The organism is Lysobacter sp. GQ73 (assembly GCF_059758755.1).
On the sequence record NZ_JCAXEE010000003.1, the window covers coordinates 1 to 115,343 of the forward strand.

Genomic DNA, 115,343 nt, shown 5'->3' on the forward strand with positions numbered 1-115,343 from the left:
GTCTGACCCAGCTCAGATCGGGAGCTTTCTTGAACCGTGCGCCGCGAGACCGCAACGACGCGGTCGCGGCTCGCGCCGCTCCTGCCCGGGCGATACCGCGCCGCTTCGGCCTATGGCGAAGGCCGCGCCACCTCGGCGCGCCCCTTGGTCGCGACTTACGTCGCTCCTACAGGGACAAGTTCTCGGCGGCGGGGACTGGGGCGCGGACGCACGCTGACCCGGTGGCTCCGGGGGAGGAGCGACGCAAGTCGCGACCGCTTCGTCTCCCGTGGCGGTGTCTCTAACCGCAGGCCAGTAATTCCAGCAAAGATCCATCCCGCCGACATGGCTGCGGTATTCGACCGGCCCAAAAGTCCGCCGGACTTCGGTCAATCCAAACCTGAGGGAACGCTCCCTCGACGAAGCTCCCTGCGCGATCGGTACGTCCACGGGATTTTCCGATATCGGCAACGAACTCGGTGCAGGTGCTTGCGGCTTCTGGCGGCTACACGGCCAAGCGCGGGCGTGCGTAGCGATCCGCGTACGGTTTGATGATACTGAGGCTCCGGTAAGGATGACCGAGCAAGGAGCGTTCATGAATACGGAATCGATGCAGGAGCGGCAATACGAGGCTTGCGCGACGGAGGCGCGGCAGGCGATGGATCGGGCGGTACGGCGCCTGCGCGAGTTCGTCGCCGACAGCGAGAACATGTCGCTGGTGTTCGCCGAGCCGCTGGCGGCGGAAACGGTCGCGCAACTGGAGCGCAAGTACGGCCTGGCGCTGCCGCCCAGCTATGCGCACTTTCTGCGCACGCATGGCGCGTTCGTCGTCCACTACGGCGGCAACGAATTGATCGGAATGACCGATCCCGAGCATCTGCATGCGGCGGCGCCGGACCCGGCCGACGCGGTCGACGGCGACGACGACGAGGTCGCCGAAGCGATCGGCGAAGCCCTGTTTTTCCAGCATATCGACGACTTCGCGGTCGAGAATTTCTGGTGCTTCAACCCGCGCGACCGGCGCGACGACGGCGAGTTGTGCGTGGTCGCCTACTACCACGACGAGACCTTCGCGTTGGCCGAAAGCTCGGGCGCGCGGTTTCGCGATTTTGCCGCGCATATCGTCGATGTGGTGGACGATTTCGTCGCGACGTACGCCTGAAACCCCCGAGTCTGGCGATGCGGCGGCAACAAGTTGGCCGCACGGTCCGTCAGCGGGACATCGCGTTTCCGCCCGTGTCGGCGTTCCGACTTTGGGCGGATGTCGCCGGCAACATAAGCGCGCTAGACTGCGCCCGGGCCACCCATCAGCGATCCGCGCGTCGAGCCACACGTGCCCGGCGACGCCCCGGGATCGCAAGGAGAAGCACGATGAAGTTCACCATCACCGGCAAAGTCCGCCGTTAAATCGGCGCTTGCGGTCGCGGGCCCTGCCCGCGCCGCCTCCGGCTGAACGACCGCCGTTCCGGGCCGCTGTGGCCCTGGATCGCACGCGCTCGTCCGCCGCCCAACTCCCTCGACCGATCCGGCGCACCGCGTCGTTCGTCCTCGCGTCTCTGTTTTCCGCGGCCGGTCAGGCTGCGGCAATGCGGCGCGCACGGGAGTCTTCCAAGTTCAAAAGGCTAGATGCCATGATGATTTTTCGTTGGTTCGAATCGTTGATCGACCCGTTCCGGCCGGCGCCGGACACCATGCCGCCGAGCACCGTGGTCGGGTTCTACCGCCACTTCATCCGACAGGCCTGGCCGGTATTCGCGGTGCTGACGGTGGTCGGTTTCCTGGTCGCGATCGTCGAAGTCGCGATGTTCGACTACCTCGGCCGGGTCATCGACCTGGTCAACACCACGCCGAGCGAGGACCTGTTCGCGCGGCATGGCGGCGAGCTGCTGTGGATGGCCGTGGTGATGCTGCTGGCGCGGCCGCTGTTCCTCGGCCTGCACGATTTGCTGCTCAATCAGACCGTGCACCCGAGCATGACCAACCTGGTGCGTTGGCAGACCCACCGCTACATGCTCAAGCAGAGCCTGAGCTTCTTCCAGAACGATTTCGCCGGCCGCGTTGCCAACCGGATCATGCAGACCGGTCCGTCGCTGCGCGAATCCACCACCCAGGCCTTCGATGCGATCTGGTACGTGATCGTGTATTCGGGCTCGGCGATCTATCTGTTTGCGCAGGCGGACGTTTGGCTGGTGCTGCCGTTGGCGGTGTGGATCGTGGCCTACATCGGTCTGCTGCGCTACTTCGTGCCGCGGGTGAAGTTGCGCTCGTGGCGGGCGTCGGATGCGCGGTCCAAGCTGATGGGGCGCATCGTCGACGGCTACTCGAACATCGCCACGCTCAAGCTGTTCGCGCACTCGCGGCGCGAAGAGCAATACGTGGCCGAAGCGATGATCGAGCAGACCCAGCGCTCGCGCGACATGACCCGCATGACCACCTCGATGGGCGTGAGCATCACCACGCTCAACGGCCTGCTGATCGTCGGCACCACCGGGCTGGCCCTGTGGCTGTGGCATCGAGGTGCTATCACGGTCGGCGCGATCGCGTTGGCGACCGGCCTGGTGATCCGCATCCACAACATGTCGGGCTGGATCATGTGGACGATCAACGGCATCTTCGAGGACATCGGCACGGTGCAGGACGGCATCGAGACGATCTCGCGGCCGCTGACCGTGGTCGATCGCCCCGACGCCAAGGCGCTGCAGGTCGACGAGGGCGGGGTGCGTTTCGAGAACGTGCACTTCCATTACGGCCAGAACAGCGGCCTGATCGCCGATCTGGACCTGACGGTGAAGCCCGGCGAAAAGATCGGCCTGGTCGGGCCGTCGGGCGCGGGCAAGTCGACGCTGATGAACATTTTGCTGCGTCTGTACGACCTCGAAGGCGGCCGCATCCTGATCGACGGCCAGGACATCGCCGGCGTGACCCAGGAAAGCCTGCGTTCGCAGATCGGCGTGGTCACCCAGGACACCTCGCTGCTGCATCGCTCGATCCGCGACAACCTGCTGTACGGCCGCCCCGATGCGAGCGAAGCCGAGATGGCCGAGGCGGTGCGGCAGGCGCGTGCCGACGAGTTCATCCCGCGGCTGGTCGACGGCGAAGGGCGGGTCGGCTACGACGCCCTGGTCGGCGAACGCGGGGTGAAGCTGTCGGGCGGTCAACGGCAACGGATCGCGATCGCGCGCGTGCTGCTCAAGAACGCGCCGATCCTGATCCTCGACGAGGCGACCTCAGCGCTGGATTCCGAGGCCGAAGCGGCGATCCAGGACAGCCTGGACACCCTGATGACCGGCAAGACGGTGATCGCGATCGCTCATCGCCTGTCGACGATCGCGCGCATGGACCGGCTGGTGGTGATGGACCGGGGCCACATCATCGAGACCGGTACCCACGAGGAGTTGATCGCTCGCGATGGTCTGTATGCGCGTCTGTGGAAGCGGCAGACCGGCGGGTTCGTCGCGGTCGATTGATGGTACTGAGGTGAGCCCTCGCCCCAACCCCTCTCCCGCTTGCGGGAGAGGGGCTATCTCCGGCTGCATCTGCGCGTTCGCGGCTTACGCATGCCTCCATGCGTTGCAGCCGCTAGAACAGCGAGCCGGTGCTGCCGCGGCCGTCGTCGTCGCTCTTGTCGCGTTGCTTGCGGCCCCAGCCGCCGACGCCTGAGGGACGATGCATCGGCGATGGGCCCGCCGGGGGCAGCGGCTTGCCGGGGTTGTCGCGCGCTTCGCGGTGGGCGTGCTCGGCCATCACGTTGAACTCGCGCAGCCGCCGCAACCACAGCTCGTTCATGCTCGGATCCGGGACCAGCGCCGCGGCGCCGAGGTCGGCTTCGGCGGCCTCTTCGGGGATATGGCCGAACGGAATGCGCATCGGCGCGGCGCCTTGCGCCAGTGCGTCCTGCATCGCGCCGAAGTAGAGGCGGTTGTTGCCGTAGCGTTGATTGACCTGATCGAGCACGCGGGTCAGCGCCTGCCGGCGCCCGCGCTCGACGAACAGCGAGCCGCTGTCGGCGGCGACGGGCTGCAGGTCGATCAGCGACACCGCGACCGACAGCGGCGGAAAGCGTTTGACGTTCCAACGGCCGCTGGCGGCACCGCGCATCAGCGGTTCCAGCGCATCGGCCATGAGCTGCAGCAGGGTCGGCGTGTCGTCGATCGCGGCGAACGACAGATTGCGGCTGAAGCGTTCTTCCTTGCCGACGAAACGCACGTGCAGGCTCATCCCGCGCGCCTGGCAACGCTCGCCGCGCAGCCGCATCGCCGCCTTGGCGAGCAACTTGAACAGCACCGAGCGCATGCTTTCGGCGCTGCGCATCTGCGGGTCGAGCACGTGCGAATGCCCGACCGAGCCGACCGCCTTGCGTTGCCGCGAGGTCGGTTCGATGCCGCGCAGTTGCGCCCAGAAGCGTTCGCCTTCGACCCCGCCCCAGACCGCGCGCAAGTGTTCGCGCGGCGCCGCGGTGAGCTGTTCGACCGTGCCGATGCCGGCATTGCGCAAGCGTTGCAGCATCGACGGCCCGATCCCGCACAGGTCCTGCAGTTCCAGCCGATGCAGCGCGTGGGGCAGATCGGCGAGCTCGACCACGGTCAGCCCGTCGACCTTGTGCATGTCGGAGGCGGTCTTGGCCAGGAAGGTGTTCGGCGCGATGCCGATCGAGCAGCGGATCGCCGGGGCGAGCCCGCGATCGATCAGGGTCTGCTTGATCCGCTGGGCGATCGCGACGGCGTTGTCGCGCTGGCGTTCGCGGCCGATCAGGCGACAGGCGACTTCGTCGATCGACAGCGGTTCGCCGTCGATCGGAATGCAGTCCTGGATCGCCGCGATCAGGCGATGGTGCAGCTCGACATAGCGCGCCGGCCGCGCTTCGACGATGGCGATGTCGGGGCAGCGCGCCAGCGCCTCGTGTACCGGCGTGCCGGTCTTGACGCCGTGGAGCTTGGCCTCGCGGCTGGCGGCGATGCAGCAGGTCGTGGCCGCGAGCACCGGCACCACGCCGACCGGGCGGCCGCGCAATTCCTCGCGGTCGAATTGCTCGACCGAGGCGAAGTAGGAATTGAAGTCGACGAACAGGCAACGCAGGGTCATGGCGGCGGGCCGGCATGGGGTCGGTATCGCGCCGCGCAGGCGGCCGCCCGGGACGGGCCGGACCGGCTGCGGACGACCCGCCGATTCTGGCGGCAGGCCGTCTCGTCTACTGAGAGACGTTCTAAATCAGCGATTTACAGCACGACCGGTGGCTCACCGCCGACGATGACGATGTCGGCCGGACGGCGCGCGAACAGGCCGACGCTGACCACGCCGGGGATCTGGTTGATCGCCGATTCCAGCGCCACCGGGTCGGTGATCGCCAGGCCGTGGATGTCGAGGATCGCATTGCCGTTGTCGGTGACCACGCCGGCGCCGTTGGCGTCCTGGCGCCACACCGGCTGGCCGCGGGTCATCGCCAGGATCTCGCGCGCGACCAGGCTGCGCGCCATCGGCACGACCTCGACCGGCAACGGGAAGCGGCCGAGCACGTCGACGCGCTTGGCCGGATCGACGATGCAGACGAACTTCGCGCTGGCCTCGGCGATGATCTTCTCGCGGGTCAGCGCGGCGCCGCCACCCTTGATCAGGCGCTTGTGCGGATCGCATTCGTCGGCGCCGTCGACGTACAGCGACAGCGGTCCGGTGGCGTTGAGGTCGAGCACCTCGATGCCGAGCGCGCGCAGGCGCGCGGTGCTCTGCTCGGAGCTCGATACCGCGCCCTTGATGCGCTCCTTGTGCCGACCCAGCGCCTCGATGAAGAACGCGACGGTGGAACCGGTGCCTACGCCGACGATCATGCCGTCTTCGATGTAGTCGATGGCTTTTTCGCCGGCCAGGCGTTTTGCTTCGGACATGGGATGAGGGCTTGTGGTTTGGTGTTCGGGGACTCGGAACTCGAGGTCTGGTTTTGAAGTAGCGACAGTGTGGATGATTGAATCTCCATGACTCGAACCACCGCGGCGTTACGAATGAGTTGCGGATGTCGCCAGGCCGGCACAGGCTTTGCGAGTCCCGAGTCCCGAGTCCCGAGTCCCGAGTCCCGAGTCCCGAGTCCCGGCTCCACTCACTCCATCGACAGCAACAGCTTCCACTGCGCCGCGGTGACCGGCAGCACCGACAAGCGGTTGCCGCGGCGGGTCAGGGCGAAGTCTTCGCCGAGATCGTCGGCGCGGGCCTTGATCTCGTCGAGCGGGATCACTCGCTCGAACTTGCGTTCGAAGGCGACGTCCACGAGCAGCCAGCGCGGGTCTTCGCGCGAGCTCTTGCCGTCGTAGTAATCGGACTTGGCGTCGAACTGGGTCGGGTCCGGATAGGCTTCGCTGGCGATGGTGGCAAGGCCGGCGATGCCCGGCACGGCGGTGTTGGAGTGATAGAACAACACGCCATCGCCGACCTTCATCCCGTCGCGCATGTAATTGCGCGCCTGGTAATTGCGCACGCCGTTCCAGGGTTCGGTCCCCACGCGTTGCAGGTCGTCGATCGAAAACGTGTCCGGTTCGGACTTCATCAGCCAGTAGCGGCGGCGTGCGGTCATGCGGTGCTCAACGGTCAGACGAACAGGGGGGAACGGCAATCCAGAGTCTGGACCTCCGTACAGACCGCATCGAGAGCGACGTCCCAGTCGGCGTTGTCGAGCGCATCGATGCGTTGCAGTTCGAACGCGGCGCCGGCCAGCCACGGCGGGGCCGGGCGGGTCTGGCGGAACGCGAAGCTGCGATCGTACCAGCCGCCTCCCATGCCGAGCCGGTGGCCGCGCGGATCGAAGCCGACCAGCGGCAGCACCACCAGGCTCATCTGTTCAGGCTCGAGCAGCGAGCCGGGGCTGACGCCGGGTTCGGGGATGCCGAAGCGGTTGGCGACCAGGGCGTCGCCCGGACGCCAGGGCGCAAAGCGCAGGCGCTGGTCTTCGTGCAGCACCGGCAGGCAGTACACGCAACCCGGCGGCAGGCGCAGCTGCCAGGCGTGCAGGGCGATCTCGCCGTCCATGGCCCAGTAGCCGGCCACATACCCGGTGTCGGGCGCGAACGGCAGCGTCAGCAGGCGGGCGGCCAGGGATTCGGCGGCGGCGATGCGCGCGGGGGCGGCGAGATTGCGGCGTTGCGCGCGCAGTTCGCGGCGCAGCGTCGTACGGTCAACCGTCATTCGGCGCGGGGTCCTGGAGGAATGAAGCGCGGACGCTCCGGACAAGGCAACGGGCGCGAATCACTTTCGTGACGTCGCGCCCGCTCCGGGATGAGTAGTCCTCCGCCAATGCCGATGCGTGCGAAACGACCTTGAACCCGGGGTTCAAGTGGGGACGCTTGGAGATCTTCGGGCTTCCCGCTGCGAGGCGGACTTGCACTCCGGATTCCCGTTGCGCCCCCGCGGTCGTAATTAAGGGACAAGGCGAATGTTTGCGCACGCCGTCGGGCACAGCAGAGGACGTGCGCGAAGTATAGCGCGCGCGCCGCCCGCGGCGGGCCCGCTCGTCGGCGACGCTGCGTTGCGGTTCATGCGCTTGAACGCTCCGCGAAGGCGGATGAACGGGGTCGGATGCGACAACGGCGGTGACGGGCAAAGACCGGTTGCGACGGCGGCCACACTAATCGCAGTGGCTGCGACGCCGCAGATGCAAGCCGAGCCGGTGGCGGGGCTGCCAGCGACGGCAGCCGTGGACGACGAACGCCCCGAGATTCAGCGGAATCAGCGGATCGCCGCGTCGAACAGGCTGTCGAGCTTGCGATGCAGTTCGTCGAGGGTGCGCGAGAGTTCGCGATCGCGGTTATCGCCGTCGCCGCGCAGCTGTTGCAGTTCGTGGGCGAAGTTGAGCGCGGCCAGCACGGCGACGCGGTCGAGCGCGGCCATGCGGTTGCTGCCGCGGATCTCGCGCATCTTGCTGTCGAGCATGCGCGCGGCGGCGAGCAGGTCGTCGCGCTCGGACGGCTCGCAGCCGACGGTGTATTCGCGGTCGAGCAGGCGGATGCTGACGGCTTCGCTGGTCGTGCTCATCGGTTCGGATTCACGTGTGCTGCTCCAGCGACTTCAGTCGCGCGATCATGGCCTCGACGCGGGTGCGGGCCTGCTCGTTCTTGGCCAGCAGCGCCGAGCGCTCGCCGACCAGTTGTTCCTGCTGTTGGCGCAGGCTGCGGTTCTCTTCGCTGAGACGGCGCACGCGATCGCCGAGTTCGTCGACGCGGGTCAGCAGCGACTGCAGTTCGGTGATGAGTTCGGTGCGATCCATCCCGGCACGATGGCAGGCCGGGGCGGGGGCGGTCAAGGCGGTGCCGGGGATCGGGAGTCGGCAGCCGGGACTCGGGACTTGGGACTCGGGACTCGGTCGGGCGTTGTCGGGTCGATGGCGGCTTTAGGGCGGCGCCAGGGCGGGCCGGATACGGAATGGGGGGGGCGATGCGACGCGGTCGCGGCCGGGGCTGCCGCTACCCCGAAGGCCAGGAATCCCGCTCCCGACACCCAATTCCCAATTCCCAATTCCCAATTCCCAATTCCCAATTCCCAATTCCCAATTCCCGATCCCCGATCCCCGATCCCCGATCCCCGATCCCCGAGTCCCGAGTCCCGAGTCCCGAGTCCCGACCCACGCGGTCAACGCGCCGCGCGCACGCTCAGCGGCGGCTGCCATTGCTGGATGAACGCCAGGCAGTCGTCGGCTTCGAGCGGCCGGGCCAGCCAGTAGCCCTGGATCTCGTCGCAACCGTGGGCGAGCAGGAACTCCATCTGCTCTTCCAGCTCCACGCCCTCGGCGACCACGTTCAGGCCCAGCGAGTGGGCCATGGTGATGACGGTGCTGGTGATCGCCTCGTCGTCGGGGTCGCGGGTCAGGTCGCCGATGAATTCCTTGTCGATCTTCAGGGTATTGATCGGCAGGCGTTTGAGGTAGGCGAGCGAGGAGTAACCGGTGCCGAAGTCGTCGACCGCCAGGGCCACGCCGAGTTCGCGCAGGGCCTGCATGGTGTTGGAGGTGTGCGCGGCGTTGGCCATGATCACGCTCTCGGTCAGTTCCAGCTCCAGCCGCCACGGCGGGATGCCGCTTTCGCTGAGGGCGCGCGCGACCATCTTCGGCAGGTCGCCGCGCAGCAACTGGATCGCCGAGACGTTGACCGAGATCGACAACTGGTCGAGCCCCTGCTGGCGCCACTGGCGCAGGCGGCTGCACGCCTCGCGCATCGCCCACTCGCCGATCTCCAGGATCAGCCCGCTTTCCTCGGCCAGCGGGATGAACTGCGAGGGCGGGATGTTGCCGTACTCGGCGCTGTTCCAGCGCAGCAGTGCCTCGACCCCGGTGATGCGCGCTTCCGGCAGCGACAGCCGCGGCTGGAACACCAGGCGCAGCTCGTTGCGGTCCAGCACCTTGCGCAGCGCCGCCGAGATCGTCGCGCGCTGGCGGATCTCGATGTCCATCGCCTCGGTGTAGCGCATGAAGGTGCGCCGGCCGGCCGCCTTGGCCTGGTACATCGCGGTGTCGGCGTGCTTGAGCAGGTCGGTGGGGACCTGGGCGTGGTCGGGGTAGAGGCTGATGCCGATCGACGGCGAGATCGCCACGTCGTGGCGTTCGTCGAAATCCAGCGGCGCCTCGAAGGCCTTGATCAGGCGCCGGGCGACGTCCTCGGCCTGTTCAGGCGTCTCCAGGTTTTCCAGCACCACGGTGAACTCGTCGCCGCCCAGGCGCGCCACGGTGTGCTCGGCGCCGACGGTTTCCTGCAGGCGCACCGCGGCGGCGCGCAGGATGCGGTCGCCGGCGGCGTGGCCGAGCGAATCGTTGATGTCCTTGAAGCGGTCCAGGTCGAGGAACAGCAGCGCGATGCGATGGCCGTGGCGGCGCGCCCGCACGATCGCCCGCGACAGCCGCTCCGACAGCAGGGTGCGGTTGGGCAGGCTGGTCAGGGTGTCGTAGTTGGCCAGATAGCGCAGTTCCTGCTCGGCGCGCTTCTGGTCGGTGATGTCGGTCAGCACCGCGACGTAATGGCCGCGCTGGCCGCTGCTGTCGAGCACGATGCTGGCCTGCAGCCAGCACAGGAATTCGTTGCCGTCCTTGCGCTGTTGCCAGATCTCGCCGGACCAGCGGCCGCTGCGCTGCAGCTCGTCGCGCATGTCGCTGTAGAACTCGGGATCGTGCTGGCGGCTGTCGAGCAGGCCGGTGGTCTGGCCGATCACTTCGTTCTCGGGGTAGCCGGTCATGCGCGAGAACGCCGGGTTGATCGAGACGAACACGAAGTCGCGGTCGAACACCGCGACCGCCTCGGCCATCGAGCGCAGCACTTCGCTGGAAATGCGCCGTTCGCGTTCGGCGCTGCGCACCGCGGTGACGTCGCGGCCGGTGCCCGCGACGCGCACCGGCAGGCCTTCGGCGTCGCGTTCGACCACCCGGCCGCGGGCCCGCACCCAGCCCCATTCGCCCTTCGGCGTGCGCATGCGGTGTTCGGACAGGAACAGCGCGGCATCGCCCTTGAGGTGCTTGCGCAGCAGCTCGGTGACCCGGCCCAGGTCGTCGGGGTGGATCTCGTGGTCGTCGGCGATGTCGGCCTGCACGCCGATCTCCGGCGACTGCGGGTTGTGGTCGTCGACCCGCATGCGGTGCAGCTCGCGCCGCTTCAGGTCGTAGTCCCAGAACTGCTCGCCGGAGGCCCACAGGGCGAGCTTGAGGCGTTCTTCGCGTTCGCGGATCTGGGCGAAATAGCCGCGTTCGCGCTGGCGGGCGACGTGCCAGCGCCAGCCGAAACTCAGGGCCAGGCCGAGCGCGGCCAGGGCCGCCAGGGCGATCGCCAGCGGATGCCGCCACAGCGGCGGATCGACGCCGACCGGGATGCGCAGTTCCTGGGTGTTCCAGACCCCGTCGCGGTTGGTCGACTGGGCGCGGAACACGTAACGGCCGGGCGGCAAGCGGGTGTAGGTGATGTCCTGGCGCGGGCCGTTGTCGATCCAGTCGCGATCGAAACCGTCCATGCGGTAGCGATAGCGGATGCCGCTGTTGGGGCCGTAGTCGAGCGCGCCGATGCGCAGGCGCAGGATGCCGGCGTCGTTGGGGATCTCCAGCCGCGTGGACTGCCACAGGGTGCTCGAACCGGCGCTGGTGTCGGACCCGATCCAGGCCCCGAGCAGGCGCACCGGCGGGGTGTAGCGCGAGTCGGCGATGCGCGCCGGGTCGAACAGATTGAGGCCGCGCACGCCGCCGAAGGCGATCCGGCCGTCGGCCAGGATGTCGACCGCGCCGGCGTTGAATTCCAGGTCCTGCAGGCCGTCGGCCAGGCCGTAGCGGCGGACCAGCGAGGCGCCGCTGTCGAAGCGCAGGATGCCGGCGTCGGTGCCGAGCCAGAGGCGGCCGGCGGGGCGTTCGGCGATCGAGAACACCACCGGCACCGGATGGTCGCCGAGCACCTCGGCCAGCGGGTGTTCGAAGCGGATCCGTCCGTCGCTGTGTTCGACCACCCGGCTGAGGCCGGCCTGGGTGCCGACCCAGATCGAGCCGTCGGCGGACTGGTGCACGGCGCGGACGAAGTTGCCCGGCAGGCTGTCGGCCTCGTCGGTGGCGTGGCGGTAGTGGCGCAGGTAGCCGGTGGCCGGGTCGAGCAGGTCGAGGCCGTCGCCGGTGCCGAACCAGACCCGGCCCTTGGTGTCTTCGAGCACGGCGTTGACGCGCGGATGGCTCAGGCCCTTGGAATCGCCTTCGCGATAGGCGTAGCGGACCAGGGCGCCGGTCTCGGGCAGGTAGTGCAGGGCGCCGAGGTCGTCGCTGCCGAGCCACAGACTGCCGTCGCGGGCGAAGGCCAGCGAACGCAGGGCGACGTCGCGGTAGCCGCGCAGGTCGATGCTCTCGACCCGGCGGGTGGCCGGATCCAGCCGCAGCAGGCCCTGGCCGGTCGCGAGCCACAGCCGGGTCGGCGGCAGCGGGTCGGGCGGATTCGGGTTGTCGGCCTCGGGACAGGGTTCGCGGGCGATCGCGGCGATGCGTCGGGCGCCGGCGTTGGCCGGCAACAGCGAGGTCATGTCCTGGAAGCGGTCGGCAGCCAGGTCGTAGCGGCGCAGGTGACCGTTGTCGGTGCCGATCCAGATCGCGCCGAGGTCGTCCTGGGCCAGGCTGCGGATGCTGGCGTCGGAAGCGCCCGCGCCGGTGCGGTCCTCGTCCAGGTCGAGGATGTAGCTGAAGCGGGTGCCGCGCGGGTCGGCGACGGCGACGCCGCGGTACTGGCCGCCGGCCCAGAGCAGGCCGCCGTGGTCGATCATCAGCGCTTCGATCGTGTCCTCGGGCAGGGTGGCCTCGACCCCGGGCTCGGCGCGCACGCGCTGCGAGTGCCCGGTTTCGGGGTCGTGGCGGTACAGGCCATTGCCGAAGCCGGAGATCCAGATCCGGTGGTCCGGCGCCTCGATCAGGGCGCGCGCATCGCGCAGCGTCGCCAGGGCTTCGTCTTCGACCTTGACCAGGATGCCGGTGTGGCCGTCGAGCCGGTACAGGCCGTCGACGCCGCCGGCCCAGAGCCGGCCGCGCCGGTCGATCAATACGCTGCGCAGCACCTGGGCGGCGCCGATCCGTTCGATCTTGCCGCTCGGCAGGATCCGGTACAGGCCGGCCGCGCTGGCGAACCAGGCGGTGCCGTCGCGGGCGAGGGCGAGCTCCTGCCACGGCGATTGCCGGCTCAGCTCGCTGGGCAGGGCCAGCAGCAGTTCGCGCGCGCCGCTGCGCGGGTCCATGCGCTCGAGGCCGGCCAGGGTGCCGATCAGCAGCGAGTCGCGCCACGGCAGCAGCGAGACGACCTGGCGACCGGCCTGCGAATCGGGCGGCTGGTAGCGGTGGATCGCGCCGCTGGCCAGGTCGAGCCGGGCCAGGTATTCGGAATGGGTGCCGATCCAGATCGCGCGCTGGCCGTCGAGGGCGAGCGCGGTGACGTAGCTGTCGGGCAGACTGGCCGGGTCGCGCGGGTCGTGGCGATACGGCACGTAACGCTGGCCGTCATAGCGGTGCAGGCCGCCCTGGGTGCCGACCCAGATGAAGCCGTGCGCGTCCTGGGTGAAGGCGGTGACCGAGTTCTGGCTGAGACCGAGCTCGCTGCCCAGGCGCGAGAAATAGAAGTCCCGCGTGGCCGCCTCGGCACGCCGGGGCTGCGCCGCCATGCACAGGAGCAAGGCGATCAGACCGGCGGTCAACAGGGAGACAGGGGAAAAGGAACGCACGGACACCGTGGCGTGAAGCGCGAGAGCCCGCAGTTTAGGCAGGCGTCCGTTGCGGCAACAAGCACTACGGACTCGAATCGCCTGACAGGACAGGATCCCGCGGTTTCTTCACGCCGCCCGCATTCGCCCGGCATTGCTAAACTGCGGCAACCCTCACGACTTGATGCCTGTGGCCGCGATCGAACTGCCCCTGTTGTCCGATGTCGACGCCGAGAGCCGCATGCTCTCGCTCGGCGCTTCCGCTTCCGAACTGCACGGCGCCTTGTGCGGCTGGCTCGCCGGCGGCGGCGCCTCGGTGCGCGACTGGCCGGCGCGCGTGCTGGCCGATCCGGCCGTCGCCACCCCGGCCGAGAACGGCGCGCTCGATCGCTTGCGCGGCGCCAGCGCCTCGCAGCTCGGCGACCGCAGCTTCGGCTTCGACCTGCTGCTGCCCGACAGCGAAGCGCCGCTGTCCGAGCGCAGCGGCGCCCTGTTCGACTGGTGCCGCGGTTTCCTCGCCGGCTTCGGTCTCGCCGCCGGCGAGGCCTCCTCGTTGTCGGAGGAAAGCCGCGAAGCGCTCGGCGACCTGGCCCGCCTGGCGGCGGCCTCGCCGCAGGACGACGGCGACGAGGACGACGAAGAAGCCTTGACCGAGATCGAGGAGTTCGTGCGCATCGTCGCGCTGTTGTTGCACGGCGACGTGGCCATGGCGGCGCAGCATCGGCACCGGTTGAACTGAGATGAACGCGGCGCTGACGATGCCGGCGAAGGCCTATGTCCGCCGGCGCAAGCAGTTGATGGCGATGGCCGGCGACGAGGCGATCGTGATCGTGCCCTCGGCCAACGAGCACATCCGCAGTCGCGACACCCATTACCCGTTCCGCCAGGATTCCGACCTCAGCTATCTGACCGGTTTCCCCGAGCCCGAATCGGTGCTGGTGCTGGTGCCGGGCCGGCGCCATGGCGAGACCTTGCTGTTCTGCCGCGAGCGCGACCGCGAACGCGAGGCCTGGGACGGCCCGCGCTATGGCCCGGAAGGCGCGGTCGAGGCGTTCGGGCTCGACGACGCCTATCCGATCGCCGATCTCGACGACATCCTGCCGGGGTTGCTCGAAGGCCGCTCGCGGGTCTACTACCACTTCGGCCGCGACGCCGAATTCGACCTCAAGCTGATCGGCTGGCTCAACCGGGTGCGCGCGATGATGCGCCAGGGCGCGCAGCCGCCGCACGAGTTCCTCGAACTGGGGCATCTGCTCGACGAGCTGCGCCTATTTAAGGACCGCGACGAGTTGCGCTTCATGCAGCGCGCCGCCGACATCAGCGTGCTGGCCCACGAAGCGGCCATGCGCGCGGCCCGGCCCGGCATGCGCGAGTACGAGTTGCAGGCCGAGATCGAATGCGTGTTCCGCCGCCACGACGCCGAACCGGCTTACGGCAGCATCGTCGGTGCCGGCAGCAATGCCTGTGTGCTGCATTACCGCGCCAACAGCGCGGCGTCGCAGGACGGCGACCTGGTGCTGATCGACGCCGGCGCCGAGTACCGGGGCTACGCCGCCGACATCACCCGCACGTTTCCGGTCAACGGCCGTTTCAGCGCGCCGCAGCGCGCGCTGCACGACCTGGTCGGCGCCGCCCAGGCCGCGGCCCTGGCCCAGGCCCGCCCCGGCGTGTCCTACGAGGCCGGCCACCTGGCCGCGGTCGAGACCCTGACCGAGGGCCTGCTGCGGCTCGGCCTGCTCAAGGGCAAGCTGGAAAAGAACCTCGCCGACGGCCATTACAAGCGCTTCTATCGGCACAAGACCGGGCATTGGCTCGGCATGGACGTGCACGACGTCGGTGAGTATCGCCTCGACGGCGAGTCGCGCCTGCTCGAACCGGGCATGGTGTTCACCATCGAGCCCGGCCTATACGTGTCGCCCGACGACAGCAGCGTCGACCCGAAATGGCGTGGCATCGGCATCCGCACCGAAGACGACGTGCTGATCACCAAGGGCGGCCACCAGGTGCTGACCGACCGGCTCGCGCGCAGCGCCGACGAGATCGAGGCCTTGATGGCGCGCTGAGCGCCGTCGCCACGAATCCATCCCGGTAGGCGCGACGTGAGTCGGGACAAGGGGCGCGCAGAGATGACGAGGCCACCGTCATTCGTCGAAGCGGCGCGCGCCGCGACCGCGACGCGCAGAGATGACGGGGCCGTCGCCGTCCGCCGAGGCGGCGTGCTCGCGCCAGGGTAGGAGCGGCGCAAGCCGCGACCGCCATGTCCCAATGTCGCGTCGTCTTCGGGTGTGCCCCTGTAGGAGCGAGGTGAGTCGCGACCGCGAACGCGCAGAGATGACGGGGCCGTCGCCGTTCGCCGAGGCGGCGTGCTCGCGCCAGGGTAGGAGCGGCGCAAGCCGCGACCGCCATGTCCCAATGTCGCGTCGTCTTCAGGTGTGCTCCTGTAGGAGCGACGTGAGTCGCGACCGCGACGCGCAGAGATGACGGGGCCGTCGCCGTTCGCCGAGGCGGCATGCTCGCGCCAGGGTAGGAGCGGGCGCAAGCCGCGACATCGCCGCCACAGTCTTGCGGCGCATCTTTCAAGAAAGATCTGGATCTGGATCTGGATCTGGATCTGGATCAGATCAGATCAGATCAAGATAAAGATCAAACCCAAAGCTTCCGCTACTAAAGCGGCGGGTTACTTTCTTTTGTCTAAAGCAACAAAAGAAAGGTAACCAAAGAAAAATGCTTGTTCTTGAATCACAGGCCCGCACGCTCGATGCATCCGCGGCGATTTTTCATACGGGACATCCCTGTCCCGATGAAAAACGGCCCGCATCCCTGCGGGCCGCCCTCCGGGTCTTCTTTAGTCTTTGCGAGTGCTCGGCTACGCAAAGCAACTGCAAAATCGCACGGCAACGGCAACGGCAACGGCAACGGCAACGGCAACGGCAATAGCTTGCGGTCGCGTGTTATCAGTGCATCAGCCGCCGTGCGCGATGAATCGCAGTCGAAAGCTCGGGCCGGGTGGAAGGCGAGCTGAGCGCTACGTCGCCGGGCCCATGCGTTCGAGCACCAGGTCGACGAAACGGCTGAGCTTCGGCAAAGGCTGGCGGTCGCGCGGGTACAGCAGATGTACCGGCCGCGGCGGCGGCAGTTGCTCGGCGAACAGCGGCAGCAGCCGGCCCGCGGCGAGGTCGTCGGCCAGCAGCACTTCGGGTTGCAGGACGATGCCGCAACCGGCCACCGCCGCGCGCCGCAGGGCCTCGCCGTTATTGGAGGCGAAGCGCCCGCGCAGCCGCAGTGGTTCGGCGGCGATGCGCTCGAAGCGCCAGCCGGCGTCGTGGTTCCACAGCAGATGATTGAGGCAACTGTGGCCGGACAGTTCGCGCGGGTCGCCCGGCGTGCCGTGCTTGCGCAGATATTCGGGCGAGGCGCAGACGATCATCCGGTACGGACGCAGCGGCCGCGCGACCAGATGGTCCGAGTCCGGCAGCGGCCCGATCCGGATCGCCACGTCGAAGGCCTCGGCGATCAGGTCGGACATGCGGTCGCTCAGCACCAGGTCGACCGAGACCTCGGGGTGGAGCTGCAAAAACTCCGTCACCACCGTCGCGACCGCGTTGCCGCCAAGGGTGACCGGCGCGGTGACCCGCAGGCGCCCGCTCGGTTGTCCGTCGTGGCGCAGGCGTTCGGCGACCGACTCGGCGTGGCGGACCTGGTCGAGGATGCGCCGGCAATCCTCGAGAAAACTCGCGCCGACCTCGGTCAGGCGTTGTTTGCGGGTATCGCGCTGCAGCAGGCGGGCGCCGAGGTGCGCCTCCAACTGGCGGATGTGCTTGCCGACCATCACCGCCGACAGGTCCTGCGCCTGGGCCGCGGCGGCGAAACTGCCGGTGTCGGCGACCGCGACGAACACGGCCATGCTACGCAGCTTGTCCAAGGGCTAACCCGCGGTTAGGGGAGCCCGAAATCCTAGCGCATTCACCGTCGAGGCCACGGCGAGCAGACTGGCCGCCTGTCTCCCGTTATGGAATCCACATGAAGATCCTGATCGTCGGCGCCAGCGGCACCCTGGGCCGCGCCGTGGCCGAACGCCTCGCCTCGCAGCACGAGATCCTGGCCGCCGGCCGCAGCAGCGCCGACTACCCGGTCGACATCACCGACGACGCCAGCGTCGAAGCCATGTTCCGCCGCGCCGGCAAACTCGATGCCATCGTCTCCACCGCCGGCGTGCTGCATTTCGGCCCGCTCGAATCGATGCGCCCGGCCGATTTCGCAGTGGGCCTCAACGACAAACTGCTTGGCCAGGTGCGTCTGGCCCTGCTGGGCCAGCACCATCTCAGCGACGGCGGTTCGATCACCCTGACCACCGGCATCGTCGCCGAAGAGCCGATCCGCGCCGGCGCCAACGCCGGTGCCGTCAACACCGCGATCGAAGGCTTCGTCCGCGGCGCCGCCTTCGAACTGCAGCGCGGCCTGCGCATCAACGCGGTCAGTCCGAACGTACTGAGCGAATCATGGGAGGCTTATGGATCGTTCTTCCCGGGATTCGAACCGGTGACGGCCGCGCGCGCGGCGCTGGCGTACCAGCGCAGCGTGGAGGGCATACAGAGCGGGAGGGTGTTCAAGGTGTGGTGAGGATGGGCGGTCGCGTGAGCTGCGAGGTTGGTGAGGCGTCTTTCATGCCATTGCCGTTCGCCACGGACGCTCCATTGCACGAAGATTCTGTAGCTATCTCTGTTGCTTTGCGCGGCGTGGCACTAGCGAAGGCCATAGAAGACCCAAAGGGCGGCCCGCAGGGACGCGGGCCGTTTTTCATCGGGACAGGGATGTCCCGTATGTAGATCCCTGCGAAAGCACCGCTCGTGCGGGCTTGTGATTCAAGAAGAAGCAACTTCTTTGGTTACCTTTCTTTTGTTGCTTATGACAAAAGAAAGTAGCCCGCCGCTTTAATGGCGGAGGCTTTGGATTTGGTCTTTGATCTTGATCTTGATCTTGATCTTGATCCTGCTTCAGAGAGACGCCGCGAAAACGCAGCGACGATGTCGCGGCTTGCGCCGCTCCTGCCCTGGCAGAAGCGCACGCCGCTTCGATGAATGGCGGTGGCCTTGTTGTCTTTGCGCATCCCGTGGTCGCGACTTACGTCGCTCCTACAAAGGCCAAGCGCAGCAATGCAATACCGCGAAACCATCCCTGTAGGAGCGACGTGAGTCGCGACCGCGACGCCTCAATCTTGCGCCGATGCCGGCGGCAGCCCGTCAGGGTAGGAGCGACGCAAGTCGCGACCGCGCCGTTTCCGGTCGCTGCGTCACCGGCCGTGAGGCGGTGAAGCAGCATCAATAGCAAAGCTTCCGCCCCCTAAAGGGTGCGGGTAACTTTCTCGTCCAAAGCAACAAAAGAAAGTCACCAAAGAAAAGTGCTTCTCCCTGCAAGTGCACAAGCCCGCACGATCGATGCCGACGCCGGGATGCTCCAGACAGGCCATCCATGGCCTGCTTGCGCACGGCCCGCATCCCTGCGGGCCTCCCTCCGGATCTTCAATCGACCGGCAAAGCAGCAGAACAAAGCAGCAAGGCACAGCAGCAAAGCAGAGCAAATCAAAATCTCGGCAACGGCAACGGCAACGGCAACGGCAACGGCAACGGCAACGGCAACGGCAACGGCCAGGTTATGCGTCCCTCACAGGTGCCGCGGCGCCCGCGCCAGCAACAACGCCACCAGCTCCGGCGCCATGTATTCGTACTCGTCCGGAATATCCAGGCAGACCACGCGCTTGCCGCGCAACTGCGCGCGGAACTTGCGCTGCAGTTTGCTGCGCTGGGCTTTTTCCATGACGAAGATCAGCTGCGCCCATCGCACCTGTTCGGCGCCGAGCGGATGCTCGGCGTCGTGGTTGAGGCCGACCGAGGCGACGTCGAGGTCGGCGCGCGCGGCGAAGACCTGTTCGGCGGTCGGGCTGCGCAGTTTGTTCTGGCTGCAGACGAACAGGATGCGCCGCACGCCGCTCAGGCCGCTTCCGCGAAGCCGTCGCGGGTCAGGTTGACCGGCGCGGCGTCGGTGCAGACCACGTCGTCTTCGATGCGGATGCCGCCGTAGGGACGGAACTGTTCGATGCGGGCCCAGTCGACGCTGCCGGCGTGCTCACCCTGCCTGAGGCCGTCGAGCAGCAGGTCGACGAAGTACAGACCCGGTTCGATCGTCACCGCCATGCCGGGTTCGAGCACCCGGGTCATGCGCAGGTAGGGATGGCCGGCGGGCTTGTCGATGCGCCCGCCGCGGTCGGAGGCGGCGAAGCCGGCGACGTCGTGCACCTGCAGGCCGATGCCATGGCCGATGCCGTGCGGGAAGAACACGCTGCTGACGCCGGTCTCGACCGCGGCCTCCGGCGAAATCCTGAGCACGCCGGCGTCCTTGAGGATGCCGGCCAGGGCCAGGTGGGCGTCGAGGTGGATGCGCTTGTAGTCGGTGCCGGCGCGGACCTGATCGCACATCTTCAACTGCGCGGCGTCGACGGCGTCGATCAGGGCCTGGAAGTCGCCTCCATCGGCCGCATAGGTGCGGGTGATGTCGCAGGCGTAGCCGTGGTGGCTGGCACCGGCATCGATCAGGAAGCTGCGCGACTGCGCCGGCGCTTCGCGGTCGAGCTCCATGTAGTGCAGCACCGCGCCGTGCTGGTTGAGGGCGACGATGTTGCCGTACGGCAGTTCGTTCGCGTCCTGGCGCGCGGCGCCGCAGTAAGCCAGGTGAATGTCGAATTCGCTCTTGCCGGCGCGGAACGCGGCCTCGGCGGCGCGGTGCGCGCGCACGCCCTTGCGGGTCGCCTCGCGCATCATCGCCACTTCGTAGGCGGTCTTGTAGGCTCGATGGTATTCGAGGTAATCGACCACCGCCGGCGGGTTGTTCGGCACGAAGGCGCGTTCGCTGCCGACGCCGAGCGCGCTCTGCGCCTCGCCGAGAATGGCGCAGCGCGCCGGGTCTCGGGGCAGGTGCGCAAGCGCTTCCTCGGGCTGGCGGATCACGATCACGTCGAAGTGCTCGACCCACCAGCCGCTCGGCGCCTGCGGCACGACGTGCCAGTAGTCGAACGGCTGCAGGTAGATCAGCTTCGGCTTGTGGCCCGGCGTCGCCACCAGCCAGCTGCCGGGGTTGCGGGTCAGCGGTACCCAGGCCTTGAACTGCGGGTTCACCGCATACGGGTAATCTCGGTCGTCGAAGACCTGGTAATGCAGGTTGCCGCTCGGCACCACCAGGTGATCGAACCCGCCGCGTTCCAGCGCCTGCTCGCAGCGGCGCTGCAACTCGGCGAAGTGCTGCCGGTACAGGGCGTGGGTATCGGGCGCGGAGGGATCGGCGGTGAGGACGGAAGCGTTCATTGCGTGCCTGGCCTGGAGGAAACCGCCCCATTTTGCCGCAATTTCGCGAGGGCGGATTTGCGCGAGCGGGGCTCGCGGCGGGTCCGGGCTTCTGCTCGGGTCGCCGCGGCGACGGGCGCCTCCGGCCGTCCCTGAACCGGCGACGCGTCCGCGTCCTCGGGTTTACTCGTAACTGCCGCCGGGCAGGTCCAGCCACTGGCGCAGGTGCTGCATGCCGTCTTCGGGCATGGCGATGAAGCGAAAGCCGGTCCAGGTCTGGCCGGGCACGCTGGCGCGGTCCTGCCACAGCAGGTGCGCGCCGACTTCGATCGGCGAGGTTTGCTGGGGCGCGTCGCGCAGGTTGAAACGCAGTTGATACAGCGCGTCGTCGACCAGCGGCGTGTTGGCGATCAGCATCATGCCGGTCTCGGACAGGTTGCCGAGGTGGCCGATCACGGTCTCGGTCATGGTGTCGACGACCTGCACGGTCTCGGCGAGGCGGCGGCGACGGGTGCGGCGGAATTCTTCGTTCATGCCTGCATTCTCATGCGCTGGCCGGGTCGGTCGGGTCGACTGCGTGTCTGCCGCCGAAACCGCGCAGCACGTCGAGTGCGGCGTGCCAGGCGCGATCGACCAGGCGGCTGCGCTCTTCGACGACCACCCGCGCCTGGCCGCGCGCCATCATCCGGGCGAGGCTGTCCAGCGATTGTTCGCCGACGCGCTGGCCGCGCTGGTTGACGAACAAGGCGTTGTCGGTGACCGGGCTGAACCAGGACAGGCGCCGGCGCACCGCGTCGCCCTGTTGGTTCTGCACGAATTCGAACCAGGTGCCGAACGGCAGGTGGCGGATCTGTTCCCAGCAGCGCTGTTCGTGGTCGTTGCGCGCCGGCAGGGTCGAACGGGCCGGGCCGGCGTCTTCGCCGAGACGGCTGCGCGAGCGCAGCTTCATCGCCAGTTCGGTGCGCGAGGCGGCATCGTCCTCGAGTGCGGCGCCGACCGTGAGCTGGCGCGAAATCGCCCGGGCATCGTCGCCGTGATAGCCGACCTGGGTCAGCGCGTGTTCGATGTCGGCATCGAGCCCGCACGGCACCGGCGCATCGGCGCCGGCGCGGTTGGCCGCGACGATCTGGCGGGTCGTCTCCAATTGCCGCTGCCAGACTTCGGATTCCGGGCCGTGGCGCAGCAGGGTCAGGGTCAGCACGTCGGCCCAGGCCTGGTTGAGCAGGGCCTGGACGAAGCGCGGCAGACGCTGCTCTTGGGTGTGTTGCTCGATCGCCTCGCCGGCCAGGCGCTTGGCGGTCTCGAGTTTTTCCTTGCCGCGCGCGGCCTCGACGTGGCGGCGCTCGGCCACTTCGGCCTTGCGCGCGAGGTTCTGCAATTGCTCCTGCAGGCGCAGGTTGGCGGTGTCGAACACCTCGGCGCCGGCGTCGTAATGCTCGACCACGTGATCGACCGCCTGGCGCAACGGCTCGTGCAGCTGCGGATCGACGTCTTCGCTCGGGGTCCAGCGCGCGCCTGCTTCGGCGACCGTATTGAGCAACTGCAGCGCCGGATGCTCGGTCTGTTCGAGCAGGCTGCGGTCCTGCAGCGCGGCGTGCAGCAAGGGCGCCTGCAGGCGGTTGAGCAGGGTGGAGATCGCCACGTCGCCGCGCAGGCGTTGCTCGATCTCGTCGTAGAGCATGTCGAGCAGGTCGAACACGTCGCCGTCGTCGCGCGACAGCGTGGCGACGGTGCCCGGCGGCGGCTCGCTGTGTTCGAGCAGCGACTGGCGCAGCTCGGCGATCTTGCGCAATGGCTGCTGGCCGCGCGGCGCTTCGTCCTTGAGCCGGCTCAGCGCCGACAACACCTCGGCGGTGCCCATGGCCGAGGTCGGCACGGCGACGCCGCCGCGCGGACGCAGCTTGTCGACCAGTTCGCGGCGTTCGCCGAGCCATTGCTGCAGGGTCGCGAAATCGGTCGCGTCCGGCGCCCGCGCCACCGCCTGCTGGCCCGGCCAAGCGGTGTGGGGACGCTCGCCGCCGGGCCGCGGCGGTGGCGATGGCGATGGCGATGCGGGCGAATCGGCGCCCGGGCCGCGGCGCGGTTCCGGCGCAGGTTCGCGACGGGCGGCGTCGGCAGCTGCGACCTCGCTTGGAGGCACGGCGGCGGGACGCGCGCGCAACGGCACGAACGACAGGTTCGGCAGCACGTTCTCGCGCGCGAGCAGGGCGTTCATCGCTTCGACCATCTGCGCATAACCCAGCATCACTTGCTGGTCGAACACGCGGAACAAGTCCAGGCGCGAGTCCTGGCCGATCTGCAGCGGCAGGCAGACATCGGCGAAGATCCGGATCAAGCGGTGCGGGCCGACCGGAAGGCGTTCGGCATCGAAGGCCGGCGCGCCGGCGAGCACGCCGAAGCGCTGGCCGAGCAGCAACAGGCCGAGCCCGGCACGCGACTCGTGGCGGCTGGCGATGCCGCGCAGCACCGTGTTCTCGTCCATCTCGCTGTCGTCGACCAGGCGCAGCTCGCTGAAGTTCGGCAGCACCGTCGCCTGGGTGCGCGGCGCGACCGGTTCGCGCAGGCGGGTCAGCGCGGTTTCCAGCGCGACCAGGTAGCGCGGGATCAGGTCGGCGCGGCGCAACCGGACCAGGCGCAGGGTTTCCAGGTAGCCCGATTGCAGGCTCGGATTGCGCGCCTGGTCGGCCTGGCGGAACAACTGCTGCTCGAACTCGGCGAGCATCCGTTCCAGTTGCGGCGCGGTTTCGTCGGAAATCAGCGCGTACAACTGCTCCAGCAGGCGGCGCACGCGACGCGGCAACGCGGCCGTGGCCAGGGTGGCCCGCGACCGCGAGGCGTCCAGAGGATCAAACGTGGCGGACATGTGGATTCGGTACTGACGACCTCAAGATATAACCACGCCTCCCCGGCGCTCGCCAACTCGAAACGGTCCGGCGACGGCCGCGCGAGAGCGTGCAGCCGACGGGAGGCGGCCTATGGCAGTAACGCAGAGGGCCCGTACGGGCGGCCAAACGCGAGTTTCCGCCCGAACCGGTCGCGGGCTCGTGAGGCCCGCGCCGTTCAGCCGAACCGCTGCGCTTGCCTGATCCGCGAGCGACGCAGGCGCTCTCAGGTCCTGCAAACGTCTGCCGAGCGGCGTTCAATCGGGCAGGAACAGCGCGACCACGTCGTTGGTGAAGCGTCGCCCGAGCTCGGTCGGACGCACCCGGTCGCCGCTTTGTTCCAGCCAGCCGGCGTCGAAGCCGGCCTGCAGTTGCGCGGCGATGCCGGCGCGGGCCAGGCCGGTGCGCGCCTCGTAGTCGGCCAGCGAAAAGCCCTCGACCAGGCGCAGCACGTTGAGCATGTACTCGAACGGCCGCCGCTGCGGCGCGATCCGGTCCTCGCCGCCGATCCCGGCTTCGCTGCCGGCCTTGGCCAGGTATTCGGCCGGGTGCTTGTGCTTCCAGCGGCGCAGGATGGTCTGCTCGGCGCCGAGGGTGATCTTGCCGTGGGCGCCGGCGCCGATGCCCAGGTAGTCGCCGTAGCGCCAATAATTGAGGTTGTGCGCGCAGCGCCGCTGCGGCCGCGCATAGGCGCTGACTTCGTAGTGCTCGTAGCCGCGCGCGGCGATCAGGGCCTGGCAGTGCTCCTGGATGTCCCAGGCGCTGTCCTCGTCGGGGATGCCCTGCGGCGGCCGCGCGGCGAACACGGTATTGGGTTCCAGGGTCAGCTGGTAATGCGAGAGGTGGGCCGGGTCGAGGGCGAAGGCCCGCTCCAGGTCGCGCTCGGCCATCGCCAGGGTCTGGCCGGGCAGGGCGTACATCAGGTCGAGGTTGAGGTTGTCGAAGCCGGCGTCCTGCGCCAGCTTGACCGCGGCCTCCGCCTCGCGGCTGTCGTGAATGCGGCCCAGGCGCCGCAGGCAGCCGTCGTCGAAGCTCTGGATGCCGAAGCTGAGCCGGTTCACTCCTGCGCCACGGTAGAGCTCGAACCGGCCGTGCTCGGCGGTGCCGGGGTTGGTTTCCAGGGTGATCTCGCAACCCGGCGCGAAGCGCAGGCGGGCGCTGGCGCCCTGCAGGAAGCGGTCGATGAACTCCGGCGGGAACAGGCTGGGGGTGCCGCCGCCGAAGAACACGCTGTGCACCGGCCGCCCCCAGACGAGCGGCAGGTCATGCTCCAGGTCGGCCAGCAGGGCGTCGACGTAGGCGTCGTAAGGCAGCGCGCCGCCCTTGTATTCGTGCGAGTTGAAATCGCAGTACGGGCATTTGCGTACGCACCAGGGCAGGTGGACGTACAGCGACAACGGCGGGGTGGTCAGGGAATCGCTCAAACAGCGCTCGACCGGGCCCGAGGGCCCGGAAACAGTCGGAAGGGGCCGACAGCTTACCGGTCGCGCGTCGCGCCGTAGCGGGTGACGGCGAGCAGGGCGCGCAGATTGGCGTCGATGGCGACGTCGGGGCGGGCCTGGACGACCAGCCGCATGATCGTGGCGAGCGGCTCGGCGCGGCCGTCGCCGGAGGTTTCGCCGTCGAAGATGGTCGCGGTGTTCCAGCGCCGGTGCGGAGCCGGGGCCAGGCGCAGTTCCAGGGTCGAGGTCAGGCGCAGGCGCCCGTCCTTGGCCCGGTGCAGGGACATGCCGACCACCTCGCCCGGGGCGAAGCGGCGGGTACGGTGGGCGGTGGTGATGTTGGCGTAGCCGATGGTGTGGCCCGGCCCGGACTGCAGGCTGACCCGCTGGATCGCGGCCACCGCGACCAGCCCGACCAGGCTCGCCAGCAGCCACAGCGCCAGCTCGATCTCCGAGCTGAAGCTGTTGCTGTGGTGGCTGCCGGCGCCGAGCCCGTCCTGGCGGATCCAGATCGCGATCGGCATCGCCAGCAGGTACAGCACCGCTACCGACAGCACGGTATGGCCGCCGGTGCGGAAGGCGCGGCGGGGCGGCGCGGCGGCGCGCAGCATCCGGTTCACCTGGCGACCTCCGGCAGGCGCTCGCGCAGCGCCGCCAGCGCGCGGGCGCGGTGGCTGACGCGGTTCTTGAGAGCGTCGTCGATTTCGCCGGCGGACACGTTGTATTCGGTGTCGTAGAACACCGGCTGGTAGCCGAAACCGCGCTCGCCCTGGCGCTGGTGCAGGATCCGGCCGTGCCAGATGCCCTCGGCGATGACCGGGCGCGGGTCCCCGGCGTGGCGCAGCAGCACGATCACCGCATAGAAGTGCGCGCCGCGTTGGGCGTCGGGCACGTCCTTGAGGGCGGCGAGCAGTTTGTCGATATTGGCCTGGGCGTCGCCGTGCTGGCCGGCGTAGCGGGCCGAGTACAGGCCGGGGGCGCCGCCGAGGGCGTCGACGCAGATGCCGGAATCGTCGGCCAGGGCGGGCAGCCCGGTGACCGCGGCCGCATGACGGGCCTTGAGCAGCGCATTCTCGACGAACGTGCTGCCGGTTTCCTCGATGTCCTCGACCCCCAGATCCGTTTGCGCCACCAGTTCGATGCCGGTGTCGCCGAGCAGGTCGCGCAGTTCCGCCAGCTTCCCGGCGTTGCTGCTGGCCAGCACTAATCTCATGCTTTCAGTTCCAGCAAATCCCAGCGATTACCGTACAGGTCTTCGAACACGGCGACCGTGCCGTAGGTCTCGACGCGCGGAGTTTCCATGAAGCGCACGCCGCGCCGGAGCATCGCCGCGTGGTCGCGCCGGAAGTCGTCGGTGTGCAGGAAAAAGCCGACCCGGCCGCCGGTCTGGTTGCCGATCCGCGAGGTCTGTTCCTCGCCGACCGCCCGGGCCAGCAACAGGGCGGTCTGGGCGCCGTCGGCGGGCGCGACCCGGACCCAGCGCTTGCCGCCGCCCTGGTCGATGTCCTCGAGCAGGACGAAACCCAGGGACTGGGTGTAGTAGGCGATGGCCTCGTCGTAGTCGGCGACGACGAGGGCGATGCTGCCGATGCTGCGATTCATGACGGACCCTGCTGAGGGCCGTCGCCATCGCCTTCGACACGAGGACGGGCAGCCGGCCGGTGGATGGAGGGGGGGCGACGGCCCGGCAGAAAGCACACTCTCGGTGGTCGTGAGGCGCGCGTGTGGTGGGGCTGTCGTTCCCGATGCGAGCGCAGGTTCGCATGGGTTCGTCGATATCCGAAGGGCGGCTTTGTTCGGGACTCGGGACTCGCGGCTCGGGACTCGCGGCTCGGGACTGGTGATTCGCGCGCGAGCGCGGTGCGCGGCAAGCGGCGCCTCGTGCGCGTGCGCTGCGCAGGTGCTCGGCGCTCGATGTGCGAGGCGTGGGCTCGGCGCGCCGGCGGCGGCGCGAAAATCCAGGGAAAGGCGCAGGATCTCGGCTTGGCGGAGCGTGTACGGCAAGGACCCCGCCGATGCCGCGAATGGCGCAAGCATAACGGGCAGACGGCAGACGGTGCTGGCGCGAGTGCGCGTGTAGCGATTCGGTCGATCAAGCCGGCCGGCAAGCGGAATCCGCAGTGGCTCCGAGTCCGACTACGGACTCGAAGCCGTTCGCGGTGGTCAGACCGCCAGCGCCTCTCGCTGCTTGAGGATCAGCTCGGCGATGCCGGCCTCGGCCAGGGCCAGCAGGCCGTCGAGTTCCTCGCGACGGAAGGCATGGCCTTCGGCGGTGCCCTGCAGTTCGATGAAACCGCCGCCGTCGTTCATGACCACGTTCATGTCGGTGTCGCAATCGCTGTCTTCGGCGTAGTCCAGGTCGAGCACCGGCACGCCGCGGTAGACGCCGACCGAGACCGCGGCGACCGCGCCGAAGATCGGGTCGCGGGCGATTTCGCGGCGCGACTGCAGCCAGCGCACCGCGTCGACCAGGGCCACGTAGGCGCCGGTGATCGCGGCGGTGCGGGTGCCGCCGTCGGCCTGCAGGACGTCGCAGTCCAGGGTGATGGTGCGCTCGCCGAGCGCCTTGCGGTCGATGCAGGCGCGCAGGGCGCGGCCGATCAGGCGCTGGATTTCCAGGGTGCGGCCGCCTTGCTTGCCGCGCGCGGCCTCTCGGTCGCTGCGGGTGTGGGTCGCGCGCGGCAGCATGCCGTACTCGGCGGTAACCCAGCCTTCGCCCTTGCCGCGCAGGAACGAGGGCGCCTTGTTTTCGACGCTGGCGGTGCACAGCACCCGGGTCTCGCCGAAGCTGACCAGCACCGAACCCTCGGCGTGGCGGGTGAAGCGGCGTTCGATGCGGACTTCGCGCATCTGGCCCGCGGTACGGCCGCTGGGACGGACGAGGGGGCCGGTCGGGGCCGGGGCGGGAGCGGCGTTGGGACCGGTCATGGGCGCGAAGTTACCGTTTTGATGGCCGGCGAGTTTACCATTCGCTCCCTGTAGGCTTGGGATTCGCGAATGATTCGCAGCATGACTGCCTTCGCCAGCGGCGAACGCGTGACACCCTGGGGCACGCTCGGCTGCGAGTTGCGCTCGGTCAACCATCGCTTTCTCGAACTCGGGGTGCGCCTGGCCGACGAGCTGCGCGTGCTCGAACCGGCTCTGCGCGAGCGCATCTCCGCGCGCATCAGCCGCGGCAAGCTCGATTTGACCCTGCGCCTGCGCGCGCCCGAAGGCGGCGACGCGCTGCAGCTCAACCCGACCCGGCTGCGCGAACTCAGCGATCTGGCGATCGACCTGTCGGCGCGATTCCCGGCGCTGCGCACCGACTTCACCGACCTGCTGCAGTTTCCCGGCGTGCTGCAGGCGCCGAGCACCGATCCGGCCGAATTGCAGGCCGCGGCGCTGGCCCTGCTGGACAGCGTGCTCGACGAATTCGTCGCCGCGCGCGAGCGCGAAGGCGGCAAGCTCGCGACCGTGATCGGCGAGCGCATCGACGGCATCGCCGCGATCGCCGCGGAAGTGCGCGGCTTCATGCCGGCGATCCGCGCCGGCCAGCGCGCCAAGCTCGAAGCACGGCTCGCCGACCTGGCCCAGCCGGCCGACAACGGCCGGGTCGAGCAGGAACTGGTGCTGTGGCTGCAGAAGCTCGACGTCGACGAAGAACTCGATCGTCTCGACTCGCACGTGGTCGAAGCGCGGCGCGTGCTCAAGCTGCGCGAAGCGGTCGGCCGCCGCCTGGACTTCCTGCTGCAGGAATTCAATCGCGAAGCCAATACCCTGGGCTCCAAGTCGGTCGACGCGCGCAGCTCGGCCGCCGCGGTCGAACTCAAGGTGCTGATCGACCAGGTCCGCGAGCAGATCCAGAACATCGAGTAACGAGTGGGGGAGGAACGAGTAACGAGTGGTTCTCGTTACGGTTTCCTCTTGCTCGTTGCGGTTTCCCCGTTTTTATCGTTTCAAGCCGGACCTTACCGACACATGCGCGGAACTCTCTACATCGTTGCCGCCCCGTCCGGGGCCGGAAAATCCAGCATCGTCAACGCCGTGCTGGCGCGCGACCCGAACATCCGCCTGTCGATCTCGTTCACTTCGCGCCAGCCGCGTCCGGGCGAGCGCCATGCCGAGCACTATCACTTCGTCAGCGCCGAGGAATTCGAGGCGATGGTCGAGGCCGGCGATTTCTTCGAATACGCCCGTGTCCACGGCGACTGGAAGGGTTCGGCGCGGCAGTCGGTCGAACCCTTCCTGGCCGCCGGCAAGGACGTGTTGCTGGAGATCGACTGGCAGGGCGCGCGTCAGGTCCGGTCGAAGGTGCCGGATGCGGTCAGCGTGTTCATCCTGCCGCCGTCGCGGCAGGCGCTGGAGTCGCGCATGCGCACCCGCGGCCAGGACAGCGAGGCGACGATCCGCCAGCGCCTGGACGCCGCCCGTGAGGAAATGTCGCATTACGGCGAATTCGATTACGTCATCGTCAACGAAGTGTTCGACACCGCGGTCGAGGAAATGTGCGCGATCTTCCTCGCCAGCCGCCTGCGCCGCGAGCCGCAGGTCGCCCGCCACTCGCGTTTGATCACCGCACTGCTGGCCGACGAGGGGTAGGCTCTTCGGGGCTCGGGGCTCGGGGCTCGGGGCTCGGGATTCGGGATTCGGGATTCGGGAATAGCGGGCGCGTCGGCCGGCTTTGCCGTTCTCCCTTGAAAAGGGGGGCGGCGCTGGCGGCGCGCTCCGGCCAAGCCATTGATTCGGAAGGTGTTTAGTCCAAAAACTTGCTCCGGCGGGGGAGTCGGTCTAAACTCCCCAGTCCCCAACCGCTTGTAAAGACGGCCTTCCGGCCGCCAGGAGCCCCATGGCCCGCATTACCGTCGAAGATTGCCTGGAAGTGGTCGACAACCGCTTCGAACTCGTCATGTTGGCCGCCAAGCGTGCGCGCCAGCTGGCCAACGGCGTCGAGCCGCAGCTGGACAACAGCGAAGCCAACGACAAGCCGACCGTGCTGGCATTGCGCGAAATCGCCGCGCGGCAGATCAACCCCGAATACATCGATGCAGTCGAGAAGGCCGAGCGCGAGCGCAAAGAGCGCGAAGCCCTGGAATGGGCCGCCGCCGAAGTGGTCGCCGACGACGACCTGTCGAAGAGCGACGACTGAGGGCTTCCGGCCCCGCGCCCCGGCGCGGGAGTCGAACACGGCTCCGCCTTGGCGGAGCCGTTTTTGTTTGTGGCCTCCGCTTGGCGGAGCCGTTTGTTTGTGGCTCCGCTTGGCGGAGCCGTTTTTGTTTGTGGCTTCCGCCTGACCGGAGCCGTTTTGTTTGTGACCCCCGGCCTTGGCGGAGACGCTGCGTTTGCGCGACCGCCCGGCGAGCGCTGCGAGTCGCCTGGCTGGGCACCGGCGCACCACTCGCAGGGTGCGAAGCCGCGGCCCTCACGCCCGGCTTGCGGCGCATTCCTGAACGGATGTCTCGTCCTTGCGCCGCGATCCGGACATGCCGCTTGCCTGCGCCGCCTGCGTGCCGCACCCAATATCAATGGATGCGTTGCACCTTGAGCCATCGCCCGCGTAAATTTCCGTTATGACCCCCGCCGAGCCCGCGCTGAGCACCTATCCCGCCGTTCTGGACGACACGGAGCTGCCGGACTATGTGCGCGAGCTCGAACTGGCCGCGCACTACCTGCCCGAAGCGCAGCGCCTGCAACTGCGCCGCGCCTGGTCGGTCGGCGCCGCCGCGCACGTGGGCCAGACCCGCAAGTCGGGCGAGCCCTACATCACCCATCCGGTCGCGGTCGCCAAAGTGCTGGCCGAGCAGGGCCTGGACGTCGAGACCCTTGTCGCGGCGATCCTGCACGACACCATCGAAGACACGCCGCTGACCCGCGAATGCCTGGCGACCGAATTCGGCCCGACCGTGGCCGAGCTGGTCGACGGCGTCACCAAGCTCGACAAGCTGCAGTTCCGCGACCGCCAGGAAGCGGCGGCCGAGAGCTTCCGCAAGATGCTGCTGGCGATGGCGCGCGACCTGCGCGTGATCCTGATCAAACTCGCCGACCGCCTGCACAACATGCGCACCCTCGGCGCGCAGAGCGCCGAGGCGCGCGAGCGCATCGCCCGCGAGACCCTGGAGATCTACGCGCCGATCGCCCAGCGCCTGGGCATGAACCTGATCAAGGCCGAGCTGCAGGACCTGGGCTTCCGCGCCCTGCATCCCTGGCGCCATGCGGTCATCGAAAAACGCATCCGCACCCAGCCGGTGGTGCGGCGCGAGTCGCTGGTGCAGATCGAAGCGCACCTGGCCCAGCGCCTGGCGAAGGACAAGCTTCAACACCGCCTGATCAGCCGGGTGAAATCGCCGTGGAGCATCTACATGAAGATGCATCACGAGCATAAGAGCTTCAATCAGGTCATGGACGTGTTCGGTTTCCGCGTGGTCGTGCGCAGCGTGCCGGACTGTTACCACGCCCTCGGCGTGGTCCACTCGGCCTACAAACCGCTGGACGCGCGCTTCCGCGATTTCATCGCCATCCCCAAGGCCAACGGTTACCAGTCGCTGCACACGGTGTTGTTCGGCCCCTACGGTTCGCCGGTGGAAGTGCAGATCCGCACCGAGGACATGGACCTGATCGCCGAACGCGGCATCGCCGCGCACTGGTCCTACAAACACGGCGGCGACGGACCGAACAGCGCGCAGTCGCGCGCGCACAGTTGGATCGCCAGCCTGGTCGAGTCGCAGCGTTCGACCGGCTCATCGCTGGAGTTTCTCGAAAACGTCAAGGTCGACCTGTTCCCGGACGAGGTCTACCTGTTCACGCCGAAGGGCGACATCATGTCGCTGCCGCGCAATTCGACCGCACTGGACTTCGCTTACGCGGTGCACACCGATGTCGGCAACCGCGCGGTCGCCGCGCGCGTCGACGGCAAGCTGGTGCCGTTGCGCACCAAGCTCGCCAGCGGCCAGCGGGTGGAGATCATCACCGCCAAGTCGTCGACGCCGAAGCCGCAGTGGCTGGAGTTCGTCGTCTCCGGCAAGGCGCGCACCTCGATCCGACAGCAGCTCAAGCAGCTCGAGCACGAGGACGCGGTGCAACTCGGCCACCGCATGCTCGACCGCGCGCTGGAGGTGCTGGAAACCTCGTTGGACCGCACCCCGGCGCTGCGCCTGGAAAGTTATCTCGCCGAGTATCGTTATCCGCGCCTGGAAGCCTTGCTGGCCGATATCGCGCTCGGCAACCGCATGCCGAACCAGGTCGCGCTGGCGCTGGCGCGCGAGGTGCCGGGCAAGACCCGCGGCCGCGCCATCGACCGTCCGCGCCTGCCGGAGGACAAGATCCTCATCACCGGCGCCGAGCGCGGCGTGATCAGCTTCGCCAACTGTTGCCTGCCGTTGCCGGGCGACGAAATCATGGGTTACCACACCGCCGGCAAGGGCATCGTGGTGCATCGCCTGGACTGCCCGAACGTCGCCGACTACCGCAAGTCCCCCGACCGCTGGGTCGCGATCGGCTGGGACCGCCAGGTCTCCGGCGACTTCGCCGCCGCCTTGCGCATCGAGGTCGACAACCGTCCCGGCTCGCTGGCCCAGGTCGCCGCCGCGATCGCCGAGGCCGAGTCCAACATCGACCGCGTCGAATATCTCGAGCGCGACGCCAACATCGCGATCATGCGCTTCGCCATCGAAGTCAGCGACCGCCGCCACCTTGCCGACGTCATGCGCCGGGTGCGCAGACTGGCGGTGGTGCTGGGCGTGCAGAGGATGTGAGCGTGGCGGCGTTGCCGCCGCCGGGACTCCGGACTCCGGACTCGGGACTAGGGACTAGGGATTAGAGATTAGGGATTAGGGATTAGGGATTCGAGAACGGCAAGGGCCGGTTAGCGACATCTGTTCGACCGAACCTGCTTCCGCCGCAATTCGCGTTTCTGCACCGCCCGTTGCAAGCGAGCGGGTTCCCGGCGCTGCGATCTGCCTTTACGATCCCGTCTCCCTATTCCGATTCCCGGCACCCAACATGTCTCGCGAAATCATCCATACCGATCAAGCTCCGGCCGCCATCGGCCCGTACTCGCAGGCCGTGCGCGTCGGCGATACGGTCTATCTGTCGGGCCAGATCCCGCTCGACCCGGCCAGCGGCCTGGTCATCGAGGGCGACATCGAAGCCCAGGCGCATCGCGCGTTCCGCAATCTGCAGGCGGTCTGCGAAGCCGCCGGCGGCTCGCTCGCCGACATCGCCCGGCTCGGCCTGTTCCTCACCGACCTCGGCGCGTTCGGCAAGGTCAACGCGGTGATGGGCGAATACTTCAACCCGCCTTACCCGGCGCGCTCGACCGTCGAAGTGTCGGCGCTGCCGCGCGGTGTGGCGTTCGAAGTCGACGCGATAATGGTGCTGCGCTAAACCGCGATACCCGCGTCGCCAGGACGGCCGCTCGGCAATGAGCGGCCGTTTGCGTCGCGTCGGCATCGCCAGAGTAGGAGCAGCGCAAGCTGCGACCGCGAATCAGCAATAACGACGAGCCTTGAGCGGCGAGGCAAGCTCGCAAATCATCACCCGAGTCCCGAGTCCCGAGTCCCGAGTCCCGGGTCCCGAACGTCTCACCTGCGCTCGCGCGCAATCTCCGCCATCAGGCGTTCGCGCAAGGCGCGCGGGGTGTCGCCGGTCAGGCGCTTGAAGGCGCGGCGGAAATCTCGCGGGTCCTTGTAGCCGATGGCCGCGCCGACACTGGCGATGGTCAGGTGGCGTTCGCGCAGCAGGGCATAGGCATGGTCGATGCGCAGGCGGTCGTGGATCTCGTGGAAGCTGGTGCCTTCGCCGGTCAGTTGCCGGCGCAGGGTGCGCTCGCTGACGTGCAATTGCGCGGCGATGCCGGCCAGCTTGGGGTCCTGCGGCAGCTGTGCGCGCAACAGGCGTTCGACCGCGGCGGTGACCTCGCCGGGCACCGCGCCTTCCGGCATCTGCGCTTCGCACAACGCCAGCACTTGGCGCGAGGCGATCGGGTTGTGAGTCGGCAGCGGCACCGCCAGCCAGTGCGCGTCGAGCACCAGCCGGTTCTGCGGTTGCCCGAACGCGACCGGGCAGTCGAACACCTCGCGATAGTGGGCGGCGTAGTCCGGCGGCGGATAGCTGAACTCGATGCGCAGCGGGCGCAGGCCGTCGCCGACCAGGCCGCGGGCGAGGGCGAGGCAACTGCTGAAGAATTCCTCGCAGACGAAGCGGTGGATCGAGGGGTAGGTCAGGGTCATCTGCCCGGCCAGGGCGACCGTGCCGGGCTCGGAGGCGCTCTCGACGAAACGCATCAGGCTGCCGACCACCGGGGTATAGCGCAAGCCGATCTGCAGCGCCTCGCCGAAGGTCGGCGCGGTGGTCATCGCCAGGCCGAGCAGGCCGAAATTGCCGATGTGCTGGCTGCGGCCGATGTCCAGGCCGATGGTGTCGGGCAGCACCCGCAGCGCGCGGTCGATGACGATCGCGGTGGGCCGGTTGGGCAGGCGCACGCCCGGGTCGCTGACCTGGGCGCGGCTCAGGCCGGTGCCGGCGAACCAGTCGTCGCTCGGCGCACCGATCCGGTCCGCGGTCTCGAGCAAGCCCCACAGCAGGTTCGGCGACATCAAGGCGATGTCGGATTTGGCGCTGTCCTGGTCGGATGGCTGACGCATCGCCCCTCACGATCGTGGCCGCACGGTTGACCGCTAATGCCCCCTTAGTGTGCCGCATTCGCCCTCACGCGCGCTCACATCGGCGGCGGAGACTCGTCGGATAGCCACGAGGGACGCCCAGCGAGCAGTCGCGCCGCGCCCCGGCCGCCAATCACGGGGAGATCCATGAGCAAGCAGATTCCGGCGTTCGTCCTTGTTGCCGTTGCGGCGGCCCTGACCGCGGGCTGCGGCCCCGAGCAGCCGCAGCACACCCCGAGCGCGCAGGTCGCCGCCGGCGACGCCGCTTTCGCCGAGCGCTTCCGCACCCGCCTGCTCGACGCCAAGCCGGGCGAGGTGATCGAAGTGCCGGCCGGCCGCTATACGTTCGACCGCAGCCTGACCCTGCGCGTGGACGGCGTGACCATCCGCGGCGCCGGGCCGGACAAGTCGGTGCTGAGCTTCAAGGGCCAGAAGGCCGGCGCCGAAGGCCTGCTGGTCAACGCCAGCCAGTTCACCATCGAGAACCTCGCGATCGAGGACAGCAAGGGCGACGGCCTCAAGGTCAACGAGGCGCAAGACGTCACCATCCGCAACGTGCGGGTCGAGTGGACCGGCGGGCCGAGCACCAAGAACGGCGCCTACGGCCTGTACCCGGTCAAGACCCGCAACGTTCTGATCGAGAACGCGGTGGCGATCGGCGCCTCCGATGCCGGCATCTACGTCGGCCAGTCGCGCGACGTGATCGTGCGCAACAGCCGCGCCGAGTTCAACGTCGCCGGCATCGAGATCGAAAACACGGTCAACGCCGATGTCTACGACAACGTCGCCACCAACAACACCGGCGGCATCCTGGTGTTCAACATGCCGGCGCTGTCGCAGCAGGGCGGGGCGATCCGGGTGTTCAAGAACAAGGTGTTCAAGAACAACACCGCCAACTTCGGCGCCAAGGGCACGCCTGTGGCCAGCGTGCCGGCCGGCAGCGGCATGGTGGTGAACTCCAACGACGACGTCGAAATCTTCGACAACGACATCAGCGACAACGCCACCACCAACATCATCGTCTCCAGCGTGTATTCGACCGGCTACAAAGACGACAAGGCGGCGAAGGATTTCGATCCTTACCCGGAACGCATCTCGATCTACGGCAATCGGCTGTCCGGCGGCGGCGACTCGCCCGACGGTTTCGATCTCAAGGCCTTGAAGACCGCGATCTACGGCCTCAACGGCCGCTTCCCCGACGTGCTCTGGGACGGCTATGCCAACAAGGCGCTCAAGGGCGGCCCACAGCTCTGCATCCGCGACGTGTCGGGCGTGATCAATGCCGACGGCCCCGGCGGCTACAAGAATCCGAGCCAGGACCTCAAGCCCTACGCCTGCACCTTGCCGAAGCTGCCGGCGATCGACCTCAAGCGCGGTTGATCGATGCGCAGGACGATGATGCGCTCGGTCGTTGCGGTATTGCTGTCGCTGCTGTCGGCCGGATGCGCGCGCGAAGCCGCGGTGCCGCCGGTGCGGTTCTTCGCGCAGGGGCAGCCGGCGACCCTCGCCGAATGGAATCTGCTGCACGTCGCCGACGGCCGCCTGAGGCTCAACGCCGGGGTCGTGCCCTACGATCTCAACACCCCGCTGTTTTCCGACTACGCGCACAAGCTGCGCACGGTGTGGATGCCGAAGGGCCAGACGGCGCGGTACCGGGCCGACGAGGCCTTCGATTTCCCGGTCGGCACCGTCTTCAGCAAGACCTTCTACTACCCGCGCAGCGCGGCCGGCGGCGATGCGGTCTTGCGCAGCGCCGACGCGGGCCCGGATCTGCGCGGCGGCGGCCTGGAACTGGCCAAGGTCCGGCTGGTCGAAACGCGCCTGCTGCTGCGGCGCAAGGAGGGCTGGGTCGCATTGCCCTATATGTGGAACGCCGAGCAGACCGAGGCGCGGCTGATGCGCGGCGGCGCGTTGATTCCGCTGAGCCTGGTCGCGGCCGACGGCCGAAGCGAGCCGGCCGAGTACCAGGTACCGGACCAGAACCAGTGCGCCGGTTGCCACGGCATCGACATGAAGAGCAAGGCGCTGCAGCCGATCGGGCCGAAGGCGCGGCATCTCAACCGGGACTTCGCCTACGACGACGGCTTGGCCAACCAGATCGCGCGCTGGACCCGACTGGGCTATCTGCACGGCGCGCCCGCCGCGGCCGCCGCGCCGCGCGATGCGAACTGGCGCGACCCGAAAGCGAGCCTGGATGCGCGTGCGCGCGCCTACCTCGACATCAACTGCGGCCATTGCCACAGCCCGAAAGGCCCGGGCAACACCTCGGGGCTGTGGCTGGACGCGGCGACCCGCGAACCGATGCGGTTGGGTCGCTGCAAGCTGCCGATCGCCGCCGGCAAGGGCACCGGCGATTTCCGCCACGACATCGTACCGGGCCAGCCGGACCGATCGATCCTGCTGTATCGCATGCGCAGCGAGGATCCCTCGGTGATGATGCCGGAACTGGGTCGCAGCGTCGTGCACACCGAAGGGGTAAGACTGATCCGCGACTGGATCGCCGCGCAACAGGGGCAGTGCGGCTGAGCCACGCGGGTTGGGGAAGGCAGGAGGGGAACGCGCCGCCGTGCGCGTTCGTGTCTACGACGAACCGATGGGGAGCTGTCCGATGCCGTTGCGCAAACACCGTTTGGTCACCGCGACCACCACCGCACTCGCCGCGCTCTGCGGCGGCGTCTTCGCCCTGGCCGCGCCGATCGCCAGCGCCCAGGACGCCGCGCCGAAGGAACTGGAGAAGATCACCGTCACCGCGCAAAGCCGCGAGCAGGAGCTGCAGGACGTGCCGATCGCGCTGCAGGTGGTGACCGACGAGCTCATCGACGACATCGCTGCGCAGGACATGGGTGACCTCGACAGCTTCGTGCCGGGCCTGGTGGTCGACAGCCAGCAGCCGACCCAGCCGGGCTTCCAGTTGCGCGGCATCAGCACCGACGACTTCGGCATCGGCACCGACCCGGCGGTCGGCGTCTACGTCGACGGCGTGTATGCCGGTCGTGGCGGCGGCGTGCTGTTGCCGTTCACCGACGTCGAGCGCATCGAGGTGTTGAAAGGTCCGCAGGGCACCCTGTTCGGCCGCAACACCGCCGCCGGCGCGGTCTCGATCATCACCCGCAAGCCCGATTTCAGCGCCACCGAAGTCAAGGCGCGGCTGCGCCTGGGCAACGACGGCAAGCAATACGTCGACGGCATGTTGAACCTGCCGACCGGCGAGCACTCGGCGTTCCGCTTCAACGCCCTGGTCAACCACGCCGACGGCTGGATCCGCGACGCGGCGACCGGCGAAGACCTCGGCCCGGAGAACAACTGGGCCACGCGCGCGGCGTTCAAGACCCGCTTGGGCGAGCGCACCAGCGCGCTGTTGAGCTGGGACCACGAAAGCCTGGACCAGAACGGCCAGGTCACCACCGGCATCGTCGCCTTGCCGCCGGCGCCGGGCCTGCCGAGCTTGCCGGTCGACGAGTCGGCTTATCTCGACCCGCGCAAGATCCCGACCGCGGTCGATATCGAAGGCAATGAAGAGTCGCGGCGCTTCGACGGCGTGACCCTGATCGTCGACCACGGCTTCGACTGGGGCGGCTTCACCTCGACCACTTCGTGGCGCGACTACGACTCGGTCAACCGGGTCGAAGAAGACGGCACCAACCGCAAGTATCTGTACGTCGATTCGACCAATACCGAGAGCAACCGCAGTTTCTACCAGGAGTTCAAATTCAGCGGCAGCACCGACAAGCTGGACTGGATCGCCGGCGCCAGCTATTTCGACGAGCAAGCGCGCCAGACCAGCGAGGTCAACGCATTGACCGATTCGGTCGACACCATCGTGCGCAATCTCGGCCTGGCGCCGACCCCGGACGGGCGTTTGTTCGGCTTCTTCGACGACCTGCTGCAGGCCAACGGCATTCCGCTGACCCTGCTCGGCCACCGCTGGAACGAGACCTTCCACAACACCCTCGACACCAAGGCCTATGCGGTGTTCGGCGATGTGATCTGGCACGCCACAGACAAGCTCAACCTGACCGTCGGCCTGCGCTATACCCGCGACGAGAAGAAGTTCACCTGGTTGAACACGCCGCGTACCGCGCCGACCCTCGATGCGACCTTGAACCAGTTGCAGGCGTTCGGCTTCTTCGACCTGGTCGGCCTGCCGCGCGAGGCCTTCGTGTTCGACGTGGCCTTCATCGACCCGCCGGCGATGCTCAACAAGGGCGTGCTCAACCGCACCTCCAGCAGTTGGAGCGATTTCAGTCCGCGCTTCGTCGCCGACTACCATTTCAGCGACGACACCATGGTGTTCGCCTCGCTGGCCAAGGGTTACAAGGCCGGCGGCTTCAACTCGCTGCAGATAGGCAGCAGCTTCGAGAACGAGGACGTGTGGAATTTCGAGGCCGGCATCAAGCAGGTCTTTCCCGAGCAGCGCGTGCAGCTCAACGCCTCGGCCTATTACTACGTGTACGACAATCGCCAGGCGGTGCGGCTCGACAGCAGCACCGACATTCCGCGCTTCGTCGTCGACACCTCGGACCTGGAAGCCTACGGCCTCGACCTCGATCTGCGTTGGCAGGCCACCGACAACTTCGGCCTGGACTTCAATGCCGGCTTCATCGATTCGACCTACAAGAACTACGTGACCTCCGACGGCATCGACGCCAGCGGCGATCCCACCGGCCTGCCGTACTGGTCGATGGCCGGCGGCGCGCATTACGTGTGGAATCTCGGCGAGCACGGCGACCTGCGTTTCTCGCTGCGCCACGCCTATCGCGGCAAGGTCCGTTGCAGCGAGGAATCGCAGGCGCAGAACCGTTGCGGCGTCAGCCCGGCGCTGAATCTCGGCGAGGCGCAGAACCGCACCGACCTGCGGGTGGGCTGGACCTCGCCGCAGGGGCGCTGGGGCCTGGCCGCGTACGGCAATAATCTGTTCGATAACCAATACATCAATGCGCTCGGCACCTACGGCAAGAATGTGCTCGGCACGGTCGGCGCGCGAGTCAGTGAACCGCGCAGCTACGGAGTGGAGTTCAGCGCGAGGTTCTGAGGGCGGCGACCGGCCGGGCCGGCGGCGATCGGCCGGCCGCTGCGCCCCGCCGGATCGTGCGGTGCGGAGGTACACGCTTAGACCCGGCACAAGGACGCGCCGGGGTTTAGCTTTGCCGCCGATCCCGGCATCCTTATGCGATGCCGAGCCGCCAGGACGGGCCCTCCGTCGATCTCCACACACAGCCGTTGCCCCGGATGCCCGGGGTGGGGCCGCGCGTGGCCGAGAAGCTCGCCGCACGCGGGCTGACCACCTTGCAGGATTTCTGGCTGCAACTGCCGCGGCAGTACGAAGACCGCACCCAGATCACCCCGATCCGCCTGCTCCAGCCCGGCGTCGCCGCGCAGGTCGAAGGTCGGGTCGAAGCGGTCGAACGAGGATTCCGTTACAAGCCGATGCTGCGCGTGGCGATCGGCGACGATTCGCGCTCGGTGCTCGTGCTGCGCTTCTTCCACTTTCGCGCCGCCCAGGTCGCGCAGTTCCGTATCGGCGCGCGCGTGCGCCTGTACGGCATGCCGAAGCCCGGCCAGCACGGGCTCGAAATCGTCCACCCGAGTTACCGCGTGCTCGACGACGAGGGCGAGGTCGCGCTCGGCGAGCAGCTCGACCCGGTGTATCCGGCGATCGAGGGCATCGGCCCGGCGACCCTGCGCCGGCTGATCGGCTACGCCCTGGACCGTCTGCCCGACGAGGCCTCGCTGGAGCTGCTGCCGCGCGAGTTGCGCGAGCGCCTGCAACTGCCGACCTTGCGCGAAGCGCTGCTGACCGTGCACCGGCCGGCCGTCGACGCCGACGTGGCCGCCCTGATCGCGGGCCGCCATCCCGCGCAACGCCGGCTCGCGCTCGAGGAATTGCTCGCCCATCACCTCAGCCTGCGCCGCCAGCGCATCAGCCAGCAGGCGCACAGATCGCGCCCGCTCAAGCAGATGCCGCTGGCCGAAAAACTGCGCAAGGCGCTGCCGTTCAAGCTCACCGGCGCGCAGCGGCGGGTGTTCGACGAGATCCGCGCCGACCTGGCCAAGCCTTCGCCGATGCTGCGCCTGGTCCAGGGCGATGTCGGCAGCGGCAAGACCGTGGTCGCCGCGCTCGCGGCGATGCTGGCGGTACAGCACGGCCGCCAGGCCGCACTGATGGCGCCGACCGAACTGTTGGCCGAACAGCACCTCAACAATCTGCGCCGCTGGCTCGAACCGCTGGGCGTGCGGGTGGCTTGGTTGGCCGGCAAGGTCACCGGCCGGGCGCGCAAGACCGTGCTGGAGCAGGTCGCCAACGGCGAGGCGCAGGTCGTCGTCGGCACCCACGCGCTGATGCAGGAGGGCGTCGCGTTTCGCGACCTCGCCCTGGCGATCGTCGACGAGCAGCACCGCTTCGGCGTTCACCAGCGCCTGGCTCTGAGAGACAAGGGCGCCGGCGGCGCGGTCGGCGAGGATGCGATCGTGCCGCACCAGTTGGTGATGACCGCGACCCCGATCCCGCGCACCCTGGCGATGACCGCGTACGCCGATCTCGACGTCTCGGCGATCGACGAACTGCCGCCCGGGCGCACGCCGGTGCAGACCGTCGCGCTCGCCGAGGAGCGACGGCCGGAACTCGTCCAGCGCATCCGCAGCGCCTGCGCCGAAGGTCGCCAGGCGTACTGGGTCTGCACCTTGATCGACGATTCCGACGAGGTCGTGGCGCAGGCTGCGCAGACCACCTTCGAAGACTTGTCGCAGCAGCTCGCGCCGCTGCGCGTGGGTCTGGTGCATGGGCGCATGAAGGCGAGGGAAAAGCAGGAAACGATGCGCGCGTTCAAGGACGGCGAGCTCGACCTGCTGGTCGCGACGACGGTAATCGAGGTCGGCGTCGACGTGCCGAACGCCTCGCTGATGATCATCGAGAACGCCGAGCGCCTCGGCCTGGCCCAGTTGCATCAGCTGCGCGGCCGCGTCGGCCGCGGCAGCGCGGCGTCGAGCTGCGTGCTGCTGTATCGCTCGCCGCTGTCGGGCCTGGCCCGGCAGCGCCTGGACACCATGCGCAAGACCCACGACGGTTTCGTGATCGCCGAGAAGGACCTGGAACTGCGCGGCCCCGGCGAATTGCTCGGCACCCGCCAGACCGGCCTGGCCGGCTTCCGCGTCGCCGATCTGGCCCGCGACGCCGATCTGCTGCCCCTGGTCCAGGAACTCGGCGAGCGCCTGCTGAAGACCTCGCCGGACCTGGCCGAACGCATCGTCTCGCGCTGGGTCGGCGGCGCGGCGAGGTACGCCTCGGCCTGATCGTCGCGCCCTGATCGCCGCGGCCCGATCGCCGCGAGTGGGCCTGCGGGCCTGTTGTGCATCACGGATGGGCAGGGGATCGGCGCCGGGCGGCGATCTCGAGGCCACCGGGCCGGCACGCAGCCGGGCCCCCTTGCGGCGCGCAACAATGGCATAGTGTCCCGCCAGCTGGAGCGCCCCACCCGGATGCCGGGAGCCCTTCAAAACGCGGCCACGCAATGGTTCGGCCCGGCTTTCGGCCGGCTGCATCCCTTGCTGCAGGCGCTGCACCGCAGCGGCGGGACCCTGGGCGGACAGATCGCCGTCTCCACCGGCACCGGCCTGGCCGGCCATATCGGACGCCGGCTCGCCCGGCGCCTCGGCATCCCGGTCGATCGCGCGCATCGCGGCTTCCGGGTCGACATCGTCCACGACGCCCAGGCCATGCAGTGGCGCCGTCGTTTCGACGACGGCAGCGAACTGGTCTCGGTGTTCCGTCCGGTCGGCCGCTATCCGGACGGCCATTGGCTGGAAAGCACCGGCCCGGCGCGGATGAAACTCGGCGTCGATCTCGACGGCGGCGGTTGGCGCTGGCGCTTGCGCGGCGTCGCCATCGGCGGCGTGCCGTTGCCGCTGTTCCTGTTTCCGCGCACCGATGCCTGCAAGCGCATCGAAGACGGCGGGCGCTATCGCTTCGCCGTGGCTTTTTCCCTGTTTCCCTTCGGCGAGCTGTTGCGCTACGAAGGCGCGCTGCACGCTGTCCCGGCCGACACGGCCGTCAACGACGAACGAGTGGCTTCATGACCGACCGCATTCCCCTGCTTATCGATACCGACCCCGGCGTGGACGACGCGCTGGCGCTGCTGATGGCGTTCAACGATCCGCGCCACGAGCTGGTCGGCCTGACCATCGCCGCCGGCAACGTCGGCCTCAAGCACACCGTCGCCAACGCGCTGAAATTGTGCGAGGTCTCCGGCGTCGACGTGCCGGTGTTCGCCGGCGCCGATGCGCCCCTGCTGCATCCCTCGCCGGATGCGGGCTATGTGCACGGCCAGGACGGTTTCGGCGACGTCGGCTACGAAGCCGCCGCGCGTCAGGTCGAAGCCGAGCATGCCGCGCTCGCGATCCTCCGCCTGTCGCACGAACACGCCGGCAAGTTGTTGCTGGTGGCCCTGGGGCCGCTGACCAACGTCGCGCTCGCGCTCAAGCTCGATCCGACCCTGCCGCAACGCATCGCGCGCCTGGTGGTGATGGGCGGCGCGGTGACCTGCCAGGGCAACATCACCCCGGCCGCCGAGTTCAACATCTACTTCGATCCGGAAGCCGCGCACATCGTGTTCGAAGCCTTCGAACGCATCGACCTGGCCGACTGGGAAGCGGTGATCGCCCATGGCCTGCATCATGATCGCGTGCTGACCTGGTTCCGGACCGACTCGCCGCGCGGCCAGTTCTACGAGCGTATTTCCGAGAAGACCCGGATGTGGTCGATCGACCGCCGCGGCGATCACTGGCACGCCGCCGATGCCCTGGCGATGGCGTTCGCGCTGGAGCCCGACGGCGCGCTGGACGTGCAGGAGCGTCCGGTCTCGATCGAACTCGAAGGCACCCACAGCCGCGGCGCGACCGTGGTCGACTGGCGTCGCCAGGAAGGCCGCCCCGACAAGGTAGCGATTCTCATGAAATACGATCAACAGCGCTTCGAAACCCTGATTCAGAAGGCACTGGCCGCACACCCAGGCAGAGGAGAGTAGGCGTCCGGCGAGAGGAGCAGAAGCAACAGCGCTGCGAGCTCCCGATTCAGAAGGCACTGGCCGCACACCCAGGCAGAGGAGAGTAGGCGTGCGGCGAGAGGAGCAGAAGCAACAGCGCCGCGAGCTCCCGATTCAGAAGGCACTGGCCGCACACCCAGGCAGAGGAGAGTAGGCGTCCGGCGAGAGGAGCAGAAACAACAGCGCCGCGAGCTCCCGACTCAGAAGGCACTGGCCGCACACCCAGGCAGAGAAGAGTAGGCATCCGGCGAGAGGAGCAGAAGCAACAGCGCTGCGAGCTCCCGACTCAGAAGGCACTGGCCGCACACCCAGGCAGAGGAGAGTAGGCGTGCGGCGAGAGGAGCAGAAGCAACAGCGCCGCGAGCTCCCGATTCAGAAGGCACTGGCCGCATAGTCCAGAGTCCGTCCCCGGTCGAATGCGGGCGGGGCAGGAGGCGGAGCGTCCAGCTCCGCGCCGTGTTCAGCCTCCCCGGCCGCCGCCCCCAATTTCCACCTCATACGGACTTGCAAGCCCCCCAATCCGCCCGCTATACTGCCCGACTTTCCCGCATACCTAAGGTTGAGTGCCATGAAGGCAGGCATCCATCCCGAATACCGTAACGTCGTGTTCCAGGACGTCACCACCGACTTCCAGATCCTGACCCGTTCGACCCTGTCGAGCAAGGAAACGATCAAGCTCGACGGCACCGAGTATCCGCTGATCAAGGTCGACATCTCGTCGGCGTCGCACCCGTTCTATACGGGCAAGCACAAGATCATGGATACCAGCGGCCGCGTCGACAAGTTCCGCAAGCGTTACGCGCAGAAGTAATCGCGTCGCAACCGCTGTGCGCACAACGGCTGCCCGAAAGGGCGGCCGTTTGCGTTTGCGCCGATGTCGCGCTTTCTGCGCGTCGCGCGCTGCTGCCGATCCGCAGCGGGCGCGTTTGCCGTCGCTGCTTGCGGGGAGCCCCCGGCCAAGTCGCCGCAGCGAGTCGGGCCGGGCCGCTGCCCCCGTGTCCCGGGCGAGGACGGTCCATGGCCTCGGGGTGTTCGGGCGGGATTTCACGCCTGGCCCCGCATCGGCGCGCCGACGTTTCCGGTCCGGCGACCGCCTCGCGACAGGGTTTCCGCCAAGCCGCGACAAGCCAGTCCGCGCCGGCCGGCGCTGAGCCTCTCGGGGCCTGTCTCGGGATCGAAAACCGATCCCGGCGATGAAACGCAGCGTGGCCCCCATGCGCCCCTCCCGACCAAAGTCCGAGCTTGGGCTCAAGTAGCGTTGTGCGATAATTCAGCATCGCAGTTCAAATGCGACCCCCGTCCCCCTCCTGCCGCGGCCTTCCCTGCGGCAGGCAGATTGAGGAGTGTTTCGTGTCCGATGATTCCAAAAAAGCCGGCCTCGATCAGGTCACCCTGACCGCCGGCGACAAGAGCGTGATCTTGCCGGTACAGCATCCGGTGTTGGGCGCATCCTGCGTCGACATCGCCAAGCTGCCGAAAGAAACCGGGATGTTCACCTACGACCCCGGCTTCACCGCCACCGCCAGTTGCAAGTCGGCGATCACCTACATCGACGGCGATGAGGGCGTGCTGCTGTACCGCGGTTACCCGATCGAACAGCTCGCCGAGAAGTCGAACTTCCTCGAAGTCGCCTATCTGCTGATGAACGGCGAACTGCCGACGGCGAACGAATTCAGCAAGTTCGAGCACGAAGTCACGCATCACACGATGATGCACGAAGCGTTTCGTACCTTCCTGTACGGCTTCCGCCACGACGCCCACCCGATGGCGATGCTGGTCGGCATGCTCGGCTCGATGGCGAGCTTCTACCACAACGAACTCGACCTCGAAGACCCGGAACAGCGCCGGCTGGCCGCGATCCGCCTGATCGCCAAGGTGCCGACGATCGCCGCCGCCTGCCATCGTTATTCGATCGGCTGGCCGATCCGCTATCCGAAGAACAGCCTCGACTACACCACGCGCTTCCTGCACATGCTGTTCGAAGTGCCGAGCGAGCCGCTGGAACTCAATCCGGTCGCCGCCAAGGCGATGGACCTGCTGTTCATCCTGCACGCCGATCACGAGCAGAACGCCTCGACCTCGACCGTGCGCCTGGTCGGTTCGACCGGCGCCAATCCCTACGTCAGCGTCGCCTCCGGCGTCGCCGCGTTGTGGGGGCCGGCGCACGGCGGCGCCAACGAGGCCGTGCTCAAGATGCTCAACGAGATCGGCCGCCCCGAGAACGTCAAGGGCGCGATCGACAAGGCCAAGGACAAGGAATCGGGCTTCCGCCTGATGGGCTTCGGCCACCGCGTTTACAAGAACTACGATCCGCGCGCCGCGCTGGTCCGCAAGATGACCCACGACGTGCTCGGCGAGCTCGGCGTCAACGATCCGCTGCTCGAAGTGGCGATGAAGCTCGAAGAGGCCGCGCTCAAGGACGAGTATTTCGTCCAGCGCAAGCTCTACCCGAACGTCGATTTCTACTCGGGCATCATCTACAAGGCGCTCGGCATTCCGGTCGAGATGTTCACGGTCATGTTCGCGATCGCGCGCACCGCCGGCTGGGTCTCGCACTGGCTGGAACAGCAGAACGATCCCGAAAACAAGATCGGCCGTCCGCGCCAGATCTATACCGGCCACGCCACGCGCGACTACGTCGGCGCCGACCAGCGCTGAGCGGTCGTCCGTCGACGCAAAACGCCCCGCTTCGGCGGGGCGTTTTCGTTTGTGCCTGGGCTGCGGGCGCCGCGGCGCCAACCCGCGCGGCGCGGGCCGCGCCTTCCGGCCGGCTTACTCGACCACGCAGTCGGTCAGATTCAGGTAGTCGGTGCCGGAGCTGAAGCCGACCGTGCAGGTCGCGGTGAAGGCCGCACCGGGCTCCAGCGCGGCCAGCTTGCGGTCCTCGCCGCTCAGGCGCGCGTATTCGACTTCGCCGTCGGCATCGGTCGCCGAGGTGAGCGCGGTATCGGCTATCGAGGTGTTCTGTTCCAGTACCATCGCGGTGAAGCGCACCGGCTGGTCGTACTCGGGCATCGACAGGGCGCTGTGGTCGGCGTTTTCGTAGCTCGCGTACAACTGCGACAGCGCGATCGGCGGCGCCGCGGCGGCGGTGCCGGCGGCGAAAGCGAAGGGCAGCAGGCAGAGCAACGCGGTTTCCTTGAGTCGCATGAAACGTCCTTGATCGGGGTGTGCGGCGATTGTCGCCGCAGGGCGCGCCCGGCGTCATCCATCGCGCGGCGAATCCGCCTCGCCGGACTTGCCTTGCGAGCGCATGGCAGCGCCCGCACCCTGCCGGGTGCGCTCAGCCGCGCTCGAAGTCGGAGATCTCTTCGTCGGCCAGCAATTGGCGCAACTGCGATGCCGACGCGCGTTTCATCGGTTTCTCGTCGACGTTCGACAGCGGCGCCTGGCGCAGCACGTCGAGCGGCAACACGGTCAGGTCGAAGGTCAGGTCCTCGGCGCCGAACAGCCAGACCGGGAAGTCCTGGCTGCGTTCGCGGTCCAGGCGCAGGCGGCGCTCGCGCGCTTCGGCCGGGATGAGGTGCTGATCGAGGAAACGCGGCGCGGCGTCCGGATCGTCGCTGTACAGGTGCAGGGAAACCGGACTGCGCGCGTCGGCGGTGCCGTCGAGCACCGGGCCGACCAAGCGCGGCTCGAACTCGGCGAAGAATTCCATCGCGCGCAGCGCGGCCTCGCGGCGTTGGCGCAGGCTGCCCGGGTTGTCGCGCTGGAACAGGCGCTGGTACTCGCGCAGGGCGTCCTCGATCTCGCGGTTACGCGGCAGCGAGGCATCGTCGAAGATGCCCAGGCGCTCGGCGGCCTTGAGCTTGGCCTGATGGTAATCGCGGATGCCGCTTTCGGCGATCAGGCGCGCGGCTTCGTGAGCGAGGCGATGGCGACGCTCGCGGATACGGGTCTGCGCATGCTGGTGTGCGTGCTGTCGGGCCTGGTGCATCTCGACCTCCGGGCTGGCACGTCACGACGAGGGCGCTCGCCGCGGCCGGTGGGGCTGGCATGGCCAAACCTAGCACGTTCGTCCGTCAGGGCGATGTCGATGCGGCTCGCCCGTTCCCAGGCAGCGCGCGAGGCGCCCGATCCGGCAAGGCGACACCCGGCTGGCCGCTGGCCGGCGAGCCGCCATCGGGCTGAGCGCGTGCCGGCCGCTCGGGCGCGACGGCGCCCCGCCGCGCAGAAAAAAGGCCGCACGCGTTGCGTGCGGCCTTGGCCGGGGCCTTGCATGGAGGGGGCTCAGAAGATGTCGAAGGACTCTTCCGACGGCGCGGCTTCCTCGTTGCCGTAATCGGTATAGGTCTGCATGCGCTCGAGGTCTTCGGCCTTGACCCACTCGATCACGCCGCCGGCGCCGTCGGGAATCAGCGCGCCGTTGCCGGCCACCGAGACCTTGACCATGCCTTGCGGCGGCTCGTTGGCGGCGAGCGGCTGGTCCTTCAGCGCCACACGCATGTAGTCGATCCAGATCGGCAAGGCCGCCTTGCCGCCGTACTCGCGGTAGCCCAGCGACTTGTAGTTGTCGCGGCCGACCCAGACCGTGGTGACGTAGGGGCCGCCGAAGCCGGAGAACCAGGCGTCGCGATGGTCGTTGGTCGAGCCGGTCTTGCCGCCGACGTCATCGCGGCCGAGCACTTTGGCCGCGGTGCCGGTGCCGCGCTTGACCACGTCGCGCAGCATCGAGACGATCTGGTAGGCGATGCGATCGTCGATCGCGCGCGGCGCCAGGTTCATGCTGGCCATCTCGGCCGCGGTCGGCGCCTTCTTCTGTTCGACCGGCTTCTCGGCCTGCCTGGCCTTCGGGTCGGGCTTCTTGGGATCGGGCTTCTTGGGGTCGGCGGTGGCGCTGCCGTCGGCCGGGCCCAGGTCGAAACCGTCGACCACGGTGCTGACCGGGACCGCCGCCGAGGTGCCGCCGCGGCCGCCGCATTCGGGGCAGGCGGTGGCCGGTTTTTCCTTGAACACCACCGCGCCGGCGCGATCCTTGACCTCGTCGATGAACCACGGGGTGATCCGGAAACCGCCGTTGGCGAACACCGCGTAGCCGCGCGCGACCGACAACGGCGTCAGCGAGGCGGTGCCCAACGACATCGACAGGTTCGGCGGCAGTTGCTCCGGGTCGAAGCCGAAGTGGCTGATGTACTTGCGGGCGAAGTCGACGCCCATCGCGTCGAGCAGGCGCACCGAGACCAGGTTGCGGGACTGCACCATCGCCTCGCGCACGCGCATCGGGCCGGCGAAGTTGCCGCCGTCGTTCTGCGGGCGCCACAGGTGGCCGCGGCGGTCCTTGAACACCACCGGGGCGTCGAGGACGATCGAGGCCGGGTTGTAGCCGCGTTCGAACGCGGCCGCATACACGAACGGCTTGAAGCTCGAACCGGGCTGGCGGCGCGCCTGGGTGGCGCGGTTGAACTTGGCGCCGGCGAAGCTGTAGCCGCCGGACAAAGCGCGCAGGGCGCCGTTGCCGGGCTCCAGCGACACCAGCGCGGCCTGCGCCTGGGGCAGCTGGTCGAGGCGGTAGGTCACCACCGGCGGCTTGGCCGGCGCGGCCGGCAAGGCCGCTGCGGCCGCCGTGGCGCCGGTGGCGCTGCCGACTGGTGCCGCCGGAGCGGGCGCGGGTTCGGCAGCGGTCTCGGTGCGCTGGATCCGCACCACGTCGCCACGCTTGACCAGGCTGCCGGGGCTGCGGCCGCCGAAGCCCTGCTTCTCGGTCAAGGTCAGCTCGGTGCCGTCGCCGAGTACGACCTGGGCCTGGCCGCCGGTGGTGCCGAGCACCACTGCCGGCAGCAGGTTGGCCTGGGCCGGGATGCCGCGCAGGCGCTGGCGCGCGGTCGCGGCGTCCTCGCCGGCGGCGAGGTCGAAGTGCTGCTCGACCCCGTGCCAGCCGTGGCGGCGGTCGTAGACCGAAAGCCCGTCGCGCACGGCCTTGTCGGCGGCGACCTGCAGGGTCGGGTCGATGGTGGTGGTGACGTGGTAGCCCTTGGTCAGCGCCTCGGCGCCGTAGCGGGCGATCATTTCCTGTCGGACCATTTCGGCCACGTAGGGCGCGTAGACCTCGACCGGGCGCTCGTGCGGGCTGGCGTGCATCGGCACCGCCTTGGCCTGTGCGGCCTCGTCGGCGCTGATGAAGCGCTGCTCGGCCATGCGGTCGAGGATGTAGTCGCGGCGCAACTTGGCGCGGTCGGGGTTGCTGAGCGGGTTGCCGCTGGAGGGAAACTTCGGAATGCCGGCCAGCGAGGCCATCTCGTCGAGCGACAGCTCGCTCATTTTCTTGCCGTAATAGAACTCGGCCGCGGCGCCGACGCCGTAGGCGCGGTTGCCGAAGAAGCTCTTGTTCAAGTACAGCTCGAAGATCTCGTCCTTGCTGAGCTCGCGCTCCATGCGCATGGCCAACAGCATTTCGCCGAGCTTGCGCTTGTAGCTGTATTCCGAGCTCAGGAAGAACTGGCGCGCCACCTGCTGGGTGATGGTCGAGCCGCCCGGGACGCGCTTGTCGTCGGTGGTCGCCAGCAGCCAGATCGCACGGCCGATACCCTTGTAGTCGATGCCGTGGTGCTTGTAGAAGCGGGCGTCCTCGATCGCGATGAAGGCCTGCTTGAGCCGCTCGGGCACGTCCTCGATGGCGATCGGGTAGCGCCGGGTCTCGCCGAACAGCGCCATCAGGCGCCCGTCGCGGGCATAGACGTACATCGGCTCCTGCAGCTCGACCGTGCGCAGGGTCTCGACGTCGGGAAGCTTGGGGACGATCAGGTAGTACAGGGTGCCGAGCGCGATGGCGCCCAGCAGGACTGCGCCGATGAACGCATACAGCGCCCAACGCAGCCAACGGCGAATACGGGACATCGAATCGGATTCCGGAGTCGGTGGTCGTGACGGGCAAGTATAGAGGAGCGCGGATCGCGGCCCCGGCCCCGACCCCGCTTCCGGTCCCGGCCGACCGGTGGGGGGCGACGCGGCCCGGCCGGTCGAGTAGGGTAGTGGCGCGACCACGCGCCGCAGGGCGGCCGCGATGGGGGCGATTGGGGGCGATCGGCACGGAACGGGATGACGGAAGGTCGGGCTGGGGAGGGCCCGTGGTGTTGCGCCGTCTTACACGCAGTCGCCAGACTGACGGTGGGGGTCACGTGACGTTGCGGGTCAAAAAAGCACGACTGGGTTGGCAATCGCGAAAGAAGTGGTTGCCAGCCTGTGAAAAGTCCGTTATCTAAGCCGGGGCCACACGAAGTGCGCGTAAGCGCTTGTGGCATGGGGAGATAACTGTGGGACTCATCACGAAAAGCCAGCCGGCGTTGGTCGGCGTGGACATCAGTTCGACGGCGGTGAAGCTATTGCAACTCTCACGAGTCGGCAATCGCTACCGCGTTGAGCATTATGCTGTCGAGCCGCTGCCGCCGAACGCGGTAGTGGAGAAGAACATCGTCGAGGTCGAGGCGGTGGGCGAGGCGATCAAGCGTGCGGTCGCGAGGTCGGGGACCCGGGTCAAGCACGCCGCCGCGGCCGTCGCCGGATCCTCGGTGATCACCCGCGTGATCGGCATGCCGAACGACCTGGAAGGGGACGAGCTGGAGTCGCAGATCGAGTTGGAGGCGGCCAACTACGTGCCGTACCCGATCGATGAGGTGAACCACGACTTCGAGGTGCTCGGCCCGATGCCCGGCAGCCCGGACATGGTCCAGGTACTGCTGGCGGCGTCGCGTTCGGAGAACGTCGAGGTTCGCGCTTCGGCGCTGGAGCTCGGCGGACTGACGCCCCGCGTCATGGACGTGGAAGCGTTCGCGATCGAGAACGCCTTCGCCCTGTTGGCCGACACTCTGAGCAGCCCGCGCGACGGCTTGGTCGCCCTGGTCGACTCCGGCGCGACCATGACCACGCTCAACGTCCTGCGCAACGGCCGCAGCCTGTACCACCGCGAGCAGGTCTTCGGCGGCAAGCAGCTGACCGACGAGGTCATGCGCCGTTACGGCCTGAGCTACGAGGAAGCCGGTCTGGCCAAGCGCCAGGGCGGACTGCCCGAGAGCTACCAGGCCGAGGTGCTGGAGCCGTTCAAGGAAGCGATGGTCCAGCAGGTCAGCCGCCTGTTGCAGTTCTTCTACGCCGGCAGCGAATTCAACCGCGTCGACCAGATCGTACTGGCCGGCGGCGGCGCTTCGATTCCGCGCATCGCCGAGATGGTCGAGGAACAGCTCGGCGTCCCGACCACGGTGGCCAACCCGCTCGCCCACATGACCCTCGGACCGCGCGTCCAGGCGCATGCGCTGGCACAGGACGCCCCCGCGCTGATGATCGCCTGCGGCCTGGCCCTGAGGAGCTTCGACTGATGGCACGCATCAACCTGCTCCCGTGGCGCGCCGAACGGCGCAAAGCACGACAGAAAGAGTTCGGCGCCATCCTCGGCCTGTCGGCCCTGGTCGCCGTCGCCCTTTCGGTGCTGATCGTTTTCTATTACAGCAGCGAAATCAGCGGTCAGCGCAAGCGCAATGCCTTTCTTGATGCGCAGATCGTCGAGGTCGACAAGAAGATCACCGAGATCGAAGAGCTCGACAAGAAGAAGGCCAAGCTGCTCGCCCGCAAGGAAGTGATCGAGAAGCTGCAGTCCAACCGCTCGCAGATGGTCCATCTGTTCGATTCGCTGGTGCGCACCATTCCCGATGGCGCGGTGCTGACGGCGATCAAGCAGGACGCGGAAATCCTGACGCTCGAAGGCAGGGCCCAGTCCAATGCCCGCGTCAGTACCTATATGCGCACTTTGGAAACTTCCGGCTGGATGACCAAGCCCGACCTGACCATCATCGAAGCCAAGGGCAACGAGAAGGGCCTGCCGTACGAGTTCAAGCTCCGCGTTACCCTGGCGAATCCGAACGCGCCTAAGGACGAGGACGGCGATGGCGTGCCGGATGCGCCGGCCGCGGCCGCCGAGGCCACCGATGCGGCCGCCGCCACTGCACCTGCCGGAGTCGCGCCCGCCGCCGCAGCGGGCGGCGCGCAACCGGCCGTGGCGCCGGCCAAGCCGGCCGCCGAGGCCGCCAAGCCTGCTGCCGCGCCGGCCCAGCCAGCGCCGGCGCCCACCAAGACAGGAGCCGCGTCGTGAGCAGAAAGGCTTCTATGAAGAACCTCGACATCAACAACATCGGCGGTTGGCCGCGCCAGGCTCAGATCATCTTCTGCGCCCTCGTCGGCGTGGTGATCATCGGCCTGGCCTGGTGGCTGTTCGTCAGCGATAAGCGCACCGAGCTCGAAGGCCTGGAGCGTAAAGAACGTGATTTGCGCAGCACCTTCGAGACCAAGCAGGGCCGGGCCGCCAACCTGGAGCCGCTCAAGCAGCAGCTCGTGCAGATGGAGCAGCAGCTACAGCAGATGCTGCGCCAGCTGCCGAGCAAGACCGAGATGCCGGATCTGATCGTCGACATCTCGCAGACCGCCCTGGCTACCGGCATCTCCAACGAGCTGTTCCAGCCCGGCGCCGAAGTCCCCAAGGAGTTCTACGCCGAGAAGCCGATCGCCTTGCGCATGGTGGGCACCTACCACCAGTTCGGTGCCTTCGTCAGCGGCGTGGCGTCGCTGCCGCGCGTGGTCATCATGACCATGCACGACATCTCGTTGAAGCCCAAGGGCAAGAACAGCAAGGACGCGGTCGGCGGCATCACCCCGAACAGCCCGCTCGAGCTGGCCGGCACGGTCAAGACCTACCGTTACCTCGACGAGGAAGAGATGGCTGCACAAGCTCCTGCCGAAGGCGATGCTGCCGACGACAAGGGCAAGGGCAAGAGCACCGCGAAAAAGGAGGGCAACTGAGATGGGCACCGCCTTCGTTCTCAATCGTTCCTTCGTCCGCGGTCTGTGCGCGATCGCCGTGGTGCTTGCCGTCAGCGGCTGCTTCCGCAGCATCTCGAGCACGCCGGGCGATGCGCCCAACCTCGAAAAGTGGGTGGCCGAGGTCAAGGCCAAACCGGCGCCGCCGCTGGACCCGCTGCCGGTCATGCAGCAGTTCGAGACCTTCGAATACGCCGCGCAAGACCTGCGCGATCCGTTCAGCACCGCCTTCACCGACGAAGACGACGGCTCCGGCCTGCGTCCGGACAAGGTGCGGCGCAAGCAATTGCTCGAACAGTTCCCGCTCGATGCGCTGGATATGGTCGGCACGCTCGGCCGCGGCAGCGGTACCGTGGCGCTGGTCATGGCGCCCGACAAAGTGACTTATCGTGTTCGACCCGGTGCGTACATGGGGCAGAACGACGGTCGTGTGACCGCCGTGACTGAGGACCGCATCGACTTGGTGGAACTGGTGCCGGACGGCGCAGGCGGTTGGCTGGAACGTCCAGCTTCCGTGGCGCTCGAAGATCAATGATTAGGGGATAGCATGATGATCGTACTCAACGCCAAATCCATGCCGTCGGCTCGACGCCCCATGGCTTCCGGTCCGCGCTTGGCCGGACTCGTCGTCGGCCTGCTGGCTGGCATCAGCGCCGTCCACGCGGCGCCGCCTGCGGCTGCGACGACGGCGCCCGCTGTCCAGGCACCCGCGGTGCAGGTCGCACCGACGCCGAGCAACGACCCGGGCAAGCAGCTGCCGGGCACGATCTCGGTCGCGAACATCGACTTCAAGCGCGGCGACGGCGGCTCCGGCAAGCTGATCGTGCGCTTCAGCGGCGACGGCGCCCTGCCGGACATGCGCAGCCAGGGCTCCGAAGTCCTGATCAACGTCGGCAACGCGCAACTGCCGGCCTCGTTGCAGCGCCCGCTCAACGTCAGCGACTTCGCCACGCCGGTGCACCGCGTCGACGCGCGCACCAGCGGCACCGGGACCCAGTTGGTGCTCAACACCAGCGGCGCCTACGACACCATGGCCTACCAGACCGGCCGCGAATACATCGTCGAAGTCGTGCCGCGCACGGCGGCGACGGGCAATCGCGCGGTCGGCGCGGCCGCCGCCAAGCCGGCGGCGAGCGCCGCGGGCGCTGCTGCGGGGTCGACCCAGGCCGGCGTGGTCCGTTCCTACTCCGGCCGTCCGGTGACCTTCAACTTCCAGGACGTGCCGGTGCGCACCGTGCTGCAGTTGGTCGCCGAGGAGTCCAACCTCAACATCGTCGCGGCCGACACCGTGCAGGGCAACGTGACCCTGCGCCTGGTCAACGTGCCGTGGGATCAGGCGCTCGACATCGTCCTGCAGGCCAAGGGCCTGGACAAGCGCCGCAGCGGCAACGTGGTCTGGGTCGCGCCGCAGGCCGAAGTGGCGAAGTACGAGCAGGACCGCGAAGACGCCCGCATCGCGCTCGACAACCGCGTCGACCTGAGCACCGAGTACATCCAGATCAACTACCACAACGCCGCGCAGATCTATAAGGCGCTGACCGAGGCCAAGGGCATCGGCGGCAGCGGCGGCGGCGAGGGCGGCGGCAACAACAACGAGAACGGCTTCCTCTCGCCGCGCGGCCGCCTGGTCGCCGACGAGCGCACCAACACCCTGATGATCAGCGATATTCCGAAGAAGATCGTGCAGATGAAGGAGCTGATCCGGGTCATCGACCGTCCGGTCGATCAGGTCCTGATCGAGGCCCGCATCGTCATCGCCACCGAAAGCTTCGCTCGCGATCTCGGCGCCCGTTTCGGCATCTCCGGCGACAAGGGCGACGTGATCACCAGCGGCACGCTCGAGAGCATCAACAATTTCCGCAACACCGCTGCGCAGAACAGCCTGATCGAGAGCAAGGCCGCGGCCTTGACCCGGGACGGCAACGATGCGCAGGCCCGCGGCGACGCCGCCGGTGCGACCGCGCTGTTCAGTCAAGCTCGTTCGTTGCTGCAGACCCTGACCAACCCGGCCTTCCTGTTCCCGGCCAGCCTCAACAGCAACGTCGGCATCGCCAATCCGGCCGGCGCGCTCGCCTTCACCATCCTCGGCAAGTACGTCAACCTGGACATGGAGTTCAGCGCGATGCAGACCGAAGGCCGCGGCGAAGTGGTCTCCAATCCGCGCGTGGTCACCAGCAACCAGCGCGAGGCGGTGATCAGCCAGGGCCAGGAAGTCGGCTACGTGACGATCTCGCCGCAGCAGGGCGGCAACAGCATCCCGATCCCGAACGTCCAGTTCAAGGACGTGCTGATGGAGATGAAGGTCAACCCGACCATCACCAACGACGGCCGCGTCTTCCTCAACATGAACGTGAAGAAGGACGAGATCGAGGGCTTCGTCGACACCTCGATCGGCCAGGTGCCGCAGATCAACAAGCGCAACATCAATACCGCGGTGCTGGTCGAGGACGGCCAGACCGTCGTGATCGGCGGCGTGTACGAGTTCCGCGATCGCACCGACCTGTCCAAGGTGCCGTTCCTGGCCGACATCCCCTTCCTCGGCAACCTCTTCAAGAAGAAGAGCCGCAGCAAGGAAAAGGCCGAACTGCTGATCTTCGTCACCCCGAAGGTGATGAAGGTGACCCAGCGCTGACCCACGGCGTCGAGCGTGATCGCAAAGAGGGCCTTCGGGCCCTCTTTGCATTTGAGCCGGCGGTCCGGACAGCCCCGTCGTTCGAACTGCCGAGTGGCTCGAAGGGGCTGAACAGCGGCTCAGGCCGCACGACCTGTTTACGCCTTCGCGCTTGGCCGCCGCGACTGACTTAACGGGCGCGAATCAAGTACTTGCGTCGCGCATAGCGCGGATTCGATGCCGCCACGCCTGGTTCGCGATGGATGCGGTTCGTCCCCTAATCGCTTTTTTTGAACCCCGCTCGCGAACTTCGGTCAAAATCGAACTGATCTCGCCTTCGATCGTCATTGGATACCGGATGGACAGCAGCCCCGATCGCCCCCGTGACACCGCGCCGGCCCAGGCCGATGCCGAGACCGCGCGCCTGCACGACGCCTTCCGCGCACTGCGCGATGCGCTCGCCCAGGAGATCGTCGGCCAGGCCGAACTGATCGAGCGGCTGTTGATCGCCTTGCTCGCCGACGGCCATCTGCTGGTCGAGGGCGCGCCCGGCCTGGCCAAGACCAGCGCGGTGCGCGCGCTGGCCTCGCGCCTGGAAGCCGATTTCGCCCGGGTCCAGTTCACCCCCGACCTGCTCCCGGCCGACCTGACCGGCACCGAAGTCTGGCGTCCGCAGGAAGGCCGCTTCGAGTTCCAGGCCGGGCCGATCTTCCATCCGATCCTGCTCGCCGACGAGATCAACCGCGCGCCGGCCAAAGTCCAGTCGGCACTGCTCGAGGCGATGGGCGAACGCCAGGTCACGGTCGGCCGCGCGACGTACGCTCTGCCGCCCTTGTTCCTGGTGATGGCGACCCAGAACCCGATCGAGCAGGAGGGCACCTTCCCGTTACCGGAGGCGCAGCTCGACCGCTTCCTGATGCACGTAAGGATCGGCTATCCCGAAGCCGCCGCGGAAACCGAGATCCTGCGCTTGGCCCGCGAACGCGCGCGTCAGACCCTGCAGACCGCGGCCGCACCGGTCGCGAAAATGCCGCAGGCCGATGTGTTCGCCGCGCGCGCCGCGGTGCTCGACCTGCACGTGGCGCCTGCGGTCGAGCGCTACCTCGTCGAGATCGTGCTGGCCTCGCGCGATGCCGCGCGCTACGACGCCGCGCTGGCCCGGCGCATCGCCTGGGGCGCGAGCCCGCGCGGCTCGATCGCGCTGGAGCGCTGCGCGCGCGCGCACGCCTGGCTGGCCGGCCGCGACTTCGTCACGCCCGACGACGTCCGCGCGATCGCGCCGGAAGTGCTGCGTCACCGGATCCTGCCGAGCTATGAAGCCACCGCCGAAGGCTGGGACGGCGACCGCCTGCTCGGCGAATTGCTCAAGAAGGTGCCGTTGCCTTGAGTGCCGCGATGCGCGATTCCGGACTCGGGATACGCGACGGCGTCGTCCGCGCGAACCGGACGGGCCGATGAGCGAGGGCATCGTTCCGGGCCTGGCGGAGCTGGTCGCGCTGCGCGCGGCGGTCGGCGGGCGCCGCAACGCGCGCCTGGGCCGCCACGGCGTCAGCGGCCAGGCCCTGTCGCCGCTGCGCGGGCGCGGCATGGAATACGCGGAGTCGCGCGAGTACTCGCACGGCGACGACGCGCGCCATATCGATTGGCGCCTGACAGCACGCACCGGGCGCGCGCACACCAAGCTGTTCCAGGCCGAGCGCGAGCGCCTGAGCCTGATCGTCGCCGACACCGCACCCTCGCTGTATTTCGGCACCCGGGTGCGCTTCAAGTCGGTGCAGGCCGCGCGTGCCGGCGCGGTCGCGGCCTGGGCCGCGGTACGCGACGGCGACCGCATCGCCGCGCTGCGCGGCAGCCTGCGCGAGCCGCCGGTGACTCCGGCCTCGGGGCCTCGCGGCGCCTTGCGCGTGCTCGATGCGATGGTGCGTTGGTACACCCAGCCGCCGGTCGAGGATGCCGGCCTCGAGGTCGCGCTCGATCATGCCGCGCGTCTGCTGCGGCCGGGCTCGCGCCTGATCGTGCTCGCCGATCCGGCCAGTATCGCGGCCCTGCCGCAGCGGCGCTGGGCGGTGCTGGCCCAGCATCACGAAGTGATCGTGCTGCTGCTGACCGATCCGATCGAAACCCGGCCGCCGCAGACGGCCTTGCCGTTCAGTCGCGACGGCGAGCGGGTCGAACTCGACCTCGGCATCGATGCGCAGCGCAAGCGTTGGCACGACCAGTTCGTCGCGCCGGTCCAGGTCGCCCTGGAGAAACTGCCGGCGCGCGGGGTGCGCGTGCAGGCCTTGTCGACCGAGGCGCCGAGCGAATCGTGGCTGCCGCTGCTGGGCCGCTCGCGACCGTTGGTGGCCTGATGGACGCGACCCTGCCGCTGCGCGATGTCCACCAACCCGATGCGCCGCCGCTGTGGCCGCTGGCGCCGGGCTGGTGGATGCTGATCGCCGCGGTCGCGCTCGTCGCGCTGGCGGTCTATCTCTGGCAGCGTCGCCGGCAACGGCGGCGGCGCGAGATCGCGCGGGTCTTCGACCAGGCGCTCGAAGCCGCGATCACGCCGGTCCAAGAAGTCGCGGCGATGTCGGAGCTGTTGCGCCGGGCGGCGCGCCGGCACGATCGCGAGGCCGACCGCCTGCAAGGCGAGGCGTGGCTGGAATTCCTCGATTGCGGCTCCAAGCGCCGCGAGTTCGTCGAAGGCCCCGGCCGCTTGCTGCTCGACGGCGGCTATCGGCGCGAGGCCGACCCGGTCCAGGTCGCGGCCTTGCGCGAACTCGCCCGGCGACGCTTCCTGCGTTGGATGGGGGCGCTTTGATGTCCTGGCTCAGCGATTGGCGAGAGTTGTTCGCCTGGCCGTGGTGGTTGCTGGCCTTGCCGTTGCCGCTGCTCGCGCGTTGGCTGTTGCCGGCCGCGCGCGACGCCTCGGCCGCGCTCAAGGTGCCGTTCGGCGAGCGCCTGGACGCGGTCGCCGCGGCGGGCGGCCGCAGCCTGCGCGGCGGCGGCGGCGGTGCGGGCTGGCTGCTGTGGCTGGCCTGGGCGCTGCTGTGCATCGCCGCGGCGCGTCCGCAACAACTCGGCGAAGCGGTGCAGCCGCCGCAGGTCGGCCGCGACATGATGCTCGCCCTCGACCTGTCGGGCAGCATGAGCGAGCCCGACATGGCCCTGAACGATGCGCCGGTCGAACGTCTGACCGCGGCCAAGGCGGTGCTCGCCGACTTTCTCGATCGCCGTGTCGGCGATCGCATCGGCCTGATCGTGTTCGGGCGTCGCGCCTACGTGCTCGCGCCCTTGACCCTGGACCGCGACACCGTGCGCGACCAGCTCAAGGACAGCGTGGTCGGCCTGGCCGGGCAGGAAACCGCGATCGGCGATGCGGTCGGGCTGGCGGTCAAGCGCCTGCGCGAGCAGCCTACCGGCCAGCGCGTGCTGGTCCTGTTGACCGACGGCGTCAACACCGCCGGCGCGCTCGATCCGGCCAAGGCGGCCGAGCTCGCGCGCGATCATCAGGTGCGCATCCACACCATCGCCTTCGGCGGCGACGGTTCGCTGTCCTTGTTCGGTTTCAAGATCGCGGTGCCTGGCGGCGATCCGCTCGACGAAACCTCATTGCGCGCCATCGCCCAGACCACCGGCGGACGCTTCTTCCGCGCTCGCGACACCGCCGAGCTCGCCGGCATCTACACCGAAATCGATCGCATCGAACCGGTGCGACGCCCCGGCAAAGCGGTGCGGCCGCGGATCGAGCGTTATGCCTGGCCGCTGGCGGCCGCATTCGGCCTGGGCCTGTTGGCCTTCGCCTGGCCGCGACGGAGGCCGGCATGAGCCCGCCGCTGTGGCTGCAGAACCTGGCGCCCTTGCAGTTGCTGCGCCCGCACTGGTTGTGGGCGCTGCTGGCGCTGCCGTTGCTGGTCTGGCTATGGCGTCGTCGCCGCAATCGCAGCAGCGTGTGGCGCAGTGCGGTCGACCCGCACCTGCTGCCGCATCTGCTCGACGGGCGCGACGGTCGTCGCTCGCGTTTCGCCGCGGCGACCGCGGTGTTCGCCTATGCCTTGGCCGTGTTCGCGCTGAGCGGGCCGAGCTGGCGTCAGAGCGAGCAGCCGTTGTGGCAGGGCGGCACGCCGCTGGTGGTCGCGCTGGACCTGTCGAGCCGGACCCTGGCCGGCGATCTGCCGCCAACGCGCCTGGCGCAGGCGCGAGCCAAGCTGGCGACCTTGCTGAAGCTGCGCGACGGCGGCCAGATCGGCCTGGTCGTATACGCCGACGATGCCTATACGGTGGCGCCGCTGACCGACGATGCGCGCAACGTAGCGGTCTTCCTGGACGCGCTGTCGCCCGACGTCATGCCCGGCGACGGCCAGCGCGGCGACCGCGCCATCGAATGGTCGGCGCGCCTGCTCGCCCAGGCCGGTTTCGAGCGCGGCGAGATTCTGTTGATGACCGACCGCGCCGACGCGGCTGCGCGCCGCGCCGCGGCGCGGGCCGCCGACCGCGGCTATCGCGTGTCGGTGCTGGGCCTGGGCGGCGAGACCGCGACGCCGTTCCAGCGCCCCGACGGCAGCATCGTCAACGTCAAACTCGACGCGGCATCGCTGCGTGCGCTAGCCGCCGACGGCGAAGGCCGTTACGCGGGCATCGGCCCCGGTGACGAGGACCTGCAGGCGCTGCGTTTGCTGGCGCCGGACGTGTCCGACGCCGGCAGCGCGCGCGGCGAGAAAAGCCTGGCCCGCGAAGACAACGGCTATTGGTTGCTGCCGGTGTTGTTGCTGCTGGCCTTGTTCGCGTTCCGCCGTCGCAGCGGCGCGGCCGCGGTCGTGCTGCTGTGCCTGGGATGGCCGGTGCTGCAACCGGCGCAGGCGCAAGGCTTGTGGCAACGCCCGGACCAGGTTGCGCACGAACGCATGCGCGAAGGCACTCAGGCCTATCGCAAGGGCGAGTTCGAGCGCGCCGGCGAGCTCTACCAGCGCGCTCAGGGCGCCGATGCGCAGTACAACCTCGGCAATGCGCTGGCGCGCCAGGGCCGCTATCCGGATGCGATCGCGGCCTACGATCGGGCGCTTGCGCTGCAACCCGGCATGGCCGACGCCCTGGCCAACAAGCGCGCGGTCGAAGCGGCGATGAAGCGGCCACCCCCGCCGAAGGGCGGCGACGGCAAGAACCCGCCGAAGCCGCAGAACCGCAAGGATGGCCAGGGCGATCGCCAGGGTCGACAGCCGCAGCAGAACGGACAGCAACAGGACGGACAGCAATCGCCTCCGCCTGCGTCGCCGAAGCCGGCGCCCCCCAAACCCTCGCAGGGTTCCGGCGACCCCGCCCAGTCCCAGCCGAAGACCGGCGAATCGAAGCCGTCCGACCCGGACGCCCAGCGCCAGGCCGACGCGGCCCAGCGCGAACGCATGCAGCGCGAACTCGCGCGCCAGGGCAAGCACCCCGCGCCGCAAGCGGGTTCCGGGCGCAAACCCGAGCAGGAAACACCGGTCGAGCGCGAGCGCCGGCTCGCCAACGAGGCTTGGCTCAAGCGCGTCCCGGACGACCCGGGCGGCCTGCTGCGCGAGAAACTCAAGATCGAATACGAGCGGCGCCAGATGGAGGCGCTGCGAGGGGATTGAAACCGATGTCGCGATGGATGGGCCGATTGGGGTTGTGGTTGCTGCTGGCGACGCTCAGCACGGGCGCGTGCGCGCAAACGCGGGCCTGGCTCGACCGCGAGCGCATCAACGCCGGGGAAACGGCGACCTTGAACGTCGAGACCATCGGCGCGCTCGGCAACAGTCCCGACTTCGCGCCGCTGCGCGGCGATTTCGTGCTCAGCGCGAGCAGCAACAACAGCGAGATGGTGTCGGGTCCGAACGGTCTGGCCGTGCGCAGCCGGTTCTCGGTGCTGCTGCAGCCGCGCCGCAGCGGCCGCATCGCGATTCCGGCCCTTAGGGTCGGCAGCGAGCGCACACAGCCGCTGACCCTGGAAGTGCTGGGCGAACCGGCCAGCGTGCCGCAAGGGGCCGGCGGCGACGTGTTCATCGAGAGCGAAGCCGACGACCTCAGCCCTTACGTGCAGCAGGCGGTGGGCTGGGTGGTGCGGCTGTATTCGGCGGTGCCCTTGCTCGCCGGCAAGATCGACCAGCCGGTGCCGGAAGGCGCGTCCTTGATGCGGGTCGGCGACGACGCGCAGTACAGCCGCGACGTCGCCGGACGCCGCTACACCGTGGTGGAGCGGCGATTCCTGCTGGTGCCCGAACGCAGCGGCGCGCTCGGCATGCCGCCGGCGCTGTTCGAAGGGCGCAGCGCACCGAGCTTCCTCGACCAGGTCATGGGCGGCAGCGGCGACGAATTGCGCGCGCGCGCCCGGCCGCGCAGTCTGAACGTACAGGCTTTGCCGGCCGGCGCGCCGCAGCCGTGGTTGCCCTTGCACGAGCTGAGCCTGCGTTACCGCTCTACGCCGCAGGAACTGCGGGTCGGCAGCGCCGCGACCCTGGTGGTCGAGGCGACCGTCGACGGCGCCACTGCCGCGCAGCTGCCCGAGCTGCAGCTGCCGCCGATCGACGGCGTGCAGGTGTTTCCCGAGCCGGTGCAGGCCGACGACGGTTTCGCCGACGGCCGGCCGCGGGTGAAGCTGACCCGCAAGTTCTCGCTGGTGCCTGCGCGCACCGGTCCGACCCGGCTCGAGGGCCTGCGCATGGAGTGGTGGGACGTAGCCGCCGGCAAGCCGCGCAGCAGCGCCCTGCCGCCGTTGTCGTGGACGATCGCCGCGGCCGGCGGCGCGGCGGCGGCCGGGGTTGCGCCCGCCGCGGCGACGCCCGACGGCGATGTCTCGCCGGCCGCCGCCGCGATGAACGCCGCCGGCGCATCCTTGAGCGCCTTGCCCGCGGACGGCAGCTCCAGCGCCTGGTGGGCCCTGGCCGCGGTGCTGTTCGCCGTGCTGTGGCTGGCGACCCTGGTCTGGGCCCTGCATCGGCGCCATCAGCCGGCTGCCTTGCTGCCGACCCCGGGCGCTGCGGCGGCCGCGGAGTCGGGCGCCGCGGCCAAGCGCGCGCCGGTCAACGTGCCGGCCTTGCGGCAGATGATCGATCTGGCCGATTTCGACCACATCGCAGCCGTGCTGCGTTCGCTTGCCGATCCGCCGGCGGTCGACGACGACGAGCTGGTCGAACGCCTGGCCGATCCGGCCCAGCGCGAGGCGGTACAGGCGCTGCGTCGCGCGCGCTGGGGCGGCGGCGATGGCGTCGCCGCGCGTGCCCAGCTGCGCCAGGCCTTCGCCCAGGGCCCGTCGTGGCAGGCCTCGAAGCGGGCCGCGGCCTCGCCACTGCCGCCGCTGTATCCCCCGCGAAGCTGAGCCCCGGCGCTCCTGAGCGCGAGCGTCCGGGCCATGCGATGCGTTCGCGGCGGCCCACAGGGCCCCGCCACCACGGCCGCGGCCCGGCAGCCGCCGCGAGCCCCTGGTGTATCCTGCCCGCTGTTTGGGCCAGGCCGGATTCATGAGCGAAAACCTTAACGCGCGCAAGCCGATGCCGTTGCATTGGAAGATGGCGATCGGCTTCCTCGCGGGCCTCGTCCTCGGTCTCATCGTCTACGCCGCCGGCATCGGCAGCGTGACCTACGCGCAATGGGCCGGCCACGCCTGTCCGGCCGCCACCGGCGCCGACGTCGCCTGGCAGTGCCGCCCGCTGCTCAAGCTGCTCACCGAAACCGTCACCGGCCCGGCCGGCGAAATCTTCCTGCGCCTGATCTTCATGCTGGTGATCCCGCTGCTGTTCTCGGCGCTGGTCATGGGCGTGAGCGAGATGGGCGACATCCGTTCGTTCGGCCGGGTCGGCTGGCGCACGCTCGGCCTGACCGTGCTGATGTCGGCGCTCGCGGTGATCCTCGGCCTGCTGATGGTCAACCTGTTCCAGCCCGGCGCCGGCGTCGATCCGGCCCAGGCGCAACTGCTGATGAGCGAGAACGCCGAGCGCGCGCAGAGCATCGTCCAGGGCAGCGCCAACGCGCCCAAGGGCATCCAGATGCTGGTCTCGATCGTGCCCAGCAACGTCATCCAGGCCGCCGCCGACGACGCCATCCTCGCGGTGATGTTCTTCGCCCTGATGGTCGGCGTGGGCATGGTGCTGACCCGCTCCAAGGCGGTGGACACCCTGCGCGAGGGCATCCAGGGGCTGTTCGATATTTCCATGACCCTGATCGGCCTGGTCATCAAGCTGGCGCCGTACGCGGTGTTCTGCTTCATGTTCAACCTGGCCTCGGCGTTCGGCTGGGACCTGCTGTTCAAGCTCGCCAAGTACGTCGCGGTGGTCGTCGCCGCGCTCGCCATCCATCTGTTCGTGGTGTACTCGCTGGCGCTGAAGTTCATCGGCGGGCGTTCGCCGGTGGCCTTCTTCAAGGGCGTGCAGGAGGCGATGGTGCTCGCGTTCTCGACCGCATCGAGCAACGCCACCTTGCCGACTGCGCTGCGCGTGGCCGAAGACGGGCTGCAGCTGCCCCGGCGGGTGTCGCGCTTCGTGCTGACCGTCGGCGCGACCGCCAACCAGAACGGCACCGCCCTGTTCGAGGGCGTCACGGTGATCTTCCTGGCCCAGTTCTTCGGCGTCGACCTGAGCCTGGGCCAGCAGGTGATGGTGATGCTGGTCTGCATCCTCGGCGGCATCGGCACCGCCGGCGTGCCCTCGGGCTCGCTGCCGGTGGTGGCGATGATCTGCGCCATGGTCGGGGTGCCTGCCGAGGGCATCGGCCTGATCCTCGGCGTCAATCACTTCCTCGACATGTGCCGGACCACGCTCAACGTCACCGGCGACATCGCCATCGCGGCGATGGTGTCGCGCGGCGTCGCCGATCCGCCGGCGGAAAGTCTGTCGGACTGAGGCCGCGGCCTCGAGCGCGCGAAGAACCCGCCTGAACGGCGGGTTTTTCGTTTGTGCGGCACCCGCGCGGGGGCGGGCGCGTTGTGGGACGGCATCGGCGCTCGGTCCCGGCGGCTTCGTGGCGGGGCGCACCGATCGCTTGTGGCGGGCGTGCCGATCCTGTCCGCAGCCCAGGCCCGGCGCGGTTTTCCGCGCCATTGCAAGCCCGGCGCGCGGCGGCGCGCCAGCGCCGCGGGGCGACACGGCGGCGCCGGGATGGGACAATGGCGGCTCTTCGCCGGTCCCGTCGGGAGCGGCTTCCAAGCCCCCAGCATGCAGACTCCCATGACGACGCACAGCCGCCGCGATCTTGCCAACGCCATTCGTTTCCTCGCCATCGACGCGGTGCAGGCCGCCAACTCCGGTCATCCGGGCATGCCGATGGGCATGGCCGACATCGCCGAGGTGCTCTGGAACGATTACCTGACCCACAACCCGAGCAATCCGAAGTGGTTCAACCGCGACCGCTTCATCCTGTCCAACGGACACGGCTCGATGCTGCAGTACGCGCTGCTGCACCTGTCCGGCTACGATCTGTCGATCGAAGACCTCAAGCGCTTCCGCCAGCTCGAGTCCAAGACCCCGGGCCATCCGGAAAACTTCATGACCCCGGGCGTGGAGACCACCACCGGTCCGCTCGGCCAGGGCTTCGCCAACGCGGTCGGCATGGCGCTCGCCGAGAAGCTGCTCGCGCAGCGCTTCAACCGCCCCGAACTGGCCATCGTCGACCACCGCACCTGGGTGTTCATGGGCGACGGCTGCCTGATGGAAGGCATCTCGCACGAAGCCGCATCGCTCGCCGGCACCTGGGGCCTGGGCAAGCTGGTCGCGTTCTGGGACGACAACAAGATCTCCATCGACGGCAACACCGACGGGTGGTTCACCGACGACACTCCGGCGCGCTTCGAGGCCTACGGCTGGCGGGTGATCCGCAACGTCAACGGCCACGACGCGGTCGAGATCAAGACCGCCATCGACACCGCGCTCAAGCACGACGACAAGCCGACCCTGATCTGCTGCCGCACCACTATCGGCTTCGGTTCGCCGGCCAAGGCCGGCAAGGAGTCCTCGCACGGTGCGCCGCTCGGCAAGGACGAGATCGCCGCGACCCGCGCCGCGCTGGAATGGCCCTACGGCGACTTCGAGATTCCCGAAAGCATCTACGACGGCTGGCGTTCGCGCAGCACCGGCCTGGTTCGCGAGGACCAGTGGAACCGACTGTTCGACGCCTATGCCGCGCGTTACCCGGACGAGGCCGCCGAGCTGACCCGCCGTTCGCACGGCGAGCTGCCCGAGGACTTCCTGGCCCAGGCCGACGCCTACATCGCCAAGCTGCAGGCCGACGGCCCGACCATCGCCTCGCGCAAGGCCTCGCAGATGGCGATCGAGACTTTCGCCCCGTTGCTGCCGGAACTGATCGGCGGTTCGGCCGACCTGGCTCATTCCAACCTGACCCTGTGGAAGGGCAGCAAGTCGGTCGCGACCGACGACCCCAACGCCAACTACATCTACTACGGCGTGCGCGAGTTCGCGATGACCGCGATCAGCAACGGCCTGCAGTTGCACGGCGGCTTCATTCCCTACGACGCCACCTTCCTGGTGTTCAGCGACTACGCCCGCAATGCGGTGCGCATGAGCGCGCTGATGGGCGCGCACGCGATCCACGTCTACACCCACGACTCGATCGGTCTCGGCGAGGACGGCCCGACCCACCAGCCGGTCGAGCACCTCGCCTCGCTGCGCTACATCCCGGGCAACGACGTCTGGCGTCCGTGCGACGCGGTCGAGTCGGCGGTGTCGTGGCGCGCGGCGATCCAGCGCAACGACGGCCCGAGCTGCCTGATCTTCTCGCGCCAGAATCTGATGCACCAGCCGCGCAGCGGCGAGCAGGTCAAGCAGATCGCGCTCGGCGGCTACGTGCTGCGCGACAGCGAAGGCACCCCGGACGCGATCCTGATCGCGACCGGTTCGGAAGTCGGCCTCGCCACCCAGGCCGCCGACGCGCTCGGCGCCGAAGGCTTCAAGGTGCGCGTGGTGTCGATGCCGTCGAGCGACGTGTTCGACCGCCAGTCGTTCGAGTACCGCGAGTCGGTGCTGCCCAACGCGGTGCGCAAGCGCGTCGCGATCGAGGCCGGCGTCACCGGTTTCTGGCGCAAGTACGTCGGCCTGGACGGCGACGTGGTCGGCATCGACGGCTTCGGCGCGTCGGCCCCGGCCGAAGCCCTGTTCCCGCACTTCGGCTTCACCGTCGAGCGCGTGGTGGCGGCGGTCAAGAACCTGGGCTGATCGCTGTCGCAGGCCGCGCCGCCGCTGGCGGCGTGGCTCTGCCTCATCGCGATGCACGACGGCGCAGACTGGTAGTGCATCGCGTGCTTCGGCTCGGACCGCTCCGGAATCGAGCCGGATCGGCGCCGGCGGCGATCGCGCCGGCGACTGCCTTTCACCAGCCGTCGAGGCCGCAGCATGGCGCAAGACCTCACTACCGAGTCGCTGCAGCCGCGTCTGCCTCAGCTGGATGCGCTGCGCGGTCTGGCCGCCTTGTACGTGGTGGTCTACCACGTCATGGCGATGGCCGATCCCGATCTGGCCGTGCCTGCGGCGCTGCTGCCGTTCGTCGGCATGGGCGGCACCGGTGTCGCCCTGTTCTTCGTCATGAGCGCATTTTCGTTGTGCCTGACCTGGCCGCGCCACGCCGCCTCGGGCGCGGCGCTGCGCAGCTTCTATCTGAGTCGTTGGTTCCGCATCGCGCCCTTGCTGCTGGTGCTGTTGGCGGTGATGCTGCTCAAGGACCAGTTGCGCGAACCTGCCCGGTACGGCGTCGGCGAGGTCGTCTGGAACGCATCGATGCTGTTCGGCCTGTCCCCGGACTGGCAGTCCGGCATCGTCATGGGCAGTTGGACCATCGGCGTCGAGGTGCTGTTCTATCTGTGGTTCCCGCTGTTCGCCATCTGGGTGCGCGGGCTGCTCGGACAATCGCTGTTGCTTGCGCTCGCGTTCGCCTTGTCGCTGTGGGCGGCCGGCCTGTCGCCACCGTTCGCGCACCTGGGCAGCGTGTACGGTGCGCTGACGCACTGGCCGGTATTCGCCTGGGGTTGCGTCCTGTTCCAGCTTTGGCTGTGCCTGCGCGGCAGGCCCGGGCGCATTCGCCGACCGCTCGGCGTCGCCCTGTTGCTGACCGGCGTGGCCGGCAACGCCTTGCTGTTCTATCGTCTGCTGCCGACGGTGCCTGGGCTGAACGGCTGGAACCAGAGCGCCGTCTTTTACGGCGCGATGTTGCTCGGCCTGTTGCTGGCGAATAATCGGTTGCTGGTGAATCGCGCGACCTGTTTCCTGGGCACGATCAGCTACTCGCTGTATCTCGTGCATCCCTTCGTAGTGTCGCGGCTGTACGGTGTATTCGCCCGGCTATACGGGTATCTGCCGCCGGGCGCGGCGTACGCCGGCTGTGTCGTCATCAGTCTGGCGCTGGCGGTGCCTGCGGCCTGGCTGACTTATCGTTTCGTCGAGAAGCCGGGGATTCGCCTGGGTCATCGGGTGTTCGCGCGCAGCACGGCGGGCAAGCGGGTGCCCCCGGGCGAGACCCAGGGTGCCTACTGACGGCGGCGCCGACGGGAATGTTCTGCTCTTGCTCTGTTCGGCATCGAGTACTGCGAATCCTCCCCCTGTAGGAGCGACGTGAGTCGCGATCGCAGAACGCGCAGAGATAAAGAGCCGTCGTCATTCACCGAAGCGGCGAGCTTTCGCCAGGGTAGGAGCGGCGCAAGCCGCGACCGCGATGCTTCGATCTCGCGCCGCACTCGCAAGGCCACGGAACGCGCAGAGACAACGAGGCCGCCGTCATTCGCCGAGGCGGCGTGGTTTCGCCGGAGTAGGAGCAAGCCGCGACCGCGATGCTTCGATCTCGCGCCGCATTCGCAAGGCCACGGAACGCGCAGAGACAACGAGGCCGTCGTCATTCGCCGAGGCGGCGTGCTTTCGCCAGGGTAGGAGCGGCGCGAGCCGCGACATCCCTGTGGCGGCCTCGCGGCGCATGGCTCTAGACGGACCAAGATCGAACCCGAAGCTTCCGCCACTAAAGCGGCGGGTTACTTTCTTTTGTCTAAAGCGACAAAAGAAAGGTAACCAAAGAAGTTGCTTTGTTTTGAATCACCAGCCCGCACGAGCGATGCCGACGCAGGGATTTTTCATACGGGACATCCCTGTCCCGATGAAAAACGGCACGCATCCTTGCGTGCCGCCCTTCGGGTCTCCGGTTGCCTTCGCGAGTGCGAAGCGACGCACTGCAACAGCAAAATCTTCGCGGCTATGGCTATGGCTACGGCTACGGCTACGGCACAGGCACAGGCACAGGCACAGGCACAGGCACAGGCACAGGCAACGAAACCCGGCTGGACTTGCGGCTCGCAGCGCCTCGATGGGCTGCGCTGGACGCTATGCCCGCGGCAGCGTGCTCAGCGTTGCCCGTCCTGCGCCAGCGCCCACGACAGCAGCCGCGCCTGCAGTTTGTCGCCCAGGCCGGTCGGCTGGTCGAGGCCCATCCGCTGCAGGGCCTCGTGGTCGCGGCCGGATGCGGAGAACAAGGCCCGCAGGATGGTGCGCGCCGTGCCCGCCCGGGTGGTGGTGTGGGCCTTGAGCAGGCCCAGCGCCTTGACCAGGCGTTGCTCGACTTCGGTGAAATCGCTGCCGAGCGGGTAGTCGGGCAGGGTGCCGTCGGCGCGAAACGGGGCGAGCAGGTCGCGTAGCCGTTCCGGTGTGTTGGCGGGGCGTTGCTCAGCTGCCGGCGAAGGCCCGGCGTTCGGGGCCAGCTTGCCGGCGGCGAGGCCGGCTTCGCGCAGGGCGCCGGCGAAGCGTGTGTCGGCGATCGCGCACATCGCCTCGATGCAGTCCTCGTCGGTCTTGCCGCGCAGGTGGGCGATGCCGTACTCGGTGATGTAGATATCGCGCAGGTGCCGCGGGATGGTCGCCTGGGCGTAGTTCCAGACCACGTTGGAGCGTACCGTGCCGGCGCTTTCGCGGGTCGCGCGCAGCATCAGCGCCGAGCGCGCATTCGGCAGCGCATGCGCCATCGCGACGAAGTTGTACTGGCCGCCGACGCCGGAGACTACCCGGCCGTCGTCGAGCGTGTCCGAAACCGCCGCGCCGAGTGCGGTCGCCATCATGCAGCTGTTGAAGAAGCGCGCATCGCGGCGCTGCAGGCGTTCGAGCGTCTCGTTGCCGCCATAAAGTTCGTTGACTTCGCTGATCCTGCGCATGCCGATGCCGCGCCGTTGCTCGTCCGACAAGGTGCGCAACCACTGATAGAAGTCGGGCGAGCCCAGGTAGAAGCCGCCCTGCAGGAATTCGCCCTCCTGATCGAGCCTCGCGCGGTCTTCGGCGCTCGCGCTGCCGTCGTCGAGCCGGCGCATGAGCTCGAGGTCGTCGACGACCTTGCGCCGGATCACGCCGACTTCGACGAGACGCCGAAACCCCTCGTTGATCATCTCGGAACATCCAAAGAGCCCGACGCTAAAGGGTCCAAGCGGCGCAACCGGCGCCTTCGCGTTACGGTCTCCGGCCAGGTCACCCTGCAACGGAGCGGTGTGTCCAAGCGGCGCAACCGGCGCCATCGCGTTACGGTCTCCGGTCAGGTCATTGGCACTGGAAGCGGGTTGACCGAGCGGCGCAACCGCCGTATCCACCTCGACCCCCAACGCCTTCACCACCCGCAAGTACGCCGTGTTGTCGGTATGCCGCAGCACCAGCGCATGGCACAGCGCATCGGCCAGGGTGCCGATGCCGATCTGCAGGGTGCCGCCGTCGCGCACCAGGGTGCTGGCGTAGAAGCCGATCGCGTAGTCGGCATCGGCGACGGGCTGCCGCGGTAGCCCGAACAGTTTCGGATGCGGGCCGGGCGGGGTCACCACCGCGTCGAAGAAGCCGGGATCGACCGCGGCGCTGCCGTCGAGCCAGGGCAGTTGCGGGTCGACCTCGGCGATCAGCACAGGCCGCGGCAGGCCGCGGGCGACGATCGCGTCGACCGCATCGAAGGTCAGGTCGGTATTGCACGACAGGGACAATCGGTTGCCGCCGGGTTCGGCCGCGACTTTCTGCACGATGGCGTTGACGCCGCGGTCGGCGAGGGCACGGGCGACATGGGTGTAGTTGAGGCTGGCATAGCGGCGCTGCGCGGCGACCGCGTTGAGCAGCGCGCCCGATTGCAGATAGAACTCCTCGACCTCGACATGCGCCGGCAAAGCATTGCGCTTGAGCGCCTGCACGTAGCGCAGGCGCGGGAAGTCGTCGCCGAAGTGGCGCTGCGCGAACGGGCCGACGAAGCGTCCTTCCAGGCCCTTGCCGGCCGCGGGCGGGTCCAGGGACAAGGCCGTGTACAGATGCAGGCGGCGCGAGGGATCGCGCTCGGCCCGTTCGTACAGCGCATTGAGCAGCCGGTGCGGCTTGCCCAGACCGAGCGGGGCGCCGACGTGGAGCGGACCGGGCAACCGCTCGTAGAGGAAAGCGATGGCGTCGTCGAGCGAATCGAAGTGGGCGGGATCGGTCATGCGAGCAGTATCGCATTCCCGGAGCGGAGGGCTTGACAGTGCCGTTTACAGACGTAATCTAAATAAAAATTACGGATGTAAACAATGCAGATCAGCGAAGCCGAGTCCCTCGTCATGGACGTGCTGTGGCGCCGGCACCCGTTGTCGGCCGAAGAGGTCATCGCCGCGCTCGCCGACAGCCAGCAATGGCAGGAAGCGACGATCAAGACCTTGCTCAACCGGCTGTTGAACAAGGGCGCGGTGCGCGCCGACAAGGACGGGCGCCGCTATCTGTATACGCCGGTGCTCAAGCGCGAGGACTGGGTGATGGGCGAGAGCCGTAGCCTGTTGGACCGCTTGTTCGGCGGCCGCGTCGCGCCTCTGGTCGCCCACTTCAGCGAACAGCGCAAGCTCAGCCGCAAGGACATTGCCGATCTGCGCAAGCTACTCGACGAGCTCGACGATGATGCGCATTGAATCCGTGCACGGATGCACGCGCGGCGCACGTCGCGGCGCCGCGAAAGCCACGGTCCGTTTCGCCGACTCGGAGAACCGCTCATGACCGTGCCCACCGAGTCGGCGATGTGGCTGCTTGAAACCTCGGCGGCGATGACCCTGGCCTTGCTGCTGGCGCTGGCTTTGCGCCTGCCGCTGCGGCGCGCCTTCGGTGCCGCGGTCGGCTATGCCGCCTGGGCGCTGGTGCCGTTGTCGATGTGCGCGGTGCTGTTGCCGTCCGCGACGCGATCCTTGCCCCTGCCGGTCGCCGGCACGAGCGTCGCGCCGATCCCGCCGCCGCTCCTGCAGGCGACCGCGACGGCGAGCTTCGATCCGCTGCCGTGGCTGCTCGCAATCTGGATGGCCGGCGTCGTCGTCATGGCCGCGGCGACCTGGCGCCAGCAACGGCGTTTCCAGCGTGGGCTCGGCCGCATCGCGCGCCGCGAGGACGGCCTCTATCAATCCGAAGCGATCCTCGGGCTGCCGGCGGCCTTCGGCCTGTTGCGGCCGCGCATCGTGGTGCAGCGCGATTTCGATACGCGTTACTCGAGCGAACAGCAAGCTTTGATCCGTACTCACGAGCGCAGCCACATCCGCAGCGGCGATCTGCACGTCAACGCTTTCGTCGCCCTGCTGCGCTGTCTGTACTGGTTCAACCCGCTGTTGCATTACGCCGCGCGCCGCTTCCGCCACGACCAGGAGCTGGCCTGCGATCTGCGCGTGCTCGTCCGGCATCCGCGCTCGCGGCGCAGCTACGGCGAGGCGATGTTGAAGACCCTGCTGGCGGCGCGTCCCTCGCCGCTGGCCTGCCACTGGGCGCAAGCCCATCCCTTGAAAGAGAGAATCCTCATGCTCAAGCAACCCTTGCCCGCGCCGAAGCGGGTCGGAACCGGCGCCGCCGTGCTCGCTGCGCTCGCCTCGGCCACCGGTTTCGGCGTCTGGGCCGGACAACCCGCTGACGCGCCGAAGACCGAGTCGGTCTACCTCCACTCGGTGCCGGGCGAACCGAAGGTGTCCCTGGCCCTGAGCGACGAGACCCCACGCGCCGTCGCCCGCCGCATCGCCGCTCAGGCCGGCCTGAATCTGGCCAATCCGCAGGCGCTCGGCGACAGCGGCAAGGGCGTCAGCCTACATGTCGATGGCATCCCGGCGCGCAGCGCCCTGGAGCTCGTCGCCGGCGAGTCGGGCATGAAGCCGGTGTTCCAGGGCAACTCGGTCACCTTCATTCCGGTCGACGTCAGGCGTTGACGCCTTGCCGTCGGCGGGCCGTGCTTCCGGAACGCCGCGCGCAGTCCCGCGCACCCGACGCTCACGCGCCGACGGTATACACCTCGTCGGCGATCCGCCGCACTTCCTCGGGATAGTGGCTGACGTAGATCATCGGCAAGGCGCTCTCGTCGCGGACCCGCTGCAGATACGGCAACAACTCGTCGCGGCGATTCATGTCCAGCATCGACAGCGGCTCGTCCAGCAGCAGGATCTGCGGCTGGGACAGCAACGCGCGCCCCAGTGCGACGCGCTGGTTCTCGCCGCCGGACAGACCGGCGGTATCGCGCTCGAGCAAGGGTGCGATGCCGAGCAGATCGACCACGGCGTCGAAGGCGAAGCGCGGCGCGTGCCGCGCTTCGCCGTGCAGGCCGTACGACAGATTGCGGCGCACGTTGAGATGCGGAAACAGGCGCGCGTCCTGGAACACGTAGCCGATGCGGCGGCGGTGCGCCGGCACGTCGATGCCGCGTTCGCTGTCGAACAGGCAACGGCCCGCGATCTCGATGCGTCCGCGCTGCGGCCGCAGCAGCCCGGCCACCGCATACAGCAGCGAGGTCTTGCCGGCGCCCGAAGCGCCGACCAGCGCGATCACGCGATGGCGGCTGCGAATGCTGACGCTGCGTTCGAAGCTGCCGCGGCGCAGGCTGAAGTCGAGCACGTGGACCTCGCCCGCGGACGGATCGCGCGCCGCCGCAACGTTCGCGCTCTGGTTGCGATCGGACAGTGCCTCGTTCATCGGTGGGTCTCGCGTCGCTGGCGCTGCACCAGCCATTCCGAGGCGAACACCGCGGCGAACGAAATCGCCACCGCGACCAGGGCCAGGCGCAGCACGCCGGACTCGCCGCCGGGCACCTGCATCAGGCCGTAGATCGCCGACGACAGGGTCTGGGTTTCGCCGGGGATGTTGGAGACGAAGGTGATCGTTGCGCCGAACTCGCCGAGCGCCTTGGCGAACGACAGCACCGCGCCGGCGACCAGCCCCGGCCAGGCCAGCGGCAGGGTCACGCCGAAGAACACTCGCCAACGGTTGGCGCCGAGGGTCGAGGCGGCTTGCTCGAGGCGCCGGTCGACCGCTTCGATCGACAGCCGGATCGCCCGCACCATCAGCGGAAAGCCCATGATCGCACTGGCCAGGGCGGCGCCGGTCCAGCGGAAGGCGAAACTGAAATGGAGGTACTCCGACAGCAAGCGCCCGATCGCGCCCTGGTGGCCGAACAGGATCAGCAGGGCGTAGCCGGTGACCACCGGCGGCAACACCAGCGGCAGGTACAACAAGGTGTCGAACACCAGCTTGCCGGGGAAACGGGTGCGCGCCAGCAGCCAGCCCATCGCGATGCCGAGCGGCAGGCTGGCGAGGGTCGCGACCGTGGCGACCTTCAGGCTGAGGGCGATCGCGGTGAGTTCGGCGGGACTGAAATCGAACATCTGGATTCGCTCAGTCGAGCGTCGCGAAACCGTGGCGGCGGAAGATCGTCGCCGCGGCTGGCGTCGTCAGCCACTGGGCGAACGCGGCGGCGCGCGGGTGCCGGCTGCCGCCGACGCGGGCGAGCGGATACACGATCGGCGCATGGCTGTCGGCAGGGAAGGTCGCCAGCACCCGCACCTTCGGTTCGGCGCGCGCGTCGCTGGCATAGACCACGCCGAGCGGGGTTTCGCCGCGTGCGACCAGCATCAGCGCGGCGCGCACGTTTTCGGCTTCGGCGACCCGGGGTCGCAGCGCGGCCCACAAGCCGAGCGAGTCGAACGCAGCGCGGGCGTACTTGCCGGCCGGCACGCTGTTGGTCAGGGCCAGGGCGATGCGGCCGTCGCCGAGCAGCGGCCGCAGATCGACGCCGGGCTTCAGCGCGATCGGCCCGGCGCGACTGCTCTGCGGCGCGATCAGCACCAGGCGGTTGCCGAGCAGATTGCGGCGGCTGGCGGCGTCGATGAGCTTGCGTCGCTGCAGGTAGTCCATCCAGTCCAGGTCGGCCGAGACGAACACGTCGGCCGGCGCGCCCTGCTCGATCTGGCGGGCGAGGACGGAACTGGCGGCGTAGGACACCCGCACCGATTGCCCGCTGGCCTTGGTGTACGCGGCCGCGGCTTCGTCGAGCGATTCCTTGAGGCTGGCGGCGGCGAACACGGTGATCGGCGCGGCGCCTTCGGCCGCCTTGGGCGCGCGCTGCGCCGGAGCGGCGCCGGCGGCGAACGCGAAGCCGAGCGCGCACAGGGCGCCCAGCCAGCGGCGACGGATCGGATTCATTGCGGACCTGTCGGGTGGGAGTCGGGGCGAGAGTAGCGCGAAGCCGGTCGAATCGCTTCGGAGCCGGTCGAATCGCCTCATAACCGGTCGAGCGGAAGTTTCAGGTAGCGCACGCCGTTGGCTTCGGGCTCGGGCAGGGCGCCGGCGCGCAGGTTGACCTGCAGCGCCGGCAGGATCAGCGCCGGTACCTGCAGCCCGGCGTCGCGCTGTTCGCGCAAGGCGACGAACTCGGCCTCGCTGATATCGGCGCGGACGTGGATGTTGCTGCGCTTGTGTTCGCCGAGCGTGGTTTCGCAGGCCGGCTCGCGCCCGGGCTTGCCGTAGTCGTGGCAAACGAATACACGCGTGGTATCGGGCAGCCGGTACAGCGCCTGGATCGACCGGTACAGCATGGCGGCGCTGCCGCCGGGGAAGTCGCAGCGCGCGGTGCCGCTGTCGGGCATGAACAGCGAGTCGCCGGCGAACAAGGCATCGCCGATCAGATAGGCGAGACTGTCGCGGGTGTGGCCGGGCACCGGGATCGTCCGTGCCTGCAGCGCGCCGATGGCGAAGCCTTCGTCGTCGTCGAACAGATGGTCGAAGGCCGGGACGGCGTCGGTCTCGGCCAGGTTGAACAGCGGCGCGAACACGCGCCGGACCTCGCCGATGCGGCGGCCGATCGCGATCCGCGGCGGCGCCGCGCCGCCGGCGGCGATCGTCTCGCGCAGCGCATGGGCGGCGCTGAGATGGTCGGCATGGGCGTGGGTTTCCAGCAGCCAGTCGATCCGCAGGCCTTGGCGCGCGGCTGCGTCGAGCAGGGCTTGCGCGCTGCCCAGGCCGGTGCGGCCCGAGTGCGCGTCGTAGTCGAGCACCGGGTCGACGATGGCCGCCGCGCGCGTCGCCGGATCGGCGACGAGATACGACCAGGTGCCGGTGTCGCGATGATGGAAGGGCAGGACCTGCGGCGACATGCGGTGACTCCTGGCGGGACGGCTCCGGCGGCCTGGGACGAAGGCCGGCCTCAGCGATGCGCGAGCGCGGCGTTGAGCACGCCGGCCAGGTGCGCGCCGCCGAGCCGCAACTGAGTTTCCGCCACCGGGCGCCAGGTTTCCACATAGGCCGGTTCGAGCGTATGGCCGGTCGGGTAGAAGCCCGGCTGCAGCACGATCCGGCACGAGGCTTCGGCCCAGGCGGGCGCGGCCGGCGGCAGGCCGAGCCTGCCCGCGGCCGGCGCCGGCGTCTGCCGCAGGCGCTGGAGATAGGCCTCGTCGCTGCGCTTGCTCATCGACAGCATCTTGCTGTCCCACAGCGAATGCAGGTTGGTGCCGTAGCCGTCGCGGGGTACGGACTCGCCGCGGATCTGCAACTGGTAGTCGTTGCCGCCCTTGTCGTGGCCGAAGCCGGCATGCAGCGGCTGGTGCACGTCGCCGACGAAATGGACCACGAACTTCAAGGCCTGCAGGCGTCGCTCGCGCGGCTGATTGCGGTCGGCGAGGATCGCGGTCTGGGCGCGGATCGCCTCGACCACGCAGTTGCCGCCGGGGCAATCGCGCGCGGCCTCGTAGCGGCAGTCGTCCTCGGCGAGGTTGACGTAGTGCCACTTGGCGCTGCGCTTGCCGAGTTCGGGATCGTTGGCGCGCAGGTCGTCGGCCCAGTTGGCGATGCCGGGCAAGCTCGGGTCGGCTTCGCCTTTCAGCAGGCCGGCGATCTCGGCGCGCACGTCGGGGCGCAGATCGTCCCAGGCCAGGGCGGCGACCAGGCGGTGTCCCTGAGGGCCCCAGGCCAGGCTGTTGAGCGGCAGCAAAAGCAGCAGCGCCGAATAGCGGCGCAGCGATGCGGAGAGGGAATGCGGACGGGTCGAAGTCATGGCGTCCACTTTACCGGAGCGCTCGATCGCGGCCGCTGTCCGAATATGGCGAGGCGCGTGCGGACCGCGGTCGGACGACATCGGTCGGCACGAGCCGCGAACGGTCGCGGGCGCCGCGGCGCGCCGGACCGACGCGGCGTTCGGACCGGCGGGGTCGACGCCATTGCGATCGCGGCCGGCCCGGCCCGCCGCGATCGCCAGGCAGCGGAGGGCTGCTTAGAACTTCATCACGTAGGCCAGACCGAACACGGTCGGGTCGATGGTGGCCTTGCCGATCTTCTGGTCGTTCAGCTCGACGTCGGTCTGGATGTCGATCCAGCGTGCATCCACCCGGATCGAGCTGCGCTCGGTCAGGATGAAGTCGACGCCGACATGAGCCGCCACGCCGACCGAGTCGTCCAGCTTGAGGCGGGTGCCGCGCAGCGCGCCGGTGGTCTTCTCGCTGAAGAAGGTGGTGTAGTTGACGCCCAGGCCGACGAAGGGCGAGACCACGCCGCGGCTGTTCCAGTGGTATTGCAGGGAGAAGGTCGGCGGCAGGTGCTTGGTCGTGCCGACCTTGCCGACGCCCTTGATATCGATGTCGTGCTTGAACGGCGTGGCGGCGAGCACCTCGATGCCGAGGTTGTCGCGGATGAAGTATTCGAAGGTGATGGTGGGCTGGACGTTGTCGCCGATTTCCAGCTCGGCCGCTCCGCCCAGCACGCTGCCGTTGTCGGACTTCGGATTGACCTGGTGGGCGCCGATGCCCAGGGTGAAGTTGCCGGTCTGCTGGGCGAGCGCCGGCTGAGCCGCGCAGGCCAGGGTGGCGGCGAAGATGCCGCCGATCAGTCGCTGATTCATTCCTTGAGTCCCCTGTGAGGTCGTGGAGAGACCGAAGTCTGCAGGTTTGCTGAACAGGAGTCTGTCCGCACCGCACTCTAAATACGCCGCAGAAAGGCAAACCTAGACCTGCGTTCCAGTCTTGTCGCTGCGTGGCGTACGGCCGGCAATCCGGGCTGCGCGGAGCCCCCGGGGGACGCCGCCGAGCCGCCGCTGCCGGCGCCCGCCGCCGCCATGCGGTCGCCTGCGCCTGGCAGGGGCCGAACAGGCCGGCGCAGCCGGCGCACAGGGCGCCGGACTGCGACCCCGCGCCCGCCTTGCTAGAATGGGAGTTTCCCCACTTGACCCGCCCGGGCGGCTGCAGGAGTTACCTCAATGACGATCAAGGTAGGCATCAACGGCTTCGGCCGCATCGGACGCAACGTCCTGCGCGCGGCCGTGCAGAATTTCGGCGACGACATCGAGATCGTGGCCATCAACGATCTGCTCGAGCCCGACTACCTGGCCTACATGCTGCAGTACGACTCGGTCCACGGCCGCTTCAAGGGCGAGGTCAAGGTCGAAGGCAACACCCTGATCGTCAACGGCAAGCAGATCCGCCTGACCCAGGAACGCGACCCGGCCAACCTCAAGTGGGACGAGGTCGGCGCCGAGGTGGTGATCGAATCGACCGGCCTGTTCCTCGACAAGGCCACCGCGCAGAAGCATCTCGACGCGGGCGCCAAGAAGGTCGTGCTGTCGGCGCCGTCGAAGGACGAGACGCCGATGTTCGTCTACGGCGTCAACGACAAGACCTACAAGGGCGAGGCCATCGTCTCCAACGCCTCGTGCACGACCAACTGCCTGGCCCCGCTGGCCAAGGTGCTCAACGACAAGTGGGGCATCAAGCGCGGCCTGATGACCACCGTGCACGCCGCCACCGCGACCCAGAAGACCGTCGACGGCCCGAGCAACAAGGACTGGCGCGGCGGCCGCGGCATCCTGGAGAACATCATCCCGTCGAGCACCGGCGCGGCCAAGGCGGTCGGCGTGGTGATCCCGGAGCTCAACAAGAAGCTCACCGGCATGTCGTTCCGCGTGCCGACCTCGGACGTGTCGGTGGTCGACCTGACCGTGGAACTGGTCAAGGACGCGACCTACGCCGAGATCTGCGCGGAAATGAAGGCGCAGAGCGAAGGCGCGCTGAAGGGCGTGCTGGGCTACACCGAAGACAAGGTCGTGGCGACCGATTTCCGCGGCGACGCGCGCACCTCGATCTTCGACGCCGAAGCCGGCATCGCCCTGGACGGCACCTTCGTCAAGCTGGTCAGCTGGTACGACAACGAATGGGGTTACTCGAACAAGTGCCTCGAAATGGTCAAGGTCGTCGCCGGCAAGTAAGCGGCGGTTTCCCGATCGACGAAGAAGCCCCGCGATCGCGGGGCTTTTTTGTTGGGGCCCGTTGCCTCGTCAGCCCACTGCCGGGCAGGCCCTGTAGGCGTGAACGCCCTGCTCGGTCGCGTGTCCTTCTCGGCCTCAGGCAAACCCCCGGATCTCCGTCCCGGGGTCCATCTGGCCCGGGCGAACGCGCGGCTCAGTCGACCTCGACGGCGACCCGCTCGCGCAGTCCGCGTGCCGACTGCACCATCGCGCGCAAGGCCGAGCGCACCTCCGGCCAGCCGCGGGTCTTCAGCCCGCAATCCGGGTTGACCCACAGCTGCGCCGGGTCGAGCACATCGAGCGCCTTGTCGAGCAGATCGCGCATCTCGGTCTCGCTGGGCACGCGCGGCGAATGAATGTCGTAGACGCCCGGGCCGATGCCGTTCGGATAGCGGTAGCGCACGAACGCATCCAGCAGCTCCATGCGCGAGCGCGAGGTCTCGATCGAAATCACGTCGGCGTCCAGCGCGGCCACCGCCTCGATGATGTCGTTGAACTCGGCGTAGCACATGTGGGTGTGGATCTGGGTCGCATCGCCGACGCCGCTGGCGGCGAGGCGGAAGCTCTCGCCGGCCCAGGCCAGGTAGGCCGGCCAATCGGCGCGGCGCAACGGCAGGCCTTCGCGCAACGCCGGTTCGTCGATCTGGACGATGGCGATGCCGGCCGCTTCCAGGTCCAGCACTTCCTGGCGCAGCGCCAGGGCGATCTGCCGGCAGCTGTCGGCGCGCGGCTGGTCGTCGCGGACGAACGACCACTGCAGGATCGTCACCGGCCCGGTCAGCATGCCTTTCACCGGTCGCTCGGTTTGCGCCTGCGCATATCGGGTCCAGTCGACGGTCATCGGCCGCGGCCGGACCACGTCGCCGAACAGCACCGGCGGCTTGACGCAGCGCGAGCCGTAGCTCTGCACCCAGCCGTGGGCGGTGAAGGCGAAGCCCTCGAGTTGCTCGCCGAAGTACTCGACCATGTCGTTGCGTTCGAACTCGCCGTGCACCAGCACGTCGATGCCCAGGGCCTCCTGCTCGCGCAGGCAGAGCCGGGTTTCGTTCTCGAGGAAGCTGCGGTAGGCCGCGTCGTCGATCTTGCCGGCCTTGTGCTCGGCGCGCGCGCGCCGCACTTCGGCGGTTTGAGGGAACGAGCCGATGGTGGTGGTCGGGAACAGCGGCAGGCCGAGGCGTCGCGCCTGCACCTGCGCGCGCTGCGGGTAGGGCGAAGCGCGCCGGGTCATCGCCGGTTCGACCGCGGCCAGGCGCTTGCGCACCTCGGCATTGCGCAGCAGCGGCGAGGCCAAGCGCGCGGCGCGCGCGCTGGCGGCGGTGGCGAGGTCGCGGTTGGCGTCGGCGCTGCCGGCGAGCGCATCGGCGAGCAGGCGCAGTTCCTCGATCTTCTGCCGCGCATAGGCCATCCAGTGGCGCAGCGGCGCCGGCAGCTTGCGCTCGAGCTCCAGGTCGGTCGGCACGTGCAGCAGCGAGCACGACGGCGCCAGCCATCGCGCGCGGTCGCCGGCGCGGCGGGCGAGGCTCAGCGCGGCATCGAGGTCGGCGCGCCAGATGTTGCGGCCGTCGACCACGCCGAGGCTGAGCACGCGATCGTCCGGCAGCAGCGGCAGCACGCTTTCCAACTGCTGCGGCGCGCGCACCAGGTCGACGTGCAAGCCCTGCACCGGCAGGCGCGCGGCGAGCGCGGCATTGTCGCCGAGGCCGCCGAAGTAGGGGGTCAGCAGCCGCTTCGGCGCGTCGGCATCGGCCAGCGCGGCGTAGGCGCGGCGGTAGGCATCGCGATCGGCGTCGTCGAGATCGAGTACCAGCGCCGGCTCATCGAGCTGCACCCACTCGGCGCCGGCGGCCTTGAGCCTGGCCAGCAGCTCGGCATAGGCCGGCAGCAGGACATCGAGCAGCTCGCGCGGGTCGCCGCCGTCGCTGCGCTTGCCGAGCTTGAGGAACGACACCGGGCCGAGCAGGACCGGCCGCGCCTCGATGCCGAGCGCGCGCGCCTGCGCCAGCTCGGCCAGCGGCTTGTCGCCGCGCAGGGCGAAGCGTTGGCCGGGCTCGAACCGCGGCACCAGATAGTGGTAGTTGGTGTCGAACCACTTGGTCATCTCGAGCGCGCGCAGGTCGCGGCGGCCGTCCTGCAGGCCGCGGGCGAGGGCGAAATAGCCGCCGAGGGGGTTCTCGTCGTAGACCTCGCGGTACGGCGCGGGGATCGCGTCGAACAGCACGGCGGTGTCGAGGACGTGGTCGTAGAGGGAAAAATCGTTGCACGGCACGACGTCTGCGCCGGCTTGCCGGGCGAGGCGCCAGTGGCGTTCGCGCAGGTCGTGGGCGGTGTGGTGCAGCGCCTGGGCCGGCGTGTCGCCCTTCCAGAACGATTCCAGGGCCAGCTTGAGTTCGCGCCGCGCGCCTATGCGCGGGAAGCCGAGATGGGTGACGCTGATCATGATGAGTACCTGCGATGCGTGGGCATGACGCAGGGCAACGAAGGAGACCACGGCTGCGCCGCCCGACGCTCGCGCGCCCGGCCTCGCCGCAACCTTGGTGTCGACCTTCGCCCCCGCGGGCGAACCGGCGCGCACGACGCGGCCCGCGCCGGGGCCGGCCCGGACGCAGCGCCGGCGCCTCGCGGGCCGGAGTCGGACGGAAGGCGTGCCTTCCGGTCATGGCAGGTCTTCGGGCTTGGGGCACGGAGCACGAGGCGCCTCCTACTGTCCGTCGCTTCCCGGGATCGCTCCCAGTGTCTGACGAAGTTCGTTCCCTATACCGCTGCGGGGCAGCTCCGGAATTGGACTGGCGTCCGTACCGGATTCCCTCTAACCGCCGCCGGCGCGAACCGGTGGCGATTTGTCGCATCGCTTCATCTGCATGAAGCGATGTTCACCATCACGCCGCCAAGCTACGCAGCGCGCCGGACGAAGTCAATCGCCACGATCGCGATGCGTGGACCCGGTTTGCGATTTGTGGCCGCTGCCGCCGGCGTCGCCGCGGACGGTGATCCCCCGGCTGCCGTTCATGCGTCGCCGACGATGATGGGCACGTCGACGACCGTGAATGCCGTGACCTCCTGCCGTTGAGCTTCGCGGGCGCCGGGGCTAACGTTCGAGGTGCGGCGACGATGCGCGGCGCGGGACCAGGACGGCCCGCGCGATCCCGAATCCGATGGGTGGACCATGCTTTTCAGAAGGACGTTTGCGCTGACCTTGTGCCTGCTCGGACTGGCGGCTTGCGGGAGGGATTCCGCCGCGCCGCCGCCGGCGGCCGCCGAGCCGGTCACCATGGGCAGCCAGAACGAATCGCCGAAGGTCGCCGCCGCGGCCGCGCCGAGCGAGACCGACATCCTGCAGGGCACGTACTGGCCGCCGGCCAGGCTCGACGGCGGCGTGGCCAGGATCAGCTGCGAATACGACTACCCGCGCTTCGGCGACGGCAAAGCGCTGACCTCGCTCGACTTCTTCAGCCTGGTCGACGCGCTGTCGCCGTGCCGGTCCAGCGGCGTGGTGCGCCTGCATTACCAGGGCAAGATCGGCGCCGGCTTCACCGCGCTGGTGCAGCGCGTCGCCGCGATGGCCACGCGCATGGAAATCCAGACCCGGATCCTCGACATCGACTCCAGCGGCGGCCATGTCGAGGAAGCGATCCGCGCCGGCGACTCGATCGCCGAGTCGGGCTGGGCGATCTGGGTGCGCGAGGAATCGGTCTGTCATAGCGCCTGCGTGCTGGTGCTGGCCGCCGGCGATACCCGCTCGATCGAGGGCAAGGTCGGCATCCACCGGCTGATGCGCGACCGCTCGACCGCGACCTCGCGCGCCGAACTCAGCCGCGAGCTCAAGGCGATCAACCAGCAGGTGCGCGACTACCTGGAGCGCAACGGCGTCGCCACCGGCGTCGCCGACCTGATGATGACGATCGCCAACCGCGACCTGCGCGTGCTTACCGAAAACGAGTTGAAACAATTCGGCCTCGACGGCACCAACGCCGCCCAGGACGACCTCGACCGCATCCGCCTGACCCGCAAGTGCGGCGAGAACTTCGTCCGCCGCCGCGAAGCCTTCCGCCGCGATTTCGACGCCCAGTGCATGGCCACCGGCAAGAATTTCGCTTCCATGCCGGAGTGCGCGAAGGCCTTGCAGCAGCAGTTCGGGTTCCCCGACCAGACCTGTCCCTCCGACAGCCCGGCCGACCTGTACGCCCGCGACCTGCGGCGCCTGCCGCTGCCCGGCGACGAGGCGGCCGGCGGCGACGCGCCGGCCACCGCGGGCGCGTCGAAGAAGCGTTCCGACAAGAGCGCCCAATAACCGCGTCGATCGAGGAGACGACCGCAACGGTGTCGCAGCGAGACCGAGCGCGAACACATCAAGACCAGCGACCCGGTCGACCCGAACCGGCAGCTCGGCGTGGACACCCAGCGCACCCGCGGCGCCGAACTCGGCTTCGCCGCCTCGTTGCTGCAGCGGCGCCCGGACCTGTACGCCGGCTATGCGTATCTCGACGGCGAGATCAGCAAGTCCAACAACGTCGCCAACGGCGTTTCCTTGCAAGGGCGCACCTCGGCGTTGACGCCGCGCCACAGCGCCTCGGTCTATGCCGAGTACCTGCTCGGACGCGGCATCAGCGTCGGCGGCCTGGTCCAGCACGTATCGATGCAGTACGCGGCACCGACCAATCTGAGCGTGCTGCCGGCGTTCACCCGCTTCGACTTCAATCTGCGCTATCGCAGCGGTCCCTGGGATTGGCGCCTGCGCCTGGAGAACGCGTTCGACCAGCGCTATTTCAGCTCCGCCCACGGTTCGGTCGACGGCTTCAACGCGCCGGGCGCGCCGCGCACGCTGAGCCTGACGGCCGATTACCGCTTCTGATTGCCGAATCGGCGCCGCGGCCGGCTTCGGCCGCGGCGCCGGCGACTCACCAGCGGCGTTCGATCCGCGCACCGCCGAACATCACTTGTCGGATGCCGGGCAGGGCCAGGAAATCGTGCGGAAACCCGAGCGGAACCACGCTGGCCTCGTCGAGGCGGCGCGATTGCGCGTCGTCGAACTCGACCTCGAGCGCGCCGAGATTCTCCTGCAGCTGCGCCAGGGTGCGCGCGCCGATCACCGGCGCCACGCCGCCGGGCCGGCGCAACAGCCACGCCAGGGCGACCTGCGCCGCCGGCCGTTCCAGCTCGGCCGCGACCGCCTTGACCGTTTCGGCGATGTCCAGCGCGCGCTCGGTCAACGCGCCGTTGCCGATCGCCACCGCGCGACGGCCTTCGGCGTTGCCGGCATCGAGGTCTGCGCGCGTGTACTTGCCGGTCAGCACGCCCGAGGCCAACGGCGACCAGGCGGTGACGCCGAGGCCGAGCTCGGCCGCCATCGGCAGCAGTTCGCGCTCGCTGTCGCGCTGGGCCAGGCTGTACTCGGTCTGCAGGGCGACCAGCGGCGACCAGCCGCGCAGCTCGGCCAGGGTCTGCATGCGCGCGGCCTGCCAGGCCGGCAGGTCCGACACGCCCGCATACAGCACCTTGCCAGCGCGGACCAGGTCGTCGAAGCCGCGCATCACTTCCTCGACCGGCGTGGTCGCGTCCCAGGCGTGCAGATACAGCAGGTCGATGTAGTCGCTGCCGAGCCGGCGCAGGCTGGCCTCGACCGACTGGCGCAGGTTCTTGCGGTGGTTGCCGCCGGCGTTGGGGTCGCCGGGGTTCATGCACAGCGAGAACTTGGTCGCGATGACCAGCGCGTCCCGGCGGCCGCGGGCGAACTCGCCGATCAGCCGTTCCGAACTGCCGCCGGTGTAGAGGTTGGCGGTGTCGATGAAGTTGCCGCCGCGCTCGAGATAGGCATCGAACACGCTGCGCGCTTCGTCGGTATCGCTGCCCCAGCCCCAGTCGTTGCCGAAAGTCATGGTGCCGAGGCAGAGCGGGCTGACGCGCAGGCCGGAGCGGCCCAGAGTGCGGTAATCGTCCAGACGCATAAGGTGGTTCCATTGGAGGGAGCCACGAGTCTAGGCAGCGCGGTGCCGAGGAAATATCCGCAACTTGCTTTGGTGAAGTTGCGGCCGATGCCGGGGGAGGCATGCGGCCGTGCCGCCGATAACGGCGCGATTGGGCGCCGGCACCGCGTCGAAGCGATGGGACCTCAGCGCTGCAGTGGCGGCACCGGCGTGGGCTTGCCGTCGCTGTCGAGCGCGATCATGGTGAAGCGGCCGCGGGTGGCGAGCTGCGATTCGCCCGAAAGCAGGTCTTCCTTGTGCATTTCGACTTCGACCTGCATCGAGGTGCGGCCGGTCTCGACCACGCGCGCGATCAATTCGACCAACGCGCCCTTCGGCACGGCGGTATGGAAATCGAGCTGCTCCGAACGCGCGGTCACCACGGTGCTCCGGGCATAGCGCGAGGCGGCGATGAAGGCGGCCTTGTCCATCCACGCCAGCGCCTGCCCGCCGAACAGCGTGCCCAGGTGGTTGGTGTGGTCGGGGAAGACGATTTCGGTCATGCGCGCTTCGATCATGGGTGAGGCCTGTTCAAGAGGAACGAGTTCAAAGGAACGAGTAACGGTAGAGAGCGGCGGTTTCGCTCGTTATTCGTTCCTCCGCACTCGTTCCTGCTTCAAAACGCTTCGTCGAAGGCCACTTCGCCCTGCACGCCGATCCGATAGCTCGAGACGACGAGCCCACGGCCAAGCCTGTTCAAGGGAACCGGTGCAGATTCAAGAGGAACGAGTTCTTCGCACTCGTTCCTGCTTCAAAACGCTTCATCGAAGGCGACCTCGCCCTGCACGCCGACCTGGTAGGCCGAGACGCGGCGCTCGAAGAAGTTGGTCACTTCCTGCACGTCCTGCAGGTCCATGAAGGCGAAGGGGTTGGTCGAGCCGAAATGCTTGGGCATGCCGAGCTGGGCCATGCGCTGGTCGGCGCAGTACTCCAGGTACTGGCGCATGTCCTTGAGCGACAGGCCGACGACGCCGCCGGACAGCACGTCGCGGGCGAACTGGTACTCGCACTCGACCGCTTCCTCGAACATCTTCACCACCTGCGCGCGCAAGTCGGCGTCGAACAGGTCGGGCTCTTCCTCGCGCGCGGTGCGGATGACCTCGAACGCGAACGCCATATGGCAGCTCTCGTCGCGGAACACCCAGTTGGTGCCCGAGGCCAGGCCGTTGAGCAGGCCGCGCGAACGAAGGTAGTAGACGTAGGCGAAGGCGGCGAAGAAGAACAGGCCTTCGATGCAGCCGGCGAAGCAGATCAGGTTGAGCAGGAACTGGCGGCGCTGCTCGCGGGTTTCGATGCGCTGCAGGCCCTGGATCGAATCGATCCAGCGGAAACAGAACTCGGCCTTGGCGCGGATCGAGGGGATGTTCTCGACCGCGTCGAACGCCTTGGCGCGCTCGTTCGGGTCGGGCAGATAGGTGTCGAGCAGGGTCAGGTAGAACTGCACGTGCAGCGCTTCCTCGTACAACTGCCGCGACAGGTACATGCGCGCTTCCGGCGCGTTGATATGCTGGTACAGGTTCAGCACCAGGTTGTTCGAGACGATGCTGTCGCCGGTGGCGAAGAACGCGACCAGACGTTCGATCAGGTGGCGCTCGGCCGGACCGAACTTGTGCTTGAGATCGTTGACGTCCTGGGAGAAATCGACTTCCTCGACGGTCCAGGTGTTGCGGATCGCATCGCGGTACATCTCGTAGAAGTGCGGATAGCGCATCGGCCGAAGGGTGAGGTCGAAGCCGGGATCGAGCAGCAGGCGTGTTGAATCGGTGGACATGGGTGTTTCCTTAATGCAGCCCCTGTAGGAGCGGCGTGAGCCGCGACTGCGGAGTTACAGGCTTGCGCCGTATGCGCGATGTCGCGGTCGCGGCTTACGCCGCTCCTGCAGGGGGACGTGCGGTTTACTGACAGGCTTCGCAGGACTCGGGATTTTCCAGCGAGCACGCGATCGCTTCGCTGGGGGTGAACTCCACCGGCGCGAGTTCCGGCTTCGGCGTCGCCGGCGCGCTGACCGTGGTCTTGGCGATCTTGGTGGCCGGGCGCGAGCGCAGGTAGTAAGTGGTCTTCAGGCCCTTCTTCCATGCGTACATGTACATCGAGCTGAGCTGGCCGATGTTGGGGCTCTCGATGAACAGATTGAGCGACTGGCTTTGGTCGATATACGCGCCGCGCTCGGCGGCCATGTCGATCAGCGAGCGCATCGGCAATTCCCAGGCGGTGCGGTAGACCTGGCGCAAAGCCTCCGGCACTTCGGTCACCGACTGGATCGAACCTTCGGCCATCTTGATCCGGTCGCGCATCTCGGCGGTCCACAGGCCGAGCTTCTTGAGCTCCTCGACCAGGTACTTGTTGACCACCAGGAAGTCGCCGGACAGGGTCTCGCGCTTGAACAGGTTCGACACCTGCGGCTCGATGCACTCGTAGCAGCCGGCGATCGAGGCGATGGTCGCGGTCGGCGCGATCGCGATCAGCAGCGAATTGCGCAGGCCGTGCTCGGCGATGCGCTTGCGCAGCGCGTCCCAGCGCTCGGGCTGCGACGGGGTCACGCCCCAGGCTTCGAACTGCAGCTCGCCGACGGAGGCGCGGGTGTCGTCGAAGGACGGGTGCTTGCCGTGTTCCATCGCCAGCTCGTTCGACGCCGACAGGGCGTGGAAATAGATCGCCTCGGCGATTTCCTGGGCGAGCTTGCGCGCCGGCTCCGAATCGAACGGCAGGCGCAGCTTGAAGAACACGTCCTGCAGGCCCATCGAGCCCAGGCCGACCGGGCGCCACTTGAGATTGGCGCGGCGCGCGGTCTCGATCGGATAGAAGTTGAGGTCGATGACGCGGTCGAGCTGGCGCACGGCCAGGCGCACGGTTTCGGCGAGCTTGTCGAAATCGAACGCGCCTACGCCCTTATTGGCGCTGGGGTCCTCGTACATCTCGACGTGGTGCGAGAGGTTGATCGAGCCCAGGTTGCAGACCGCGGTTTCGTCCTGCGAGGTGACCTCGAGAATCTCGGTGCACAGGTTGGACAGGTGGATGACGTTGCCGTCGCGCAGGGTCTGGTTGGAGGCGCGGTTGGACTTGTCCTTGAAATTCATCCAGCCGTTGCCGGTTTGCGCCAGGGTGCGCATCATCCGGCCGTAGATGTCGCGCGCCTTGACCTTCTTGACCGCCAGGCCGGCCGCTTCGGCGGCGTGGTAGGCGCGGTCGAAGGCCTCGCCCCACAGGTCGGTCAGCTGCGGCACTTTGGACGGGTCGAACAGCGACCAGTCGGCGTCGGCTTCGACCCGGCGCATGAATTCGTCCGGAATCCAGTTGGCCAGGTTGAGGTTATGGGTGCGGCGCGCCTCGTCGCCGGTGTTGTCGCGCAGCTCGAGGAATTCCTTGACGTCGGCATGCCACGGCTCCAGGTAGACGCAGGCCGCGCCCTTGCGCTTGCCGCCCTGGTTGACCGCGGCGACCGAGGCGTCGAGGGTCTTCAGCCAGGGCACGATGCCGTTGCTGAGGCCGTTGGTGGAACGGATCAGCGAGCCGCGCGAACGGATGCGGGTATAGCTCAGGCCGATGCCGCCGCTGAACTTGCTGAGCTTGGCCACGTCCATGTAGCGCTTGTAGATGGCTTCCAGCGAATCCTCGGGCGAGTCGAGCAGGAAGCAGCTCGACAACTGCTCGTGGGTGGTGCCGGCGTTGAACAGAGTCGGCGAGCTGGGGATGTAGTCGAGCTGGGCCATGCGCCGGTACAGGGCGAGCGCATCGCCGACGTCCTCGCTTAGCGCGCAGGCGATGCGCAGGAAGAACTGTTGCGGGGTTTCGATGACGGTGCGCGCGGTCGGGTGGCGCAGCAGGTAGCGGTCGTACAGGGTGCGCAGGCCGAAGTAGTCGAACTTCGCGTCTAGGTTGCGGTCGATCGCGTCGTTGAGCTTGCGTGCGTTGGCCTGGACGAAGTCGAGCAGGCGCTGGTTGATCAGGCCCAGATCGTAGCCGCGCTGGATCGACTGCGAGAACGCATGGATCTCGATGCCGGCGACTTCCTTCTCGATCACGCCGGCGAGCAGGCGCGCGGCGAGACGGCCGTATTCGGGTTCTTCGGCGGTCAGCAGGGCGGCGGTGCGGATCGACAGCTCGTCGAGCTCGCGCGTGGTCGCGCCGTCGTAGAGGCCGGAAATGGTGCGGGTGGCCACGCGCATCGGGTCGACCGCGTACAGGTTTTCGCCGCTGCGGGTCACCGCGCGCACGATCTTGTTGAGGTCGACCGGCTCGCGGCGGCCGTTGCGCTTGGTCACGCTCATGGTCAGGTTGGCCGCGGGCGGGGTCAACGCGAAGCCGGCGTCGGCTTGCGGGTCGCGGGCGGGTTTGGTTGCGGTGCCGGCGGCGGGGGAGGCGGCGGACGATTCGGGTGCGAGCGTGGTCATGGCGTAACTCCGGGGCGTGGATGCACGGGCCGCCGACCTTCCCGCGAAGGGCGACGCGCGGAGAACGCGGACGCGCCATCGACGACCGGCCGCGCGGCGGCGTCGTCGGATGGCACGGCCATGCCCCCGCGGGCGCGGAACTCGGGAGCTTGCAGGCGAGGTGTCGCGCGGCCCGAGACGGGCGCGTCCCGTCTCGGCGCGCGTGGCGGCGCCGCAACGGAACGAGCACGACGGCGGAGCCATCGTGCTGCGACACCGGCCGTCTTCCCCCGAAGACTCCTGGGCCGGTACCGCGCGGTGTGCAGCGCGCGGCTGTCGGCAGGTCTTCGGGCTCGGGACACGACGCCTCGCGTCTCCTACTGGCTACCGCTTCCCAGGCGCGAGGCGCGCCCAGTGCTAGGTAGCGTTCGTTTCCCATACCGCTGCGGGGCAGCGCCGGCTTTGGACGTCGCAACGGCTGCGTCCTTACCGGCTTCCCTATTGAGCCGATCTCGCGATCGGCACCGACAGGCACAACATAGTGTGGTTTCCCGATTCCGTCAACGCGATATGTGGTGAACAAGCTGTGTATAGAATGCGTGAAGCCTTGTCCTTCAAGGCTTGCGGCTTGGTGTAACGTTCGTGACCAAGCGCACGGCACATGGAACAGGGACGGGTGATGGAAGCACTGATCGGTTTGTTGATTCTGGCGGTGGTGTTGGTGCCGATCCTGCTCATCGTGGCGCTGGCGCAAATCGCCGGGCTCAGGGCGCGGCTGTCCCGGCTCGAGCAGCGCGTGGCGGAGCAGGCCGAGTCCCTGAGCGAGGCGAGGTTCGACCACCGCGGCGACGAAACCCTGGCCGAGCGGATCGCGCGCGAAGCGCCACCGCCGCAGGCAGTGCGTCCGCCGCGGCCGGTGGCTCCCGCCACTGCGCCACCTCCGACGGCTCCACCCAGCGTCACTCAGCCCCCCGCCGTCACTTCGCCCGGAACCGTTCCGCCGGTTTCGGCGCCCACGCCGCCGCCGGCCAACCTGCCGCCGCCGATCCCGCACGACGCCACCGCCGCCGCACCTCCGGCCGCTGCGCGCGCCGCGCCCGCGGCTCGGCGCGCGCCGGCCGCACCGCCGCCGCCGGACGTGTTCACCGTCGCCGCGCGTTGGCTGCGTCGCTGGTTCACCGAGGGCAACGTGCCGGTCAAGGTCGGCATGCTGGTGTTGTTCGCCGGCGTCGCGGCGCTGTTGAAGTACGCGACCGACCAGGGCTGGCTGCATCTGCCGATCGAGCTTCGCCTGGCCGGCGTCGCGCTGGCGGCGATGGCCGGGCTGGTGTTCGGTTGGCGCCAGCGCGAACGCAAGCGCAGTTTCGCCCTGAGCTTGCAGGGCGGCGCGATCGGCGTGCTGCTGTTGGTGGTGTTCGCCGCCTTCAAGCTCTACCAGTTGATGCCGGCGGGCGCGGCGTTCGCGATCAGCGTGGTGCTGGTGGCCGGCGCCGGCGTGCTGGCGGTCAAGCAGAACGCGATGGCGCTGGCGGTGTTCGCGATCCTCGCCGGTTTCCTCGCGCCGATCTGGCTGTCGACCGGTTCCGGCAACCACGTCGCCCTGTTCGGTTATTACGCCGTGCTCAATGCCGGCATCTTCGCGATCGCCTGGTGGCGGCCGTGGCGGGTGCTCAATCTGCTCGGTTTCGTCTTCACCTGGGGCATCGGCACCTTGTGGGGCGTGCTCAAGTATCGCCCCGAGCACTTCTCGACCACCGAACCCTTCCTGCTGCTGTTCTTCGGCTTCTATCTGTTGATCCCGGTGCTGTATGCGCGCAAGCGTCCGGCCGGGCACCGCGACCTGATCGACGGCTGCCTGGTGTTCGGCACGCCGCTGGTCGCTTTCACCCTGCAGGCCGGCCTGCTCGAAGGCGACCGCATGCCGTTGGCGTTCTGCGCGCTGGGCCTGGGCGCGCTGTATGCGGCGCTGGCCTGGTGGCTGCGTCGCGACTCGCGCTTCCTCGAGTTGTCGACGCCGTATGCCTTGCTCGCGGTGGGCTTCGCGACCCTGGCGATTCCGCTCGCGCTCGCCGCCGAAGCCACCGCCTGCGTGTTCGCGCTCGAAGGCGCGGCGATGGTCTGGCTGGGCTTGCGCCAGCAGCGTCGCTTGCCGCAGATGGTCGGCTTTCTGTTGCAGGGCGCGGCCGCGTTCGCCTTCGTCATCGGCGCCAGCGACGCGGTCTGGGACGCGCAAGCGCCGCTGCTCAATGCCAGCTTCGCCGGCGCCCTGCTGATCGCCGTCGCCGGCTTCGCCAGCGCCTGGAGCTACCGCCGCAGCGACAGCCCCGGGCCGGCGCTGCCGTATTACCTGTGGGGCCTGGCCTGGTGGCTCGGTGCGGCCGGCAGCGAGATCGCCGACTTCGTTCCCGACCGTCACAGCGCCGATGCGGTGCTGATGCTGACCGCCGCCAGCGGCTGGATCGCCGCCGAGGTGTTCCGCCGCCACGCCTGGAAAGCCCTGTCGCTGACCGCGATGTTCGCGCTGCTGTCGGCACTGCCGTTGTTGTTCGTGCAGACCGGCCTGCACGACTATCCGCTGGCCGGGTTCGGCTGGCTGGCCTGGGCGCTGTACGCCGTGTTCGGCTGGCGCAATCTGACCGGCCTGCGCGAACGCGCCGGCGGCGAGCTCGGCCTGGGCCATTCCGGCTGGTGCTGGGCATGGGCGCTGGTGATCGGCGTGAGTCTGCTGCGTGTGTCGACCCTGTGGCTGCGCGACAGCGTTCCCGTGCTCGGTACCGGCTGGAGCGTCGCGGCCTTGTTGCTGCCGATACTCGCCATGGCGGCGACATTGCTGTGGCGCCCGGGCCTGGTCGCACAGCCCCTGCCGCAGCGCTTCACCGGCTGGCGCGCCCCATTGCTGGCCTCGTTCGCGATCGCGCTGGCGCTGGCGATCGGCTTCACCCTCGCCACCCCGGCCAATCCGCGTCCGCTGATGTGGCTGCCCTTGCTCAATCCGCTCGGCTTGATGCAGTGGGCGGTGCTTACCGTGTTGGGCGCGTGGCTGGCGTCGCCGCTGGTCGGCGAGGAATTGCGCCGCCGCCGCGTGCCCTTGCTCGCCGCCGCCGGCTTCGCCCTGATCACGGTCGAAGTGCTGCGCAGCGCGCATCACTGGGGCGGGGTGGACTGGTCGCCGTCGATGTTCTCGACCAGCCTGGTGCAGACCAGCCTGACCGTGGTCTGGAGCGTGCTCGGCGTGGCCGGCTGGATCGCCGGCTCGCGCCGCGGCCAGCGCGGCCTGTGGCTGGCCGGTGCGCTGTTGATGGCGGTGGTGCTGGCCAAGTTGGTGTTGGTCGATCGCGGCCATCTCGGCAACCTGCTCGGCATCGCATCGTTCATCGCCTACGGCCTGCTGTGCACCCTGGTCGGCTATTTCGCCCCGGCGCCGCCCGCTGCGCCAGCGCCGCCGCGCGACGACCGCCATCCCGACCGCGGTCCGCACGACACTCGCGAGGCCCAGGCATGAGCACTATTTCCAGCTTCCGCCGCAGCGCCTGCTTGCTCGCGATGGTGCCGTTGTTGGCCTGGGCCGGGCCGCGCGAGGACTACGCGCGGCAGTGGCCCTTGAACCTCAGCCGCGACGACGGCGGCGCTTATCGCGTAGTGCTCGACGAGCACGTCTATCGGCAGGCGCAGAGCCCGCAGCTGCGCGACCTCGATGTGCTCGACGGCAGCGGCACGCCGGTGCCGGCCGCGGTGTTCGCGCCCGAACAACCGCTGGCGCGCGCGCCGCAGCGCGTCGCCTTGCCGTGGTTCGCATTGCCGGCCTCGCCGTCGGACTCGGCGACCCAGGGTTGGGAACTGATCAGCGAAGTCGAGACCGACGGACGCCTGCGCCGGGTCGAAGCGCGCAGCACCGCCGGCGACACCACGCGGCTGCCGCAGACCGCCTTGCTGATCGATGCCAGCCGCCTGCGCCGGCCGATCCTCGCGCTGGAGCTGGACTGGGCGCCGGGCGCCGCGCTCGATGCGGCCTACCGCGTCGAGGCCAGCGACGACCTCGACCAATGGCGCAGCGTGAGCAGCAGCGGCCGCTTGATCGACCTGCAACGCGGCGGCCAGCGCCTGCTGCAGCGGCGCATCGTCTTCGACAGCGTCGGCGAGCAGGCGCGTTACCTGCGCCTGACTCCGCAAGACCCCAAGGCCGCCGCCCCGATCAGCGCGGTCAGCGCCGAACTGGCCGGCAATGCCGCGTCCGCGCCGCTGCAATGGCGCGAGCTGAAAGGCCGGCGCCTCGAACAGAAGGACGGTGCGGTCGCGTTCGAATACGAACTCGACGGCCGCTTCCCGATCCAGCAGATCGATGTCGCCCTGCCGGGCAATCACGCGGTGGAATGGCGCCTCGACAGCCGCGACGACAGCGACCAGGGGTGGCGCCCGCAGGCCGGCCCGTGGATGGCGTTCCGCGTCGCCGGCCAGGGCGAGGGCGACCGATCGGCCGAGCGCCAACTCGCCGCGACCGTGCGCGATCGCCACTGGCGGCTGCGCGCGAACGCCGCTGTGCCCGGCGAACCGGTGCTGCGCCTCGGCTATCGGCCCGAGGTCGCGGTGTTCCTGGCCCAGGGCGCACCGCCCTATGCCCTGGTCGCCGGCAGCGCGCGCACCGCGCGTGCCGCCCGTGCCGACTCGTCGCTCGCCCAACTGATCGAAACCCTGCGCCAGACCCGCGGCCGGGACTGGCAACCGGCCGACGCCCGCCTCGGCGAGCCCGCGGCCCTGGCCGGCCCCGCCGCCCTGGTACCGCCGGAACCAAAGCGCGACTGGCGCTCCTGGCTGCTATGGGCGGTACTGGTGGCCGGCGCGCTGACCGTGGCCGGGTTCGCTTTCAGTTTGCTGCGCGGTTCGAAGCCGGTGGAGTGAGGGGCTGAGGGTTGAGTGTTTTAGCTCCTGGATTCCAGGGGCCCTCCGGTCGCAACGAATCTCGCTATGGCTATGGCTTTGGCTGATGTTTCAGCTTCGTCGTGAGCCTCGAATTGTTTCGCCGTGCTTGTGCTTGTGTTCCTTGCTCGCGCTCGTGCTGTTGCGGTGCGACGCCGCGAACTGGCGAAGGCTAAAGAAGACCCGGAGGGCGGCCCGCAGGGATGCGGGCCGTTTTTCATCGGGACAGGGAGGTCCCGTATGAAAAATCACTGCGTCGGCATCGCTCGTGCGGGCCTGTGATTCAAAGAGAAGCATTTTTCTTTGGTTACCTTTCTTTTGTTGCTTATGACAAAAGAAAGTAACCCGCCGCTTTAGTGGCGGAAGCTTTGGGTTTGATCTTGCCTCAGAGAGACGCCGCAAGACCGCCACAGCGATGTCGCGGCTCGCGCCGCTCCTACCCTGGCGAAAGCACGCCGCCTCGGCGAATGACGGCGGCCTCGTTGTCTCTGCGCGTTTCGCGGTCGCGACTCACCTCGCTCCTACAGACGGGTTCGCGCGACAGGCCGATGCGGTGGGCTCCAGGGCAGGAGCGGCGCAAGCCGCGACCGCGCAACCGGCGGCTGTTGCGCCCCTGGCCGCAGGCGGTGAAGCCTGCCCTGCGCCGAGCACAGACATCCATATCCCGATGCCGCCGTCCCGATCCAATCCGCCGCAGCCGCCGCAGAGGCAACCCCTGCGTCAGCCACCCTTACCAAGCCGCTCCACACCGAGACGCCCGGCGAATGCCTCCGTTCAGTCACGAAGGTTTATTTCGGCCTCCCGCGCCGCGACAATAGCCACCCCGGCGGCGGCTTCCCAGAATCCGGAATCAAGATCCAGGTTCACCGCCGCATCCCAGTTCCTACGGTTTTCCTCATTCCATCCCCCGCATCGCCTCAGGAGGCCCCGTGCCCATCGTTCGCATGACCGATCTCGATCTCGCCGGCAAGCGTGTGTTGATCCGTGAAGATCTCAACGTCCCCATCGACGATGGTCGCATCACCTCCGAGCTGCGCATCCTCGCCGCGCTGCCGACGCTGAAGCTGGCGCTCGAGAAGGGCGCGGCGGTGATGGTTACTTCGCACCTCGGCCGGCCGAAGGAAGGCCAATGGAGCCAGGCCGATTCGCTGGCGCCGGTGGCGCAGCGTTTGTCGGAACTGCTCGGTATCGACGTGCCGCTGGTCAAGGATTGGGTCGGCGGCGTGGACGTGCAGCCCGGCCAGCTGGTGCTGCTCGAGAACTGCCGCATGAACGTCGGCGAGGGCAAGGACGACGAGGCGCTGGCGAAGCAGTACGCCGCGCTGTGCGACGTGTTCGTCATGGACGCGTTCGGCACCGCGCACCGCGCCCAGGCCTCGACCCACGGCGCGATCCGTTTCGCCAAGGTCGCCGCCGGCGGCCCGCTGCTGATGGCCGAACTCGATGCGCTGGCCAAGGCGCTCGAACACCCGGCGCGCCCGCTGCTCGCGATCGTCGCCGGCTCCAAGGTCTCGACCAAGCTCGAGCTGCTGTCCTCGCTGGTGTCCAAGGTCGATCAGCTGATCGTCGGCGGCGGCATCGCCAATACCTTCATCGCCGCGATGGGCTTTGGGGTCGGCAAGTCGCTGGTCGAGCCCGACCTGATCGAGACCGCCAGGCAGATCATGGCCGACGCCAAGGCGCGCGGCGCCGACATTCCGGTGCCGACCGACGTCGTGGTCGCGCCTCAGTTCGCCGCCGATGCGCCGGCCACGGTCAAGGCGGTCGATGCGGTCGACGCCGGGGACATGATCCTCGACATCGGCCCGGACACCGCTGCGCGCTACGCCGAACTGATCAAGAACGCCGGCACCGTGGTCTGGAACGGCCCGGTCGGCGTGTTCGAGTTCGATGCCTTCGGCCATGGCACGCAGACCCTGGCGCGCGCCATCGCCGCGTCGAAGGCGTTCTCGATCGCCGGCGGCGGCGACACCCTGGCCGCGGTCGACAAGTACGGCATTGCCGACGAGGTCAGCTACATCTCGACCGGCGGCGGCGCCTTCCTCGAGTTCCTCGAAGGCAAGGAATTGCCGGCGGTGACCGCGCTCAAGCAGCGCGCGGGCTGATGGTCGTGAGCGCACCGGTCACGCTGTTCTTCGATCTCGACGGCACCCTGATCGATTCGGCCCCAGGCATCACCCGCAGCGTGTCGTATGCGCTCGAACAGCTCGGCCATCCGGTGCCGTCGCAGGCGGAGTTGCGGGGCTGGATCGGTCCGGCCCTGCGTACCAGTTTCCTGCCCCTGCTCGGCGACGAGGCGCGCGTCGAGCGGGCGGTGGCGCTGTACCTGGACCGCTACGGCCGCGAGGGCTGGACCGAGCATTCGGTCTACGACGGCGTCGCCGAGATGCTCGATGCGGTCCACGCCGCCGGCCATCGCCTGGCCATCGTCACCGCCAAGAACGAAGACAACGCACGCAAGATCCTTGGTGGCCTGCCGTTCGGCGATCGCTTCGACGACATCGTCGGCTCGACCCGCGACGGCCGCCTGACCCACAAGGTCGAATTGATCGGCGAAGCGCTGCGTCGTTTCGAACTGCCGGCCGAGCGCTGCCTGATGATCGGCGACCGGCGCATGGACATCGAAGGCGCGCGCGAGCACGGCATGCGCAACATCGGCGTGTTGTGGGGCTTCGGCAGCGAAGACGAACTGCGTGACGCCGGCGCCCAGCGCCTGGCGACCGCGCCGGCGCAGCTGCCGGCCTTGCTCGCGGCCTGATCGAGGTCGCCCAGGCTCCGAAGCGCGACGGCTTCGGGTTTTGAGCAGGAGCGGCGCAAGCCGCGACCGCGTCGCCGCCCGCGGCGGCGCGGGCATCGAATCGCAGGCGGGTTTCAACGAGCGGAAGGCCGCGCGAACTTGCTCGCGGCGGCAGCGCCGTCGGATCGGGCGCGGCCGCTGTTCGCGCCGCTCCTGCCCGGCGGCGGCGACGCTGTGGTTCGAGCGGTGCGCGGCGGGGTAGCCGGCATCGCGCCGCGCACGACTCGTGTGCGCTGCAACATCGCACGCGCTGAATACGCCGGCACGACCGCGCATGCTCGCTCGGACGCGTCGCCCGCATTGCGATAGCCGACGCTTTACGCAGCGGCAAAACAGCCAATAGCGATAGCAATCACGATTTCGACAAGTGGATACAAGCCGGGACGCCCGATCGCGCCGCGGCGCTCGCGCGCTGGCATAAGGTGCCCGGGCGGCGAATAGCGCCGCACAATCGGGAGAGAAATCGCATGCGTCGTATCGGATTGTTCGCTGCCGTCATGGCGGTGGCGATGGTGGGTGGCGTGTCGTTCAATGCACTGGCCTACAACTGGCAGGGCACCTGGTACTACTACAACGCCGAAGGCGCGCAGGTCGGCAAGTGGACCGCCGGTTGCGGCGCCGCCGACGGCCGTTGGGGCCAGACCACCGAGATCAAGCGTTTCGTGCAGGGCTGCGCAGCCGAAAGCTGAGCCGTCCCGCCTACGGTCGCGGCGTTCGCGCCGCAGGAAAGCTCCGGTTTTCCGGAGCTTTCCGCTTTACGCGACGGCCGCGGGGTGCCCCACGCTCCGCCGAGGCACGGCCCGGCGGGGCACGACTCAAGCAAAGGAGAACGACGATGCGTCTTATCGCAACGGTAGTGGCGGCGGTGGTGTTGGGTGGATTGGCTGTGGCCGGCAGCGTCAACGCCGCGCCTCCGTGGCAGGGGTATTCGATCCTGTATTTCAACGAAGCCGGCGAAGAAGTCGGCGGCGCGGTCGCCAGCTGCGGCGGCCAGTACACATCCTGGGGCGAACGCACTGCGATCTACCAGAAGCAGACCTGGTTCTGCGACTGATCGCAGGGCGTGGCACGAAGGCGCGGCCTCACGGCCGCGTCTTTGCCTTGCGGGGTCTTGCGGCAGCCTTGGGGCGATCGCACCGATCACGGCTTACAGGTTCTATGCGACCAGCGATGAGCCTGCCGGCCATGGCGCCGATCGTGCGCCAGGCACATGATCGCGCGCGCCGCGGCCTGTACGCTCGGCGACCATGAGCCTGCGACGCTTTCTGCAACTCGACGTCTTCGCCCATCGCATCGGCGCGGGCAATCCGCTCGCGGTGGTGTTCGATGCGCAGGGCCTCGACAGCGCGGCGATGCAGTCGTTCGCGGCCTGGACCCATCTGCCGGAAACGATCTTCCTGTTGCCGCCCGACGAGGGCGCCGACTATCGCGTGCGCATCTTCACCCCGCGCCAGGAGCTGTCGTTCGCCGGTCATCCCAGCATCGGCGCGGCCTGGGCGGTGCTCGATGCCGGCCGCGTCGCGCCGCGCAGCGAAGCCCTGGTGCAGCAGTGCGCGGCCGGGCATCTGCCGGTGCGCATCGTTCACGACGCGAACGGCCTGCGGGTCAGCATCCGCACGCCGCGCGCGCGGCGTTGCGCCAGCGGCGACGAGCAACAGGCTTTGCTCGATCTGGCCCTGGCCGGCTTGCCGTGGGGCCCGCTGGTGCCGGCGCTATGGGACAACGGGCCACGCTGGTGGGTGGCCGAGCTCGCCGATGCCGCCGCGGTACGCGGTATGCATCCCGACCTGGCGGCGATCCTGGCCCTGACCGGCGACGAGGCGCTCGGCCTGGCCGTGTTCGCGCGTTCGCAGGAACCCGGGTTCGCCTATGTCGTGCGCGCCTTCTGCCCGAGCGACGGCATCGCCGAAGACCCGGTGACCGGCAGCGCCAACGCCGCCATCGCGACGGCCTTGTTCGAGGCCGGCCGCATCGAAGCCGGCGCCGCCTATCAAATCAGCCAGGGGCGCGAGGTCGGCCGCGACGGCTGCATCGAGGTCCGCATCGACGAAGAGCGTCAGGTGTGGATCGGCGGGCGCGTGCAGGCGGTGGTTCGCGGCACGGTGGAGTGGTGAAACCTGGGCTCGCTCAGCCGTGCATCGGTCGTGCAGCATGCCGATAAGGTTTAGCGGTAATCGTAGAAGAGCCTGCGCGGCCAGCTCCGGTCGCGCCACACCGGGCAGGGCGATGCCGCTCCGGTCACGGCAGCGCAAAAGGCACCTTCGAGTGGTGTTTCCGGATTCGTGTTCAGAACGCTGAAGGCCGCAACCGTACGGTCATGCGGGCCATGTCCGTCTTTGCGCCCTATATGCGTTCCATGCGCAATTCATGAACGAAAATCACCTTCGCTCACCGATTCAACCGATTATCGGAAATATGCCTACGTCGCTATATAAACGTGATGTACATCACATTTTATAAACGATGAATCGGAGCAGCCTTGATCCACTACACACCAGAAAGGCAACTGTAAGTGTGATAGGGGAGCTGGCCTGTCGCGTCACAGCGAATGCAGGCGTAGCGATAAATCCGTGCACGAGGCAGCACGAGCTGCATTCGGAGGAACGCGATGGAATCTCACAGCATTCGTAAAGCCCTTTCCTACAGCCTGCTCGCAGCCTGCATCCTGACGGTCACGGTATCGACCACGGGTTGCTCGGGCTCGGGCGGCGTCAAATCGAGTTTCAATCCTAATCCCGGGGGCGGCGGCGACGGGGGTGGCGGTTCGGGCGGCGGCGGCTCAGGAGGCGGCGGCTCGGGTGGTGGCGGTTCCGGTGGCGGTGGCTCCGGAGGCGGCGGCTCAGGCGGCGGCGGTTCCGGTGGCGGCGGCTCGGGCGGCGGCGGCTCAGGAGGCGGCGGCTCGGGCGGCGGCGGTGGTGGTGGTGGCCCAGGCGGTACCGGTACTACTCCGCCCCCCGGCAACGTGATCGGTTCGGTCGTTACCAGCGGCGGCGGCCTGATCGCCGGCGTCGGCGGCACGATCAGCGGGCTCGGCGCGCAAATTCCGAATCAAGCCCTGCTCGGCGGTAACACTCCAACCACGCAAGGCCTCGGCAAAGTCGTGGACGATCTCGGCCGCACCGTCACCGGCATCGGCACGGCGACCAGCGCCGGCCTCGGCCAGACCGGCAACATCGCCAACCCGGTCGGCACGACCGCGGCCGGCGTCGACAACATCGTGGTCAACGTCGGTACCACCGTCGACGACCTGGGCAAGACCGTAGCGACGGTAGGCGCCTTCCAGGGTTCGCCGATCCAGCCCTTGACCAGCACCGCCGGAGCCTTGGTTTCCGGCGTCGGCACCCAGGTCAAAGGCTTGGCGCCGAAGGTCGGCGGCCTGATCGAGGGGCCGACGGGGCAGGCGCTGACCGGGGCGGTCAGCAGCGTGTTGAACCCGGTCGCGGGTATCGGCCAGGTCAACGGCGGCACCGCCGGCGGCAGTGCCAGCACCAACCTCGTCGCCAATGTCTCGCGCAGCGTGGGCGGCGCGACCAGCGGCATTGCGGCGGCGGGCGGCGCGCTCGGTGCGCAGCTCAGCGGCGCGCCGGTTCCGGGCGGCGCAGCCGGCGTGCTCGGCGGCGCGGTGCAGGGCGTCAGCGGCAACCTCGGCACGGTCGGCGCCGGCATCACCGCAGGCATGGGCAATGCCGGCAGCATCGCCAATCCGGTCGGCGTGACCGCGGCTGGCGTGACCAGCGGCGTCGCCGGTCTTGGCGGCACGGTCGGCGGCGTCGGCTCGGCCTTGACCAGCACCGGCGCGACCACGCCCTTGGCTCCGGTCGCCGGCCTGGTCGGTGGCGCGGTGACCAGCGTCGGTGGCGGCGTGGCCACGGTCGGCACGGCCGCGACCGCTGCGGTCAATGGTCCTTTGCAGCCGGTTACCCAGGGGCTGAGCACGGTCGTCAACGGCGTGGCCGGGGCGACCGGGCTCAATGGCACCGGCACCACGACCGGCCTGCTCGGCGGCGCGCTGGGCGGCACCACCACTCAAGGCGGACTGCTCGGTACCGGTCTGCTCAAGAAGAAGCCATGAACGCAAGTTTGTGATGCAACGCGCGGGAACGGGCCTGGCCCCGTTCCCGTCGCACGACAACGGCGTATGGTGAGTGCACGAGTCTTGGGGAGGCGCGTTCCGCCGAACGGCGGACGCGCCATTCCGACGCGGAGTTTCCCAGTCCGAACCATTGCGCTGGATGGACCACGCAAAACGCAGGGGGCGCGTGCATGCGAACAGGCCTTTCGGGAAAACGCTATTTACTCGCGCTGACGGTCGCCGCGCTGTTGTATTCGACCTTGCCGGCGCATTCCCAGGATCGCCTGCCGACCGGCAACCCACTGCAGACCCTGCCGCAGGCGCCGTTGCCGAAGACCGACCCCAAGGTCAGCACCACGGTCGCGCCGCAACAGAATCCCGCCATGGCCGCCTTGCTCGCCGTGCCGATCACGCCGAGCAAATTCGACGTGTCCGGGGTCAAGTCGATTGCATTCGAACAGGTCGCCGGGGTGTTCAGTCCGCTCGCCGGCAAGAACATCACCGTCGCCGAGTTGCTGCAGGCGGCCGAAGCCTGCAGCAAGCTGTATCGCGATCACGGCTACGCGCTGTCGTTCTGCTACCTGCCCAACCAGGACTTCGCCAACGGCGTGGTCCGGGTGATCGCGGTCGAAGGCTATGTCGCCGAGCTGCGCCTGGGCGGCAAGCCGGGCAAGCTCGAGCGCAAGATCCGCGCGATCGCCCAGCACATTCTCGACGACCGGCCGTTACGCCAGGCCACGTTCGAGCGCTATTCGCAGATCCTGGGCTTCCTGCCCGGGGCGAAGATGGCGATCAACGTGCCCGCGCCGACCACCACCGACGGTGCGACCGTGCTGGAGCTCAACGTGGGCGCCAAGCGCTACGACGCGACCTGGGCGCTGGAGTTCAATCATCCCGGTACCCAGGGATTGATGAATCTGCAGCTCAATGCGCAGACGCCGCTGGCCGAGCAATGGACCTTGTCGACCCTGTATCCTGACGGCCGCGGCGACGAGCGTTTCTACGGCGCGGGCTATTCGCAGTTGTTCGGCAGCGACGGCTGGATCGGTCGCGCCGACGGTTCGCGCTACCGCGGCGAACCGGCCAGCCGCACGCCGCTGCCGGATTTCCTGGACCACCGCGTCGAGCAGGACCGCATCGCCTTCAGCGCGCGCTACCCCTGGCTGCTGCGCAACGAGCGCTCGATCTTCATCGGCGCCGGCGTCTACGGCGCCGACCAGATCGACGCTTACCGCAACACCGCGACCGGCGCGACCCTGGAACAACGCTCCAAGACCCGGGTCCTGCAGGCGAGCCTGGATTACACCAAGGCCAAGAAGAACAGCGCGCGCCAGATCAGCCTGTCGATCGCGCGCGGCCTCGATGCCTGGGGCGCTTCGGCGAGCACGGCGACCAACCTCGCCGGCGTCGAGTTCGCCTCGCCGAACGACGTCTCGTTCCGGCGCTACAACCTGGGTTACGCACAGAGTCGGAGCTGGGCCGAGCAGCGCTACCTCGCGATCCTGCGCGGCACCGCCCAGTACAGCCGCAACCGCCTGCCCTCGTCCGAGCAGATCAGCTTCGGCGCCTCGCGCTTCGCCCTCGCCTACGATCCCGGCGAAGTGTCGGCCGACAAGGGCTGGGGGCTGTCGCTGGAACTCAGCCGCAACTTCCGCCCGCAATCGCGCTGGCTGAAGTCGGTGTCGCCCTATCTGGTCGTACAGCACGCCCAAGTGTCGATGACTAAAGGCCGCGCGCCGATCGATAAACTCGGCACGGTCGGGCTCGGCGTTCGCTTGTCCGACAACCACCACTACAACGTCGACTTCGCCTACGCCCGCCCGACCGCCGACCTGCCGCTGGAGGCCGACGACCGCAAGGCGCGCTGGAATCTGAGTTTTTCGTATCAGTTGCAGTAGCGGTATGGGCGGCGTGAGCCGCGATCGCGTCGCCTGAACCTCGCGGCCCTCCTGGCCGCCCCTGTAGGAGCGGCGCAAGCCGAGACCAAGGGCGCGCAGAAGTGGCGAGGCTTTCGTCACTCGCCGAAGCGGTGTGCTATCGCCAGGGTAGGAGCGAGGCAAGTCTCGACCGCGCCGCTTCCCGTCGCGGCGTTACCGGCCGTGAGGCGGTGCACAAGATCAATAGCAAGGCTTCCACCCCCTAAAGGGTGCGGGTAACTTTCTTTTGTCCAAAGCAACAAAAGAAAGTCACCAAAGAAAAGTGCTTCTTCCTGCAAGGGCACCAGCCCGCACGATCGGTGCCGACGCAGGGATGCTCCAGACAGGCCATCCATGGCCTGCTTGCGCACGGCCCGCATCCCTGCGGGCCGCCCTCCGGGTCAGCTTTTGACCGGCAAAGCGGTAAAGCAGATCAAAATCACGGCAGCGGCAGCGGCAGCGGCAGCGGCAACGGTAGACGACGCATTGCTCTTGGGTGGGAGCGGCGCAAGCCGCGACCGCGCAACCGCGATCGCCCGCGCCGGAAACCGCAGATTCGCGGTCGCGGCTCACGCCGCTCCTACAAGGATGGCGGCCCGCACTTGCCTTCCACATTGCAGCTTTCGCTGTGCGTCGCCGCGCACTCACGAAGGCCCTGGAAGACCCAGAGGGCGGCCTGCATGGATGCAGGCCGTTTTTCATCGGGACAGGGATGTCCCGTATGTAGAGCCCTGCGGAAGCACCGTTCATGCGGGCCTGTGATTCAAAAAAGAAGCACTTTTCTTTGGTTGCCTTTCTTTTGTTGCTTATGACAAAAGAAAGTAACCCGCCGCTTTAGTGGCGGAAGCTTTGGGTTTGATCTTGATCTTGATCTCGTTCAATGAACGACGCGCCGCAAGACCGCCGCAACGATGCCGCGGCTCGTGCCGCTCCTAGCAGCGAAAAATTATCCCTTCGATCGATCACGAAGGCATTGCGGCCTCTACACGTCCCATGGTCGCGGCTTGCGCCGCTCCTGCCCTGGCGACGATCCGTGCCTGCGATCAATAACGAAGGCGTTGCGAACTCCGCGTGTTCCGCGGTCGCGACTCGCGTCGCTCCTGCAAACAGGCGAGCCGCCAATTGCGCGGCCGCCATGAGTCGCGCCGACGCGGCGAAACGGGTCGTGGCCAGCGAGAGCCTCGCGCCGACCTCACCCCTGATCGAACAAATGCTGCAGCACCGCCTCGCCATACCGGTCCAGCTTGCTGGCCCCGATGCCGGGGATCCGCGCCAGTTCGTCGAGGTCGTCCGGCGCGTGCTCGGCGATCGCGCGCAAGGTGCTGTCGTGGAAGATCACGTAAGCCGGGACGTTCTGTTCGCGGGCGGTGGTCGAGCGCCACTCGCGCAAGGCGTTGAAACGCACCAGCGATTCGGGATCGAGGTCGATCATCGGCGCCGCGCTCGCGCCGCCGCGCGACTTGCGCGCGCCGCCCGCGGCCTTCGGCGCTTCGGTCCGGAAGCGCAGACTGCGTTCGCCGCGCAGTACCGGGCCGCTGTCGGCGGTCAGGCGCAGAGCGCCGTGGCGCTCAATGTCGGCTTCGAGCAGGCCCGCGGCGACCAACTGGCGGAATACGCTGCTCCATTGCTTGGCGTCGAGGTCGCTGCCGATGCCGAAGGTGCTGAGTTGTTCGTGGTTGAAACGGGCGATCTTCTCGGTCTGCGCGCCGCGCAATACGTCGATGACGTGGCCGGCGCCGAAGCGCTGGCCGGTGCGGTAGACGCAGGACAGGGCCTTGCGCGCGGCTTCGGTGCCGTCCCAGCTTTGCGGCGGCTCCAGGCAATTGTCGCAGTTGCCGCAGCCGCCCGGGTGCGGTTCGCCGAACCACCCGAGCAGACTTTTGCGCCGGCACTCGGTGGACTCGCAGAACCCCAGCAGGGAGTCCAGCTTGCGCAATTCCAGGCGCTTGCGCTCTTCGCCGGCCTCGCCTTGCTGGATCAGCTGGCGCAGGTTGACCACGTCGCCGAGGCCGTAGCACAGCCAGGCTTCGGCCGGCTCGCCGTCGCGGCCGGCGCGGCCGGTTTCCTGGTAATAGCCCTCGATCGACTTGGGCAGGTCGATGTGGGCGACGAAGCGCACGTCGGGTTTGTCGATGCCCATGCCGAAGGCGATGGTCGCGACCATGACCACGCCGTCTTCCTGCAGGAACCGGCGTTGATTGGCGGCGCGCAGCGAGGCCTCCATGCCGGCGTGATAGGGCAGGGCGCGGATGCCGGCGGCGACGAGCTGCTCGGCGACCGACTCGACCCGCTTGCGCGAAAAGGCGTAGACGATGCCGCTGTCGCCGCGGTGGGCACTGAGGAAGTCGAGCAATTGGCGGGTGCCGTTGTCCTTGTGGACGACGCGATAGCGCAGGTTCGGCCGGTCGAAGGAACTGACGAAGCGGCGCGCGTCTTCCAGGTTCAGGCGCTCGGCGATCTCGCGCTGGGTCGGCGCGTCGGCGGTCGCGGTCAGGGCGATGCGCGGGATGTCCGGCCAGCGCTCGTGGAGGATGGTCAGTTCACGGTATTCGGGGCGGAAGTCGTGGCCCCATTGCGAGACGCAGTGGGCCTCGTCGATCGCGAATAGCGAAATTCGCGCGCGGTCGATCAGCGACAGGCAGCGCGGGCTGAGCAGGCGCTCGGGAGCGACGTAGAGCAGGTCGAGTTCGCCGTCGAGCAGCTGCCGCTCGACCGCGGCGGCTTCGGCGGCGTCGAGGGTCGAGTTGAGGTAGGCCGCGCGTACGCCGAGCTGGCGCATCGCCTCGACCTGGTCCTGCATCAGCGCGATCAGCGGCGAAATCACCAGGCCGCAGCCTTCGCGCAGCAGCGACGGGATCTGGTAGCACAGCGACTTGCCGCCGCCGGTGGGCATCAGCACCAGGGCGTCGCCGCCGTCGATTACGTGTTGGACGATTTGGGCTTGTTCGCCGCGGAACGCGGTATGGCCGAAAACGCGATGGAGGAGTTCGAGTGCGGGCTGCTGCATGCGCCTAGTCTAGCGGCGCGGCGTCGCAGGCGGTCGCGACCGCCCGCGCACGCTGCCGTCGCGACCCCGCGCCGGCCCGCGGTTCAGCGCGAGCGCCGCTTGATGTGCCAGACGTTGCAGATCTTGTCGTTGCGGACCTGGTAGACCGTCAGCCCGTCGACGGTCTTGCCGTCGGCGGTGCCGGTGACGCGTTCGCGCGCCACCACCATATCGTCGACGGATTGCAGACCGAGGATCTCGACTCGCGGATGCGGGCGCTTGGCGAAGGCGGCGCGGTAATAACGCGAGCGTCCTTGCGGCGAGGCGTCGGCGATCAGGCGCTGGCCGGGCAGGGGCTCGTCGTCGCCCCGGCGCCAGGCGCCGGCATCGGCGGTGGCCTGGGCCAGGAAGGCCTCGGCGTCGGCGTCGTTCCAGGCCTGGACGTAGCGGCGGACCACGACTTCCTGGGCGTTGTCGGCGGCGACGATGGCGGCGACGGCGGCGCCGGCCGAGAGCGCCGCCAGCGCCGCCAGCGCGATCCGCATCGGTTTCACGGCTGCGCCCCCGAGGTCGCGACGACCGCCTCGTCGGCGGGACGGGCGAGCTTGTGCAGCGGCCACAGGTCGAGCACCCGGCCGTCGCGGACGCGCAGGATCGCCAGCATCTCGTAGGCCTCGCCGGGGCCGGTCGCGGTGGCGCGGGTGCGGATGCGTTCGTGGGTCACGACCAGGTCGCCGACCGCGAAGGCATCGACGAGCTCGACCCGCACCGAGGGGCCGTCCGCATACAGCGCGCGGTAGGTCTTGGCCCGGCTGGCCTCGTCGACGACCGCGCGCGAGGGCAGGTCGGCGAGCTGGTGCGGGTCTTCGGCGCGGCGGAAGTGACGGGCGTCGGCGGCGAACAGGGCCAGGAAGCCTTCGGCGTCGGCGCGGTTGTTGGCCTCGACCAGGGCCCGAGCGGTGGCGGCCGCGCCGGCGGCCTGGGGCCGGTTGTCGGCGGTTTCCTTGCCGACGTGCCACAGGTCTTCGATCAGTCCGTCGCGGACCCGATAGACCACCAGCAGCACCTGCGGCTCGGCGCGCTTGGGGTCGGTGATATGGACCCGCGACACCACCAGGTCGCCGAGCGCGACGCTCCGGGTCTGCGCGATATGCGGGGTGTCCGGTTGCGCCATGGCCTTGGCGAAATGCGCGCGCAGGCGCTCGGCGCCGTACATCTGCTCCAGGCGCGGTCCGACCAGGCGGTGCGGGTCGGTCGGCAGGCCGAAGATCTGCGCCTGCGGTGCGTACAGCGCCATGAAGGCGTCCAGGTCGTTGCGGTTGAGCGCGTCGAAATCCGCCGCGACGACCGCGGCCGGCTCGGCCGGCGGGATGGCGCCGGCGGTGAGCGGACCGAAACCGGACAGGGCCAGCGAAAGCAGGAACGGGAGGCGGCGCTTCATGAGGGGCTCCGGAAGAAGGGGCGGATCTTTACCCAAGCCGAGCTTTTGGCAGATAGTCGGGCCGTGCGAATGCACCGGGGGCGGCGCCGCTGCCGTTGGGCGTGGGCGTGGCTGAGAAATACGCTGGATTTCGCACTGGGCTTCGGACTGGGCAGGCCCTAGGCTAGGAGCCGGCGGGGCTCGTCGACAACGCGAAAATCGCGCCGGATACATAAGGTCAGATTATGGATATGCCGACATTGCCGCCGCTCAGCGCGATCCGCGCCTTCGAGGCGGCCGCGCGCCTGCAGAGCTTCACCCGGGCCGCCGAGGAGCTGGACATGACCCAGGCCGCGGTCAGCTACCAGATCAAGCGGCTGGAGCAGCGGCTCGGCCTGGTGTTGTTCCAGCGCCTGCCGCGCAAGGTGCTGCTGACCCGGGCCGGCGAACGGCTGGCGCCGGCGGTGCTCGACAGCTTTCAGGCGCTGCGCTCGGCCTTCGCCCAAAGCCAGGCGCGGTCCGAGGCGGAACTGGCGATCACCTCGTTACCGACCATCGGCGCCAACTGGCTGGTGCCGCGCCTGGGCGGGTTCCAGCTCGCCCATCCGCAACTCGCGGTGCGCCTGGACACCGGCGTGCCCCTGGTCGACCTGGCCCAGGGCGAGTTCGACGTCGGCATCCGCAACGGCCGCGGCGAATGGCCGGGCCTGAGCGCGCATTTCCTGTTGCCCGGCCTGTATACGCCGCTGTGCAGCCCGGGCCTGATCGAAAGCGGCGCGCTGCGCGAGCCGGCGGATCTGTTGAAGTTGCCGCGGATCGGCCGCGAGCGCTGGTGGCGCAGCTGGCTGGAGGCGGCCGGCGTCGGCGATGCGGATCTGTCGGCGCGGCCCGGGGTCGAGCTGGGCATCGAGCAATACGAGGTGACCGCCGCGATCGCCGGGCACGGCGTGGCGATCACCTCGCCGCTGTTCTTCCGCGGCGAACTCGCCTCGGGGCGGCTGGTGCAGCCGTTCGAGCTGGTGCTGCGCGACGAGCGCGACTACTGGCTGGCATATCCCGAGGTGCGCCGCGGCAGCGCCAAGATCCGCGCTTTCCGGGATTGGTTGCTGGCGCAGGCGCAGGCCGATGCGCAGGGCTGGGACGGCGGCGGCCGGCCTTGAGCGCGGGCGCCGGCAATGAAAAACCCCTGTCCGGCAGGCGGAACAGGGGTCGGTGCGGCGCGGCGGGCCTGGGCGGAGGTTCCGCGCCGCCCGGCTTTCGAGCGTTTACTGCAGCAGCGAACGCAGCATCCACGCATACTTCTCGTGGGTCTGCAGGCGCTGGGTCAGCAGGTCTTCGGTCGGCGCGTCGTCGACGTCGTCGGCCTGGTCGAGTACCTTGCGCGCGGTGCGGCAGACCGCTTCATTGCCGACCACGAGCTGGCGGACCATCTCGCGCCAGTCGGCGCTGTCGGTCAGGCCCGGCTCTTCGGTGATCGAGGACAGCCTGACGAACTCGGCGTAGGAACCCGGCGCGTTGAAGCCCAGGGCGCGGATGCGCTCGGCGATGTCGTCCAGCGCGGTCCACTGTTCGGTGTACTGGGTCTCGAACATCACGTGCAGGGCGTTGAACATCGGGCCCGTCACGTTCCAATGGAAGTTGTGGGTCTTCAGGTACAGGGTGTAGCTGTCGGCCAGGAAGCGCGACAGACCTTCGGCGATCTTCTTGCGATCGCCCGACGAGATCCCGATATCGATCGAGGGGGCGCGGTCGGCGGCCGACGGCGACGCCGCCGGGGCGAGCGAGCCCTTGTCCGATTTGGTCTTGTCCGTTTTGCTGGTCTTGGCGGGCTTGGCGGGCTTGGCGGGCTTGGCCATGTGCGACTCCTTCTCCAATGCGGGCGATCGAGACGGCTCGATCGGGGGTTTTTCGATCAATGCGGCGACAATAGGCGCTGTCGGCCGCGAAGTGAAATGGTTTGTGCCTAGCGCTGCGATACGAACGATCTATCGATGAACAATAGCGATACCCATCAGTCTAGCCATGCGAATGCTAGTGCCGCGTTACGGCAGGCGCGGCACGCGATCGACGGCGCCTTGAGCCGCGACCGCGGCCGCCTGCACGGCCTGTGGTCGCGCTGGAGCGGCAAGCCCGGCGACGCGCGCGCGCGCGCTGCGTTCGAACAGGCGTTGGCGGCGTCGGCGGCGCAGCGCGAAGCGCGCGCGGCCTCGTTGCCGCGCGCGCCGGTCGACCCGGCTTTGCCGATCGCGGCCGAAGCCGAGCGCATCGTCGAGCTGATCCGCCGGCATCCGGTGGTGGTGATCGCCGGCGAGACCGGTTCGGGCAAGACCACCCAGTTGCCGAAGCTGTGCCTGGCCGCCGGGCGCGGCGCCGCCGGCATGATCGGCTGCACCCAGCCGCGCCGCATCGCCGCGCGCGCGGTCGCCCGCCGCGTCGCCGAGGAATTGCAGACCCCGCTCGGCGAGACCGTCGGTTACCAGGTGCGTTTCAACGACCACGTCGGCGAGCGCACCGCGATCAAGTTCATGACCGACGGCATCCTGCTGGCCGAGATCCAGTCGGACCGCTGGCTGTCGGCCTACGACACGATCCTGATCGACGAGGCCCACGAGCGCAGCCTCAACATCGACTTCCTGCTGGGCTATCTGAAGCAGTTGCTGAAGAAGCGGCCCGACCTGAAGGTCATCGTGACCTCGGCGACGATCGACACCGAGCGCTTCGCCGCGCATTTCGACGGCGCGCCGGTGGTCAGCGTCGAGGGCCGCGGCTATCCGGTCACGGTGCGGTATCGGCCGTTGGACGATCCGGGACTCGGGACTCGGGACTCGGGACTCGAAGAAGCGGACCGGCGCGGCTCTTCGAGCCCCGAGCGCGCCGCAAGAAGCGTCAACGACGGCATCGTCGCCGCCTGCGACGAAATCACCCGCGAGGACCCACGCGGCGACGTGCTGATCTTCCTGTCCGGCGAACGCGAAATCCGCGACGCCCACCAGGCGCTGGAGCGGCGCAAGTACCGCGAGACCGAAGTGCTGCCGCTGTACGCGCGGCTGTCGGTGCGCGACCAGGACCGGGTGTTCAACCCCGGGCCGAAGCGCCGCATCGTGCTGGCGACCAACGTCGCCGAGACCTCGCTGACGGTGCCGCGGATCCGCTACGTGGTCGACCCGGGCCTGGCGCGGGTCAAACGCTACAGCCCGCGCGGCAAGCTCGACCGGCTGCACATCGAGCCGATCTCGCAGGCCAGCGCCGACCAGCGCAAGGGCCGCTGCGGCCGCATCAGCGAAGGCACCTGCGTCCGCCTCTACAGCGAGGCCGACTTCGAATCGCGGCCGCGCTATACCGATCCGGAAATCCGCCGCGCCGCGCTGGCCGGGGTGATCCTGCGCATGCTCTCGCTGGGCCTGGGGCATATCGAGGACTTCCCGTTCCTGGAGCCGCCGGACGGTCGCGCCATCGCCGATGGCTGGCAGCAACTCACCGAGCTCGGCGCGGTCGGCGAGGACCGCAAGCTCACCGCCATCGGCCGGACCATGGCGCGGCTGCCGGTCGACGTGAAGCTCGCGCGCATGCTGGTCGCGGCCCACGCCCACGGCTGCCAGCGCGAGATGATCGCGATCGCCGCCTTCCTCGGCATCCAGGACCCGCGCGAGCGCCCCGCCGACCAGCGCGCCGCGGCCGACAACGCGCATGCCGAGTTCGCCGACCCGCGTTCGGAATTCGTCGGCATCCTCAAGCTGTGGGACGCCTACCAGAACGCGCACGAGGAACTGACCCAGTCCAAGCTGCGCAGCTGGTGCGAGAAGCATTTCCTCGGCTTCCTGCGCATGCGCGAGTGGCGCGAGCTGCACCGGCAGCTCAAGCTCGTGTGCGAGGAGACGGGACTGGGGACTGGGGACTCGCGAGAGGTTTCGAGTCCCGAGTCCCGAAACCCGAGTCCCGAAAAATACGCCAGCCTGCACCGCGCCCTGATCGCCGGCCTGCCGACCCAGATCGGGTTCCGCGCCGACCGCGGTTTCTACGACGGCCCGCGCGGGCGCAAGTTCCAGTTGTTCCCCGGCTCGCCGCTGGCCAAGAAGCCGCCGCCGTGGGTGTTGTCGGCGACCTTGCTCGATACCGAGCGGGTGTGGTCGATGACCAACGCCACCATCGAGCCCGACTGGGCGATCCAGGAACTGCCGCACCTGCTCGCGCGCCGCCACCACGACCCGCGCTGGGCGCGCTCGCAGGGGCGGGTGGTCGGCAGCGAGCAGATCAGCCTGTTCGGCCTGGTGCTCGCGCCGAAGCGTCCGATCCACTACGGCGCGCTGTACCCGGAGGAAAGCCGCGCGATCTTCGCCCGCGACGCTCTGGTGACCGGCGAGATCAACACCCGCTCGGCGTTCCTGGCGCGCAACCTCGCTACCCTGGGCAAGGCCCGCGACGAAGAGGCCAAGCAACGCCGCGCCGGCCTGGTCGTCGACGAGGAATGGATGGCGCAGTGGTACCTCGACCGCCTGCCGCCGCAGGTCCACAACGTGCAGGCGCTGGACGCCTGGTACGCCAAGTTGCCGGCGCAGGAAAAGGCCAGGCTGGAGTGGTCGAACGCCGACCTGATGGTCGGCGGCGAAAGCGAGGCCGCGCGGTTCCCTGCGTATCTGCAGCTCGGCAACGCGCGGCTGGCGGTGAGCTACCGGTTCGAGCCGGGCGCGCCCGACGACGGCATGACCCTGGCGGTGCCGCTGCACCTGCTCAACGCGCTCGACCCGGCCCAGCTGTCGTGGCTGGCGCCGGGCTTTGTCGCCGACAAGGCGGCGGCGCTGATCAAAAGCTTGCCGAAAATCCTGCGCCGCAACTTCGTGCCGGCGCCGGATTTCGCCAAAGCCTTCCATGAGGCGCACGCCAAGCCCGAGGCCGACGACCTGGTCGGCACGCTCGCGCGTTTCCTGCGCAAGCTGACCGGGGTCGAGGTGGCAGCGACGGATTTCGACCCGGCCTCGATCGAACCGCATCTGCGCATGAACCTGCGCCTGCTCGAGGTTCCCGACCCGCGCGCCGGCAAGGAAGCCGGCAAAAGCGGCAAGGCCCCGGCCGCGGTGGTGCTGGCCGAGTCGCGCGACCTCGACGAATTGCGCGCGCGCTTCGGCGAACGCGCCGCGCGGGCGTTTGCCGCGCGCGCCGCCGACGGCCTCGGCCAGCGCGGGCTGACTGCATTCCCCGGACAGCCGATCCCGATGTCGGTGCCGGGCGCGGCCGGGGTGCCGGCATTCCCGGCCTTGCACGACGACGGCGACACCGTCTCCTTGCGTGTGCATGCCGAGCGCGAGGCGGCGCTGCGCGCGCATCCGGGCGGGGTGCGGCGTCTGCTGGCCTTGGCGATGGCCGACAAGCTCAAGCAAGCGCGCAAGCAATTGCCGGTGCAGGCCAAAACCGGTCTGTTGTATGCGGCGATCGAATCGGCCGCGCCGCGCCAGAACGGCCTGCGCGACAGCGACCGGTTGCGCGAGGACCTGGTCGACGGCGCCCTGCAATCCCTGCTCGGCGACGACGCCGAGCTGATCGCGGTACGCGATGCGGCGGCCTTCGAGGCCCGCCGCGATGCGGTCGCGCGCAGGCTGTTTCCGGAGGCGACCGAACGCCTGGCCCAGGCCGAGGCGATTCTCGGCGCGGTCGCCGATGTGCGCTCGCGCCTGGAGTCGTCGCTGATGGGCTGGGCCAGCGGCAATCTCGACGACATGCGCGCGCAGCTCGCGCGGCTGACCCCACCGGGCTTCCTGCGCAACGTCGCCACCTCGGCGTTGGCAGAGTACCCGCGTTATCTGAAGGCGCTGGCGGTGCGCAGCGAGCGCGCCTTGCGCGACCCGGTGCGCGACCAGGCGCGGATGCTCGAACTCAAGCCCTTCGTCGAAGCCTTCGACGCCGCCAACGCGGCCGGCCTGGCCGACGCTGCCGGCTGGCAGGCGCTGCGCTGGGAGATCGAGGAACTGCGGGTGTCGCTGTTCGCCCAGGAGCTGGGGGTGCGCGGCGGGGTCTCGCCGAAGAAGCTCGCGCAACGGCTGGCGTCGTTGCGCGGTTGAAGCGCTGAGCGGTTGAAGCCCCGAGCGGTCGCAGCCTTGAGCGGTGAAGCTCTGAGCCGGCGCGCGCCCGCGGGCGCGCCGCGCTCAGTCGAGGCGGCGGACCTTGGCCTTCGGGATCTGGCCTTCGGCTTCGAGGAACCAGCCGCCCATCAGCCCGGGCTTGATGGTGACCTTCGGCGGCGCCACCGGCTTGCCGATGAACAGCGAGCCGTCGGTCACCTGCCAGCGCTGGCCGTTTTCGAGTTCGAACACGGTGCCGCTGGACCAGCCGCGGAACTCGCCCTTGAGCGCGCTGTGTACCGGTTCGACGTCGCCGCGGTCGAGCAGGCCCTTGCGTTGCGAACGCACCGCCTTGGTGGCTTCGGCGACGGCCGCGGTCTGGTCCTGCGACAGCAATTCGTTGAGCAGGGCCAGCTGTTGCGGCGACAGGGTATCTAGCCCGGTGGCCTTCATCTGTTCGGCATTGAAGCGTTGTTCGACCGCGACATAGGGGCGCTCGGCGGCGAACGCGGCGGGCGCGAACGCGAGCAGGACGGCAACGGTCAACGAGGACAGCACACGCATGTCGGACTCCGGACGGGACAGCAGCGAAACGGCGAAGGAGAACGCCGCTGCGCCGACGCCGCAGGGCGTCCGCGCAGCGGCGACATGGATTATTTGACGCGGGTGACCTTGGCGCGGGTGTTGTAGCCGTCGACGGCGAGGAACCAGGCGCCGCCGATCACGCTGGGGCTGATCCGCACTTGCGGCGAATCCAGGTGCACGCCGGGCAGATCGACGCCGTCGACCTGGCGCCATTCCTGGCCGTTGTCGAGCACGTAGACCCGGCCCTGGCCGTAGCCGTCGAACTTGCCGTTGAGGCGGGCGACCACCGCTTCGCGCGAGCCCGAGCCGAGGAAACCGCGGTTCTCGTGCTTGACCAGCTCGCGGGTTTCTTCCTTGGCCTTGACCACGGCCTTGCTGGTCTCGGCGTCGAGGGTGCGGTTGAGCCAGGCGTTCAGATTGGCGAGCTGCTCGGGGCTGAGCTGGTCGAGACCGGCGGCCTTGAACTGCTCGGCGCTCATCTGTTGCTCGATCCTGGACTGGGCGAGGGCGGCCGGCGCGCTCAGCGCCAGGGCGATCGCGACACCAGCGGCGATCAGCAGGGGACGCAATGCGGAAGGGTGAATCGCGGACATCGTGCTGTTCCTCGGGGCGGTTGCTCGCTAGTGTAGTCGCTCGTCCCTTGCGCTTCGAACCTCTTCTCCCCCGTTGTGAACGCGTCTACCGCCGAGTCCCGCCATTCCCCCGCCGACGTGCTGGCCTTGCCCGCGGCGGCGATCATCGCCGGGCCCCTGCGCAAGGCGCTGGAGGCGGCCGCGCAGCAGCCGCAGGCTGGCGAGGGCGCGCTCGATTCGCCCGCCGTCGTCGCCGCCACCCTGGACGCGCTGGCCCTGCTCGACGCCGACAGCGACACGGTCGCTGCAGCGATCCTGCATGCCT

The 115,343-nt window shown here is 68.7% G+C and carries 90 protein-coding genes, 1 other RNA gene and 2 riboswitches (1 of these 93 running past the window's edge); of the genes, 50 read left to right on the plus strand and 41 right to left on the minus strand.

Going from position 1 to position 115,343, the window contains the following annotated elements; translation table 11 throughout:
• The first annotated feature begins 574 nt into the window (after window positions 1-574).
• Together AC6CH2_RS09935 and AC6CH2_RS09940 are read left to right on the plus strand one after the other, a co-directional pair.
• Window positions 575-1,141, plus strand: coding sequence for an SMI1/KNR4 family protein (locus tag AC6CH2_RS09935; protein ID WP_498269119.1), 567 nt, complete (start codon window positions 575-577; stop codon window positions 1,139-1,141).
• A gap of 472 nt (window positions 1,142-1,613) precedes the next feature.
• Entirely contained in the window at window positions 1,614-3,446 is a 1,833-nt protein-coding gene (locus AC6CH2_RS09940) for an ABC transporter ATP-binding protein (protein ID WP_498269519.1), read from the plus strand.
• A gap of 112 nt (window positions 3,447-3,558) precedes the next feature.
• Here AC6CH2_RS09940 and AC6CH2_RS09945 read toward each other — a convergent pair whose 3' ends face one another.
• The 8 genes from AC6CH2_RS09945 to AC6CH2_RS09980 form a co-directional block, all read right to left on the minus strand.
• Window positions 3,559-5,061, minus strand: a complete 1,503-nt coding sequence (locus AC6CH2_RS09945) for a DNA polymerase Y family protein (protein WP_498269120.1) — start codon at window positions 5,059-5,061, stop codon at window positions 3,559-3,561.
• 134 nt (window positions 5,062-5,195) lie between these two features.
• Complete coding sequence (rpiA, locus tag AC6CH2_RS09950) at window positions 5,196-5,858, minus strand: ribose-5-phosphate isomerase RpiA (RefSeq protein WP_435396393.1); 663 nt, start codon at window positions 5,856-5,858, stop codon at window positions 5,196-5,198.
• Window positions 5,859-6,067: 209 nt separating this feature from the next.
• Window positions 6,068-6,538: an EVE domain-containing protein gene (locus AC6CH2_RS09955; RefSeq protein ID WP_435396394.1), complete on the minus strand. Its 471-nt coding sequence runs from the start codon at window positions 6,536-6,538 to the stop codon at window positions 6,068-6,070.
• Between the two features lie 14 nt (window positions 6,539-6,552).
• A complete protein-coding gene (locus AC6CH2_RS09960; RefSeq protein ID WP_498269121.1) occupies window positions 6,553-7,146 on the minus strand; it encodes a 5-formyltetrahydrofolate cyclo-ligase in 594 nt (197 codons plus the stop codon).
• Window positions 7,147-7,241: 95 nt separating this feature from the next.
• A non-coding RNA gene (ssrS, locus tag AC6CH2_RS09965) (6S RNA) lies at window positions 7,242-7,428 on the minus strand.
• Between the two features lie 258 nt (window positions 7,429-7,686).
• A complete protein-coding gene (locus AC6CH2_RS09970; RefSeq protein ID WP_435396396.1) occupies window positions 7,687-7,992 on the minus strand; it encodes a cell division protein ZapA in 306 nt (101 codons plus the stop codon).
• 10 nt (window positions 7,993-8,002) lie between these two features.
• A complete protein-coding gene (locus AC6CH2_RS09975) occupies window positions 8,003-8,224 on the minus strand; it encodes a TIGR02449 family protein (RefSeq protein ID WP_031373971.1) in 222 nt (73 codons plus the stop codon).
• A 362-nt stretch (window positions 8,225-8,586) separates the two neighbouring features.
• Window positions 8,587-13,167 (minus strand): EAL domain-containing protein, encoded by a 4,581-nt coding sequence (locus AC6CH2_RS09980; RefSeq protein ID WP_498269122.1) that lies wholly within the window; start codon window positions 13,165-13,167, stop codon window positions 8,587-8,589.
• 178 nt (window positions 13,168-13,345) lie between these two features.
• Between AC6CH2_RS09980 and AC6CH2_RS09985 the strand changes: the two genes are divergently transcribed.
• Window positions 13,346-13,885 carry a UPF0149 family protein gene (locus AC6CH2_RS09985; protein ID WP_498269520.1) on the plus strand — a complete coding sequence of 180 codons (540 nt, stop codon included), beginning with the start codon at window positions 13,346-13,348 and terminating at the stop codon, window positions 13,883-13,885.
• Between the two features lies 1 nt (window position 13,886).
• A complete protein-coding gene (locus AC6CH2_RS09990; RefSeq protein WP_498269123.1) occupies window positions 13,887-15,209 on the plus strand; it encodes an aminopeptidase P N-terminal domain-containing protein in 1,323 nt (440 codons plus the stop codon).
• A 962-nt stretch (window positions 15,210-16,171) separates the two neighbouring features.
• On the opposite strand, the gene AC6CH2_RS09995 is transcribed toward AC6CH2_RS09990, so the two are convergent.
• Entirely contained in the window at window positions 16,172-17,068 is an 897-nt protein-coding gene (locus tag AC6CH2_RS09995) for a LysR family transcriptional regulator (RefSeq protein ID WP_498269124.1), read from the minus strand.
• A 98-nt stretch (window positions 17,069-17,166) separates the two neighbouring features.
• Between AC6CH2_RS09995 and AC6CH2_RS10000 the strand changes: the two genes are divergently transcribed.
• Window positions 17,167-17,766 carry a short chain dehydrogenase gene (locus AC6CH2_RS10000; RefSeq protein WP_498269125.1) on the plus strand — a complete coding sequence of 200 codons (600 nt, stop codon included), beginning with the start codon at window positions 17,167-17,169 and terminating at the stop codon, window positions 17,764-17,766.
• A 1,041-nt stretch (window positions 17,767-18,807) separates the two neighbouring features.
• Here the strand turns inward: AC6CH2_RS10000 and AC6CH2_RS10005 are convergent.
• From AC6CH2_RS10005 to rph, 9 genes are all read right to left on the minus strand, one after another.
• On the minus strand, window positions 18,808-19,128 hold the full coding sequence (locus AC6CH2_RS10005; protein ID WP_498269126.1) for a low molecular weight protein tyrosine phosphatase family protein: 321 nt from the start codon (window positions 19,126-19,128) through the stop codon (window positions 18,808-18,810).
• A 5-nt stretch (window positions 19,129-19,133) separates the two neighbouring features.
• Complete coding sequence (gene pepQ, locus AC6CH2_RS10010) at window positions 19,134-20,501, minus strand: Xaa-Pro dipeptidase (protein ID WP_498269127.1); 1,368 nt, start codon at window positions 20,499-20,501, stop codon at window positions 19,134-19,136.
• A 162-nt stretch (window positions 20,502-20,663) separates the two neighbouring features.
• Window positions 20,664-21,014 carry a PilZ domain-containing protein gene (locus tag AC6CH2_RS10015; protein WP_498269128.1) on the minus strand — a complete coding sequence of 117 codons (351 nt, stop codon included), beginning with the start codon at window positions 21,012-21,014 and terminating at the stop codon, window positions 20,664-20,666.
• 10 nt (window positions 21,015-21,024) lie between these two features.
• Window positions 21,025-23,343: a DUF1631 family protein gene (locus tag AC6CH2_RS10020; RefSeq protein WP_498269129.1), complete on the minus strand. Its 2,319-nt coding sequence runs from the start codon at window positions 23,341-23,343 to the stop codon at window positions 21,025-21,027.
• Window positions 23,344-23,619: 276 nt separating this feature from the next.
• Complete coding sequence (hemW, locus tag AC6CH2_RS10025; RefSeq protein WP_498269130.1) at window positions 23,620-24,786, minus strand: radical SAM family heme chaperone HemW; 1,167 nt, start codon at window positions 24,784-24,786, stop codon at window positions 23,620-23,622.
• Between the two features lie 53 nt (window positions 24,787-24,839).
• On the minus strand, window positions 24,840-25,424 hold the full coding sequence (locus AC6CH2_RS10030; RefSeq protein ID WP_498269131.1) for a hypothetical protein: 585 nt from the start codon (window positions 25,422-25,424) through the stop codon (window positions 24,840-24,842).
• Window positions 25,421-26,017 carry an RdgB/HAM1 family non-canonical purine NTP pyrophosphatase gene (rdgB, locus tag AC6CH2_RS10035; protein WP_057972469.1) on the minus strand — a complete coding sequence of 199 codons (597 nt, stop codon included), beginning with the start codon at window positions 26,015-26,017 and terminating at the stop codon, window positions 25,421-25,423. Before rdgB ends, AC6CH2_RS10030 begins: the two co-directional genes overlap by 4 nt.
• Complete coding sequence (locus AC6CH2_RS10040) at window positions 26,014-26,406, minus strand: VOC family protein (RefSeq protein ID WP_498269132.1); 393 nt, start codon at window positions 26,404-26,406, stop codon at window positions 26,014-26,016. The genes rdgB and AC6CH2_RS10040 overlap by 4 nt, the downstream gene beginning before the upstream one ends.
• A gap of 561 nt (window positions 26,407-26,967) precedes the next feature.
• Window positions 26,968-27,732: a ribonuclease PH gene (gene rph, locus AC6CH2_RS10045; protein ID WP_498269133.1), complete on the minus strand. Its 765-nt coding sequence runs from the start codon at window positions 27,730-27,732 to the stop codon at window positions 26,968-26,970.
• A 69-nt stretch (window positions 27,733-27,801) separates the two neighbouring features.
• Here rph and AC6CH2_RS10050 point away from each other — a divergent pair, with 69 nt between their 5' ends.
• From AC6CH2_RS10050 to AC6CH2_RS10070, 5 genes are all read left to right on the plus strand, one after another.
• Window positions 27,802-28,662 (plus strand): YicC/YloC family endoribonuclease, encoded by an 861-nt coding sequence (locus AC6CH2_RS10050; RefSeq protein ID WP_498269134.1) that lies wholly within the window; start codon window positions 27,802-27,804, stop codon window positions 28,660-28,662.
• Window positions 28,663-28,764: 102 nt separating this feature from the next.
• The gene (gene gmk, locus AC6CH2_RS10055; RefSeq protein WP_498269135.1) at window positions 28,765-29,385 is read left to right on the plus strand and encodes a guanylate kinase; all 621 of its coding nucleotides are present in this window, start codon (window positions 28,765-28,767) and stop codon (window positions 29,383-29,385) included.
• Window positions 29,386-29,632: 247 nt separating this feature from the next.
• Complete coding sequence (gene rpoZ / locus AC6CH2_RS10060) at window positions 29,633-29,932, plus strand: DNA-directed RNA polymerase subunit omega (RefSeq protein WP_031372646.1); 300 nt, start codon at window positions 29,633-29,635, stop codon at window positions 29,930-29,932.
• A 421-nt stretch (window positions 29,933-30,353) separates the two neighbouring features.
• Window positions 30,354-32,534, plus strand: a complete 2,181-nt coding sequence (locus AC6CH2_RS10065) for a RelA/SpoT family protein (protein WP_435396215.1) — start codon at window positions 30,354-30,356, stop codon at window positions 32,532-32,534.
• A gap of 247 nt (window positions 32,535-32,781) precedes the next feature.
• Entirely contained in the window at window positions 32,782-33,165 is a 384-nt protein-coding gene (locus AC6CH2_RS10070) for a RidA family protein (RefSeq protein WP_435396214.1), read from the plus strand.
• A 197-nt stretch (window positions 33,166-33,362) separates the two neighbouring features.
• Here the strand turns inward: AC6CH2_RS10070 and AC6CH2_RS10075 are convergent, their stop codons facing one another.
• The gene (locus tag AC6CH2_RS10075) at window positions 33,363-34,424 is read right to left on the minus strand and encodes an AraC family transcriptional regulator (protein WP_498269136.1); all 1,062 of its coding nucleotides are present in this window, start codon (window positions 34,422-34,424) and stop codon (window positions 33,363-33,365) included.
• Between the two features lie 165 nt (window positions 34,425-34,589).
• Between AC6CH2_RS10075 and AC6CH2_RS10080 the strand changes: the two genes are divergently transcribed.
• From AC6CH2_RS10080 to AC6CH2_RS10115, 8 genes are all read left to right on the plus strand, one after another.
• Window positions 34,590-35,822: a parallel beta-helix domain-containing protein gene (locus AC6CH2_RS10080; protein ID WP_498269137.1), complete on the plus strand. Its 1,233-nt coding sequence runs from the start codon at window positions 34,590-34,592 to the stop codon at window positions 35,820-35,822.
• A gap of 18 nt (window positions 35,823-35,840) precedes the next feature.
• A complete protein-coding gene (locus AC6CH2_RS10085) occupies window positions 35,841-36,968 on the plus strand; it encodes an SO2930 family diheme c-type cytochrome (RefSeq protein WP_498269138.1) in 1,128 nt (375 codons plus the stop codon).
• 82 nt (window positions 36,969-37,050) lie between these two features.
• Complete coding sequence (locus tag AC6CH2_RS10090; protein WP_498269139.1) at window positions 37,051-39,474, plus strand: TonB-dependent receptor; 2,424 nt, start codon at window positions 37,051-37,053, stop codon at window positions 39,472-39,474.
• Window positions 39,475-39,614: 140 nt separating this feature from the next.
• A complete protein-coding gene (recG, locus tag AC6CH2_RS10095) occupies window positions 39,615-41,732 on the plus strand; it encodes an ATP-dependent DNA helicase RecG (protein ID WP_498269140.1) in 2,118 nt (705 codons plus the stop codon).
• Between the two features lie 156 nt (window positions 41,733-41,888).
• Window positions 41,889-42,515, plus strand: coding sequence for a DUF4166 domain-containing protein (locus AC6CH2_RS10100; RefSeq protein WP_435396208.1), 627 nt, complete (start codon window positions 41,889-41,891; stop codon window positions 42,513-42,515).
• On the plus strand, window positions 42,512-43,462 hold the full coding sequence (locus AC6CH2_RS10105; RefSeq protein WP_498269141.1) for a nucleoside hydrolase: 951 nt from the start codon (window positions 42,512-42,514) through the stop codon (window positions 43,460-43,462). The genes AC6CH2_RS10100 and AC6CH2_RS10105 overlap by 4 nt, the downstream gene beginning before the upstream one ends.
• 586 nt (window positions 43,463-44,048) lie before the next feature.
• Complete coding sequence (locus tag AC6CH2_RS10110) at window positions 44,049-44,291, plus strand: type B 50S ribosomal protein L31 (RefSeq protein WP_031372636.1); 243 nt, start codon at window positions 44,049-44,051, stop codon at window positions 44,289-44,291.
• A gap of 539 nt (window positions 44,292-44,830) precedes the next feature.
• Window positions 44,831-46,138, plus strand: a complete 1,308-nt coding sequence (locus AC6CH2_RS10115) for a citrate synthase (protein ID WP_435396206.1) — start codon at window positions 44,831-44,833, stop codon at window positions 46,136-46,138.
• Window positions 46,139-46,252: 114 nt separating this feature from the next.
• Here the strand turns inward: AC6CH2_RS10115 and AC6CH2_RS10120 are convergent, their stop codons facing one another.
• The 3 genes from AC6CH2_RS10120 to AC6CH2_RS10130 form a co-directional block, all read right to left on the minus strand.
• On the minus strand, window positions 46,253-46,630 hold the full coding sequence (locus AC6CH2_RS10120; protein ID WP_498269142.1) for a hypothetical protein: 378 nt from the start codon (window positions 46,628-46,630) through the stop codon (window positions 46,253-46,255).
• Window positions 46,631-46,763: 133 nt separating this feature from the next.
• Window positions 46,764-47,417, minus strand: a complete 654-nt coding sequence (locus tag AC6CH2_RS10125) for a hypothetical protein (RefSeq protein WP_435396204.1) — start codon at window positions 47,415-47,417, stop codon at window positions 46,764-46,766.
• Between the two features lie 293 nt (window positions 47,418-47,710).
• Window positions 47,711-50,314: a penicillin-binding protein 1A gene (locus AC6CH2_RS10130; RefSeq protein ID WP_498269143.1), complete on the minus strand. Its 2,604-nt coding sequence runs from the start codon at window positions 50,312-50,314 to the stop codon at window positions 47,711-47,713.
• 416 nt (window positions 50,315-50,730) lie between these two features.
• Here AC6CH2_RS10130 and AC6CH2_RS10135 point away from each other — a divergent pair, with 416 nt between their 5' ends.
• The 14 genes from AC6CH2_RS10135 (at window position 50,731) to AC6CH2_RS10200 (ending at window position 68,362) form a co-directional block, all read left to right on the plus strand.
• Window positions 50,731-51,789: a pilus assembly protein PilM gene (locus tag AC6CH2_RS10135; RefSeq protein ID WP_057919051.1), complete on the plus strand. Its 1,059-nt coding sequence runs from the start codon at window positions 50,731-50,733 to the stop codon at window positions 51,787-51,789.
• Window positions 51,789-52,559 carry a PilN domain-containing protein gene (locus AC6CH2_RS10140; protein WP_498269144.1) on the plus strand — a complete coding sequence of 257 codons (771 nt, stop codon included), beginning with the start codon at window positions 51,789-51,791 and terminating at the stop codon, window positions 52,557-52,559. The genes AC6CH2_RS10135 and AC6CH2_RS10140 overlap by 1 nt, the downstream gene beginning before the upstream one ends.
• Window positions 52,556-53,263, plus strand: a complete 708-nt coding sequence (locus AC6CH2_RS10145) for a type IV pilus inner membrane component PilO (protein ID WP_498269145.1) — start codon at window positions 52,556-52,558, stop codon at window positions 53,261-53,263. Before AC6CH2_RS10140 ends, AC6CH2_RS10145 begins: the two co-directional genes overlap by 4 nt.
• A 1-nt stretch (window position 53,264) precedes the next feature.
• Window positions 53,265-53,816 (plus strand): pilus assembly protein PilP, encoded by a 552-nt coding sequence (locus AC6CH2_RS10150; RefSeq protein ID WP_498269146.1) that lies wholly within the window; start codon window positions 53,265-53,267, stop codon window positions 53,814-53,816.
• Between the two features lie 15 nt (window positions 53,817-53,831).
• The gene (locus tag AC6CH2_RS10155; RefSeq protein WP_498269147.1) at window positions 53,832-55,913 is read left to right on the plus strand and encodes a type IV pilus secretin PilQ; all 2,082 of its coding nucleotides are present in this window, start codon (window positions 53,832-53,834) and stop codon (window positions 55,911-55,913) included.
• 337 nt (window positions 55,914-56,250) lie between these two features.
• Window positions 56,251-57,279: an AAA family ATPase gene (locus AC6CH2_RS10160; RefSeq protein WP_498269148.1), complete on the plus strand. Its 1,029-nt coding sequence runs from the start codon at window positions 56,251-56,253 to the stop codon at window positions 57,277-57,279.
• Window positions 57,280-57,346: 67 nt separating this feature from the next.
• Window positions 57,347-58,243 (plus strand): DUF58 domain-containing protein, encoded by an 897-nt coding sequence (locus tag AC6CH2_RS10165; protein WP_498269149.1) that lies wholly within the window; start codon window positions 57,347-57,349, stop codon window positions 58,241-58,243.
• Window positions 58,240-58,695: a DUF4381 domain-containing protein gene (locus tag AC6CH2_RS10170; protein ID WP_498269521.1), complete on the plus strand. Its 456-nt coding sequence runs from the start codon at window positions 58,240-58,242 to the stop codon at window positions 58,693-58,695. Before AC6CH2_RS10165 ends, AC6CH2_RS10170 begins: the two co-directional genes overlap by 4 nt.
• Window positions 58,695-59,702 (plus strand): vWA domain-containing protein, encoded by a 1,008-nt coding sequence (locus AC6CH2_RS10175; protein WP_498269150.1) that lies wholly within the window; start codon window positions 58,695-58,697, stop codon window positions 59,700-59,702. The genes AC6CH2_RS10170 and AC6CH2_RS10175 overlap by 1 nt, the downstream gene beginning before the upstream one ends.
• A complete protein-coding gene (locus AC6CH2_RS10180; RefSeq protein ID WP_498269151.1) occupies window positions 59,699-61,486 on the plus strand; it encodes a VWA domain-containing protein in 1,788 nt (595 codons plus the stop codon). The genes AC6CH2_RS10175 and AC6CH2_RS10180 overlap by 4 nt, the downstream gene beginning before the upstream one ends.
• A 5-nt stretch (window positions 61,487-61,491) precedes the next feature.
• Window positions 61,492-63,207: a BatD family protein gene (locus tag AC6CH2_RS10185; RefSeq protein ID WP_498269152.1), complete on the plus strand. Its 1,716-nt coding sequence runs from the start codon at window positions 61,492-61,494 to the stop codon at window positions 63,205-63,207.
• 142 nt (window positions 63,208-63,349) lie between these two features.
• Entirely contained in the window at window positions 63,350-64,726 is a 1,377-nt protein-coding gene (locus tag AC6CH2_RS10190; RefSeq protein ID WP_498269153.1) for a dicarboxylate/amino acid:cation symporter, read from the plus strand.
• A 324-nt stretch (window positions 64,727-65,050) separates the two neighbouring features.
• Window positions 65,051-67,051, plus strand: coding sequence for a transketolase (gene tkt / locus AC6CH2_RS10195; RefSeq protein ID WP_498269154.1), 2,001 nt, complete (start codon window positions 65,051-65,053; stop codon window positions 67,049-67,051).
• Window positions 67,052-67,228: 177 nt separating this feature from the next.
• Window positions 67,229-68,362 (plus strand): acyltransferase family protein, encoded by a 1,134-nt coding sequence (locus AC6CH2_RS10200; protein WP_498269155.1) that lies wholly within the window; start codon window positions 67,229-67,231, stop codon window positions 68,360-68,362.
• Between the two features lie 854 nt (window positions 68,363-69,216).
• On the opposite strand, the gene AC6CH2_RS10205 is transcribed toward AC6CH2_RS10200, so the two are convergent.
• A complete protein-coding gene (locus tag AC6CH2_RS10205) occupies window positions 69,217-71,304 on the minus strand; it encodes an acetyl-CoA hydrolase/transferase C-terminal domain-containing protein (RefSeq protein WP_498269156.1) in 2,088 nt (695 codons plus the stop codon).
• Between the two features lie 84 nt (window positions 71,305-71,388).
• Between AC6CH2_RS10205 and AC6CH2_RS10210 the strand changes: the two genes are divergently transcribed.
• Both AC6CH2_RS10210 and AC6CH2_RS10215 read left to right on the plus strand, forming a co-directional pair.
• A complete protein-coding gene (locus AC6CH2_RS10210) occupies window positions 71,389-71,760 on the plus strand; it encodes a BlaI/MecI/CopY family transcriptional regulator (protein WP_498269157.1) in 372 nt (123 codons plus the stop codon).
• 81 nt (window positions 71,761-71,841) lie between these two features.
• Window positions 71,842-73,026 (plus strand): M56 family metallopeptidase, encoded by a 1,185-nt coding sequence (locus AC6CH2_RS10215; protein ID WP_498269158.1) that lies wholly within the window; start codon window positions 71,842-71,844, stop codon window positions 73,024-73,026.
• Window positions 73,027-73,087: 61 nt separating this feature from the next.
• Here the strand turns inward: AC6CH2_RS10215 and AC6CH2_RS10220 are convergent, their stop codons facing one another.
• The 6 genes from AC6CH2_RS10220 to AC6CH2_RS10245 all read right to left on the minus strand — a co-directional run bounded on the left by AC6CH2_RS10220 (window position 73,088) and on the right by AC6CH2_RS10245 (window position 77,975).
• A complete protein-coding gene (locus AC6CH2_RS10220; RefSeq protein ID WP_498269159.1) occupies window positions 73,088-73,783 on the minus strand; it encodes a molybdenum ABC transporter ATP-binding protein in 696 nt (231 codons plus the stop codon).
• Entirely contained in the window at window positions 73,780-74,472 is a 693-nt protein-coding gene (gene modB, locus AC6CH2_RS10225; RefSeq protein WP_498269160.1) for a molybdate ABC transporter permease subunit, read from the minus strand. Before modB ends, AC6CH2_RS10220 begins: the two co-directional genes overlap by 4 nt.
• Window positions 74,473-74,482: 10 nt before the next feature.
• A complete protein-coding gene (modA, locus tag AC6CH2_RS10230; RefSeq protein WP_498269161.1) occupies window positions 74,483-75,289 on the minus strand; it encodes a molybdate ABC transporter substrate-binding protein in 807 nt (268 codons plus the stop codon).
• Window positions 75,290-75,366: 77 nt separating this feature from the next.
• The gene (locus tag AC6CH2_RS10235) at window positions 75,367-76,239 is read right to left on the minus strand and encodes an MBL fold metallo-hydrolase (RefSeq protein ID WP_498269162.1); all 873 of its coding nucleotides are present in this window, start codon (window positions 76,237-76,239) and stop codon (window positions 75,367-75,369) included.
• Window positions 76,240-76,289: 50 nt separating this feature from the next.
• On the minus strand, window positions 76,290-77,099 hold the full coding sequence (locus AC6CH2_RS10240) for a S1/P1 nuclease (protein WP_498269522.1): 810 nt from the start codon (window positions 77,097-77,099) through the stop codon (window positions 76,290-76,292).
• A 252-nt stretch (window positions 77,100-77,351) separates the two neighbouring features.
• A complete protein-coding gene (locus AC6CH2_RS10245) occupies window positions 77,352-77,975 on the minus strand; it encodes an OmpW/AlkL family protein (protein ID WP_498269163.1) in 624 nt (207 codons plus the stop codon).
• A 354-nt stretch (window positions 77,976-78,329) separates the two neighbouring features.
• On the opposite strand from AC6CH2_RS10245, the gene gap reads away from it, so the two are divergent.
• Window positions 78,330-79,334, plus strand: a complete 1,005-nt coding sequence (gene gap / locus AC6CH2_RS10250) for a type I glyceraldehyde-3-phosphate dehydrogenase (RefSeq protein ID WP_498269164.1) — start codon at window positions 78,330-78,332, stop codon at window positions 79,332-79,334.
• Window positions 79,335-79,527: 193 nt separating this feature from the next.
• On the opposite strand, the gene metE is transcribed toward gap, so the two are convergent.
• Window positions 79,528-81,810: a 5-methyltetrahydropteroyltriglutamate--homocysteine S-methyltransferase gene (gene metE, locus AC6CH2_RS10255; RefSeq protein ID WP_498269165.1), complete on the minus strand. Its 2,283-nt coding sequence runs from the start codon at window positions 81,808-81,810 to the stop codon at window positions 79,528-79,530.
• Between the two features lie 203 nt (window positions 81,811-82,013).
• Window positions 82,014-82,219, minus strand: a riboswitch (cobalamin riboswitch).
• A gap of 20 nt (window positions 82,220-82,239) precedes the next feature.
• Here metE and AC6CH2_RS10260 point away from each other — a divergent pair.
• From AC6CH2_RS10260 to AC6CH2_RS10270, 3 genes are all read left to right on the plus strand, one after another.
• Window positions 82,240-82,440, plus strand: coding sequence for a hypothetical protein (locus AC6CH2_RS10260; RefSeq protein WP_498269166.1), 201 nt, complete (start codon window positions 82,240-82,242; stop codon window positions 82,438-82,440).
• A gap of 96 nt (window positions 82,441-82,536) precedes the next feature.
• On the plus strand, window positions 82,537-83,661 hold the full coding sequence (locus AC6CH2_RS10265; protein ID WP_498269167.1) for a COG3904 family protein: 1,125 nt from the start codon (window positions 82,537-82,539) through the stop codon (window positions 83,659-83,661).
• A gap of 99 nt (window positions 83,662-83,760) precedes the next feature.
• A complete protein-coding gene (locus AC6CH2_RS10270; protein ID WP_498269168.1) occupies window positions 83,761-84,222 on the plus strand; it encodes a TonB-dependent receptor domain-containing protein in 462 nt (153 codons plus the stop codon).
• A 46-nt stretch (window positions 84,223-84,268) separates the two neighbouring features.
• On the opposite strand, the gene AC6CH2_RS10275 is transcribed toward AC6CH2_RS10270, so the two are convergent.
• From AC6CH2_RS10275 to AC6CH2_RS10290, 4 genes are all read right to left on the minus strand, one after another.
• A complete protein-coding gene (locus AC6CH2_RS10275) occupies window positions 84,269-85,315 on the minus strand; it encodes an aldo/keto reductase (protein ID WP_498269169.1) in 1,047 nt (348 codons plus the stop codon).
• Window positions 85,316-85,479: 164 nt separating this feature from the next.
• Window positions 85,480-85,851, minus strand: a complete 372-nt coding sequence (locus AC6CH2_RS10280; protein ID WP_498269170.1) for an acyl-CoA thioesterase — start codon at window positions 85,849-85,851, stop codon at window positions 85,480-85,482.
• A gap of 233 nt (window positions 85,852-86,084) precedes the next feature.
• Entirely contained in the window at window positions 86,085-87,104 is a 1,020-nt protein-coding gene (locus tag AC6CH2_RS10285) for a ribonucleotide-diphosphate reductase subunit beta (protein WP_498269171.1), read from the minus strand.
• A gap of 124 nt (window positions 87,105-87,228) precedes the next feature.
• The gene (locus AC6CH2_RS10290) at window positions 87,229-89,601 is read right to left on the minus strand and encodes a ribonucleoside-diphosphate reductase subunit alpha (protein WP_498269523.1); all 2,373 of its coding nucleotides are present in this window, start codon (window positions 89,599-89,601) and stop codon (window positions 87,229-87,231) included.
• 423 nt (window positions 89,602-90,024) lie between these two features.
• Window positions 90,025-90,247, minus strand: a riboswitch (cobalamin riboswitch).
• Window positions 90,248-90,382: 135 nt separating this feature from the next.
• On the opposite strand from AC6CH2_RS10290, the gene AC6CH2_RS10295 reads away from it, so the two are divergent.
• The 9 genes from AC6CH2_RS10295 (at window position 90,383) to AC6CH2_RS10335 (ending at window position 103,384) form a co-directional block, all read left to right on the plus strand.
• The gene (locus tag AC6CH2_RS10295) at window positions 90,383-93,205 is read left to right on the plus strand and encodes a DUF2339 domain-containing protein (protein WP_498269172.1); all 2,823 of its coding nucleotides are present in this window, start codon (window positions 90,383-90,385) and stop codon (window positions 93,203-93,205) included.
• Window positions 93,202-94,599, plus strand: coding sequence for a DUF3999 domain-containing protein (locus tag AC6CH2_RS10300; RefSeq protein ID WP_498269173.1), 1,398 nt, complete (start codon window positions 93,202-93,204; stop codon window positions 94,597-94,599). Before AC6CH2_RS10295 ends, AC6CH2_RS10300 begins: the two co-directional genes overlap by 4 nt.
• Window positions 94,600-95,546: 947 nt before the next feature.
• The gene (locus AC6CH2_RS10305) at window positions 95,547-96,722 is read left to right on the plus strand and encodes a phosphoglycerate kinase (protein WP_435397040.1); all 1,176 of its coding nucleotides are present in this window, start codon (window positions 95,547-95,549) and stop codon (window positions 96,720-96,722) included.
• The gene (locus tag AC6CH2_RS10310) at window positions 96,722-97,375 is read left to right on the plus strand and encodes an HAD hydrolase-like protein (RefSeq protein ID WP_498269174.1); all 654 of its coding nucleotides are present in this window, start codon (window positions 96,722-96,724) and stop codon (window positions 97,373-97,375) included. The genes AC6CH2_RS10305 and AC6CH2_RS10310 overlap by 1 nt, the downstream gene beginning before the upstream one ends.
• Window positions 97,376-97,881: 506 nt before the next feature.
• The gene (locus tag AC6CH2_RS10315) at window positions 97,882-98,103 is read left to right on the plus strand and encodes a DUF6289 family protein (protein ID WP_435397042.1); all 222 of its coding nucleotides are present in this window, start codon (window positions 97,882-97,884) and stop codon (window positions 98,101-98,103) included.
• Between the two features lie 146 nt (window positions 98,104-98,249).
• Window positions 98,250-98,468, plus strand: a complete 219-nt coding sequence (locus AC6CH2_RS10320) for a DUF6289 family protein (RefSeq protein ID WP_498269175.1) — start codon at window positions 98,250-98,252, stop codon at window positions 98,466-98,468.
• Between the two features lie 193 nt (window positions 98,469-98,661).
• On the plus strand, window positions 98,662-99,528 hold the full coding sequence (locus AC6CH2_RS10325; RefSeq protein ID WP_498269176.1) for a PhzF family phenazine biosynthesis protein: 867 nt from the start codon (window positions 98,662-98,664) through the stop codon (window positions 99,526-99,528).
• A 494-nt stretch (window positions 99,529-100,022) separates the two neighbouring features.
• A complete protein-coding gene (locus AC6CH2_RS10330; RefSeq protein ID WP_498269177.1) occupies window positions 100,023-101,486 on the plus strand; it encodes a collagen-like triple helix repeat-containing protein in 1,464 nt (487 codons plus the stop codon).
• A gap of 191 nt (window positions 101,487-101,677) precedes the next feature.
• Entirely contained in the window at window positions 101,678-103,384 is a 1,707-nt protein-coding gene (locus AC6CH2_RS10335; RefSeq protein WP_498269178.1) for a ShlB/FhaC/HecB family hemolysin secretion/activation protein, read from the plus strand.
• A 116-nt stretch (window positions 103,385-103,500) separates the two neighbouring features.
• Here the strand turns inward: AC6CH2_RS10335 and AC6CH2_RS10340 are convergent, their stop codons facing one another.
• The 4 genes from AC6CH2_RS10340 to AC6CH2_RS10355 form a co-directional block, all read right to left on the minus strand.
• On the minus strand, window positions 103,501-103,773 hold the full coding sequence (locus AC6CH2_RS10340; RefSeq protein WP_498269179.1) for a hypothetical protein: 273 nt from the start codon (window positions 103,771-103,773) through the stop codon (window positions 103,501-103,503).
• An 821-nt stretch (window positions 103,774-104,594) separates the two neighbouring features.
• On the minus strand, window positions 104,595-106,409 hold the full coding sequence (gene recQ, locus AC6CH2_RS10345; protein ID WP_498269180.1) for a DNA helicase RecQ: 1,815 nt from the start codon (window positions 106,407-106,409) through the stop codon (window positions 104,595-104,597).
• Window positions 106,410-106,492: 83 nt separating this feature from the next.
• Window positions 106,493-106,933, minus strand: coding sequence for a nuclear transport factor 2 family protein (locus tag AC6CH2_RS10350; protein ID WP_498269524.1), 441 nt, complete (start codon window positions 106,931-106,933; stop codon window positions 106,493-106,495).
• A 5-nt stretch (window positions 106,934-106,938) separates the two neighbouring features.
• Window positions 106,939-107,829 (minus strand): nuclear transport factor 2 family protein, encoded by an 891-nt coding sequence (locus AC6CH2_RS10355; protein ID WP_498269181.1) that lies wholly within the window; start codon window positions 107,827-107,829, stop codon window positions 106,939-106,941.
• A 230-nt stretch (window positions 107,830-108,059) separates the two neighbouring features.
• On the opposite strand from AC6CH2_RS10355, the gene AC6CH2_RS10360 reads away from it, so the two are divergent.
• Window positions 108,060-108,968: a LysR substrate-binding domain-containing protein gene (locus AC6CH2_RS10360; protein WP_498269182.1), complete on the plus strand. Its 909-nt coding sequence runs from the start codon at window positions 108,060-108,062 to the stop codon at window positions 108,966-108,968.
• Between the two features lie 105 nt (window positions 108,969-109,073).
• On the opposite strand, the gene AC6CH2_RS10365 is transcribed toward AC6CH2_RS10360, so the two are convergent.
• Window positions 109,074-109,664 (minus strand): Dps family protein, encoded by a 591-nt coding sequence (locus tag AC6CH2_RS10365; RefSeq protein WP_498269183.1) that lies wholly within the window; start codon window positions 109,662-109,664, stop codon window positions 109,074-109,076.
• Between the two features lie 135 nt (window positions 109,665-109,799).
• Between AC6CH2_RS10365 and hrpA the strand changes: the two genes are divergently transcribed.
• Window positions 109,800-113,861, plus strand: a complete 4,062-nt coding sequence (gene hrpA, locus AC6CH2_RS10370; RefSeq protein ID WP_498269184.1) for an ATP-dependent RNA helicase HrpA — start codon at window positions 109,800-109,802, stop codon at window positions 113,859-113,861.
• Window positions 113,862-113,945: 84 nt separating this feature from the next.
• On the opposite strand, the gene AC6CH2_RS10375 is transcribed toward hrpA, so the two are convergent.
• Window positions 113,946-114,425, minus strand: coding sequence for a hypothetical protein (locus tag AC6CH2_RS10375; RefSeq protein WP_498269185.1), 480 nt, complete (start codon window positions 114,423-114,425; stop codon window positions 113,946-113,948).
• Window positions 114,426-114,514: 89 nt separating this feature from the next.
• The gene (locus AC6CH2_RS10380) at window positions 114,515-115,039 is read right to left on the minus strand and encodes a hypothetical protein (protein WP_435396640.1); all 525 of its coding nucleotides are present in this window, start codon (window positions 115,037-115,039) and stop codon (window positions 114,515-114,517) included.
• Between the two features lie 75 nt (window positions 115,040-115,114).
• Here AC6CH2_RS10380 and AC6CH2_RS10385 point away from each other — a divergent pair, with 75 nt between their 5' ends.
• Window positions 115,115-115,343, plus strand: the beginning of a protein-coding gene (locus AC6CH2_RS10385; protein ID WP_498269186.1) for a RelA/SpoT family protein. It continues 1,958 nt past the right edge of the window; only the first 229 of its 2,187 coding nucleotides appear in the window; it begins with the start codon at window positions 115,115-115,117; the stop codon falls past the right edge of the window.

Excerpts from the sequence above, each read along its gene's own strand:
- AC6CH2_RS10140 (WP_498269144.1), top strand. The coding sequence starts at position 51,789 with ATGGCACGCATCAACCTGCTCCCGTGGCGCGCCGAACGGCGCAAAGCA.
- hrpA (WP_498269184.1), top strand. The coding sequence starts at position 109,800 with ATGAACAATAGCGATACCCATCAGTCTAGCCATGCGAATGCTAGTGCC.
- AC6CH2_RS09945 (WP_498269120.1), bottom strand. The coding sequence starts at position 5,061 with ATGACCCTGCGTTGCCTGTTCGTCGACTTCAATTCCTACTTCGCCTCG.
- AC6CH2_RS10120 (WP_498269142.1), bottom strand. The coding sequence starts at position 46,630 with ATGCGACTCAAGGAAACCGCGTTGCTCTGCCTGCTGCCCTTCGCTTTC.
- modB (WP_498269160.1), bottom strand. The coding sequence starts at position 74,472 with ATGTTCGATTTCAGTCCCGCCGAACTCACCGCGATCGCCCTCAGCCTG.
- rpiA (WP_435396393.1), bottom strand. The coding sequence starts at position 5,858 with ATGTCCGAAGCAAAACGCCTGGCCGGCGAAAAAGCCATCGACTACATC.
- AC6CH2_RS10315 (WP_435397042.1), top strand. The coding sequence starts at position 97,882 with ATGCGTCGTATCGGATTGTTCGCTGCCGTCATGGCGGTGGCGATGGTG.
- metE (WP_498269165.1), bottom strand. The coding sequence starts at position 81,810 with ATGATCAGCGTCACCCATCTCGGCTTCCCGCGCATAGGCGCGCGGCGC.
- AC6CH2_RS09935 (WP_498269119.1), top strand. The coding sequence starts at position 575 with ATGAATACGGAATCGATGCAGGAGCGGCAATACGAGGCTTGCGCGACG.
- AC6CH2_RS10000 (WP_498269125.1), top strand. The coding sequence starts at position 17,167 with ATGAAGATCCTGATCGTCGGCGCCAGCGGCACCCTGGGCCGCGCCGTG.
- AC6CH2_RS10375 (WP_498269185.1), bottom strand. The coding sequence starts at position 114,425 with ATGCGTGTGCTGTCCTCGTTGACCGTTGCCGTCCTGCTCGCGTTCGCG.
- rph (WP_498269133.1), bottom strand. The coding sequence starts at position 27,732 with ATGACCGGTCCCAACGCCGCTCCCGCCCCGGCCCCGACCGGCCCCCTC.
- AC6CH2_RS09975 (WP_031373971.1), bottom strand. The coding sequence starts at position 8,224 with ATGGATCGCACCGAACTCATCACCGAACTGCAGTCGCTGCTGACCCGC.
- AC6CH2_RS10360 (WP_498269182.1), top strand. The coding sequence starts at position 108,060 with ATGCCGACATTGCCGCCGCTCAGCGCGATCCGCGCCTTCGAGGCGGCC.
- AC6CH2_RS10040 (WP_498269132.1), bottom strand. The coding sequence starts at position 26,406 with ATGAATCGCAGCATCGGCAGCATCGCCCTCGTCGTCGCCGACTACGAC.
- AC6CH2_RS10080 (WP_498269137.1), top strand. The coding sequence starts at position 34,590 with ATGAGCAAGCAGATTCCGGCGTTCGTCCTTGTTGCCGTTGCGGCGGCC.
- AC6CH2_RS10290 (WP_498269523.1), bottom strand. The coding sequence starts at position 89,601 with ATGAGCGTGACCAAGCGCAACGGCCGCCGCGAGCCGGTCGACCTCAAC.
- AC6CH2_RS10185 (WP_498269152.1), top strand. The coding sequence starts at position 61,492 with ATGTCGCGATGGATGGGCCGATTGGGGTTGTGGTTGCTGCTGGCGACG.
- AC6CH2_RS10275 (WP_498269169.1), bottom strand. The coding sequence starts at position 85,315 with ATGCGTCTGGACGATTACCGCACTCTGGGCCGCTCCGGCCTGCGCGTC.
- tkt (WP_498269154.1), top strand. The coding sequence starts at position 65,051 with ATGACGACGCACAGCCGCCGCGATCTTGCCAACGCCATTCGTTTCCTC.
- AC6CH2_RS10355 (WP_498269181.1), bottom strand. The coding sequence starts at position 107,829 with ATGAAGCGCCGCCTCCCGTTCCTGCTTTCGCTGGCCCTGTCCGGTTTC.
- modA (WP_498269161.1), bottom strand. The coding sequence starts at position 75,289 with ATGAATCCGATCCGTCGCCGCTGGCTGGGCGCCCTGTGCGCGCTCGGC.
- AC6CH2_RS10260 (WP_498269166.1), top strand. The coding sequence starts at position 82,240 with ATGTTCACCATCACGCCGCCAAGCTACGCAGCGCGCCGGACGAAGTCA.
- AC6CH2_RS10090 (WP_498269139.1), top strand. The coding sequence starts at position 37,051 with ATGCCGTTGCGCAAACACCGTTTGGTCACCGCGACCACCACCGCACTC.
- AC6CH2_RS09960 (WP_498269121.1), bottom strand. The coding sequence starts at position 7,146 with ATGACGGTTGACCGTACGACGCTGCGCCGCGAACTGCGCGCGCAACGC.
- AC6CH2_RS10280 (WP_498269170.1), bottom strand. The coding sequence starts at position 85,851 with ATGATCGAAGCGCGCATGACCGAAATCGTCTTCCCCGACCACACCAAC.
- AC6CH2_RS10065 (WP_435396215.1), top strand. The coding sequence starts at position 30,354 with ATGACCCCCGCCGAGCCCGCGCTGAGCACCTATCCCGCCGTTCTGGAC.
- recQ (WP_498269180.1), bottom strand. The coding sequence starts at position 106,409 with ATGCAGCAGCCCGCACTCGAACTCCTCCATCGCGTTTTCGGCCATACC.
- pepQ (WP_498269127.1), bottom strand. The coding sequence starts at position 20,501 with ATGAACGCTTCCGTCCTCACCGCCGATCCCTCCGCGCCCGATACCCAC.
- AC6CH2_RS10130 (WP_498269143.1), bottom strand. The coding sequence starts at position 50,314 with ATGTCCCGTATTCGCCGTTGGCTGCGTTGGGCGCTGTATGCGTTCATC.
- AC6CH2_RS09970 (WP_435396396.1), bottom strand. The coding sequence starts at position 7,992 with ATGAGCACGACCAGCGAAGCCGTCAGCATCCGCCTGCTCGACCGCGAA.
- AC6CH2_RS10070 (WP_435396214.1), top strand. The coding sequence starts at position 32,782 with ATGTCTCGCGAAATCATCCATACCGATCAAGCTCCGGCCGCCATCGGC.
- AC6CH2_RS10245 (WP_498269163.1), bottom strand. The coding sequence starts at position 77,975 with ATGAATCAGCGACTGATCGGCGGCATCTTCGCCGCCACCCTGGCCTGC.
- rpoZ (WP_031372646.1), top strand. The coding sequence starts at position 29,633 with ATGGCCCGCATTACCGTCGAAGATTGCCTGGAAGTGGTCGACAACCGC.
- AC6CH2_RS10075 (WP_498269136.1), bottom strand. The coding sequence starts at position 34,424 with ATGCGTCAGCCATCCGACCAGGACAGCGCCAAATCCGACATCGCCTTG.
- AC6CH2_RS10165 (WP_498269149.1), top strand. The coding sequence starts at position 57,347 with ATGAGCGAGGGCATCGTTCCGGGCCTGGCGGAGCTGGTCGCGCTGCGC.
- AC6CH2_RS10365 (WP_498269183.1), bottom strand. The coding sequence starts at position 109,664 with ATGGCCAAGCCCGCCAAGCCCGCCAAGCCCGCCAAGACCAGCAAAACG.
- AC6CH2_RS10325 (WP_498269176.1), top strand. The coding sequence starts at position 98,662 with ATGAGCCTGCGACGCTTTCTGCAACTCGACGTCTTCGCCCATCGCATC.
- AC6CH2_RS10155 (WP_498269147.1), top strand. The coding sequence starts at position 53,832 with ATGATCGTACTCAACGCCAAATCCATGCCGTCGGCTCGACGCCCCATG.
- AC6CH2_RS10310 (WP_498269174.1), top strand. The coding sequence starts at position 96,722 with ATGGTCGTGAGCGCACCGGTCACGCTGTTCTTCGATCTCGACGGCACC.
- AC6CH2_RS10350 (WP_498269524.1), bottom strand. The coding sequence starts at position 106,933 with ATGCGGATCGCGCTGGCGGCGCTGGCGGCGCTCTCGGCCGGCGCCGCC.
- AC6CH2_RS10285 (WP_498269171.1), bottom strand. The coding sequence starts at position 87,104 with ATGTCCACCGATTCAACACGCCTGCTGCTCGATCCCGGCTTCGACCTC.
- AC6CH2_RS10085 (WP_498269138.1), top strand. The coding sequence starts at position 35,841 with ATGCGCTCGGTCGTTGCGGTATTGCTGTCGCTGCTGTCGGCCGGATGC.
- AC6CH2_RS10220 (WP_498269159.1), bottom strand. The coding sequence starts at position 73,783 with ATGAACGAGGCACTGTCCGATCGCAACCAGAGCGCGAACGTTGCGGCG.
- AC6CH2_RS10320 (WP_498269175.1), top strand. The coding sequence starts at position 98,250 with ATGCGTCTTATCGCAACGGTAGTGGCGGCGGTGGTGTTGGGTGGATTG.
- AC6CH2_RS10335 (WP_498269178.1), top strand. The coding sequence starts at position 101,678 with ATGCGAACAGGCCTTTCGGGAAAACGCTATTTACTCGCGCTGACGGTC.
- AC6CH2_RS10200 (WP_498269155.1), top strand. The coding sequence starts at position 67,229 with ATGGCGCAAGACCTCACTACCGAGTCGCTGCAGCCGCGTCTGCCTCAG.
- AC6CH2_RS10265 (WP_498269167.1), top strand. The coding sequence starts at position 82,537 with ATGCTTTTCAGAAGGACGTTTGCGCTGACCTTGTGCCTGCTCGGACTG.
- AC6CH2_RS09955 (WP_435396394.1), bottom strand. The coding sequence starts at position 6,538 with ATGACCGCACGCCGCCGCTACTGGCTGATGAAGTCCGAACCGGACACG.
- AC6CH2_RS10125 (WP_435396204.1), bottom strand. The coding sequence starts at position 47,417 with ATGCACCAGGCCCGACAGCACGCACACCAGCATGCGCAGACCCGTATC.
- recG (WP_498269140.1), top strand. The coding sequence starts at position 39,615 with ATGCCGAGCCGCCAGGACGGGCCCTCCGTCGATCTCCACACACAGCCG.
- AC6CH2_RS10110 (WP_031372636.1), top strand. The coding sequence starts at position 44,049 with ATGAAGGCAGGCATCCATCCCGAATACCGTAACGTCGTGTTCCAGGAC.
- AC6CH2_RS10190 (WP_498269153.1), top strand. The coding sequence starts at position 63,350 with ATGAGCGAAAACCTTAACGCGCGCAAGCCGATGCCGTTGCATTGGAAG.
- AC6CH2_RS10210 (WP_498269157.1), top strand. The coding sequence starts at position 71,389 with ATGCAGATCAGCGAAGCCGAGTCCCTCGTCATGGACGTGCTGTGGCGC.
- AC6CH2_RS10020 (WP_498269129.1), bottom strand. The coding sequence starts at position 23,343 with ATGTCCGCCACGTTTGATCCTCTGGACGCCTCGCGGTCGCGGGCCACC.
- AC6CH2_RS10330 (WP_498269177.1), top strand. The coding sequence starts at position 100,023 with ATGGAATCTCACAGCATTCGTAAAGCCCTTTCCTACAGCCTGCTCGCA.
- AC6CH2_RS10205 (WP_498269156.1), bottom strand. The coding sequence starts at position 71,304 with ATGACCGATCCCGCCCACTTCGATTCGCTCGACGACGCCATCGCTTTC.
- AC6CH2_RS10380 (WP_435396640.1), bottom strand. The coding sequence starts at position 115,039 with ATGTCCGCGATTCACCCTTCCGCATTGCGTCCCCTGCTGATCGCCGCT.
- AC6CH2_RS10235 (WP_498269162.1), bottom strand. The coding sequence starts at position 76,239 with ATGTCGCCGCAGGTCCTGCCCTTCCATCATCGCGACACCGGCACCTGG.
- AC6CH2_RS10295 (WP_498269172.1), top strand. The coding sequence starts at position 90,383 with ATGGAAGCACTGATCGGTTTGTTGATTCTGGCGGTGGTGTTGGTGCCG.
- AC6CH2_RS10105 (WP_498269141.1), top strand. The coding sequence starts at position 42,512 with ATGACCGACCGCATTCCCCTGCTTATCGATACCGACCCCGGCGTGGAC.
- AC6CH2_RS10215 (WP_498269158.1), top strand. The coding sequence starts at position 71,842 with ATGACCGTGCCCACCGAGTCGGCGATGTGGCTGCTTGAAACCTCGGCG.
- AC6CH2_RS09990 (WP_498269123.1), top strand. The coding sequence starts at position 13,887 with ATGAACGCGGCGCTGACGATGCCGGCGAAGGCCTATGTCCGCCGGCGC.
- gap (WP_498269164.1), top strand. The coding sequence starts at position 78,330 with ATGACGATCAAGGTAGGCATCAACGGCTTCGGCCGCATCGGACGCAAC.
- AC6CH2_RS10160 (WP_498269148.1), top strand. The coding sequence starts at position 56,251 with ATGGACAGCAGCCCCGATCGCCCCCGTGACACCGCGCCGGCCCAGGCC.
- AC6CH2_RS09940 (WP_498269519.1), top strand. The coding sequence starts at position 1,614 with ATGATTTTTCGTTGGTTCGAATCGTTGATCGACCCGTTCCGGCCGGCG.
- AC6CH2_RS10015 (WP_498269128.1), bottom strand. The coding sequence starts at position 21,014 with ATGAACGAAGAATTCCGCCGCACCCGTCGCCGCCGCCTCGCCGAGACC.
- rdgB (WP_057972469.1), bottom strand. The coding sequence starts at position 26,017 with ATGAGATTAGTGCTGGCCAGCAGCAACGCCGGGAAGCTGGCGGAACTG.
- AC6CH2_RS10175 (WP_498269150.1), top strand. The coding sequence starts at position 58,695 with ATGTCCTGGCTCAGCGATTGGCGAGAGTTGTTCGCCTGGCCGTGGTGG.
- AC6CH2_RS10300 (WP_498269173.1), top strand. The coding sequence starts at position 93,202 with ATGAGCACTATTTCCAGCTTCCGCCGCAGCGCCTGCTTGCTCGCGATG.
- AC6CH2_RS10180 (WP_498269151.1), top strand. The coding sequence starts at position 59,699 with ATGAGCCCGCCGCTGTGGCTGCAGAACCTGGCGCCCTTGCAGTTGCTG.
- AC6CH2_RS10050 (WP_498269134.1), top strand. The coding sequence starts at position 27,802 with ATGATTCGCAGCATGACTGCCTTCGCCAGCGGCGAACGCGTGACACCC.
- gmk (WP_498269135.1), top strand. The coding sequence starts at position 28,765 with ATGCGCGGAACTCTCTACATCGTTGCCGCCCCGTCCGGGGCCGGAAAA.
- AC6CH2_RS10150 (WP_498269146.1), top strand. The coding sequence starts at position 53,265 with ATGGGCACCGCCTTCGTTCTCAATCGTTCCTTCGTCCGCGGTCTGTGC.